We start from the raw sequence: 97637 nt of genomic DNA, 5'->3' as shown, positions 1-97637 counted from the left end.
ACTCGAACAGAGGCTCCTCCAGAGGGAGTACGTCACGGACACGATAAGTATCGCCGACATCTACATGCAGGTTCTTGGCAGGCTCCCGGAAAATGAGGAAGAGGCAAAGTTCGTCCTTGACGTGCTCATTCCAACAGCCGGCACTGAGATGGAGAGCCTTCAAAAGCCAAGTGTGGAGGAGAGCCTCAACGTTGTCAGGTACGCCAGGGAAAAGTTTAATGGCGAGCTCAGCATAGGCTGCATGAGGCCGCTTGGGAAATGGCGCCTTGATTTTGATAAGGGGGCCGTCTTAGCGGGCGTTGACAGACTGACGAACCCACCAAGAAAAGTTATAGAATGGGCAAAAACTGTGAGGGAAGTTGAGATAATCTACGAGTGCTGCGTTATGTAGGGCGCCACGGTAGTGGGCTCAGTAAACCTCGCATCATCATAAAATCAGAAAGGAGAACGCCAATCATCGCCCCAAAGCTTTACAGCTCCTCCTTCACGGTGACGAATGACACCATAGTTACAGTCTGGCCGACGCCCTTGATTTCTCTGAGCCTATCAACGACTATCTTGCCAACCTCCTCCGATGAGGGGGCGCGCACCTTTATGAGGAGATCCCACTCGCCTGCTATGATGTGGACCTCGTAAACCCCTTCGAGGGCGGCTATTCTTTCAGCGACCTCCCGCTGGCTCAGGCCGGAATCTGGCTCGTATCTGGCAAGTATGAAAGCGGTAGTGCCAAGGTTGAGCTTCTTGTAGTTTGGCTTAACCGTGAACTTCTCGATCACGCCCTCCTCAACGAGCTTTTTGATGCGGTAGTGGACGGTGGTCCTCGGGATGCCCAGCTTCTTACTGAGCGAGGCTATGTTCTCCCTGGCGTTTTCCTTAAGTTCCTTCAACAGCTTCATATCAGTGGCATCGAGTGAAGTTACCATCGCGACCCCCTTCGTCACTTGTACAACTGCAATCATAATTTTTGGGAGGATGAGCTTATTTAAGGTTTTCCTTTAGCCACTCTGAAAAAGCTTTAAGAGCCCCACCTCTGTGTGATATTTTGTTCTTTTCAGCGGTTGTCATTTCGGCAAAAGTTCTGTCGAAACCCGAAGGCTTGAATACCGGGTCGAAGCCGAAGCCCATGTTTCCGCGCTTCTCGTGGATTATCTCGCCTTCCACAATACCGGTAAAGATGTGAGCTTCGCCGTCCCAGTAAGCTATGACACTCTTGAAGTACGCCCTCCTGTTCTCAACGCCCTCCATGAGCTTCAGAAGGCCGTCAACGCCGAGGGTCTTGTAGACGTAGGCAGAGTAAACACCAGGGAATCCCTTCAGAGCTTCAACGAAGAGACCAGAATCGTCGAGGAAAAACGGTTCATCGATTTTCCTGCTCAGCCACTCCAAGCCGAAGAGGGCAACTTCTTCGAGCGTATCTGCCTGTATCTCTGGATACTCAACTTTGAGCTGATAAACTTCAACGCCCAAGGGTTCAAAGTACTTTCGCGCTTCCTCAACCTTTCCCGGGTTAGAAGTGATGAACGCCAGCCTCATATAACCACCGGAGGATAGGGAAGAAAAGACGATAAAAAACTTTCAGTCTATTTTGTAACCAATCTTCTCGACGAGCTCACGCCTCTCAGCTTTCTGTTCCTCGGTCTCTATCTTGTTTGCCGCTTTGCCGTCAACGACGCCAAGTACAGACCTTCCAAGATCGGTCTCGGCAACGATAACCTGGAACGGGTTCTCGCTGGCACCGTAGACCATGGCAACGGCAGGGTGGTTCTTGACGGCGTTGAGGACGTTTATCGGGAAGGCGTTCTTCATGAGAATCACAAAGACGTGGCCGGCTCCTATCTTCACTGCGTTCTTGGCGGCAAGCTTCTCAAGCTCCTCATCGTTGCCGGTGAAGCGCGTAAGCTGGGGTTTTGCCTCATTCATGGCCACACCAAACTTTATACCCGGGACAGTTGTGAGAAGTGTCTTTGCGAGGTCATCAACCGTGAATATGGAAAAGTTGCCCTGCCCGATTATTACCTCAACGCCCTCCGGCTTCTCGATGTCCACAACCTCTATCTTCACCATAGTCATCACCGGAAGAATTTAATATCAAAACGATTTAACTTTTTCCTAGGCATAAATCGGTGAGGTAGAATGGTCGAGCCTGTGATGGAAGAGCTCGAGTTTCTGGTTGAAATCCTTAACAGGCATCCAACAGACAGCCTGAAGAAGATATCCGAGAGCGAGGGCATAGACTACTACAGGCTCAAAAGGCTATACGACAAGTACTACGGGAAGTATCTAAACGTAAGCGCCTTGTACAATCTAAGACTCATTGGACTGAAGAGTTTCGTCGCATTTCTGAGCGTGCCCCCAGATGAGCTTATGGAAGTAGCTAACAGAATGGCAACAAATCCATTTATAGGCTACATAAATCCCGCCTTTGGCTTTAAGAATGGACTGTCGCTGATTATATACGTTCCGGCAGATCAAACCGATAAGATAGACGACTTTATCTCCAGATACTCCCAAGACTATGAATACTACGAAGTTAGAGCCTATCCATACAACGGAGACGACAACTTTGGGAGATGGACCCTCAGCTACGACTACGCCGTTCTCATGGACATTCTCAAGGTAGACGCCAGAACCCCGATAACTGAAATAGCCAGAAGACTTGGAAAGACCCGGCCAACGGTCAGGTTTATGATAAACAGACTCAAAGAGGAAGGTATTCTCGTTGATTTTGCCCCCATGATCGATATGAATATCCATGACAGAGGTGTTATAGGGCTCACAAAGAGTCTGAACGAGGAAGTGCTGGAGCGCTTCAGAGAGTACGAGATAACCGTGGGCGTGCTGCCATCCTACGGCTATCTTCTTGAGTGGTTCTTCTCGTCAAAGGAAGATCTGGGAAGCAAGATACTCGAGTTCAGCAACTACGTGGACAAGCTCCTCATAGAGTACTTCGACACTTTCAAGGAGTTGAACGACATGAAATACAACAGAAGGTTTTCCGACATGGTTAAAAAAGATGGGAGCGGCTATCGCTCCATACTGGAGTTTTAGCGGTTTATAAGGCAGTACTCGATCCCCTTTATCTCCCCGGTTGCCTGATATTCCAGAGCCCTGCAGTCGTGGCAGATGTACTTGAAGGGACAGGTGCTGCAGGCCTCTATCTTATCCTTCGTCATCTTCCAGAACTCCTTGAGGCGCTTCTTCCTGAGGGCCTTCCTCAGTCCGACCTCCTTAACGTCAGCCACGATGTAATTTCTGAGGAGCGGGCACGGAAGGGCATATCCCTCGGCGGTTATTGCAAGGGTTCCTGCAAGGCAGTCATGATACGTCTCGGCGCTCTGATTAAGAACCCTCTTCATCTCTATGACGTTAAAGTCGAGCTTCCTGGCGGAGCCAGGGTAGAGTATATCAACGTAAATTTCCCCGCGGAAGCTGATTTTGAGACCCTTGAGTTCATCGTACTGCTTCGCGGTGGCCATTACGAGAGCTCCGTGGAGCCAGTCCTGAGCCTCAAGCTTCTGAATGTTCTCTTTGGAGTATTCTAGTTCGGCTATGAAACGAACCCCCTCAACTGGATGAACTGATTCGAGGTCCTCGAGCTTAACGACGGCGTACACCTCGGGGACGCCTATCTCAACGGCATATGCAGCGATGCTGGTGAGGTATTCGATGCGATCATAGTTTGTGAGCCAGAGCTCCTTTCCACCGATATCCATGAAATCCTTTATTATTTCCCTCACCCTCTCGGGACTGAGGGGTTCCCGCCGGAGCAGAAATGAGTTGTTACCGATGCAGCCTATCGAACGGGGGATACCTGTAATCTCAGAGAACCTCCCACTTCCAGCGCCGAGCTGGATGATGAGTCTCTCCAGCTCCCCGCTATGGGACTGACTGCTCCATGGAGGCTTTCCAACGGAGACAATGTTTGTGGACGTTCCGACATCAACTGAATTAGCGACACTGTATACAACCTTCTCCATTGACCCCCACCGACCGAGAATGGGACAAAATTGTATATATACTTTTTCTATTCCGATTTTGCATACTACTAATAATAGTTAGCAAAAAATGGAGAGAACATAAATGTTCATTCGTCAGGTATAAGCTTATCACCCTCAATCCAGAAGATACCCTCATCAGTCACCTCACGTTTCCAAACCGGGACGCGCCTCTTGACCTCGTCGATTGCCCACATACAGGCCTCAAATGCCTCCTTCCTGTGCTTGCCACTGGCAATAATGAGTATCGTGTCCTCGCCCACGTTGAGCTCGCCGTAGCGGTGCCATATCAGGATGTCCAATATGGGAAACTTTTCAAGTGCTTCTCCCCGTATCCTCTCCATCTCTTCAATGGCCATCTCTTCATAGGCCTCGTAGATGAGTTTTCTGACTCTTCTGCCATGGTTTTTGTTCCTGACCTTCCCCAAGAAGAAAACGTAGCCACCGGCCTCTGGAACGAGAAGATAACTCAACGCCTCATTGAGATCGAAGGGTTCTTTAGTAATCTTAACCTTCATATCCATCCCCCATGGAACTTAAAGCTTCACCCAATTAAATCTGTCGGGCTAATAAAAAGGTTTAAGTGGTTTCAAGCTCAGGGGTTGTCGGTGAATGGAATGAGAAAATACGCGCTTGTGCTTATCCTCATTTTGCTCACTGGACTCATGGCGGGTTGCATATCCTCCAGTGGCTCAACCACGACATCGAGCGAGTCCCTTCCACCTGAAACCCAGACGTTGAGCCCAACAACCATGAGTACTTCCACAACCACCACCCCCACTGAAATCCCAACCTCAACGGAAACTTCGAAGAGGTATAACATTCTCGAGCTCCTACAGGCAGTCTCAGAGATAAAGCAGTTTACCTACGTGAGCAACGCCACGATTTCAATGGTAGTAACAGTGGAGCAGGAAGGGATCACCCAGAAAGACCACGTGAACCTCAGCATAGTCGAGGAAGGTTACATGGACTTTGAATCATGGAGCGCGTGGATAAATTCCACCACCGTCAGCATGCCGGATGGGGCTTCCACCAACTTCTCACAGGTAATTGTGGGCAACGTGACATACATCCGGACGATTGCCGGATGGATAAAGACGGACGATAGTACCACCAGCAAATTCCTCTGGGAATACAATCTCGTGAGCCTCGCCAGGAAGTATCTAACCAGAGACCCCGACGAACGCGAGGAGGGTGACGTTCTAACGCTCATATACTACCTCAGAAGCTCCGATCTCGAGCCACTGGCAAGGATGTACTTCGCAACCACTCCAGACACGGAGATAAGCGTTGACAACGGCATTTTAGAACTCTACTTCAAGGACGGAGAGCTTGTTGGCGGAAAGATAAGCTACACCGTTAGTTCCAAGACAGTGATAGACGACCCAATGCTCGGCACCATGACGATAACCCAGGAGGGATCCTGGAACGAGGTCATCGAGATAAAGAGCATCAACGAAAAGAAAAGCGTGAAGGAGCCCTCTACTTAAGCTCCACGACATCGAATGTATTGAAGGCCAGATCGACTATGAGAAGCTTGTTCAATAGCGGCTCGCCGATACCGGTGAGCAGCTTAACGACCTCCATTGCCTGAAGCGCGCCGATAACCCCCGCAGTAGCTCCTAAAATAGGGAACTTCTCCTTCTTTCTCCCTACGTTTGGAAAGATTTCGCGCAGGCTTTTGGTGAAGCCCGGAACTATCGTCGTCACCTGACCGTAGGTTCCTTCGACCGCGCCATGGACGAGGGGGATTTTCTTCCTCTGCGCATAGTCATCGAGAAGGAAGCGCGTCTCGAAGTTGTCGAGGCAGTCAACGATTACATCAACGCCTTCGAGAACCTCATCGATGTTCTCCTCACTTAGACGTCCCACGAAGGTCTCGATTTTTATGTCGGAGTTGAAGCGTTCCAGCTTCCATTTGGCGGAGATCGGTTTGGGGTTCTTATCCAAATCCTCCTCCCAGTGGAGTATCTGCCTGTTGAGGTTGCTGAGCTCGGGTGTCTGCTCGTCTATGAGGAGGAGCGTCCCTATTCCAGCGGCAGCAAGGTAGTAGGCGACCGGACTTCCAAGACCGCCTACTCCTACCACGGCCACCTTGGAGTTCTTGAGCTTCTCCTGACCTTCCTTTCCGAAAATCATGATCTGTCTGTCGTAGCGCTCCAGTTCCCTCTCGCTCAGCATATCAACCACCACTTACCGGGGGGAACAGCGCTATCGTGTCACCGTCATTCAAAACCTCGTCGAAGCTCACATAGCGCCCGTTCCGCGAAACGTTGACGTCGGCCAAATCGTCGTCCTCCGCGAAGACCTCGTTTTTGAGAATTGGGTGCCTTTCTTTGATGATATCGATAAGTTCTCTGACCTTTATCCCATCCGGAACCTCCAGCTCCTCCTCGCCAGTGCCAACGAGGGAGCGGAAGCGGGCAAAGTACCTGACCTTTACCTTCATCTTTACACCACCGAAGGAGTTGGGAAACGGAAGTTAAAAAGGGTTGCTGGATGATAGTGGGTAAAGAAAAATCACCACGGCACGCTCTTCCAGCCCATTTTGTAGGCGAAGTAGTTGGCCCCCCAGTGAACGAAGGGCGAGACGACGAGGAGGAAGATTATCTGACCAGAATCGAGTGTTTTGACCGGATAAGCAAAAGCCAGCGCTGAAATAAGGAAGCCGAGCTGGTCGAGACCTATCGCCGGAGAGCCACGCGGAAGATCTATCCTCCTCTTGAAGAAGCTCCCGACCAAGTCGCCAAAGAGGGCACCAAATGACAGCAGGAACGCAAGAAGAAGAGCCTTCCCAAGTGAGCCGTAGAACTCAGGGGTAATGAAGTACTGGAGAGCGCCAACTGCAGTTCCAATTGCAACTCCTCCGATTAAGCCGCGCCAGGTTTTACCATCCCCAAAGACCCTCCGCCCGTCTTTCCAGTACCTGCCGCCGTCTATCGGCCTTCCACCACCGACCAGGACGGGCGATGCATTGGCGAAGTAAGCGGGAAGAATATACCAGAATGCCCACAGCAGCGACGACAGCGACATTCCTCCACCCCAATTTGACTACCAACAGCTGGTTTTAAAGCTACCGCTTCTCTTCGCCCTCAAGGCACTTAAGGAGCCTCTCAAGAACCTCCTTATCGTCGTGGTTCATGAGAAAGCGGAGTATCCTTTCGGCAAGATCGTTCCTCTTCATGGCTAACTCGATGCTTTCCCTGATGAACTCCGCCTCGGGGCCGGTCTCACCTTCAAGCTCCTCCAAAGCACGCATGAGGTTCTCCTTCATCTGCTGAATGTCTTCAAGAATCCTGCTGTAGTAGGCAGCCTGTCTCCAGTCCTTGAGGAGCTTTGTCGCTTTGTAGTAGGCCTTCTTATCGCCAGGCTTCTTGATTCTAACCACCAAGCCGAGGCTCTCCATAGACTTCAGGGCAGTACTCACGTGAGAGAGCGAATAGCCCGTCCTCTCGGCTATTTCACTCAGGCTCATTGGTTCCTTAGCCAGGAAGAGAGCACCGTAGATGTAGCCATAAAGCTCACTAAAGCCGAATCTTCTCGCGGCGTTTGCGAAGTGTTCCATAACTATTCGACGGGCTTCCTCGATTCCCATGCCCAGCACCTCGATTCCAGTGATAATAGTAATCTCAGGAAAAGGTTTTTAAGGCTTCACATATTTAAAACTTTCGGAAATTTCCGAAAGTTCGGAGGGAAAATAATGGAAGCGCTGCGCAGTACCGCTAGGATAATCGTGAGGTACAGGGTCGCTTTTGCCCTGATAGCGATATTCCTGTTAGTGGTTTCCATCTACGGAATTCAGAACCTCCGCTTTGAGAGCGACCTGAGAAGCATGCTTCCCGAAGGACACCCTGCCATAGATGACTATACCACACTTCAGAATGAGTTCCAGAGCGGCGACAGCACCATCATAGTGGTCAAAGTGAGCTCCATCGAGCCGGGTGGAGTTTACGACGTGAGGGATCCCCAGGTAATTCAAGCCATTTATGAACTCGAACAGAGGCTCCTCCAGAGGGAGTACGTCACGGACACGATAAGTATCGCCGACATCTACATGCAGGTTCTTGGCAGGCTCCCGGAAAATGAGGAAGAGGCAAAGTTCGTCCTTGACGTGCTCCCACCGGAAACGAGGAATCAGCTCGTGAGCAGGGATTACACGACGACGATGATAGTGGTGACCATAAGCAGGGAGAAGAACTCCAAAACCCTCGTCAGAGTCTATGAGGGGATTCAGGAGGACATAAACGACGTGAAGTTCCCGAAGAACGTCGAGGTTATCCAGACAGGCAACATAGGCATAACCTACCGCATACTGGAACTCCTCCAGAGCGACCTCAACAAGACCATGGCGATATCGTTCATAATCGTTCTCGCCCTGCTCCTCTACTTCTACCGCTCGCCGGTCAAGGCGCTGATACCCCTAACGCCGCTCGTTTTTGGTGTAACCATGACCCTGGGTGCAATGGGGCTCCTCGGCATTCCCCTCGACCTTGCGACGACCACCATAGGTGCGATGCTCATAGGAATGGGCATAGACTACGGAATCCACGTAACGAACCGCTATTACGAGGAGCGCAAAAGGGGAAGGACAATCGAGGAGGCCGCTGAGGAGGCCATAGCCGAGACGGGAAAGGCCCTGCTCGGAGCGGCGCTGACGACCGTTGCCGGCTTTGCTGCCATGTACCTCTCGAGCCTTCCGATGCTCCACAACCTGGCGACGACCTTGATCCTAGGACTGAGTCTGGCGGCACTGAACGCGGTCGTGATAACTCCCTCGGTGATAATCCTTGAGGAAGACGTCATGAAGAAGCTCAAGGGGCACTACGAGGTTCCGGAGATACGCTCCCATTCAGGCTTCGTTGGGAAAGCCTTCCGCTCCCTGGGCGAGGCCGTGAGGAGGAAGCCCTTTGCGTTTCTCGGTGCAGTCTTTCTGATAACGCTCATCTTCGGCTATGGTGTGACACAGGTAACTACCGAGGTCAGACTCGAGAAGTTCGTTCCCAAGGGAATGCCCGAGATAGAAGCTTTGATGGACATACGCAGCGATTTCGGCGGCCAGGATGAGCTCTACATTCTCGTAAAAGCGGATGACGTTAGGGATCCCACCGTAGTAAGGAGCATCTACCGCTTCGAGAACCAGATAAAGGCAGACACCTACTACAACAACGTCTTTGACTCCGAGAGTATAGCCGACATCGTTGTTCAGAAGTACGGTTACATCCCCGACGACAGGGAGAAGATAAAGGAAGCTCTGAAGGACTACCAGGGGGTTCAGCTCGTTTCATCGGACTACTCCATGACGGTAATCAAATTCACCGGCGACTTCAGCGGCTCGAGTATAGACGACTTCAGGAAGATAATACGCTATTTTGAAGAGGAAGTTCAAAACGCCGTCTTCCCACCGGGAGTGAGCCTCTCCCTGACGGGTGACATCTACCTCAACTACGTCCTCGACCAGCTCACAAACGAGGAAATAAACCGCATCTCCATGTATGGAACGGTTTTCGTCGTCGTGATAGTCCTGCTCCTCTTCAGGCGCCCAAAGGTCTCCCTGGCAATGATAACGCCGATGTTCCTCGGTGCCCTCTGGACGGTCGGCTTCATGGGCCTCGCTGGCATTCCTTTCACCCAGACACTGGCTGGTGTTATCTCGATGATAGTCGGCCTGGGCGTCGATTACGGGATGCACCTGACCCACCGCTTCCTCGAGGAGATGAACGAAGGGAACCCGCGCCCGATAGTCACTTCGATAGAGAGCGTGGGGCCGGGCATACTCGCCGGCGCCCTGACGACTGCCGGAGGCTTTCTGGCGCTCCTGGCTGGAGAGCTGCCAACGATACACGACTTTGGATTGACACTCGCGTTCGGAATATTTGCCTCTATGTTTGCCGCTTACCTTGTAACGCCTGCACTGCTGCAGGTCTTCTACGGAAAGAAAATTGGAGGTGATGCGGAATGAAAAAGATAAAGGTTGTCCTGCTCGGATTGATGCTCATCACGGGTCTGCTCGGAAGTGCGGTGAGCGCCTCGACGGGAAGCCCACTTTTCGAGGGCTACTTAAGCAGGGGCGAGGCCATACTGGTTGGGCCGCTCATAATCTCGCTGGTTGATACTCAGAAAGACTATGGGAACGGCGAGTACTACGCCTTCCTGGTGATAATGAAGGATGGAAAGATACTCAACGCCGAGTATAGGACGATATACGTACCCGACCCTGAAAAGATTCAGAGGCTCCTCCTCGACCCAGAGTTCCTGCTGGCCCTCGCCGAAACCCAGGGCTACGATGTAAGCTCGTGTTCCCAGTACGTCAACGACACTACAGCGTTCAACGCATGCCTGATGGCCAACGCCTTCGGCTTCTACCAGTGGCTCAACACGGCATCGCCGAAGGAGATAGTCAACGCGGTCGTGAAAACCATTGAGGAGCACCCAGAGCTCGGGATAAACAAGGAAGACATCTTAATGCCCATAACGTATCCAGACATAACTCCCGTGCGGGAGGGAGAGACGGTAGAAGTTGATGTGGATGATCAGACAGTTTACGTGACCGTCCTCGAAGTATATCCGAACGGGATAAAGATAAGCATCAGCGGGCCACCCGAGTGGAGAGCATCAACCGCCCCAGGAGTGGTGATCTCAAGCGTTGAAATGCCAGAAACTGTCCAGCCAGGCGATACAGTCACGATAAAAGTCCACCTGAGGAATGAAGGAGCGCTGAAGGTTCGCTATCTGAACGTCTTCGTTTCACCAACGCCGGTGAGCTTCAACGACAGCTCCTCCATAGCGAGCGCGGTATCGATGGCACTGAGTCAGAGCGGATTATCCCAGAGTGTATTCTACCCCGAAGGAAGCGCGATCCAGTACGTAGAGTATCTCGATGGCAAGGAGAACACAACACTGACGTTCAGGATAAAGATAAACCCCAACGCTGACGTCGGCACCTATCCGCTCTACGTTGGGGTGGTTTACTTTACGGGTCTGGGGGCTAACATGAAAATGATTCAGGGCTACAACTTCGTCGCCCTTACCGTCAAAAAGAGCAGGGAGGGCTTCGTCGAGATAACGAAGGTCGAGACGATTCCAGGGGAGATAAGTCCCGGCGATACCTTCACAGTGAGGTTTACGGTGGAAAACACCGGAGCCGAGCCCATCAAGGCCCTCAGCTTGAAGATAACCTCCTACCAGGTCCCGGTCCAAGGGGAAATCAAAAACGTTGACCTCTCAGCCCTTTCACAGTTGCCAATCCAGGGGAGCGAGGCCCTAAGCAAGAACCTTCAGACAGCGCTCAACCAGATAATGCGCGAGCTGGCGAAGCAAAACATTGACGCATTCCTACCCATCGGCGAGGACAACGTAAAGTACGTGGCCGAGCTCCAACCTGGACAGAGCACGACGCTGGAGTTCAGGATTAAGGCCAACAACAGGCTCGAGAACGGCATATACCCTCTCAGGATAGAGCTCAAGTACCTCAGCGAGCCGGATGAGAAGGAGATAACCGATGAGAGGCTGGTGGGAATAGATGTCACAGGAAGGGCCGAGCTAATCCTTTCAAAGGTCTCCACCTCGCCGAGCAAGATTTTGCCGGGAACCGACAATGTGGAGGTAGATATTCAGATAGACAACGTCGGAACCGGAACCGCAGAGACGGTCATAATAAAGCCCCAGCCAACTTGGCCGTTTGAGCTCAGCGAAACGAGCCAGCAGGTCATAGGCCTGGGGAGCCTAAACAAGGGCGACTCGGCCCAGACATCTTTCAGGGTCAACGTTGCAGAGAACGCGAGCTCCGGAACCTACGAGATACCGCTCCTAATTATGTACACCAACAGCCTTGGGGTACAGAAGAACGTCACGTTGAAGGTTCCCATCATTATAGGCGCCAAGCCGAATATAGAGGTCGTTGACATCAGGTTTGAACCCGATCCCCTCCAGGGAGAGAGCGTCAAGGTTTACATCACCCTGAAGAACACGGGCGGAGAAAAGGCCACGAGCGTGCTCATCGAAGGTGTGGTTAAGGCCGACCAGCCCTTCACCCTCGACAAGAGGACGGACTACGTCGGTGATCTAGCACCCGGGGCAACCGGTGAGGGCGTGATAATCCTCAGGATAGACCGCGATGCCATACCCAAGGACTACAGGATCCAGCTCAGGATAAGGGCCGTCGGAGACCCCAACCAGGGTGACGACAACGTCTACGTCTTCGAAAGGACCGTAGATGTAACGGTGAAGGAGAACACCAAGACCTCAACCAATCTGAGGAACCTCGCCGTGATCGTGGGAGTACTGGTGGTGATCGTGGTAATCTACATCCACAGGGGAAGGGCCAGCTGAGAAAATAGGAAACATTTAAACGCCCCACAGATAACAAATAGGAAGGTGAGAGAAATGGACTGGAAAATAGCGGTCTTAGCAGTACTCCTCGCGTTCATACTGTGGGGCAGTTACGTCGGCTATGCCATCCTCACGCTTCAGCCCAGTATCAACGCCCAGTGGGGCTACGTGGACGAAAGCACCACAGAGATCTGGATAAATGCCCACCTCAATAAGCCCCTGCTCGTTCCGGCATCCATAGAGAACGTTAGCCTCGAGTTCGCTGATGTCCCTATGGCAAGGGTGGAGAGGTTCGATTACGGGGCAACTAAAAAAGACGTGACGCTCGCGATATCCATAGACAACAGAAACCTCGTGAAGGCCATGATAAACTACTTGAACAACGGGCAAAGAGGCGCCTTCACCGTCCACCTCAAAGGTAAGCTCCTCGGAGTGGTGCCGGTGGAGGGAAGCATCAGCGAAGAGGTAAACGAGGATATACTGAGCTATCTCGATGTAAAAGCCGAGAGCAGAGATCTTGGCATAGCCAAAACTCCCGCCCTCGTCGAAACAAAGGCAGAGTGGGCTGGAGTGCGGGGGAACAAGGCGATAATAATTAACCATCTAAAGCTCTACAACCCCAATCCCTTCCCCCTCCCGGTCACCGGGGTCAGCTACACTCTCTACGTGAATGGGGTCAAGATAAGTGAAGGCACCATAGTCGAGAGCGTCGTCCTTCCGGCGAAGAGCTACGGAACGGTTGATGTTGAAACGCTCATAGACACAAACGCCCTCCCAGAGGCCTGGGCCAGGCACATAAAGAACAACGAGACCAGCTACGTGAAAGCAGAGATATACCTCGACGTCACGGTGCTTGGTAAGGAGTTCAAGATGGAACTGGCGACGGTGGACGAGACCGTCAGGACGGACATGATGGGAGACCTCAACAGGATGCTGGAGGGGCTCGTGAGGTAACCAAAGTTTTTAAGCCCTCCATCTTTTTCCTTTCTGGTGGGAGAAATGAACGTGAGAGAGGTTCATGAGTTTCTCAACGGGATGTGGGAGAGCATTTTCAGGCTCAACGAGGAACTTAAGGCCGAGCTTCCCGAGAAGGGCTTCAAAGTGGAGGACGTGGAGGAGGTCTTTGGCGCTTACATCTTCCTTGACGGCGAATGGAGGCTCATGAAGTACCCACACCCGGCCTTCGAGATAAAGCCCCAGATAGAAGTTGGGGCAACACCAGAGGCTTACTACTTCGTGGTCGCGGTTCCAAAGGAAAGGATAAGCGAGAACTTCGTTGGCCTCTTCGTGGAGCTCTTCCCGAGGAGCTTCATCTACGGGGCGGAGGACTTCCTGAGCGACGTATACAACTGGAGGCGCGACGGGAGGATTTCTCCGAGCGAGATAATGGCGCGCATAGAGAAAAGCGATGAGAAGATTTTCCAGTTCGAGGCCAACTTCGAGAGCGTGGAGACCCTCAGGGAGGGCATTGAGAGGCTCATTGATATCGGGAAGCGCTTTGAAATCTTCAACCTCTGAGGTGTCGGGATGAGCTACGAGGAGGCCTTTCCAGCGGAGCTGAAGGAGTACTACAGGCGGCTCTTTGGCGAAGAGGCCGAGGAGATAATGGCCTCCCTCAGGACACCGGTTGAGAAGTACTACATCCGCGTTAACACACTCAAGACGAGCCGCTCAAAGCTGATGAGAATTCTCCGAAAGGAAGGTCTGAAGCCGAAGAGGAGTCCCTATCTGGAGGAGGGCATCTACTTCGAGCGCGAGGGTCCAAACTTCCCCGATAACTATGAGCCCGGCCTTCCCGTTGTAAGGGCAAACAAGTTCGCCAGCGAGAGCGTCTATCAGGGGGCAATGCTCTACGCACCCGGTGTCCTCCAGGCGGACAAGAAAATCAAGCCCGGCGACGAGGTCGAGATTCGCGATCCACGGGGTCTCCTCGTTGGAATTGGAATAGCGAGGATGAGCGCCAAAGAGATGATCGTCTCGACGAGGGGTATAGCGGTAGAGGTCACCCTGCCCAAGTTCAGGCTTCCCAGCCTGAGCGAACTGGAGAGCTTTAAGGAGGGGCTCTTCTACGCCCAGAGCCTGCCTTCAATGGTCGTTGCGAGGATTTTAGAGCCGAGCGAGGAGGAGCTGATAATCGACATGGCGGCCGCTCCAGGAGGAAAAACGAGCCACATCGCGCAGCTCATGCAGAACAGGGGTGAGATAATAGCCATCGACAAATCAAAGAACCGGCTGAGGAAAATGGAGGAGGAGCTCAAGAGGCTCGGGGTCAAAAATGTCAAACTGATCCACATGGACTCAAGGAAGCTACCCGAGCTTGGAATAGAGGCCGATAAGATACTCCTCGATGCTCCCTGTACAGCCTTGGGAATTAGGCCAAAGCTCTGGGAGAGCAGGACGCCAAAGGACATCGAGGCGACGGCGCGCTACCAGAGACACTTCATCAACGCGGCAATCAAATCCCTCAGAAAGGGTGGCGTTCTGGTTTACTCTACATGCACGCTCAGCTATGAGGAAAACGAGGCGAACGTTAAGTACATGCTGAGCAAAGGTTTAAAGCTCGAGGAGCAGAGCCTATTCATAGGCTCCCACGGCATAGGTCTCGACGGAGTGCAGAGGTTTTATCCGAACAGACATCTAACTCAGGGCTTCTTCATAGCGAAGCTCAGGAAGGTGTGAGAATGGACTGGAAAAAAATAGCATTCCTCACCCTCGGACTGCTCATAATTGCCCTCCTTATTGAATGGGCAGGGGTAGAGGAGGTATTGGACGTTTTAAAAAAGGCCAGATTGGACTACTTCCTGCTCGCCGTTCTCGCTTATATAGCTGGAGTTTTCATCTGGGCCCTTCGCTGGCGTGTACTTCTTAAGAGCCTCGGCATAAACGCACCCTTCAAGGCCATCCTTGGGGCAATATTCGTCGGTATCTTTGTAAACAACGTTACGCCGGGAGCGAGAGGCGGTGGTGAGCCCATTAGAATGTATTACCTCTCTAAACGCTCCAACGGGGCCTACGGTCCAGTCTTTGCCACAGTCATGGCAGACAGGATACTCGACCTCATTCCCGTGGTGATAATGCTTATGACCTCCACCATCTATGTTTACCTTCTCGGTTCGAGGTCCCTAACGATAATGCTCCTCATACTCGACTTCCTCCTTGCCCTCCTCATCGTCATAACCCTCGCCATACTCCTCAACGAGAGGAGGACGAAGAAGATACTCTACTGGTTCTTTAACTTGGTCTCCAGAATCATGCCCAAAAGGGCACAGAAGTACGATGAGAAATTCATTCACAACATAGAGGTCAGCGTTCCCAAGTTTCAGGAGGGCTTCAGGCTCCTGCTGAAGGATAAGAAGACCTTCTTTTTGGCCCTGGCTTATTCCTTCGTTTTCTGGTTTCTGACCATCCTCCGCGCATATTTCATCTTTCTGAGCATAAACTATCCCATAGGACTGATGGACGTAATGGTCGTTCAGATGATAAGCATAGTTGTCGGGCTGCTTAGCATAATTCCCGGTGGAGCAGGCTTCATCGAGGCTATTAATTCAGGTGTTTATGTCCTTCTTGGCATAGACAAGAACTTCGCGGTAACGGCAACACTCATCGAGAGGGTCGTATCTTACTGGGCCCCAACGATTTTCGGAGGATTCATAACAACTCACTTCGGCATTAAGGTCAGTGAGGAGAAGAAAAAGAAAAATTTAACTGATGAAGAGGAGAAGGAGTAACTATGAAGTTCGGGATAGTGGCCAGAAGGGATAAAGAGGCCGCCCTCAAGCTCGCATACAGGGTCTACGACTTCCTCAAGGTCAGCGGTTATGAGGTGTACGTGGATACCGATACATACAAATATCTTCCCGAGTTCCATGAGGAGGACGTTCTCCCGCTGGAGGACTTCGACGTCGATTTCATCATCGTTATCGGGGGAGATGGAACGATTCTCAGGGTGGAGCACAAGACCAAAAAGGAAATACCCCTGCTGGGCATCAACATGGGGACGCTCGGTTTTCTCACGGAGGTTGAACCACACGAGGCCTTTTTTGCCCTCAGCAAGCTGATTGAAGGTGATTACCACATAGATGAGCGCATAAAGCTGAGGACATATCTAAACGGCGAGAACGTAGTTCCCGATGCCCTCAACGAGGTTGCCATCCTGACCGGTATACCGGGCAAGATAATCCATCTGCGCTACTACATAGACGAAGGCCTCGCCGATGAAATCCGGGCGGATGGGCTCATAGTATCGACTCCGACGGGCTCGACTGGCTACGCCATGAGCGCAGGAGGTCCCTTTGTAGACCCAAGGCTCGACGTAATAGTGATAGCCCCTCTTGCACCGATAGCTTTGAGCTCAAGGCCGATGATAGTACCCTCCTACACCAAAATAGATGTTAGGAACTTAGCCGTAACTAGAGAGATAATCCTGGCGATAGACGGCCAGTTCTACACCTACCTCGAGCCTGAAACGGAGATAACGATAAGACTCTCCCCGAGAAAGACAAAATTCGTAAGATTCACGAATGAGGTCTACCCAAAGTACACAATGAAGATCAAGAGGAAGTTTTGAGGAGGTTCTTAGGACTCTTGACCGGAGTAAACTCTCTCATGAGTATCTTCAGCTCTTTCTCCCCAATGGTTCCTTTAATGACAACTAGGAGCAGGGTGGACTTTGCCTCAACGGCGTAGTCTTTTAGAGACGAGAGGAATCTAAAGGTGGCCGTAAAGTCATTGTACAGGATAAAGGCCTCTAAGCAGTCCACCACTATCAATCTACCTCCTCCCCGGAGAAACTTCACTGCACTCTCCATGATCACATGAAGTTTCGTTGGCCCTATCCCCCTGTCAATGGCAGGGGTTATCCAGAGCGTCTGAACGTGCTCTCCGATATTTTCGTATATCCAAGGACTCCTGGTGATTACAAGTACTGGAGCGTCAATTGAAGAAATAAACTCTACAAGATCTCCTGTGTCTTCTCCCGTGTAGAGATAACCTCCCGGGGAGAGCCTTGCGTTCCCAGCGGCATTTGCAGGAATCGGAAGAATAGTTTTTTCAACATGGCTTATATAGCTCAACAGTCCATATGCTATACCGATTATCGAAAGAAAGTAGAGAATCTGCTCTAGAGATATAATAATGGGCACTTCTCCAGTGAAATCGTCAACGATATCAAGTGCCCTTCCTGCCGCAGCCGTGAACATGGAAACTGCCACTATAACGATGAACCTGTTAAGGGGTTCACCGTAACGTGATATCCTTCTGAGGGCGTAGAGCGCGGAATATCCGATAACGATGAACAGTACGATATCAATAAAAAAGATCCAGATTGAAACCTTTAACTCCATACAACCTCCACCTCATCCGTCCTAAACTTCTGCTTTACCACAGTTTCCTCGAGATTGAACCTAACACCGCCAAGATACATCCTCAATCCAGTGTAAGCTATCATGGCCCCGTTGTCTCTGCAGAGATCGTAGGGCGGAACGAAGAACTTTATCCCCCTGTCATCAGCCATTATTCTAAGCATCTCCCGCAATCTGTTGTTCGCGGCGACGCCTCCAACGAGAACGACCTCATCCTTGCCGGTGTGGGCAACGGCCCTCTCGGTGACCTCAACGAGCGCTGCAAATGCCGTCTCCTGAAAAGAATAGGCAAGATCCTCAACCCGATACCGGCCCGTGCGGTACTTCCGGACGGCCTCAGTGAGTATTCCGGAGAAGCTCAAATCCATACCTTTAACCGCATAGGGGAGCTCAATGTATTTCTCTCCCTCCAGGGCAAGCTTCTCTATCTTGGGTCCCCCAGGGAAACCTATCCCAATCTCGCGCGCAAAGGTGTCTATAGCGTTACCTATGCCAATATCAAGCGTTTCACCGAAGACTCGGTAGCGGCCTCCCTCCAACGCCAGAACCTGGGTGTTTCCACCGCTCACGTAGAGACCAACGGGGTCTTTAACACCGAACATCTTAGCTATCTCAACGTGAGCTATGCAGTGATTCACACCGATTATCGGTTTGTTATGCTTTATGGCAAGAGCTCGTGCAGCCGTGGCAACAACTCGCAAAGAAGGCCCAAGACCTGGTCCCTGGGAGAAGGCTATCATGTCAACGTCCTCGATAGTTATTCCCGCCTCGTCAAGGGCCTTTCTCAGAAGAGGCTTCAAAAGCCTTGCATGGTGTTCGGCGGCTTCCTTTGGGTGGATTCCACCCTTTTCAGTAGTGAGAGTATCGAATACGTTGGCGAGAACTTTCTTCTCGGTGACTATACCTATGCCAAGAGTGTGTGCCGTCCCCTCTATGCCAAGAGCTATCATCAAGGGTGGAGTGTAAAAATAGTATAAAAGGTTATCGAGAGTGGACTTGAGGAGGACGATGGACGTGCTTCTCGAAGGTCACAAAATCCGTCCATGCAGTATGAGCAAGGAATTTGGCGTCAAGATTTGGCCTGTCGTTTTCGAAGGCATCCTTTCGGTATGAGCTATCTACAACCTCCCCAACGAACCATGTGTGATCGCCATAGTCCCTCTCATCCACGAGCCTGCACTCAACGTTCGCAAGGGCCTCTTTTATGCTGGGGGTTTCAAGAGCCTTCGATGGAACAAGGGTTATTTTCATCTCTTTCAGCTTCTCAGGGCCGTGTCTAGTGCCGGCTATCCAGACGTCCCGGAGCATATCGAGACTCGGCACGCTGATGACAAACTCGCGGTACTTCTTTATCAGCCCCCATGTATACCTCTCAGGAGCAATGGCAACACCAACCATGAAGGGCCTGAACGAGACTATCGTGACCCAGTCGGCGGCCATTACGTTTGTCTCCTCACCATTTCCTGCCACGATGAGGTAAGTCCTCAAAGGATAGAGGAGTCGGTACGGCTTCATGAGAACCACCAAAAATGAATTGGGCTTCACCTTAAAAAGTTAAAAGCCTCAGCGACGGGAGAGCCACGCCAAAGCTTTGGCTGCCCTCTCCGGTGTAGGGAAGTTCTTTATTCCACCTTCCTCCAGCAGCTTAACCCCATCCCTAACGAGCTCTCCAGCCATGAAGTTCACTATCACCGGTTTGTCGCACTCGGCGTCAATTACAGCCTTCGCTATCTCCTCGCTCGGGACAAATATCGGCGGGACACAGATTACCAGCAAAGCATCGACATTCCCGTCCCTGCAGACGATCTCAATCGTTTTCTTGTAGCGCTCGTAGTCCGCATCAGCTATGAGGTCTATCGGGTTCTTAACCGAGCACTGCGGTGGAAGGAACGAGCGGAGTTCTTCAACGGTTTCATCGCTTAGCTGAGCTATTTCGAGGCCAAGGCTCTCGAGCTTGTCGGTAGCGAGAACACCGGGCCCGCCAGAATTGGTAATCACGGCAACGCGCCTCCCGGCTTTCTCGTACATCTCAAAGGCCTTCGCTGCGTCGAATAGCCCCTCCATCTCCTCCACCTCTATGGCGCCGGCCTGCTTGAAGGCCGCCCTGTAAATCTCATAGCTTCCGGCGAGCGAACCGGTGTGAGAAGCGGCTGCCCTTGCACCACTCTTGCTCTTTCCAGCCTTGAGGATTATCACAGGCTTTTTGCCAGCTGCATAGCGGAGGGCCTCCATGAAGCGCCTCCCGTCCCTAACGCCCTCAATGTAGAGTGCTATGGCCTTCGTGTTTTTGTCATCTGCAAAATACCTCAGAAAGTCGCTCTCGTTCAGGTCAGCCGCGTTTCCATAAGAAACGAAGGCCGAGAAGCCTATCCCCTCGTCGTTACCCATCGCTAAAGCGGCACCGCCGAAGGCGCCGCTCTGACTTATGAGCGCCAGACCACCCGGCTTAACGCGAACCTCGAAGGAGCCGAAAAACTTGCCGTGGACGCCGAAGATGCCGGCGCAGTTAGGGCCGATGATTCTAATGCCATGCTTTCTGGCTTTCTCGACGAGCTCGCGCTCAAGCTCAACGTTTCCGACTTCGGAAAAGCCGGCACTTATGACGACGGCACCCTTGATGAGTTCACCAATCTCGTCTATGAGCGATGGAACGAACTTCGCAGGAATGGCAATTATGGCAGCATCAACGGGCTCCTCCAGCTTCGGACGAATTTCAAAGGCTTTCCCCGCGATCTCAACGGTTCCACCCTTCGGATTGACTGGAACTATCCTCCCATCAAAGCCACCTTCGACGATGTTCCTGAGGATCTCGTAGGCTATTGCCCCCTCCTTGAAGGAGCCAAAGACCGCGACGCCCTTGGGATAAAAGAAGAAGTCCATTCACTCACCTCCCGGTTCGGAGGTCTCATCACTTGACTCCTCGACTTTTTCATTTTCGGTGCTTCCATCTTCAACAGCCCCACTCTCTTCTCCAGTTGGCTGCTCTGGCTCCTCTGAAGATGTCCCACGCCTCTTGATCCAGAATATTCCGAGAACGACAACCAGAATCAGGCCCGCCCAGATGTAAGGCAGACGGCTCGTCTTTTTCTCAGTCACAGTGATTACGATGGTGTTGTCAGGGGCCATATTGTAGGTGCCGCCCACAACTGAAACCCTGTCAAACGACCCGGGCAGTTTAAGAAGAGCCTCCCATATCTTTTCGGAGGAGGTCTCCCTGTAGGCCACCTTGGGTTTTGCCACACCTATGACAACCAAGGTGCCGTTCTCCTCGCGGGTGTCCAGACTTATTATGTCCATCGTGGCCTTGAAGCTCGAGAGGAGCTGATCGATAACTACCGGCGTTGCGTTGGCACCGGTAAATGTGGCATTGAACTGGACGTAGCCCTCGTGGGGGTCGTACTGGAGCGATATCTCCTTCCTGGTCGAGTTCAGAAATATCACATAAGAATACACGGGTGTATAAAGCTCTATCAGGGGTATGAAGTCGCCGTTGGTCCAGACGGCAACGTTGTTACTGAAGTCGTCGGGAGCAGGAGCAAGGTTTCTCACCTCGTAGTCCTTCGGAAGCACGACCGTCAGCTTGTCCCAGCTGTAGTCGAAAACGTGACCCTTAAAGACGAAGTCCATCGGGCCGCTAAGAGGACAGCTGATGATTTTTCCATCGCTGACAAGGAAGTTTGAGAGAGCAAAGGTAACGACAGCAGACCAGTTGTCGAGAACTTTAACCGGACCTCCTGAGGGAAGGTAAATTGTGCTGTTAATGCCTTTGGCCTCAAAACGATCCTTGAAGTTGTTCTTCAGGTTATCGTAAATCAGCTGTTTGACGAATGACCTGAACTCCTCGTTTGCCTTCGTCGTGTTGTTTGCCGCGAGATGGTCAAAATAGGCCCTGTAACCCGGATCCTTGAGGGTGGCATATATCCTGAACTGGCCCATCCATGTGGAAGAGCCGTTTATGACCACCGGCGAGACCCGAATCATGATCTCGATCTTGAAAAGGGGCTGTGAGTTCCCGGCGGCATTGACCTCACTGACCAAGGGCGTGAGAAGAAGGATCGTCAGAATGAACGCGATGAGCTTCTTCATTCTACCACCTCCAGGAAAAATCTCTGGAAGTTGATAAAAAAGCTTATTGGTCCCTCAGCCTAATTTCAGCCCATGAGGAAAAAGTACCGCAAAGTGGTCGTCGGAGGAACCTTTGACAGGCTCCACCTCGGACATAAGGCGTTGCTGAGGAAGGCCTTCGAGGTGGGAAAGTACGTCTATGTTGGACTGACTGCCGACGAGATGGTGAGAAACAAGCCCCACGCAGATAAAATCCTTCCCTACGAGCTCCGCCTGAGGGATCTGCTCAAGTTCTTCGAGGTTAACGGCTACTCCAACTACAGGATCATCAAGATACACACGGCCATAGGCTTCGCGGATAAGATGAAAAGCCTTGACGCCATAGTCGTCAGTGAGGAGACCTACAAAGGGGCACTCATAGTGAACAGAGCCAGAGAAGAGAGGGGCCTGAAGCCCCTCGAGATAGTGACCATCGGGATCGTAAGGAGCAGCCTCGGGGCGAAGATAAGCTCCTCCCTGATCAGAGCAGGCCTCATCGACCCGCTCGGAAACCCTAGGAAGAGAGATTCACCGTAATGCTCCCCATGTTATTGATACATACTCCATCTGACCTCCTCCCCCTCCTGAGGGTGAGGGCTCCAACGAGGAACCCCATATCCGGCGGGCAGAAAGGGTGGTGGGCTTCAATAAGGCCCCTCAGGATTGGCATCTTGACTCTCAGGAGAGTCTCCCCTATTACCCCCAACCTGAAGTAAAATAATCCCTCCGGATTCAGGAGCATCTTTCCAGCAACCTTTTTTCAAAATATTAAAAGTCCCAACCGGGTCTGAGGAAAAGTTCCTCACCAGGAAAGAATTTAAGAGTTGAGCGTTAATTCACTCCTGGTGATATCTATGACGAAGCTGAAGGAGCCGATAATAGCGATAAACTTCAAGACGTACATCGAGGCCACGGGCGAGAGAGCCCTTGAGATCGCCAAGGCCGCCGAGAAGGTCTGGAAGGAGACTGGAATAACCATAGTGGTCGCGCCGCAGCTGGCTGACCTTTACAGAATTGCCCAGGAGGTCGAGATTCCGGTCTTTGCTCAGCATATAGACCCGATTAAACCGGGAAGCCATACCGGTCACGTCCTCCCGGAGGCAGTTAAAGAAGCTGGGGCCGTCGGAACTCTCCTCAATCATTCGGAGAACAGAATGATTTTAGCGGACCTCGAAGCTGCCATAAGGCGCGCCGAGGAAGTTGGATTGATGACAATGGTCTGCTCCAACAATCCAGCAGTCAGTGCCGCTGTCGCCGCTCTGGGGCCAGATTACGTCGCAGTTGAACCGCCTGAGCTGATAGGAACGGGCATTCCAGTCAGCAAGGCCAAACCGGAAGTCATAACCGACACCGTCGAGCTCGTCAAGAGGGTAAACCCAGAGGTCAAGGTTCTGACCGGCGCGGGCATTTCCACTGGAGAGGACGTCAAGAAGGCTTTGGAGCTCGGAAGCGTTGGCGTTCTCCTCGCGAGCGGCGTTACCAAGGCAAAAGACCCGGAGAAGGCGATAAGGGATCTGGTATCGCTGATTGTTTGAGCTTTCCTTCTTCAACTATTTCTGACATCGACCAGCTTAAGATTTATAAGTCCTGGGGAACTCTTTTTATCGGGCAGCCCCGTGGTGTAGCGGCCAAGCATGCGGGACTTTGGATCCCGCGACCCGGGTTCGAATCCCGGCGGGGCTACCATAGAAACTTTGCCTTCGCAAAGTTTCATCAAAGTTTGTAGTCCATTTAAAAGGCTAATTCTGCGTGATTTTCTTTTTGAGTAGTCGTTTTTAAAGTGAGAACTCCCCAAATTATCCCCATTGGCTCCGGTTTAACTAAAAATCAACGCCCCGAGGGCGTCAAGGAAGGGTTAAACCCTTTAAAAGCTTTTTTAGGGAATTCTCGCTTAGAAAATGAGCACTCTCGGATAGAAAATCCTGCATTAGGGCCTTTTCTAAGAGAGACTACATGCTTTTGGCGAAGCTTTTTCTAAAAGCTTCCTTCGCAAGCGCTGGCGGAAGATTATGTGCCTTTTCTAAAGGTTTGATTTTGAAAAGGGTTTACGCTCAAATTGCCCTTCTGCGAGTGTTTCACTCTACAAACGGCGTCCGAAGGACACCAGTAACAAATTGAAACTACGTAGAAGGCTTCATTTAGTGTTAAACCCCAGCCAAAGTTGCCCTTGAATAGTGCACGGCTAATTTTTCTGCCAGTTTGATGAGGAGGGTATTCTTTTCGCCAGCCTTTCTTAAAGGCTAAGCGCGAAGTTTGACTAAGGTTCGAAGTGTAAAGGGTATTGTTTCGTGTGGTTGTCGTTGTGATGGGGGTTCTTAAGTTTGAGAACTGTTTTCAAGCCTCTTTTTGTGATAGGTCTACTTTATTTTGATGCCCTTCAGGCTTGTGTTAAGGATAAACCCTCTTACAAGCGCGTTTTTAAAGTGTTCTCCTTTTGAAGTGCAAACCTCCTCAATTGCACTTTTTTGACTAAATCACAAACTTTGATCAAACTTTTCGCCAGAAAAGTTTGCTAGAAGGCGAACTCCTCCACGCTGAAGCTCTCCACGACCCTCTCGAAGTCGTTCTCCGGAGCGTAAACGAAGCCGCAACGGGTGCACTTAAGAACGCCGTTCTCCTCACTCAGTGGAGAGAAGCAGACCGGACAGCGGTACTCCTCGCGCTGGAGGGAATCATAGACCTCATCCTTCATCACAAGGAGGTTGAGTTCTGTCTCCCAGTCCTCGTGGAGCATGCCCCAGTAGGGCGTTTCGATGGGATAAAAGTCCTCCAAAATCAGGGCGTTTATTCCGATGCTCTTAACACCAGGCGGGAGCTTTCCTGTCGGTTCTATACTGACCACGTACTGATCGTAGAACTCGATGTGCTCCGCGCGGATCGTTAAGCCGCGGGAGAGCCTTGAGCGGAGGGGAATAATCTGAAGGAAGAGATTTTCCCGCTCGACGTCCCAGCTCGCGCTTATCGAGACGCTACCCTTCGTAAAGAATTGAGTGATATAACCGTCGTCCCTTTCTTCACCCGCCAGAGAAAAGCCCAGCTTGGCCATTGCACGGTTTAGGAAGTTCGGCCGCGGGAGCTTCTGGTAATTTATCAGGTACTCCCCCACCCATCCGGCCAGGGGCATGGAATAGCCGAGGAAGACCTGCTTCTGCACGCGGAGGTAGGCGACGCTGGGGAGCAGTTTGAACTGGTCGTACATCAAAAAAAGGGCGACATAATAATATATATGATTAACGCTAGGAACCAAAAAACTCGTCCAGGCTTATGCCCTTCTTGGGCTTCTTCATCTTGGACTTCTCCTTCCTAATGTCATTCTCAAGACCTTCAGAAGGCTTGGTCTTTTTCTCAGCTTTTTTAGACTTCTTTTCAGCTTTCGTCTCGGCTTTTGACTTCTCAGCCTTTTTCTTGAGCTTCCCGTTGGCCTTAAGCTCGTCGAGGTAGCCGTTCCTGCCGTTGGACTTGCCGGTTCTGGCCTTTATCATCTTCTCGCAGATGTCGGCGGAGAAGCCCATCAAAGTCCTCTGCCTCTCCGGGAAGACGTTCTCAAAGAGGCTCTTGATGTCCTTTTCTGTCATGCATATCCTCTGCCTCGTGTAGTCCAGCACGTTGTACCGCGTAACCAACATCTTGGCCGTCGGCAGGTACTTCTCAATTGCACCTTTACTGACGGTCAGGACGATTTTGCCGCCGCACTTGGGGCACTTGCCGGTAAGCGGTGGTCTCCGGTACTTCGTGTTGCACTTGACGCAGCGGAACTCCTGTCTGGTGAAGCTCCTGAGGTTGCCCCTCAGGTCTGGAACGAGGTGGGAGTTGATTATCGTCTCGGCAACGTGGTGCTCGTCAACCGCGCGAATACGCTCCGCCAAAGCCAGCTGACGGGCGACCTTCTCCTCCATGTCGCCGAGCTGTTTGTACAGGCTCATCTTCGGGCCGAGGCCGATGTCATCAGTGTCGTGGGTGAACTTTATGCCCTCGTACATCTCGGGCTTTCCTAGGCGGTCCTCAACGCGCTCGATGAACTTTATCTCCTTGGGCGATTTCATCCCGTAAGTCGCCACGTAGAACTCGAGCGGATAATACCTGACAACGTCCATGTTGTGGACCTCACTGTCCACCTCGCGCGGGTCAAGGCGGGTGGTAACAACCAGCGGCGCGTCCATCTTCCCACCGCGCTTCTCGGGCAGGTAGTACTTGCTGAAGTTCAGGAGGGCATCGAGGAGGAGCATTACCGCGTCCTCGTCGCCGTCGCATTGGTGTGTTACAATATTTTCATTTACTAGAACATTATGGTAGTCCTTAGCGTTTAATGAGAACACAAAGTCATCTTTAGGTTTGAGGTATTCGATGCGTTTGACCTTTACAACCCAGCCATATTCGTTCGAGTAGCGATCCTGATTGCTAACCTTAGTCTCATGGAGTGAATAAACATCATTTTTACGTTCACTGATAAACCCAATCTCCCTAAAGAACCTGTGGTAATGTTCACCGGCAATGTTAAGGGCATAGACGGTAGAGACCGGAGGCTCACGTCCACGCCATACATGATACAGCCTACCCCTGGCGTTGCCCCGGTTGGCGTTTTTATCAACGGTGTAATATCCTCTGATTCCGAATTTCGAGAGAAGTAAGGTTTCAATGTCCTCCAGAAGGGACTTGTTAACACTGTAGGCAACAACCCTTGGAGCGGTTCTAAGGGCACTTCCGTCCCCCTCAAAGTAGGCCCTCAGCATCTCTGCAACGGCGTCTCTGGGCAGGGTGTAGACGATTGGGGGAACGCGCTTGGTGTGTGCACTCGTTCCGGCTTTGAGAACCTCGGTGAAGAGGAGATACAGGATGCGCGAGCCGACGGTTACCTTTTCTCCACGCTCGTAGATTCCGAAGCCATCGCCAAAGGCCTCCCTTAGAGCCATTTTCAGGTCGTCGTGAACCTCCTCGTCGGCTATTGAGAAGCTTATCTGGTAAACGCTGTCGCTCTTCCTCGCGTAGCCCTCGGCGAGGTAGTAGCCAAGGACCCGCATCAGGGGCTCTACCGGGACGAATCTCCTTATCGCAACCCTGTCGCGCTTGAAAGCGAGCCTGCAGTCCGGAACGTCAGTTAGTTTTAGACCCTTCTCCTTCAGCACTTTGAAAAGCTCACTTAGGGGTACTGAATCCCGCCTGAGGTAGTCCGACTTAACCCCAGCCCCAATCGAGGACAGCCACCGCGAGAGTCCGCGAACCATTATCGAGTCCCACAACGGCCCAAAGTTCTCATCGGAAAAGGCCTCAAGGAGGTCGAGATTCTCAACCTCAACTTCATCAAACTCAATCCTTGGAACGAGTATCCTGTCACCCCCCTTCACCTCAAAGGCTCTCTTCTCTACGAACCTTCCACCCTCGTAGACTAGAACTGGATGGTCAACGGTAGTCTCGAACTCCCTTCCAAGCTCCAGCTCGAACCTTATCAGGTGATCAGTACTCGGCACCTTTATGACATCCTCGATGTCAGTAAGAACCACTTTTCCGCTCTCCGGATCGAAGGAGTAGACCTTAACGTCAACCTTCGGTCTCTTCCTGACGTAAACCATGTTCTCGTAGTGTTCATCCTCGAAGAGCTCGTAGAGCTCTCTAAGCGTTATCCTCATTGGCATTCCGTCAATCTGGACGAGTATCCTTGTGTCGCCCGGGAAGCAGTTCCTTCTCTTCGCGGCATGATAATACGGGTGGGCATAACCAACCAGCACGTCGGAAAAGCCTATTATCCTGCCAATAATTCCGGCAGACGTGTGGGGGGCAAGACCGATGACGAGGTGGCCTATCAAATCCTCCATCTTCTCGGCGTTGTAGAACCTCGGCAGTCCGTAGAACTTCTCAAGCAGGTCATCTATGAAGCGTGCGACTTTGAGGAGGTATCTGCCAGCCTCGTAGGAGAGGATTACGTCCTGCACCTTGAGCTCGACTATCTGGTCATCCCGCTCTAACGGTTTGCCCTCGAAGTCGTGGGTGTAGCCGAGCTCGCGGAGCTTCTCAACGCTTACGCCTATCTCCCGCGGCTTGAAGTGGGTTATCGGGGCATCGGTGGCGTCGAAACGGATTGTACCATCTTTAAAGACGTAGACGTCGTTCTTGGCCCTGAGTAGGCCTTTCTCTAAAGGTTCAGCCATCTTGTAGCCCGAGGTCATTCCCTGGACGCCCTTGAGCTTGTCTATGCCGTAGACCTTGACGTTCTCCATAGCGGCGCGGAGAAGCTCAGAGGGTTTTATCCTCCGCCTGGCGTAGGGCTTGAGCTCGATCCCACACTTCGGACACCGGAAGTCAAAGTTATCGGCCTCACCCTCAAGATAATCAGTGCTGCACTTCGGGCAGTGCCAGAGAAGCTCTTTCCTCGTTCCGCAGCTCGGACATATATGTTCTGGCCCAACGTGGCCGCATTTTGGACACTTGAAGAAGGCTATCTCCACCTCCGTAGTCTTGCCTTCTTCGGCGGCCTTCTTTATGTCACGGGAGCTTCCGCCGGCAAGGCCTATCGGGAAGAGCACCTGAACGGGCGGCTTCATCTTCCTCTCTTTGGCCTTCTCCGGCCTGCCCATTCTCGCGCCGATCCAGCTTATACCCCGATCGCGGAGCTTAATCCTATTGCCCTTGTTGATGATGTCAATTACTGTGTGGAAGGGCTTGGCCTTGAATTCCCACTCGAGGTTGCCGAGGGGAGTCAGTAATGCGGCACTCCAGGGATATTCGATTACGATAACCTTCTTCCGATCTTCCGTCCGCTCCAATCGGTGCGGAAGGCCCAAAAGCTCGAGGTAGCGCTTTATCTTCGAGTCGTTGTCGAGGACGACTTTTCTCGCGAACTTGTTTTTCATGTGCTCGCCCCACTCGATTTGAGCGCCGAGAAGGGCCTTCTGGAGATCCTCAACTTCCTCCGGCTTTAGGGTGTTCCAGTAGAGGGTGTAGTAGGGGTGGAAGGGAATGTCGAGAACCTTGGAGATGTGTATGGCTTCTTCAATGCTCGGCCTGACGCGGAGAGGGTCTTTAAGGAGCCTTTCAAGGAAGTCAGGATCAAGCTCGACGTATTCAGCGGCCTCTTCTACCGCCTCGCGTGGGTTGTCCTCGAAGGGCTTCAGCTCGACCTCGTAGATATCCGCGATGGCTTTAGCAAACTCCTGAATCCACCATTCTTCAGCGTAGTTGGCAGGCAAAAGAGTCTGATTGTTCTCAACAAAGTCGCCGAAGTTGACAAGGGCGTCGCCGACGTAGAGTATCTCCTCGATTTTGTCACGGATTTTGAGGGCGGTTTGATAGTCATCAACTCTGATAACCGAGCCATCCTTGAGCTTGACTATCGGGCCTTCGACGGTGGTTGCGGGGGTTACGATACAGCCCTTTCCGGGGCGTTCAGTCTTCATCTGCGTGCCTATGGCTATGAACTCGTCGAGGATGAGCATGGTTGCAGGATTGACGCTCCAGGTTGCGAAGCCACTAACCCTCGAACGGCCGTATCTAAGCCTGAAGCCACCGTTAGTGGAGGGTTCGGCGAAGAGCGGCCTGCCACCGATTATCTCCTTCGTGTACTTCTTGTTGGGGGCGATATTGGCCCTGAACTTCTCGTAGAGTTCGTAGTAGAAGCCCTTCTCAATTTTCTCCTCAACTTTCTCAGTGGGAGCTTCTTCACCGGCGCTCTCGACCTTCTCTTCCTTGACCTCAGCCTTGCCTTTCTCCTTCGCATCGACGAACTCCTTTATCCAGTCCCAGCCCTCTATGCCCATCTTGTCAATGTACTTGACGAGCTTCTTGGCCTTCTGGAGGACACCTTCAGCAAGAACGAGGATTGCACCGCCGCGCAGGTGGTTGGTCTCCACTCCAGGGACATCGCGGTGGGAAACTTCAACCTTGTCGGTCTCTTCGCCGGTTATCTCTATGGGGATGTTCTTCATGGCAAGTCTTACTTCGTCTGCCTCCGGATGATACTGGAGCCTCGTAACTGCCCGGTGGTAGAGGTCTATCTCCTCAACCATTCTCTCAATGTGCTTCTCGCTCGGCTTGAACCTGTCGAGGCCGAGCTTTTTTCTCACGTAATCACCAACGAGAACACTCAAAGCCTGAGCCGTTCCACCAGAGCTTCTTATTGGCCCGGCATAGTAGAGGGCTAAGTACTCACTCCCATCAGCCCACTCGTTGCGCTTGATTTTAACGTCGGCTATTCCTTCCAGTGGGGCGGAGACGATGCCCTCAGTGAGAATAGCAAGGGCCGTCCTTACCGCCTGCTCTGCGTATTTCTCCTTGCTCCCAAGGTCACCGAATTTGCCGTCTATTATCTCGTCAACGACCTTAAGGGCGGCCAGTTCCTTTCCATACTCTTTGACGAGCGCCCTAATCCTCTCGGCAACGCCTGGAGGGCCAACGAGGCTTTCGACACGACCGGCCATGTCAGTAGCTTGAGGAACCTCAACATCGGTGCTCGGGTCCTTACCCTGAGCGCGGGCCTTTCTCGCTATCTCGTAGGCCCTGTCGATCTCGCGCTGGAGAGATTCAAAGTAAGCCTTCATTTCTTCAGAATACAGCTCGGCCATTGTCAAACACCCTCACAGTACTGGTCAAAGTGCACAACGGCCCTCAAACGGGCGGTTTCCACATCGATTATTGGAACCCTTGCAGGGGTAGGAACGATGTTCACCATCTTCTGGAACTCCGTCTGGGCCTGCCATGTGCCGGTGTTTATCAGAAAGACGCCGTTGTAAATCTTATACTGCATAACGTGGACGTGGCCGGCATGGAAGAGGTCTGGAACGCTCTCTATGACAAGGGTATCCTCCGGATCCGGAGCTATTGGCACCTTCTCACCGAAGGTTGGTGCAAGGTGGCGGAGCTTGAGGAGGTCGAGCATTGCCTCCGCAGGCCTGTGATGGGTTCTGTTCGGGATAAAGCTGACGACGTCCTCTATCCCCCTTCCGTGAGCTATGAGAAAGTCCCTGCCGTGAAGCCTTACCACCGCAGGATTGCTTATTATGACCGCGTTCTTGAGCTTAAGGAGAGGTCTGGCATATTCTTCGTAAAAGCCCGGCTGAGGAAGGGCCGTTCTGGCCGCATCGTGGTTGCCCGGGCCAATAAACATTGTTATATGGTCCGGCACGTTGGAGAGGAGGTTCGCCAAAGCCTCGTACTGATCGAAAATGTCAGGAATAGCAAGCTCGTTGTACTGGCCGGGATAGATGCCTATGCCATCAACGACGTCGCCAGCGATTATCATGTACTTAATCCGGCTCACGAGCTCCTCCTCGGCCCTGTTGTTGACATCTCCGTTGAGCCACTCGAGGAAGCGCATAAAGGCTTTCTCGCAGAACTTATTGCTTCCGACGTGGACGTCACTGAGCAGAACAGCGTAGACCTTTTCCTCAAGGGGCGGCTTTTCGCGCTTGAACTTTGGAACGTCCGGCAGGTAAATCTTATCCGCGAAGAAGATGCCCCTTCCAGAGTAGCGACCCTTGAAGGCCACCACAGCGTCGGGCATTATCTCGAAGAACTTCTTCGAGTCCTCGTTGTTGCGGTTTATGAAGACCTTGATTATTCCCGTGTTGTCCTCAACCTCGAACATGAAACCCTTAGCAGTCTCCCTTTTAGAGTTCACGAGGCCGACTATCGTGACGTCATCATCGGTTCTAACGTAACTTAGCTTGGCTATGTCTATCACACTGCCTATCTCCGGATTCTCGCGAAGAATACGGCGCATCTTCTTGAGCCTGCTCCTGAAGTAGTCCGCATAGACCTTGATTATTATCTCCCCCTCCTTGCCCCGGGCGTCCTTGGCCTTCGGAATGGTGAACTTGACGTCCTTGACATCGAAGGCAATTTCATAATCCTCTGGAATCTCTTTGGCCCTGTAGTAGAAGCATTCCTTTGGAGATATCCTAAAGTCAGAATAGACTGAATAGCTCTTCTCTTCTTCAGGAACCTCCTCGACGTAGGCTATCGGAACACCATAGTCACCGTAGACTATCCTCGGCTTGACGCCGTTATCGGCCTCCTCACTGCTCACGTAGCTGGGGACATTGCCATTGTCGTTTCCAGTCGGAGCCTCTTCGACTGAAAGCCCCCCTTCCACTGGAAGGGTTTCATCAGCAACCTCAGAAATGGAGGCCTCCATGACTTCGGTTTCAGATTCAGAGTCACCTATAAGGGGGGATTCCCCCAGAGTTCCAGTGGAAATATAACTCTCCCCCCCAGAAAAGTTGGGCTCTTCTTGCCCCAACGGACCCATTTCAGACATATCACCCCCGCTTTCAGAGGAGGTTCCAGTGGAAATAGACGTTCCTTCGTCAGCACTATGAACAGCAGCCACAGTTGTCAGTTCGAGTATTTCTCCATCCACAGCAGACGATTCGACAGTTCCAGGCGTTTCAACAAGCATTTCAGCTTCAGAAGCCATATCTTCTGAAGTTTGCTCTTCAACATGGGGGTGGAATTCTGCAGAAGAAGAGATCGAACTTTCCAATGGAGCCATGCCCTTCTCCATGAGAAACTCCCTGGCGACGGTGGAGTCTATTACAAAGGTACCCCTTGCCTTGGCGAACTTGATGAGCTCAGCGAGAGTAAAGTCCTTCTTATAGCCATCAACAAGGAGGTAATAGGCCGACGGAGTGATTAGATAGTTGTTAGCCATTAAATCCTCAATCAGACCCATCAGAGCAGCCTCCTCTGGCGGGACATGCTTATAGTGAGCACCGTCTGGAGCTGGTGATCATGACGGTATATGTTCTTGACCTTATAAGGAGTTACGTTGAGCCTTATCTCCTTGGTTCTACCATAGCGGCCCTTGCTGACGACCTTGGCGTTTATGATGCCGAGCATATCTAGTTCATTTATTAAATCACTCACGCGCCTCTGAGTTAGCGGTTCAAGGTCTATGTGGTCGCAGAGGGACTTGTAGACAGAATAGACGTCGCCAGTGTTTGCGGGCAGCTCGCCGTTCTCGTCCAGGAGAACGATAGCATAGAGGAGAACCTTTGAGTGGAGCGGAAGGGTCTTTATGACCTCCTCCATGGTGTCCTGCTCTATCTTCTCTTGGGCCTTCCAGACGTGGCGCTCGGTTACCTTGCTCGCCCCTTCGCGCTCGGCTATTTCTCCAGCGACGCGGAGCAGGTCGAGGGCGCGCCTTGCATCACCGTGCTCGCGGGCTGCCAAGGCAGCACAGAGGGGAACTACACCGTCATCGAGAACACCTTCGTTAAAGGCATCCTTAGCACGCTGCATGAGTATATCCCGCAGCTGATTGGCGTCGTAAGGTGGGAAGACAACCTCCTCCTCGCTTAGACTTGAAAGAACGCGCGGGTCCAGGTAGTCCTTGAACTTGAGGTCGTTGGATATGCCAATTATGCTAACCTTCGCCCGGTGAAGTTCGGTGTTTATCCTCGTGAGAGAGTAAAGAATATCGTCACCGCTCTTTTTGATGAGTTTGTCAATCTCATCGAGGACTATGATGACGAAGCGCTCTTTGGCATCTATGACCGCCTTGAGCTTGGAGTACACCTCATCGGTCGGCCATCCTACGAGCGGAACTTCAACGCCACTCTCCTCGCGGAAGTGGTTCACTATGTTGGCAAGAACACGGTACTGTGTGTCGACTATCTCACAGTTGACATAGATAACATCAACGGGAACGTTGTACTTTTGGGATATCTTCTTCAGCTCCTCTGTGACGAACTTTATGGTGACGGTCTTACCAGTACCGGTTTTGCCGTAGACGAAAACGTTGGAAGGAGTTTCACCTCTAAGAACCGGAACGAGAATGTGCGCAAGGTTCTCAATCTGTTCACGCCTGTGAGGAAGCTCTCTGGGCGTATAGCTATGCCTTAAAACCTCCTTATTCTTGAAAATCTTCTTGGCATGAAGATACTTCTCGAAGATTGAATCAAGGTAATTGTCGTCCATCAGCACCACCCATTCCACTGGAAATCCAGCTCCAGCCGTGATTATTGTACAGAGCTCCGAATCACAGTTGGGACGTATGACAATTTTAAAGACAATAACTGTAAATCATACGACTTCATCATTGTGATCATGAACGCTAAACATGTGCTCCACAGGAAGCACCGGATACAGAGGAAAGCGTAGGTAGTGAGCTTCAGGGGTTTATATGCCTTGTTGAACAGAGGGATGTAAAAAGAACAGAGAGCCAACAGGAAAATCGTCAGAGATATATTGTGTTGTCCTGTTCACGAGAGTTAGCCTCTTCCTGGGCCTCAAATATCTCTTTGAGCAGCCGTTTGGCATCGGCTTCAGGCATTCCGACTTTAACCACCAGGAAGCGGAGAAGTTCTTCCCGTGTAGCCCCTTTCTGAAGCCTCTCGAAGATCATCCAGACAATGCGATCAAACACATCCCGGGCAAAGGCCTCCTCTAAGCCAAGGGCCTCGACGGCCGATTGAAGACCTATCAGAAGTGACGTCAGGGCATCATTGAACTCGGCCTTACCCAGGGATTTCTTGTCGAGGTCCACACGGAGGTATATCTCATCGTTCATCCCGGAGAGTGTGAATTTCATGAGGTTGACTCTATCATTGAGCAGGAGAAGTGTGTGGTAAATCTTCAAGCGCTCGTCTTTCGTCATGGAAATGGTCTCCAGACGAAGAGGAACTATCAGATGGACAAAGTCATTAGAGAACATCACGATAAGGCCAAATGGCATACGGGGATGCTCAGCAACGTAAGCGTTCTCACCGACGTTTTTTATGACCCAAGGAAGATCCACAATGTCCTTAGCGTTGTCGTCACCATCCCTAAGCCAGCTGAGAACTTGATTCTCAATATCTTCCACTGAAATCACCAAGGGAACTTTCGATTCGAAACTTAATAACGGTATCGTTCCAGCGGAAACTGAAGGGGTCAAAGAACATAATAGTGCATCAAACATTTACATTCGAAAATGAACAATAGCATCCAGATGGGCATTTCCACTGAAAGAAGAATGAACATTTTTGGACAGAAAATCATGTACACTGATGCTCCAAATCGTACCATTTTGGTAAACATATGTACTAAACACAAGACAGAACATTAAACGGTTTCGTAGTCCCCCAGAGTTCTGTTTCCGGTGGAGGCGGACTTTGGCTACTCCCATATTGTCCTTTGGTTTTTGGTGAAACTCTCCCATTTTCTTTACAATTCCCAATATTTATATTTTTTCATGAACAATGTTCATAAAAAATCTCAAACTCATAAAGATCATGAAAATTAGTCTAAATATTCAAAGAGTAGATTTAAAATCTGTTGATTTTATGTTTGTAATGTCCTTTATAAATGGAGCTTTCTGTTTTTTCTGGCATGTAATCCATCCATTCTCCAAAATTGGGTTCCAGTGGAAATGAAACTCTGGGGGGTCTTTCAAATAATCATCGAAAAAGACCTTTGTTTCCAGTGGAAATCTAACTCCATTACTAGACACCACAAAGCATTAATGATACTTTTTTAAACCTGCCAACGATAGTGTACAACATGATTCCAGTACCCCTCGTTAGAAGACTCTTGAAGCTCAAGATCCGGGTGAGCAGGAACAAGCTTCTCCTAATTGCTACTGTGGTTCTGGGACTGGCGTTAGCTTTTGCAGGTCTGTTCATGTATTTGGAGGGCGTGGACTTCTTTACCGCGTTCTACTGGGCAATAATAACCATGGCCACGATCGGCTATGGGGACATAATCCCCCAAACCGAAGCCGGCCGGATAGTGGCTATGATAGCCGCTGTCGCTGGAATCTCGACTTTCACCGCCCTGGTTTCCATTCTAGCTGAATATTTCATTTCATCGTCTTTGAGGAGGATGACGGGCATGCATCGCGTAAGGTATTCTAGACATTACGTTATCATAGGTCAGGGAAGTAGCGTTCCCAGCTGTGTGAGTGAGCTCATGTCGGCGATTTCCTCTGGAGATGCTGATGCAAGACCGATAGTCGTTGTTCTCCCCAGTGAAGAGGAGCGCAAAAAACTGGAACTTCCGGAAGAGGTGGAGGTTCTCATCGGGGATCCCACGAATAGAGAGACTCTTGAGAGGGCCAAGGTAGGGGATGCGTCCTATGTGATACTTTCCCTCGAGGACGACTCGAAGTCTGTCTTCACAACCCTAATGATAAAGCGCATATCTGATGCAAAAGTCTTCGTGGAAGCACTGAAGCCAGAGAGCGTCGAGCTGCTTAAGCAGGCAGGTGCCGACAGGGTTATAACAAGCAGGAGCCTCGCGGGCAGACTTTTAGCGAGTTCAGTCTTCGAACCCGAAGTCGTTGATGTCATAGATGACCTGACGACCACCTCCCGGGGCTATGACATATCCACTATTGTAAGGAAGAACCTCTGGGGTGTTCCCTACATCGAGGCGTTTCAGAAGCTTTATTCGGAGGGCTACTTCCTCGTCGGTTACTACGCTGATAGGGCTATCCTCGGACCAAATCTCAATGAACCCATCCCGGAGGGGGCAAAACTGCTCGTGATAAGGAGTGTTGTTTCCACTGGAAAAGGCTGAACTCCTGGGATTTCTGGGCTTTTGCTTTATTGTCCTGTGCTTACTCCACTAAATTTGGACAATTTGATGGTCTTTTGGCTTTAGAACCAAAATCTTAAAAGTTCCTTTCCCTGAGAAAAGTATATAACCCTCTAGTTTTTTTACCCCTATGGAAGGTAGTCGTAGCGGGTGAGTGGGATGCCGAAGAAAAAGAAGGCTGAGGATGAAATAAAAGAGCTCGAGGAGTTTGAGGAGCTCGACGTTGTTGAGGAGTCATCATCAAGCTCAACCAAGAAGAAGCAGAAAGAGATTAAGACGTTAGAGGATCTTCCGGGCGTTGGTCCCGCCACTGCCGAGAAGCTCCGCGAGGCTGGCTACGACAGCATTGAGGCTATAGCCGTTGCATCTCCGATGGAGCTTAAGGAGATAGCCGGTATAAGCGAGGGGGCGGCACTCAAGATAATCCAAGCTGCCAGAGAGGCAGCTAACATAGGAACCTTCATGCGCGCCGACGAGTACATGGAAAAGCGGAGGACCATAGGCAAGATATCCACCGGAAGCAAAAGCCTCGATAAGCTGGTCGGCGGTGGTATAGAAACCCAGGCCATAACCGAGGTCTTTGGTGAGTTTGGAAGCGGTAAGACCCAGCTGGCCCATACTCTGGCAGTAATGGTTCAGCTTCCGCCAGAAGAAGGTGGACTTCAAGGTTCAGTCATCTGGATAGACACGGAGAACACTTTCAGGCCCGAGAGAATACGGCAGATTGCTGAAAACCGCGGTCTCGATCCGGAGGAGGTCCTCAAGAACATCTATGTTGCAAGGGCATTCAACAGCAACCACCAGATGCTTCTTGTCGAGAGGGCAGAGGAGATAATCAAGGAGAAAGCCGAGACTGAGAGGCCCGTCAAGCTGATCGTCATAGATTCGCTTATGGCCCACTTCAGAAGTGAGTACGTTGGAAGGGGAACTCTTGCCGAGAGGCAGCAGAAGCTGGCAAAGCACTTAGCAGACCTTCACCGCATCGCTGACCTCTACGACATAGCGGTCTTCGTCACCAACCAGGTCCAGGCGAAACCTGACGCCTTTTTCGGCGATCCGACGAGGCCCGTTGGAGGTCATATACTCGCACACTCCGCGACGCTGAGGATATACCTCAGGAAGGGCAAGGCTGGAAAGCGCGTCGCCAGGCTCATAGACAGCCCGCACCTGCCCGAGGGAGAGGCTATATTCCGCATCACCGACAAGGGCGTCGAGGATTAATTTTGTTTCTTCTTGTTTTTAATTTGGCGTTTGTAGGTTTGGGTAGTCTAACCATAGCGGGATTGAGTAGTTTCGGGTCAGGATATGAGACACCGTCGTAGGTGATGATACCATGAATCTTACGTTGGCTGGAAATATAATCTCGGCTTTGATGTTTCCTTTGCTTTTATATTATGCAATCTCGGCCGTAAAATCTCGGGAATTCGAGAAACCTCAAACCTGGGCAGTACTTGCGGCTCTTTTTATGTCTGTTCGGGGAATATACAGTACTGCAGTTTATTTTAATATCATTCAGTTTTATCCGTTTGTCGATGAATTGCTTAATACATTGGCTGTGGTATCTGTGATTCCAATGTTGCTTACAGTAAGAAGAAAGGGAATGACTAACAAATCAGAGGGAGAAACTTTCCGGGACTATAATCAGTCAGACCACGAAAATAAACGGAAGCTGATTTTTTGAGTTTAAAATGGTTCAGCTTTAAAAATTCTGGTTCGTTCCGTGAGTATTACTTGGTATCATTGGTAGTGCACTGGGTTTATTTGTTAGTGTCAAAGGTAATCAACTCAGGATTATCCTTAATAGTGTATCTTTGGCTTTTTAGTCGGATGGACTGTTGTGAGTTTTGGATTATCCAAAGGTGGTAGGTAGCTATATGTGTTTTACTGTTTAAAGTTCCTTTTTGAGACTTCACTTTTATAAATCCCTCTTCTTTACCTCTTCCCATGTCAAAAGTTGAGGCAGTGACGAACCCCTCCCGCGAGGAGCTCCTCGGGATAATCGATTCCGCGCTATCAAAGGAGGCCATGCTGACGATTTTTGCCCGATGTAAGGTTCACTACGACGGCAGGGCTAAGAGCGAGCTCGGTTCTGGCGACAGGGTTATACTTGTCAAGCCGGATGGTGCTTTTCTCATCCACCAGAGCAAGAAGCGTGAGCCTGTCAACTGGCAGCCGCCCGGAAGCTTCGTAACCGTCGAGGAGCGCGATGGGATTATCGTCCTCCGATCCGTGAGAAGGAAGCCCAAGGAAATCCTTGAAGTTGAGCTGGAGGATGTTTACCTCGCCTCCCTCTTTAAGGCCGAGGACTACGAGGAGCTGGCATTAACCGGCAGCGAGGCTGAGATGGCGGAGATGATATTCAAAAACCCCGAGCTAATTGAGCCTGGCTTCAAGCCCCTCTTCCGCGAGAAGTCCATTGGCCACGGCATAGTGGACATCCTTGGAAGGGATAGGGAGGGCAACCTCGTGGTTCTGGAGCTCAAGCGCAGGAGGGCAGACCTCCACGCGGTGAGTCAGCTCAAGCGCTACGTTGAGGCTTTGAGGGCTGAGCACCCAGCCGTCAGGGGAATTCTCGTCGCACCTTCGCTTACCTCTGGCGCTAAGAAGCTCCTTGAAAAAGAAGGTCTGGAATTCAGACGGGTTCAGCCGCCCAAGAGGGAAAGCGTAGCTAAGGGCAGGCAAACGACGCTGTTTTAGCCAATGTCCATCTCCTGCGGGAGCATCTCCCTGACTCTGACGAGCAGAATTGTATTCTTCTTCCTTATCTCTACGATTCTTCCCAGTCCCAGCAGCCTCACCTGCGCCCTGCAGACTGTGATTTCTCTTTCGTCGCTCTCCTCCCATGGAATGCGCTGCTCCATGCTCTCGAGTTTTAGCAACTCGGCGAGGAGTCCTTCCGTTCCGATGGTTATATCCTGGTAGGTTTCGTATGTGAGAAAGACCCTTCCCAGCTCGCGCGCCCTTTCGAGGGCTACGACATTCCTCGCGCTTCTGATTTCCAGCGTCTTGTAGGGGCTTCTGAGGAGCTCATCCAGAACGCGTCTTGCGATTCCAGCTAAGGTCACCGCCTCCATGCTCTCACCTCACAGGTAGATGCTCTCGTACTGCTTCTCGGTCTTTCTCCTCGCCTGCTCCATCTGCTCGTGCATTTTTCTGAGCTGTTCCTCTATCATCTCTGCCTCCTTGATAAGAGGCTCCGTGGAGACCTCTATGGGCGTCAGCTTCTTGAGAACCTCAACAACGTTGGCTGCTGCCCTCGGGTCTGGTCTGTCCCCAAAGGTCTCGCCGAGGAGAACGTAGGCGTCCAAACCTTCTCTGCTTGCCTCCCATAGGAGCTTGCCACTCATGCCCATTATTGAGCCGTACTGGAGTATCTTGACGCCGAGGTTTTCCAGCTCCTTGTTGAGCTCCTCGCGCGCACCGACGCCCCAGACGTCCATTTTCTCCTTGAATAGGCCGATACCGATGCCTCCAAGAGAAATTACCTTCGCTGCATTCATATCTTTCAGATACCTCACTAGTTCCTTGGCTATTTCGCTTACCAGGGTTGGAGGCACGTAGATATCGGCAACGGCGAGGATTATGTTGTCTTTTCCGTAGAACCTGAGTGGTGGGTTGGGCTTCCCCTCAAGGATGAGCGCCATCGGCGGAATGAATGGACTCTCCACGTAGCCTACCATCTCCATTCCGAGTTCCTTCGCTAAGAAGTTGGCCGCTATGTGGCCGACCAGGCCTATTCCGGGATATCCCTCGATGAGAATGGGGTTCTTTATCTCTGGCAGAACTATCTTGACTGGCTTCCCGTTCTCCATCCTCTCACCTCCGAGAAATTTTTAGTTTCTAAAAGTTATTAAAGTTTCGGAGCTTTATTTCCACTGGAAAGGCAAGTTTTAAATAATTCGAGTCTGATTTTTACAGGGTGATGTCCAAATGCCGAGGATAGGTATCATAGGCGGTTCCGGTGTTTACGGCGTTTTTGATCCAGAAGAGACCGTCAAGGTTCACACTCCCTACGGCAGGCCTTCGGCTCCAGTGGAAATCGGGAAGATTGGGGGCGTCGAGGTCGCCTTCATACCGCGCCACGGCAAGCACCACGAGTTCCCGCCGCACGAGGTTCCATATAGGGCGAACATCTGGGCTCTCAAGGAGCTTGGCGTCGAGCGCGTCATCGGCGTAACAGCCGTCGGCTCGCTCCGCGAGGAGTACAAGCCGGGAGACATCGTCATAACCGACCAGTTCATTGACTTCACGAAAAAGCGCGACTACACCTTCTACAACGGGCCAAGAGTTGCCCACGTCAGCATGGCCGACCCCTTCTGTCCCGAGATGAGGAAAATATTCTACGAGGCGGCTAAAGAGCTCGGCTTCCCTGTCCATGAGAAGGGTACCTACGTCTGTATAGAGGGTCCGAGGTTCTCAACGAGGGCCGAGAGCTTTATGTTCAGGCAGTACGCTCACATCATCGGCATGACGCTTGTTCCGGAGATAAACCTCGCCAGGGAGCTTGGCATGTGCTACGTAAACATCGCAACCGTTACCGACTACGACGTCTGGGCCGACAAGCCCGTCGATGCTCAGGAGGTCATGAAGGTCATGGCTGAGAACAACTATAAAGTTCAGGAGCTTCTCAAGAAGGGAATTCCGCGCATACCGGAGGAGAGGAAGTGCGGTTGCGCCGAGGTGCTGAAGAGCATGTTTGTTTGAGCTTTCATTTTTATTTTATGTTGTCCTTTGTGCGACTATATAGTTTTGGTGTTTGAGATAATATAATATTTCTACTTTTTGTGGAATTTTAACATATATGCGAAATCTTTTTATGTTTCTTTTGTATTTTTCTCCGGTGATTCCCATGGAGCGGAGTGCATTGTTCCTTACATCCGTGATCCTTATGGTGGTTTTTGTCTCTGGTTTTGCCAGTGCCTACGAGTTTGAGGCCTATGGGAAGGTGATTGATGTTGTTGACGGCGATACCATCTGGTTCCAGTCTTACAGTGGCTACCATGCTGGAGAGACGTTCAAGATACGCCTTGCGGACATAAACGCGCCGGAAATTTACACAAGCGATGGCAAAAAGGCATGGCGTGCCCTTACCAGGTTGATACTTGGAGAGTACGTTTACATCGATGTCGACGATATATACGAAACCGACCCATACGACCGTGTTGTCGCTGTTGTTTATCTTCCCTACTGGGACGACGATTATGCTCTCAACGTCAATGAGTGGCTGGTTGAGAACGGCTACGCCTACATTTGGGATCACTATAACGAGTTCAATCCCTACGAATGGGCTCTTTGGGTTCCCCTTTGACTTTTCTCTCTTTCCCGACATCTTTTTAACTTATCTTCTAAATATCCCCTCTTAAAAAAGAGGGTGGTAGTTATGAGCATCCTAATCAAGAACGGCTACGTGGTTTACGGCGAGAACCTTGAAGTTATCAAAGCGGACGTCCTCATCGAGAGTAATAAAATAGTGGAGGTTGCCAAAAACATCAACAAGAGCGCCGACACTGTCATAGACGCCAAGGGAAAAGTTGTTTCTCCAGGCTTCGTCAACCTGCACACCCACTCTCCAATGGGGCTCTTCCGCGGCCTCGCCGACGATCTGCCGTTGATGGACTGGCTCCAGGATCACATCTGGCCGAAAGAGGCTAAGCTGACAAGGGAGTACACCAAAGTCGGCGCTTACCTTGGCGCGCTGGAGATGATAAAAAGCGGAACAACGACGTTTTTAGATATGTACTTCTTCATGGACGCGGTCGCCGAGGTGACCCTCGAAAGCGGTCTGAGGGGATATCTGAGCTACGGCATGATCGACCTGGGCGACCCTGAGAAGACGGAGAAGGAGGTAAATGAAGCTCTCAGGATAATGAAATTCATAGAGGGACTTGACTCAGATAGAGTTCACTTCGTCTTCGGGCCGCACGCCCCGTATACCTGCTCGATAGCCCTCCTTAAAGAGGTCAGGAGACTCGCGAATGAACACGGCAAGCTCATAACCATCCATGTCAGCGAAACAATGGCTGAAATAGGTCAGATCTCCGAACGCTATGGCAAGAGCCCTGTGGTTTTGCTTGATGACATCGGTTTCTTTGGAAGGGATGTCATAATAGCTCATGGCGTCTGGCTAGACAGCAGAGACATACAGATTCTGGCGAGACACGGCGTTACCGTCGCCCACAACCCTGCGAGCAACATGAAGCTCGCCAGCGGCGTTATGCCCCTTCAGAGGCTTCTTAATGCGGGCGTTAACGTCGGCCTTGGTACTGACGGTTCAGCGAGCAACAACAACCTCGACATGCTTGACGAGATGAAGCTTGCGGCTCTCCTCCATAAGGTTCACAACCTCGACCCCACCGTTGCCGATGCAGAGACCGTCTTCAGAATGGCGACCGTTAACGGTGCGAGGGCACTCGGGCTCAAGGCAGGCATAATCAAGGAGGGCTACTTGGCCGACATCGCGATAATCGACTTCAACAAGCCTCACCTGAGGCCGATTAATAACGTCATCAGCCACTTGGTTTACTCCGCCAACGGCAATGACGTCGAGACAACTATAGTGGACGGAAAAGTTTTAATGCTGGATCGGGAATTATTCACTTTGGATGAGGAGAAAATCCTTAATGATGCCGAACGGGTGATCGGTGAGCTAACATGATGGAGCTCGTCTTTGGGGTTGCTCTTATCGTTTCATATGTTCTCCTTTTCTATAATTACCACGTTACTGGGCGGAAGGCATTAGCTTACTACGCGCTCGCATGGTTCAGCCTTTCCGTTCACTTCTTCGTCCCGAGGGAATCTGTGTACATCGTAGGTCTGGCATTTTTTGCGTCCCTCGTTTGGCTTGGGAATCTCCGCGCCTCGGAAGAGCTCCTCTGTAATATCTCCTATGTCCGTGAGCTAAGATATTTTTCTGCTGTCCCTCTAGCAGGGCTGATATTCCTGTTTCCTGAGCATATGACGTACTCCATGGTTGTTTTGGCGGGAAGTGTGGCTTTTTCAGGGGTTTACCTCCTCCTTACCAGAAACGAATCTCTCAGACTAATGGGTATCTTGGAGATGGCTTTTGCCGCCATCGTCTTTTTGAGGGGCTACTACTTCACTAACCAGTATATAGGGCTCGTTACCGCTGTCTTTGCTGTTGTTCTAGCGTACGTTTCAATAAAGACGTTCCTCGATAGTTCTTTTATCGGTGAATTTGAGCTCTCTGATGTTAAACTCGAGCTCAAAAACGGCCTTACAATGATGCCTTCTGTTCCCGATGACATCTTGGAAGGAGCGCTCGTATTTTCTAGGGTACACAAGGACGGATCGAACTGGTTCTGGATAACCAAGTTGTCAGAAGAGCGTGCAATAAGTCCTACGAACCTGGCCAAGATGCTTGATATGGCCGTTAAGTTCATGAAAAGTGCATCTGATCTGGGAAAGAATGCTGTCATCGTCATAGACGGGCTTGAGTACCTAATCTTAGAGAATGGTTTTGCTCCGGTGATGAAGTTTTTGTCCGCGCTGAGGGATTACTCACTTCTGAATGGGGCAACGGTAATATTGATTGGTGACGACTCTTTTCTTGGTGAGAGGGAGAGACGGATTCTTAGGAAGCTTTTTGACTGAGGTGGGGGGTATGGTCTCCTTTGGGGTTGTTATGGGGGACATTACCCGCTTTCCTGCTGAGGCGATAGTTAATGCAGCCAACCGCTATCTGGAGCACGGTGGCGGCGTTGCTTACGCAATAGCCAAAGCGGCCGCCGGTGATGTTCGTGAGTATATACGGATAAGTAAGGAAGCGATGCATGAACAGCTCGGGAAGGACTCCATCGAGCACGGCGAGGTCGTTGTAACACCGGCGTTGGGGTTGGAGCGATACGGGATTAAGTACGTCATTCACGCGGTTGGTCCCTACTGCGGCGGTCGCTGGGATGAGGATAAAAAGGAAAAGCTGAGGAAGGCTATACTCGGCGCTCTGAGGAAGGCAGAGGAACTTGGCGTCAAAACGATAGCCTTTCCGGCGATAAGTGCGGGAATCTACGGCTGTCCCCTTGAGGGAGTCGTGAGAACCTTCCAGGAGACAGTGGAAGAGTTCTCACAGGAAGCGAAGAGTCTGGAGAAAGTCTACCTTGTGCTCTATTCGGAGAGGGACTATGATAGGGCCAGAGCGGTGCTCGAAAATGGCGATCATTGAAGTTGAACGCCTGACGAAGCACTACGGAACGGTTAAAGCTCTCGAAGACGTTACCTTCGAGGTCGATGGGGGCATAGTGGGCCTCATAGGCCCCAACGGTGCCGGAAAGACGACGCTCATAAAAATCTTAACCACCCAGCTGAAGCCCACCTCTGGAACGGCGAGGGTTCTTGGCTTCGACGTTTTAAAGGAGCCAATGGAAATCAAAAGGAGAATCGCCCTCTTGCCCCAGGAGGTCAGAGCGCACTTCTACACCCTCACGCCGAGGGAGTACATCTACCACTACCTCAGAATGCGCGGCCTTCCGGGGGGCGAAGCGAGGGCAAAGGCCAGCGAGTGGTTGGAAAAGCTTAACATCTATTACGCGGACAGGCCGATGGTCGAGCTCTCCGGTGGGATGGCTAGGAAGGCCCTACTCGCGATGGTTCTGGCCTATGACGCCGAGCTCTACTTTCTCGACGAGCCGACGGTTGGTCTCGACCCCTCTGCGAGATTCGAGCTCTGGGACGTTCTGAGGGAGAAGTCCGAAAACGCCACGATTTTTCTAACAAGCCACTACGTGGACGAGATCTCCAGGGTATGCGATGAGGTGATACTCCTCAAGAGGCGGGTTCTCCTGAAGGGGAGGCCAGAGGAAATAGCCAGGCTCTACCTTCCGCACTTCAGGAAGAAGGTGGTGCTCTTTGAGAGCTTTGAGCTGGAGGGCTTCACATCGAAGCGCGCCGGGAGGTACACCTTCGTCTACCCTGCGAGCGAGACCGAGCTGAGGGAGCTTGAAGGCCTTCTCCTTGATAGGGGCGTTCCTTTCAGGGTGGAGGAACTAACAATCGAGGATTTCTTCTTACTGGGGTGGGAGCATGATTAGCATGCTGGAATACTACGCGAGGGCCTTAACTAAAAACCGCTCCTCTCTCATCAGCTTCGCGATTCAGCCGCTCTCGTTTATCTTCCTCTTGACAGTCATCAGCGGTGGACGGCTCCTTCCGAACGCTCTAATCGGTGCGATGGTGAGCTTTATCGCCGGCGTCGGAATAGCTGACCTGGCCATAGAGTTGGCAGGTCTTAAAACCCGCTCGAAGTTCTACGACATTCTCATGACTCTCCCAGTGCATCCACTCAAACTGGGACTCGGCATCTCCATTGGAATGAGCCTTCCCGCGCTACCTTACCTGGTTCTGCTGGTTCTATCCTTGGCTTACCTCGAAGGTCTGTCATTCCCCAAAGTCCTCTCGCTCCTCGCGGCTCTCGCCCTGCTATGGCTCTGGAGCGTCTTCGTAGGTCTTTACCTCGGGGTGAAGCTGAAGGAGCCCATCGTTATTATACGCGCCTCAAACATAGCGCTAACGCTCCTCACGGTCTTCCTGCCCGTTTACTATCCCGTCGAGGTCTTGCCGAGCGTTCTCCAAAAGCCTTTACTACTGTTCCCCACGAGTGCCGTTGCCTACCTCATAAGGTCACTCTACGAGCCCCTGCCTTACTGGAAGCTCTCCCTCGCCGCTCTGCTCATGTGGGCTGCCCTCTCTGGAATGATGGCTTTTTGGGAGGGGATTTTCAGGGAGGAGTAGTTGTCCTAACTCTGGGATTCCCTGGTGTTTTCGGGATAGGTGGGCAGGGGGCTCTCTTTGTGTTACCTTTTTATCATCAAAGACGGAGTTTTCACTGGTGGTGCCCATGAGAATCGAGGACGTTTACATCTGGGACATCAACGCCAAGTGGCTTGGAATCTCACCCTTCCAGCTCATGGAAAATGCTGGCGCTGGAGTTGCCAGAACGATTGAGGAAAAGTTTGGGAAAGGCCTCAAGGTAGCCGTCTTCTCTGGGACTGGCAACAACGGCGGCGACGGCTTTGTTGCCGCTCGGCATCTCAGCTTCGAGAACGATGTTACTCTCTTTCTCATAGGCGATGAGGCTAAGATACGGAGTGAGGAAGCTAAGCATAACTGGGAAATCCTGAAGGGCCTCGACTTCGTGAGAATCAAGATCCTCAAGGACTCGACATACATTAAGGCCCTCGATTTGTCTGGCTTCGATGTCATAGTAGATGCCCTTCTTGGAGCCGGCACAAAGGGCGAGCCGCGCGAGCCGATACGCTCGGCCATCGAGAAGATAAACGAATACGCCGGAAAGGCCAAGATAGTCAGTGTTGACCTGCCAAGCGGCTACCCATCTGCGGTTCGCGTTAAGGCCGACTTCGCCGTAACATTCCAGTGGGACAAGGAGGAGTATGATGGCTTCGAGCGCGTTGTGGTTAAGATAGGCTATCCCAAGGAACTCTACCACCTCGTTGGCCCCGGTGATGCGAAGTTCGCACTCAGAAAGAAGGGCGAGCACAAGGGTCAGAACGGAAGGCTGTTAATAATCGGCGGAAGCGAGGACTACTTCGGCGCGCCCTACTTGGCGGCAAAAGCTGCTTCATATCTTGTGGACTTGGTTTATTTAGTGATGCCGGAATATCCTGCGAAGCGCATAGCCGACCCGGATATTATTCTAAGGCCAGTCGAAGGAAAGAACCTCACAAAAGAGCATCTTGAAGAAGTCTTGGCACTGGCAGAAAAGGCTGATGCCGTCATCATAGGGCCTGGCATAGGATTAAGGGAAGAAACTAAGGAGTTCGTCAGGGAATTTGTAAAGCGCTGCGAAAAGCCTTTAGTCATAGACGCCGACGGCCTAAAGGGCATAGCTGAGGACTTGAGCGTTCTCAAGGGCAAGACCTTCGTCCTAACTCCCCACGGTGGCGAGTTCAAGGTCCTCTTTGGCCTCAGGCCCGAGGGTTCCTTCCAGGAAAAAGCAGAGCTCGTGAGGACAAAGGCGAGGGAAATTGGCGGCGTTATCCTGCTCAAGGGTGCTTACGACGTCATTAGTGACGGAAAAACCTGGAAGTACAACAGAACCGGCAACAGGGGAATGACCACCGGAGGAACTGGAGATGTGTTGGCTGGCCTCGTTGGGGCCCTGCTGGCTCTGGGCAACGAGCCGCTAAGGGCCGCTTCCGTTAGCGCCTTCCTCAACGGCCTCGCTGGGGATATGGTGAAGGACGAGCTCGGCGAGAACTTCACCGCACTGGAGGTTGCCAAAAAGGTGCCGCACGCGGTTAAATGGGTGGTGGAGTTCTAATCTTCTTCGTCTTTTTAAATAGGAAAAGAAAACAGAGTTCAGCCAACACCACAGTAGCTCCAGACGGAGTAGCCGTACTGGCCGTTGGCCGGGTCGTGGGCCGGGGCTTCAAGGTAGACCCAGCCGCTTGAGTCCACCCACTTGTCAATCCAGCCGCCGAGGTTGCCTGTGTACTCGTGTATGCACGACCCGGCAAACTTCGGAACGTAGACCCACCTTCCGGCTTTGCTTGAGCCGAGGTTGATGTAGGTTATCAGTCCCGGTTTGCTTCCGTAGCCGCTTCTGACGAATATCAGCTCGTCGCTGTCGTAGTAGACTATGTCGGTGCTTCCCCCCGCGAGGTTGTCGTGTATCCAGATGAGGTTTATCAGCTTGTCCTTGTTGAGCCACTCCTCGTAGTCGCGGTAGAATATCATGGGCTGACCCTCGTAGGTGAGGATGAACGCATAAGCTGGATACTTGTTCCAGATTATGTCCGTGTCGTGGTTGGCGACGAAGGTCACTGCCTTGAACGGGTCGCGGCTAACTACGGTCTGGCCGTATCTGAGGGCATCGACGAGGGCGGGGATGTTGTTGTTATCGAAGGCCTCGTCCATCTTGTAGTAGAGCGGGAAGTCAAAGACTTTGGCACCACTGGAGTAAGCCCAGTTGAGAAGGGCGTCGACGTTAGTGTCCCAGTATTCTCCAACGGCCCAGCCTCCCCAGTAGCTCAGCCACGAGTTAACCACCCACGCCGGGTAGCCCTTGACGTAGTCGAAGCGCCAGGCGTCAATTCCAATGCTCCTGAGGTAAGCAGCGTAGCTCTCGTTGCTCTTCCACAGCCAGTACTGGTTCCACTCTTTGTCGTGGTCTATGTCGGGGAAACCTCCAAAGGTGCCTTCATCGGCGTAGCTGACGTCATTGGGATGGAAGTCGAGGTAGCAGGCGGTGTATTTGCCTGAGGCAACACCAGAAAAGTCCGTCCAGGTGTAGTCGTTGACGAAGGGGTTCCACTCTAAATCGCCGCCCGCCCTGTGGTTTATGACTATGTCAGCTACCACCTTCATGTTGTAGGCGTGTGCCGTGTTGATTAGGGCTATGAGCTCGTCCTTTGAGCCGAACCTCGTTTCTACCGTTCCCTTCTGGTCATACTCGCCGAGGTCGAAGTAGTCGTATGGATCGTAGCCCATGGAGTAGTTGCCGCTCATGCCTTTACTCGCCGGAGGTAGCCATATTGCGGCTATGCCCGCTTGTGACCACTCCGGCACCTTGGCTCTTATTGTATCCCACCAAATTCCACCCATTGGCACATCCCAGTAGAAGGCCTGCATTATGACTCCGCCGTTTTCCAGTGTTTCCGCCCTGGCTGGAACTGCAAACAGGCTCATGGAAATCAGAATGGCCATCAAAACTGCAACGGCTGCTTTTCTGGCCATGTTACCACCCGGGTAAGCTGCTCACAATATATCACCGATGGTGAAATATTTAAACTTTGCCGCCAATGTGCATTGGAGAACCTAATCGTTCATCCACTGGGCGATGAAAATGAAACTTCATGTTTTATCGGGAATGATAAAAAGAAGCCTCAGAATTCCACGAGCTTCTTTACTTCTTTGGCTTTCTCGCAGAGCTCGCAGCTCTGGAGGAAAACGAGCATGTTGAAAAGGTGGAAGAGCTCTACCTCCGTCAGATCCACTTTGGCTTGGGATATTCTCTTGAGTATAGGCTGGGAGTTGAGTTCAATTTCGTTGAGCACCGTCTTGGTGAGATGCTTTAGTTTTTCTCGGTCTTTTATTTTGGCGCCTGCTTTTTCAAGGATTTGGATGAGCTTTTCAGCCTCTACCTGGAGATAGGCCTGTCTGAACTCTTCTATGACCTCGTCAGGGTCTGCTTTTATGAGGAAGAGCCTCGCTGTCCTGGTGTATATCCTCTCGTTACCGTCATTGTCGAGCTCCTTGATGAGTCCCGCGTTCTCGAGAATCTTCACGTGTCGATAGACGGTTGTTCTGTCCTTTCCAAGTGCGCTGCTAAGCTCGATAATTGTCATTGGACGCTCTCTTAGTAATTGGAGGATTTTGAATCGCGTCTCCTCTGATAGGACTTTTACCTTCTCGGGTTCTGTTATTATCAAAACGCCTTTCACTCAGTACTCCTCCAACTTGTCTTGAGGGGTTTCTCCTTCCTCAACGATTTTCTTCCCGGCTGCGACCATATCGATGCTGTGAACAACTCCGCCGAACTCCTCGATAGTCCTGACTATCTCCTCGTAATCCAGATTGTCTCCGACCATGGTTATCTTGACGTTCTCCGTCTCCTTATCTATCTCTACGAGGGTTATGTTAACTCCATCTACCCCCTCGAGCTCGCTCAGTCCCAAAGCCAGCTCTGTCACTATCGGCTGGTGCGGCTTAAGCACGTCTAGAACTAGAAGCCTTATCCCCTTTGCCATAGTCCATCGCTTCTCCTTTCACTCTCACTTTTTAAGTATTTTCCCGAGCTTCCTGAGGAGCTCCATCGCTTCCTCATCGCGGCCCATCTTGGCCATTGCCAGCCATTCTATGGCGTGGATTATGTCTTCGTTGGAGAAGTCCTTAAGCTTCTCCTCGTTTACCTCTATCTCCTTGGATATCTCGGTCTTGTATTCGTGCTCCTTCTCGAGGATGTTGTCCATCACGTCAAGGAGCTCATCGTCGTCGAATTCATATCCCAGGGCCTTGAATATCTCGAGTTTGGTCTTGAGCCTCGAGCGGGCAAGGTAGCGGAGTTCTTCATCGCCGAGATAGAGGTTGATGTAAAAGGCATCTGCCGTTCTTCCATAGTACTTCTCGACGAGGTTGCCTTTCATCTCCGTCCTCTTGACCTCAACGAGACCGGCCTCCTTGAGCTTCTCTATGTGGTGGTATATTGTCTGTGGCGTCTTACCGAGAATCTCGCTGAGCTGGGAAATTGTCATCTCCTTGTTGCGGAGCAGCTGAAGTATTTTCCTCCTCGTATCTTCGAGCATCAATTTTATTATCTCTGGGTCAGTTATGACTTTAATCTTTGCCATCGCTCCCACCCAATTTAAACGTTCTAACGGTTCTTTGAACGTTATGGCATATAACCCTTTTGCTTTCGGCGGTAGGTTTATATATGTCAAGGCTGCCCTCCACTTGATAAGATTTACGGATAAAATATCCAATGGGTGAGTGGCATGGAGCGCAAGGAACTTGTCCATGGGATCATAATTTCGGCGGTTGTTTTGGGTTTTTATGTTCTCTCGAAGGTTTTAACGTCTGCTCAAATGTCTCTCCTTCTACTTGGTGTGGCTTTTGTTCTGTTCTTCACTGAGATAATCCCTATTGCATTTACCGCCGTCCTCGTCCCCGTGGTGCTCTCCGTAACAGGAATTCTTGACGCAAATACGGCCTTCTCCTATTTCGGTTACAAATGGGTCATAGTGTTCCTCTTCATGTTCATGGTAGGGGAAGGCCTCTTCAGGACAGGCGCGGCTCAAAAAATCGGTGAGCTTGTCGTCAGAATCTCCGGAACAAGCGAGGTTCGTCTTATGCTCTTCATTATGATAGTTACGGCAATCCTCAGCGGTTTTCTCAGCAACACCGCAACCACCGTCGCCTTACTGCCAATTGTCGTTGCTGCCTCTCGCTCGGCTGGAATAAGTCCCAAGCGAATGCTTCTTCCGCTGGCCTGGGCTGCTTCGCTAGGCGGAACTCTCACGGTCATTGGAACACCACCCAACGGAATAGTCAATAGCGTTTTAGAAGAGATGAGCCTTCAGCCTTTTGGCTTCTTTGAGTTTGGAAAAATAGGACTTCCTCTGACGATACTCGGTATAGCCCTGGCGGTAACAGTTGGAAGGAGGTTTCTGCCGAGTTCAGAAGCGTCATTCAGTGGGAGGGCTATCTCAGAACTCGAAGAGGTCCGGGATGACAGAATGTGGCTGGCGATAGTCATCTTCGTACTGACCATACTTGCCATGATGCTCAAGCTCCTTCCGTATCAGACGGCTGCAGCACTTGGGGCCGTCCTCATGGTGGCCTTTGGTATAATCTCTGCTAAAGAGGCCTTCAACTCCGTCAGTTGGACAACTGTCTTCCTCTTCGCTGGAATGCTCCCGCTGAGTAAGGCGATGGAAGTAACTGGGGCAGCGGAGATGGTAGGAAAGGCCGTCACCGGCTATATTCACTCTCCTTATATTCTCCTGCTGGCGATAATGGTTATAGCCTTCCTTCTCGGCAACAGCATGTCCCACACGGCTACAACAGCCATACTATCACCTTTAGCTGTGAGCATTTCCCAGTCTGCTGGTATAAGCCCCTACCCGCTCCTAATGGCGATAGCGATGACCTCATCAATAGGGTTCTGGACGCCGGTTTCAACACCACCCAACACAATAGTCTTCGGTCCTGGGGAATATAGCTTCATGGACTACATAAGGGCGGGAGCAATAATAGAAATTCCCCTCTTCATAGCGCTCTACCTCCTGATAATCCTCCTCTATCCATTTTGATTTTTAGGGAGGGAAAACTTAAATAGAACTGACCGAAAAAATTTCGGAGGTGAATGAGATGGGGGCACCAAAACTGGACTTCATGTTTTACCCGAAAAGCGTGGCTGTCATAGGCGCTTCAAATGTTCCAGGAAAGGTTGGAAACGCGATAATGCGCTCGATAACGCTCAAGTATGAGGGTAAGGTCTACGCTGTCAACGTCAAGGGTGGCGAAATAGAGGTCAATGGAAAGAAGTTCCCAGTTTATAGGAGCATTAAGGAAATTTCCGATGAGATTGATGTGGCAGTTATCGCCGTTCCGGCCAAGTTTGTTCCTGATGTTATCGATGAGTGTGGCGAGAAGGGTGTTAAGGGCGCAGTCGTCATTTCTGCTGGCTTCAAGGAAGCCGGAAGGGCAGACCTTGAGGAGGAAATTGTTAAGAGAGCCAGAAAGTGGGGCATTCGCTTGGTTGGTCCGAACTGTCTCGGCGTCACAAACCTTGAGAACGGCTTTGACTGCAACTTCAATCCTCCAGAAAGACAGGCTAGGCCACCCGCTGGCAAGATAGCCTTCATGAGCCAGAGTGGTGCTTTTGGGGCTGCCATTCTTGATTGGGCGGCAAGTCACAAGATAGGAATGAGCAAGTTCATCAGCCTCGGCAACATGGCTGACCTTGACGAGAGCGACTTCATGGCCTATCTCGGTGAGGATCCGAAAACGGGCGTCATAACCGGCTACATCGAGGGTGTCAAGGACGGAAGGAAGTTCTTTAACACTGCCAAAGAGGTCACCCTCAAGAAGCCTGTCATAATCCTCAAGAGTGGAAGAACCGAGGCCGGAGCTAAGGCGGCAGCGAGCCACACAGGCTCACTTGCCGGCTCTTACGCCATATACCAGGCAGCTTTCAAACAAGCCGGTGTTCTCGAGGCGAAGAGCATGCGCCAGCTCTTCAACTACGCCAAGGCTCTGGCAATGCAGAAGCCTGCAATGGGCAATCGCGTTGCCATAGTCACAAACGGTGGTGGCGCTGGAGTCATGATGAGCGATGGCCTGCTTGAGCGTGGAATGGAGCTTGCCGAGTTCACCGAGCAGACTAATGAGCGCTTTAGGAAGGACATAGAGGAGGGCAAGCTCCCGCACCACATGAGCTACAAGAACCCGATAGACGTCATTGGCGACGCCCCATCCAACAGATACGAGAGGGCCATGCGCTACGCCCTTGAGGATCCGAACGTTGACGTTCTTGTCGTTATCGCACTCTTCCAGAGCCCCGCTCTCGACGAGGGAATCGTTGATGCTGTTGCAAAGATGCAGGAATACGGCAAGCCTATAGTCTTCGTCGCCCCGGGAGGAGACTATCCGCACAAGATGGCAAGGAATATCGAGCTCAAAGGCGTTCCGGTCTACGAGACTGTTGAGGACGGCGTCGATGCCGTCTATGCCCTCGTCAGATACGGCGAGTGGCTTAGGGAGAACGGGAAGCTCTAAGCACTCCCCTGGTATTTCGTTCCTTCTTTCTAACATCTTCGAGCCCGGGACCTATTTAATAGTTTTCATTGAGAACAGCATGTCCGTTTATTTCCCCACATACGAACCACATTTCGAAATAATGCTTTTTTCTTCTTCTCCACTGGAGTTTTCCAAAGAGATGACGGTCCAGTTTCTCATGTTGATAATTGCCTTGTAAACTGAGTAGTTGCTAACACAGACTTTTTGGTTGAATCCTGTATGAATAAAAACTACTGCTGTACAGGTTGTTATGTTGAAACAACCAGTATGACCACAATTAGTCATGTTGGGAAATTTTTCTGAGGTTATTTCATCTGCAATAGTGTCAAGTTTGGCAACATTGATGGAGCAGTTTTGTATTCCAGCAGAAGATGTGCTCGTATGATTTATCACTTTTCCATAGTCTTCGTGATCAATGAACTTTGGAACTTTGACGAAGAGATATGTAGCGGCCAATAAAAAGATAACAAAGAAGAAAAGAAGCTTTTTCAAGAGTTATCCCCCCTGATCGTTACATTTATCCCGATGGGTTCTGGATAATAATAGACAGGTTTTCCGGATTTTTTAAATTTCTCTGCTATCGATTTTGGCAATCCAAACTTTGAACTATACTTGTATATTGCGTTTGGGTTAATTTTGTAAACTGATATCCTTCGGCCATTATATGTAATGTAGAATTTTGTTATGTCTCCATGATATCGTATCCGATAATAGACGTTGATTATTTTATTTAGGACTCTATCCGTTGTGCTTTGTATTGATATTACTTCTGGGTCTCCAGAACTTGGAAAGACATCTATCATGACGTCAAATGCTACTTCTGCAAACTCATTGGAATTATACGCCCCATAGACTCTATCTTTCACTGAAAATTCTATGAGCTTGTTTGTTTCTGTATCTACCCAGAATTTTAGATAATGGGAACATTTTGACTCTCCAACTGGACCTAAGTCCCATTCGGCTGTTAGACTGCCATCCATAGTTTTGTCTCCGTTTAGAAACTCGTCTATGCCTTGCTTCATTTCCTTGGCTATTTCTGCCGCAGATATTACAATGCCTGCTTCCCAGAATAATTTGGAAGCTGCTATCTCTAGCAAATCACCTATGACGTCGGCAAAGTAATAATCTATTCCTGGATGTGGCCAAGCACCAAGAACTTTCTTGTCAGTCTGACTGCTTAGTATGTAGAAGTAATCATCCTCATATCCGACAAAATACCCGCTGTATTCTAGTACTGCGCTGTTGTATATAACGTACGATCCAAAGTCCTCATGGTTAACTTTGGACCATTTAGTTCCTACGGGGGCCGCTAGTGCATAACTTGATATTATTACTCCTAATATGCACAATAATGTTAACGTCTTTTTATGCTTAATCATTAGATGTCACCAACATATTAATATGCTAAATTATTTTTAAGATTTTTCTGTTTATTATTTAATACTAAAAATAGTAGCACAAAAGTCGTGATTTTTCATGACTTCCAAAAACTTTAAACTCCCTTTCCTTTTCCCTTTCTATGCTGTGTTATCGTTTTTGGCTTTGGTAAAAACCTTCTTGGCAGCTGTTGACGTTGATTTTAATCTCTGAGTCAAGTTTGTTTTGAGAAGATGCTCTCAAAGTCCCTTAGGTCAAAGGCCAGCTCAAAGTTTTCTTTCCCTTCAATCTTTTTCCCGATTACTCCAAAGTGCTTCTCGTAATCCTCAAGCCCAACGAGTTCGGCCTTCCTCTCAAGGCGTTTTAAGACTCGCTTGGCTTCCTTCGACGTTAAATCGCTCCACTTGACCTCAACGAAGAGGGCTTTCTTTGAACTCTCGTTTAAGGCTATCAGGTCAATCTCCTCTCCCCTGTGCCACCACCTGCCAATCTTCGTGAATCTGAATGGCAGGAGGTTTCTTCTGTTCGCCTCAATCAGGAATTCCCCCGCGACTCCCTCAAAGGGCTTTCCGAGGAAGGTATTGAAATTTTCCTCGAAGTCTTCTATTGCCGCCTCGATGAAGTTCCCCTCAATCTCCTCGTAGTAGGGATTAACAAAGCGCGACCAGAAGAGGAAGTAGTTGTCCGCTATCTCGTAGATTCCCTTCTTCCCGAAGAGGGGAGTTACCTTTCTAACTACCCCGAGCTCGCCGAGAACCCGCAGGTAGGGCACAACCTGGTTCTCCTTCATGTAGCAGAAGTTAGCTATCTGTGTGACCCTCGTGTTGCCCCTTGCTATCGCCTCAAGGATTGCCAGATAGGTTGATAGCTCCCTTAGCTCCTCGCTTAAAAGGGCCCTCGCCTCCCTGAAGAGGAAGGCGGACGAGTTGAAGAAGTTGGCCTTTATCTCTTCCTCGACATTCCTTCCGCCGAAGAATTCAAGGTACTTAGGGGTTCCACCGGTTACGGAGTATATTTTCACGAGGTCCTCAACGCTCGAATCGAACCATTTGAAGAGGTGCTTGAATTTCAATGGTTGGACTTTGATGTTTGCGTCGCTCCTTCCGTAGATTGGGCTTGAGTAGCTGAAGAACTCCCTCTCCAGGAGGGAAACGTAGGAACCCGAGACAACCACCAGGGCGTCCAGGTCTCTGTTCTCCTCGATGGCCCTTGAAAGCTCGCTGAGAACTCCGCCGTCTTTTTTGATTAGGTATGAGAACTCGTCAAGAATGAGTAGTATCCTCCCACGGCTCAGCCTCTTTAGGAGAGCGAACAGCGAGGGGAAATCATGAACCTCGACGCTGAATCCCGCGAACTCGGAGATTTTGGTTGAGAAGAGTTTGAAGTTGTACTCCCTCGGCTTGTCCTCAAAGATGACGAAAATCCTCTCCTTGTCCTTTGAAAACTCCTCAAGGAGCCTCGTTTTCCCAACCCTTCGCCTCCCGTAGACCAAAACGAGGGTTAGCCCTTCTTTGTTCCAGAGTTCTTCGAGCGTTTTAAGCTCAACCTTTCTGTTGACGAATTCTCTAAGCATGATTATATAAACGTGATTAGAGTTTTTAAGGCTTTCGAGTGAACGTCCTTCTCCAAAAACTTTAAATCCCCTTCTTCCCTTTCTCTTCCCATGCGCGGTGGTCGTTTTTGGCTCTGCCAGTGATCTCTTCTTGACCGCCTTAGCCCTGAGTTTCGTTTCCACTGGAAATGGAGGTGCTTTGAATGGACGAGTTTAAGGTTACCCCATGGGACGTTGAGGGTTTGGTAGACTACAACAAGCTGATAGAGGAATTTGGAACGAGTCCTTTGACGGACGAGCTGCTTGAGAAGACCGCCCAGCTGACCAAGAGCGAGCTACCGCTCTACTTCAGGAGGAGGTTCTTCTTCTCCCACAGGGACTACGATAAGGTTCTTCAGGACTACGAGAGCGGAAAAGGCTTCTTCCTCTACACCGGGAGGGGTCCGAGCGGGCCGATGCACATAGGCCACATCATACCCTTCTTCGCGACGAAATGGCTCCAGGAGAAGTTCGGCGTGAACCTCTACATCCAGATAACCGACGACGAGAAGTTCCTGTTCAAGGACAAGCTCACCTTTGAGGACACCAAGTATTGGGCCTATCAGAACATCCTCGACATCATAGCTGTCGGCTTTGACCCGGACAGGACATTCATCTTCCAGAACAGCGAGTTCACCAAAATCTACGAGATGGCCATTCCGATAGCCAAGAAGATAAACTTCTCGATGGCGAAAGCCGTTTTCGGCTTTACCGAGCAGAGCAAGATTGGAATGATTTTCTATCCGGCTATCCAGGCTGCGCCGACCTTCTTCGAGAAGAAGCGCTGTCTCATTCCGGCGGCCATAGACCAGGATCCCTACTGGAGGCTCCAGCGCGACTTTGCCGAGAGCCTTGGCTACTACAAGACCGCAGCCATCCACAGCAAGTTCGTGCCGGGACTTATGGGCCTCGAAGGGAAGATGAGCGCCAGCAAGCCCGAGACGGCCATCTACCTAACCGACGATCCGGAAGAGGTCGGCGGGAAGATATGGAAGTACGCCCTCACCGGAGGGAGGGCGACAGCAAAGGAGCAGCGCGAGAAGGGCGGGGAGCCCGAGAAGTGCGTCGTCTTCAAGTGGCTGGAGATATTCTTCGAAGAGGACGACAAGAAGCTCATGGAGCGCTACCACGCCTGTAAAAACGGCGAGCTTCTCTGCGGCCAGTGCAAGCGCTACCTCATAAAGAAGGTGCAGGAGTTCCTGAAGGAGCACCAGAAGAAGCGCAAGGAGGCCGAGAAGAAGGTCGAAAAGTTCAAGTACACCGGTGAACTGGCGAGGGAGCAGTGGGATAAGGCCATTCCGGAGGCGCTGAAGGGCTGAGGGGGTGCGCCCTTGCTCCGTCTCCCCTTCCGTGACACCTATTACGAGATCAGGCCGACCAAGATAATAGCGCTCGCCAAGAACTACGCAGAGCACGCTAAGGAAATGGAGAGCGACGTCCCCGAAAGGCCAGTCTTCTTCCTAAAGCCGCCCTCGGCTCTAATCGGTCCCAACTCAACGATAGTCCTCCCACGGATGAGCAAGCGCGTTGACCACGAGGTCGAGCTTGCTGTGATAATCGGCAAGCGCGCGAGAAACGTTCCTGCGAAGAAGGCCCTCGACTACGTCCTCGGTTACACAATACTGCTCGACATTACGGCGAGAGATTTGCAGGCGGAAGCGAGGAAAAGCGGCATGCCATGGACCCTCTCGAAGGGCTTCGATACATTCGCACCGGTCGGGCCTAGAGTTGTGGACAAGCGCGAGCTTGACATCAGCGACCTTGAAATCGGTCTGAAGGTAAACGGCGAGCTCAGACAACTCGGCAGAACGAGCGAGATGGTCTTTAAAGTTCCCGAGCTGATAGAGTACATCTCAAGCGTGATGACCCTTGAGCCTGGCGATATAATAGCCACTGGAACGCCCGCTGGTGTCGGTCCGCTCAGGCACGGCGACAGGATTGAGGCGTGGATAGAGGGTATCGGGACTTTAGAGGCGGACGTTATTGCGGAGGACTCGATACTTTGCTGAGAAACTTTTTTCTTTCATAACTCTTTCCGGTTGTGTGGATGAGTGCCTTGCTGTTTTCCTCGTTGTGCTTTTGGTTCTCTCTGCCGGCTGCGTTGAGACCAAGTTCGTTTACATCAAAGCGAAGTTCTTAGGTTCTGGAGAAACTCTGGAGTACGTCTTCGCTGGCCCCTCTAACCTAACGGTGAAGATTGACTCCAACATTCCTGCAGATGTGAAGATATTATCAAACGACGGTGAAGTTTTGACGGACTTTGGAGAAACCCAGCGCATAGACATGGTGATTGAGCTGCCCAAAGGAAAGTGGAAGCTCATCATACACAATCCGGGCAACAAAAAAGCCGTTTTAAATATATGGCACTGAGGGGTTAATAAGTCGACTTTCATTCGTTTTCTTTTGAATTTCTTCTAAGTTGCTTTGAGTTCTCTTCTCCGACGGGTCATCGTTCGTTTTGTTCTATCTGTCCTCAAAGATTCTTCGATACTGTAATAACGTAATGTGCGCTGGTGCCCATTTGAACATGCTGCTGATGAGTCCTTATTCATGAAATATCAAAAACCGTCATAAAGGCTTAATTTGGCTGTTCATTGGTTTTAAATTCTCGTTCTTGAATTTTAGCGTTCTGACAAACTTTATATTTCAAAAAAAGCAATATCTATGCCTTAAACTCTTTGTACCAATGCGAACATGAATGTTCATAACTGTGCAGGAGGTTTGGAAATGGGTGGAGAAAAGGGAACCTATCGCGAAGTCACGCCCGCTGCGATAATACTCGGTGTGATCTGGGGCGCCTTCATGGCTGCGAGCTTCACCTACGCCGGAATGATTATGGGATTCACCTCCGGCGGCTCTGCAATAGCCGCTATAGTCGGCTGGGGAATCCTTAGGGGACTGCTCAAGAAGGGAACCATCGTTGAGAACAACATCGTCCAGACAATAGCCTCTGCAGTCAACATCTCGGTCTCTGGAGTCATATTCACCATACCGGCGCTCTACATAATGGGTCTCAACGAGGAAATCAACATGCCATACTTCTTCATCGCGACGGCTGCTGGAGCCATACTGGGAATCACCTTCATAATCCCCCTGAGGAAGCAGATGATCGAGATAGACCGCCTCAGGTTCCCGACGGGAACTGCAGTCGCTACCGTTCTCAAGACCCCAGGAAGCGGAATCGAGAAGGCCAGATTGCTCTTCCTTGGAATGATAGTCAGTGCCGGAGTCTATCTCGTCCAGCAGTTCCCCATCCTCGGCCTTCCGGAGATAATCCCGGAGTACGTTGACCTCGGCTCTATCCTTCACCTGCCCTCCTGGGTCAACCTCACAATAGCGCTCTCCCTTATGGTCTTCGGAATGGGACTCATAACCGGAAGGAATGGTCTCATAGTCCTTGCCGGTGGAGTGCTCTCGTACTACATCATAACCCCACTCGTCAAGGCCCTTGGATGGCTTCCGAGTGATGTCACCGACGGTGCGATAAGCTCCTTCGTCTACGCCAACATGACAAGGCCCCTCGGTATCGGAATGCTCCTTGGAGGCTCCATAGCTGGTCTCATACTCTCGCTTCCAGTCATAGTCGTTGCCATCAAGAGCATTGCGGGAGCCAGCAAGCTGGGCTCAAGGGCTAGGAACGAGGAGCTGCCGATAAGCTACCTCTACGCTGGAATCGTCCTGGCGTTCCTCCTCCTGCTGGTGACGACCTACCAGCTTGGAGACCTCGGCCTGGGCAGGAGCCTGCTCACGGCACTCGTTGGCGTCGCGTGGATTTTCGTTGCCTCGCTCCTCGTTGCAATGTCCACTGGAATGACCGACTGGAGCCCAGTCTCGGGTCTCTCACTCGTCTCGGTCATGATACTCCTCTACCTGACTAACAAGAACGTCCCGCTCACCATACTCCTTGGCGCCACCGTCGGAGTCGCTATCTCTGGAGCGGCCGATATGATGCAGGACCTCAAGACGGGCCACCTCGTCGGAGGCATTCCATCAAAGCAGCAGAAGGTCGAGCTCCTCACAGCCTGGATAGGACCGATAATAGCCCTGACCGTCGTCGGTCTCATCTGGAAGGCCTACGGAATAGGAAACGAGATGGTTCCGGCGCCGCAGGCAATGGCCCTCAAGTCGATGGTCGAGGCTATCCTCGGAGGAAACGTCCCGGTGGACAAGTTCATCGCCGGTGGAATCCTCGGCTTCGCCCTCTCGATGAGCGGCATTCCAGGACTTGGAGTCCTCGTTGGACTCTCGATGTACCTGCCGATGCTTTACATCATTCCCTACGGAATAGGCTGTATCGTCCACGAGGTCGCCAAGAGGAAGAAGGGACACGAGTTCATTACGGAGAAGGTCCTCCCAGTGGCGGCTGGTCTGATGGTGGGAGAGGCCGCGATGACCCTCCTGTTCGCGGTCCTCACCGTGCTGGGAGTCCTTCACCCATGAGGTGATGGAAATGAAGAAGCTCATAGGCAACGTCATACTCACCATTGGTCTCGTTGGGGGAGCTATCACGGCTGCCAGGATACCGCCAATGTGGAGTGGCCTGGCGGTCTCGCTCGGCGTCATGGCCGTTGGCATAGTCCTGAGAAGGCAGGGTGCCAAAGAGGAGCTCCACAGAGCTGCCCAGAGCGGAACCGGCGGCGTCAAGGAGCTTGAAAGGCTCCTCACCGAGAGTCTCTCAAGGCTCGAGGCCATAATGGACGCCCCGAGGGATAAGGTTCTCAGTGAACTCACCGCCGTACTGGAGGAGCTCGAAGAGTTCGCGGAGAAGGCCCAGCCCCTCAGGATAGAGGGCCTCATGACCTATGGAACCATAATGACGGTCTTCAGCAGGGGCGAGAGGGCCCTTAACAGAGCCTGGAGCGCCTTCGCCGACGGCTATGAGGAAGAGGGAAGAAAGTACCTGCGCTTTGGCTACGAGGATCTGAAGGAGACCCTCCAGGCCATCAAGAGCCTGAGGGTCTGATTCCCTTCTTTTCTTCTTGTTGTTGCACTATTCAACAACGTAGGTGTGAACCATTAATCCACCGTGCCCGATGAGCCTGTGGTGGGCAATCTTGAAGCCGTTCTCCCCTATCGCCTTTTCTATGGCCCTCTTCTCCGTCGTTATGAAAACGCCGCGCTTTTCAAGAACCTTGGCCAGCTCAGCAAAGAACTCCATGTAGAGCTTTGGTATCATGCTCTTCCTCCCGATTTTGAGGCCGTAGGGCAAGTTGCTCACCGCGAAGTCAACGCTCTCAACGTATTCGCTCAGCTTCGTCGCATCGCCGAGTATAAAGTCTATCCTGTCATAAACTCCAGCGGCCAGGGCGTTCATCTCGGCCCCACGGAGGTGCTTTCTGTACTTCTCAAGGCCAATTATTTTGCCTCCGTAGCCTCCCAAAGCCAGCTCTATCGGAATCGTCCCACTTCCGCAGAAGGGGTCGATGAAGGGCCCACCGTCTGGCTTGACCAGCTCTATGAGTGCGTTGGCTATGCTAGCCTTGAGGTGTGCTGGATGGTCGTAGACTCTCCAAGGCCGCTTGTGGAGGGAAGAATCACCAGTGGTGTCTATCCCGAGGAAGAATACGTCACCAATCAGCTCCGCTCGGAAGATAACCGCTGGATGGTCGAGGTTAACCTTTGGAGTCCCGTATCTGCTCAACCTGTCAAAAATTGCCTTTCCGACGGTTTTTGCTATATCAACACTGGTTATCTTGTGTTCTCCTTTCCTGAAGGAGCGAACCGCGAAGCTCTCACTGACCTTGATGTATTTTTCCACTGGAAGGGAAGCCACGAAGTCTTCGATTCTCTTCAGCGCGCTCTCTGGTTCGTCCTCACTTATTCCTTCGAACCTCTCGCTCGCTATCTCAACTATGACGCGGTGGAGCAGTCTTGAGCGTTCGTTTAAATATGTCGCAACGCTCAGCTCCCTCTTTCTGCCCTTCTCGTCGGTGTAAAAAGCCTCCCCTACCTCGGCCAAGACTCTACCCTCTACGCCCAGCGGCTTTTCCTCCACCCGAAACGGAACTCCAAGCTGGCTGAGAAGGCTCTCTACCTCGGTCTTTGCTAAATCTTCAATTCCCTGAGAAGTAGTGAGTAACAGTCTCATCCTTCATCACTCCATTATCACAACGACACCTTTCCACTTCTTCCCGAAGCACTCACTCGCAAGGACATGCTTTCCGGTGAGCTTTTCGAGGAGCTTTATTCCGCCGTCGCACTTCTTGAAGCCCGTCGCAATGCCGACGGTGAACCCCTCAATTTCCCGTATTCCAACCCGCTTCGTGTTGTCAAGCTTTTCCCTCAGCTCTTCGCCGTATTTCCAGAGTATCCTCCTTGGGTCGAGGAGCAGATCCTTCTCGATGCCATCAAGAACATCCTCGAAGTCCCAGACGAACTCTTGGCCTTTCTCCTCTTCCTTTCCGAAGAGGGTGAACCTTCCGGTCTGCCACTCGCGGAGGAGCCAGCGAGCCGTTTCCTCAAGGTCAACCTCGCCGCCCTTCCTGATTATGCCCTTGCGCTTTCCTATCTCCCTAAGGATGTCTTCTTCGCTGGAAAAGTCTTCAATGCCAAACTTCTCCGTTAGCGCCTCCTTTCTCGTCTCCAGGATTCTGCCGATGAGCTTCAGTGCCGGCTTAACTGGTTCCTCTATCTTGTCTGCGGGAAAGCCTCCTTTGATGACTAGCTCGTCGAAGTCGTCTATGGGAACCACTCCGGGGCTGTCGAGGAGCCATATCTTTTTGCTCAGCCTTATGAGCTGTTTTCCCTTTGTGTAGCCGGGAATAGGGGCTGTTCCTACGGCCTTCTTGCCCTTCAGCGTGTTGATTATCGTGCTCTTGCCGACGTTGGGATAGCCTATGAGGGCCACCTTGACTTTATCCTGCTCGTCCAGCAGGCCCTTTGCGAGCTTTTTGATTTCCCTCCTTAAAATTCCTGTCCCCCTCCTCTCGCGGGCGGAGATAAAAACGACCGGAATCTCGCTCTTTCTTTTATACTCCTCGGCCCACTCCTTGGGCACGAGGTCGGCCTTGTTCATGACTATAAGGAGCGGCTTTCCCTCCTCCTGAACGAGTCTCTCCAGTTTTCTGTTCCTCGTTCCTATAGGGTCTCGCGCGTCAACTACCTCGACGATGATATCAGCCTCGTCAATTACCTCTCTCACAACTCGCCAAGCTTTTCTCTGCTTCATCTCGCACCACCGTTATCTCAAAGATTACCGTCCCTCCGTCTGTGTAGGGCGGTCCAGGATCAAGGCACTGCACGTAGGCTTTCTCTCCCCTACCAAGCCCAAGTTCTTTTGGCTTAATACCCTTTCGCAGTGCAACTATGTACGGCAGTAGCGAGGCAAGAGCATGGGTGCACAGTGCGTCTGTCTCCTTTAGGTTGATGGTTGGGCCGTCAATCACAATTTTGTCCCCGGAACGAAAAACGGGACATTTCCCCCGAATTTCCACTACTCGAATCTCTAACCGCTCCATACCACCACCGAAATCTAAATAAAGCTTGAGGTTCAAAAAACTATTTGATATGAGAAGCTGATTATGATAACAGTTGATGGTGGTGCTCAACGTGTCCGAAGATATCGAGGCGAAGATTCGCCGTTTGAGGGAACTAGGTAAGGCCAGTGTGGAATCTGATGTTCCTAAAATGGCCAAACCCCCAGTCAAAAAACCCCCTAAAAAACCCCGTTCAGTGGGGAGCATTAGGGAAAGGGAGAGACGAAAGAGAATTCTTACTGGTGCTGCGATTCTCATCGTTATCATTCTTGTAATCTCTGTTGGAGCATATGTCTATCTTCAAAATCGTGCGGCAGAGCAGCTATCGCAGGCTAAGGCCAAAAAGCTGGCCGAGGTAAACCAGTACTTCCAAGGAGAGATAATGAACAGTACCATTGGTCAGCAGACTAAGCAAGAGCTCATAAACGAGATTAACTCTGCTCAGTCCGTTGATGAAGTCAACGTAATAGACGTTAAGGCCGCCTATGCAAAGGCTTGGCAGGAATATCAGGCATACCTCGCGGAGCAGAAGCGTCTCGAATACGAGAGGCAGCTTAACCAGACCAAACAGGAAAAGATAAAGAGTATAGAGATGGAGTTCCAGCCGCTTCTCTCGATGCCTCTGCCCGACGACCTCAAAAAGAAGGTTATTGACTCTATGAAGAGTCTCGAAGATCAGATTGCGAGCGCAACCACGATAGAGGAGGTCAACTCTATCACAACCTCACCGTACCTTCTCGAGCTCTGGAGGGATTATTACTACTACTTAATCGATACCATGCCAACTCAAAACGTTATACTGCAGAAGGGTGACTCTAAGAGAATCGTCACAAAGACTGAGGCTAAGTCCATCCTTGGGGGAATAATGGATTACGGGGAGCTCATCCAGTACAGGATTTACAAGGTTGAGTTCGTTGACATTGCCCTTGTTCTCTCGAGGGACAAGATAAACGGTGCCTTCCTTGTTCCGGGAGATAAGATAATGATATTCGCCAAGAACGCCACCAACGCCCAGTTCAAGGAGATAGTGAACGAGGGCTACGTCCAGCTCGTCCTCCTACCGACTGAGGTCGGAGCCATATCGGTCAACGAGGCCCAGAGCCAGACCAGCTCTTCAAGCAGCTCCTCTTCAACCCAGTACACCGAGGATCACACGACCACATACACGCCGGGAGACACTTCAATAACCAACGGTCAGGCCATCAGCGATATCTACACGAACACTCAGACGGCCACCCAGAGCGCCTCGGCGAGCTACACCTACACCGTCGACCTCACTGAGATACTCAAGGCGATAGCAGCTGGAAAGATACAGGCCAGCGAGGATGTTAAAGAGCAGCTCAGGGCATATGGATGGGAGATAGTCGACCTGGAGAAGGAGTCGGGCATGCTCGTGCTCGATCCGAACACCCAGTTCCTCGTCATCGTTAGAGTTCCGTCAATCTTCGTACCAGACATACTCTCCAACCAGCAGTACCTCTACATAGCGAAGGTCGCGAGCTGAGGTGATTAACCATGAAGCGCCTTGCAGTATCTCTCTTTATTCTTTTGTTAGCTTCGTCTCTAGTTAGTGCAGCGACCTACACTCTTCCCGGGGACACCTACAACAACATCGGTATACTGGGACAGGTAATGATAGACCTGAATGTCACCATAGTCAACACGGCCTCTTTCCCGAAGTTTATAGTGGTCAATCCGCGCTATGACTTCACAGTTTACAGGCTCGACAACAGTGAGGCGATGAAGGCATTTTTCCTTGGGGATAGTGTAATTCATAACCTCTCAAACATCCAGAGGACGACCCTCAACTATTACACTGGCTTTTGGATAATGCCCTATGAAACGGTTGTTGTGAACTTCAGGATAACCTCCCACTACTCCTACATCGTCCCAACTGTGAATTATCAAACTGTCTGTGGTGATCAGGCTAAGATAACTTCTGTTGAGTACAATGGAAGTCAGGTTAGTGGCGTTATAGGGGATCTTGATGATATCTCAGTAATAAGCTGTGGTGTTATATACCCACAGCTCATAAACACTCCCAAGGTCGTATATCTGAAAAGTATGTTTCCAATAGTTGATGGTCACATTAAAATCCTTAAGTACGACGGAACGGTCACCTTCCGCCTCACTAACGTTCCCAACGAAGGCGGACTTTTCAACACGTTCTTCGCAGCATCGATACCTGTCATCTTCGATGGTGCCAAGACCTACGACTTCGTACCTAACTATACCATGACCTACAAAGAGTACATGGAGGACTTTGTCTGGAGATACAAAGGTCTCACCTCACCGCAGAAGACTCCTCAGCCGCAACCGGCTCCGTCCCTTCCGGGAATGTTCCAGCTCTCGAACACGCTGATAAGTGGTATCTCAGTAGGAACACCTGAAATCACTCCCCCCCAGCAGGCGGGATTCGACTTCCCGGTCTGGATAATCTTCATGGGGAGAAGTGTGGATATAACCTATCACGTTAGCTGGACGAAAGAGGGGCGGTGAGAGTTGGTGTTGGATGGGAAGAAAAAGAAGAAGGAAGGCCTCTCATGGATAGATGAGATACTTAACGGAGAGGATGATCTCCTTGAGAGCATGCTTAGGGATGAAAAGAAAAAAGAAAAAGAGGAGTCGCTTCCTTTTGTGGATAGGAAAGGTGGAATTGATCTAGATGAAATCCTTAGTAAGCCTTCTTCCGAGGATACCCTGAATAGCAGACCAACTGGCGCTGATATCCTCGGGGAGATACTCACCAAGGATACCCTGGAGAAAAAACCCACACCTGTTGAAAAGCCAAAACCCAAGCCTCCTTCAACACTTCAGGACATACTTGGCTCATCCGCCAGTAAAGAGGAGACAACCTATGCCGGAAGGGCTGAGGTCCTCGATGCCTATGGCAACGTCCGTATTCTCAAGGTTAAGGGAGAGCCAGTTCCAATATATGAGATTCGTCTTCCCAAACTCACCCGCGATGAGGAGGAGCTTTTTAGGAGGATCAAGGAGAGGGCAATAACAGAGCTTCAGATCGATCCTACGGCATTTCCAGACCCCGAAGAGCGCCGGCGGGTGTTCATGAACGCCATCAGAAAGATGATAAAGGAGGATGCACCACACTTCTCGGAGGGTAGGATCGAGATACTCACTGAGATGATCGTCCAGTCAATGATAGGCTACGGTAAACTCGACCCGCTTGTCCGCGACGACAACCTTGAGGAGATTATGGTAATCGGAACCAAAAGACCCGTTTATGTCTGGCACCGGCGCTTTAATATGTGTAAGACTAACATAATTTTCCCCGAAGACAGGGAGATACTCAACATAATCGAGCGCATAGCTAGAGAGGTCGGCAGGAGGATAGACCAGCAAAGTCCTCTTCTCGATGCCCGTTTGCCTGATGGAAGCCGTGTGAACGCTACCATACCTCCGATAAGTCTTGATGGACCCACCATAACCATCCGTAAGTTTAAGAAAGATCCGCTCACGATTATAGACCTCATCAAGTACGGAACTATGAGCACTGACATAGCATCTCTGCTGTGGATATTCGTTGATGGTCTTGGAGTCAAGCCTGCCAACGTACTCGTCGCCGGTGGAACTGGCTCGGGTAAGACCACTACCCTGAACGCCATTGGAATGTTCATCCCCCCGAGCGAGCGTGTCATCACTATTGAGGATACTGCGGAACTCCAGCTTCCAGTTGAACACTGGGTGCGTCTTGAAACGAGGCCCCCTAACCTTGAAGGTAAGGGAGAAATAACCATGGATGATCTCGTTAAGAACACCCTGCGTATGCGTCCTGATAGAATCATCGTTGGTGAGGTCCGTGGCCCAGAGGCAAGAACAATGTTCACTGCAATGAACACGGGTCACGATGGCTGTATGGGCACAATCCATGCTAACTCTGCTAGGGAAACTATAGTCCGTCTCGAGAGTCCACCGATGAACGTCCCTAAGATAATGATTCCAGCCCTCGACATTATCATAATGCAGGTCAGGTTCCACAGCAGGAAGAAGGGAACCATCAGAAGGATAACAGAGATAGCAGAGATTTCGGGTGTAGAAGGGGAAAATATTCAGCTGAACAAGTTGTACAAGTATGATCCTGCCAAGGATGAGCTCGTTCCTACGGGTGTTCCGAGCAAGACCCTCAACGCACTCGCCCACCACACTGGAATGAGCATGGCAGAGCTGGAGTTGGAAAAAGAAAAGAGGAAAATAATCCTTGACTGGATGGTTGAGCAGGGCATCAGGGGCATTGAGAAGGTTGGATACTACATAAGGCAGTTCTATGTTGATGAAGAGGCGTTATTCAAGAAGATTGAGGCTGAGAGCGACGTTGAAACCAGCAGGCAGATTAGGAATCTGATTTAAGGGTGATAATCGTGGACATCGTTAAAGCGTTCTCAGACTTTTTGGAGCGACTAGGTGGAAAGACCATTGAAGTAACTGAAAAGCCTATTAGAAGAATCCCAAAAGGTAAAAGCGTTCAGGAAAGGTTGAGGGCCCTTAAGGAGCTTCAAAAAGAGATTGAAAAGGAAAGGACAGAGGCAGTAGACAAGGAAAAAGAAATAGAAGAAATTCTCGAATGGAGAAAACAGGAGATCCAAAAACCATTCTCGGAGAGGCTCGCAGAAACAATGCTCCGCTATTTTAGAGGCCCAATAGAGTCGCTCACAGGCTTCTTTAAAGGCCTTGATCAGGATCTATACAGGGCCAGCATTTTGATGCCCAAGGATAAGTACGTTGCCCTCATGCTTAGTGTTGCAATATTCTCGGGTATTTTTGGGTTCCTCTTCTCATACCTCATTTACATGCCGATAGATACATCCATTTTAATTGGCATTCTTGGTTTCATTGGTGGCTTCATATACATGAGGCAGTATCCTAAAATGATGTGGAAACGCAGGGTCGTCGAGGTTGAGAGAGCGATGCCGTATGCGCTTAGACACATGGCATCACTCCTTAGTGCGGGAGTTGGTATATCCGAGGCAATACTATCAGTTGCACGTGCCGATTACGGTGTCATCTCTGAGGAGTTTGAGCTCATACTCAGAGACATGAGAACAGGTTCCTCCTTTGAAGAGGCTTTAACGAAGTTCGACGAGAAGATGAGTTCAGAAAATGTGAGCAGGGTTGTTAAACAGATCCTTAGAGCTGTGAAGTTTGGTGGAAACCTATCGGAAGTCCTCTACAAGATGGCAGAAGATTTCGCCTTTGAGTACAGGATGAAGCTGATAGAGTATGTTCAGAGGGTCAACGGTATAGCCTTCATTTACATGTTCATAACCATAGTCATGCCAACGATGTTCGTCGTCGGAATCCTAGCGGGGTCAGTAATGGCACAGTCGCTCATAATGCCGCCTGAGACCCTTGCAGTGATTTTGCTGTTTGCATTTCCGGCACTGTCGTTCATCATAGTCAATATGATTAAGAAGGGAGAGCCGAGGTGAAAAAGATGCCCCGAAGACTGTCATCACTTTCAACACGACTTATTGAACGGCTTATTCCAAAGATGTGGTTAAAGCGCTATGAAGTTTTCATATACTCCGCTGGAATAAACTTTCTGGCTGTCGAGTATCTCGTTGTGTCTTTCCTTGTAGGGATAATTGGAGCCCTCGTGGTTGATTTGTTCCTTACTACACTCTATGCACTCGCCGCGTTCTTGGCGCTGTTTCTTGGCATGGCCTTTGGCTATCCCTACTGGAAAATAACCAAGCGTATTGAGGAAATGGAGAAGATGCTTCCGGATGCATTTTTCTATCTGGCAAGCTCCCTCAGGGCGGGTATATCCTTCTCTGAGGCACTTGAAGAGCTCACTACGGCCAAGTTTGGTGCACTAACAGAGGAGTTCAAGAAAACTGTTGCCGAGATAAAGAAGGGCCGTTCAACTGTCGAAGCCCTCAGAGCGTTTGCCATAAGGAACAGGAAGTCTACTGTTATCTACAGATCCATGATGATTATCATTGAGGCCATTGAAAGGGGTGCCCCTATGAGTGATATCCTTGTCTTCGTTGGAAACGACGTCAGAGAAATACTCAGAATCAAAAAGGAGCGCAAGGCCTCAACAGGGATGCAGGTGATGTTTTTCATAGTCACGAGTGGATTCATAGGCCCCCTAATCCTTGGCATAGTCTCTCAGGTCATGGGAGCCATGAGCACTGGAGAAATTACATTCCCAATAGACACTATAAAAACAATACTTCTTGGCTTTGTCGTTCTACAGGCGATAGTCTCTGGCCTTGGAATTGGCGTTATAAGAGAAGGAAAGTTCTCAGCAGGCCTTAAATACAGCCTGCTGCTTGTGGTAATGGGCGTTGTAATATTCCAAGGAGCATCAAGCTTCCAGATCGGAGGCCTCTGATTCTTTAACCTTTTGTATGTCCACTATCTCGACCTCAAAGACAAGGGTCTTGCCCGCGAGCGGGTGGTTGAAGTCGAGGGTAACGTTATCCGATCCAACCTTTGCTATCTTGGCTATTCCTGAATCGGTCATTACGTACATACCCTCGATGGGCTCTATGCCAACGCTTGAGAAGTCGGCTATGGGTACCTCAATGATTAGTTCCGGGTTTGGCATGCCGTAGCCTTTTTCGGGTGGTATGGTGATGGTCTTCTTCTCACCAATCCCCATTCCGATAAGTGCCTCGTCAAGACCGGGTATTATCTCACCAACGCCAACGTTAACTCCGAGGGGCCCGTATTCCCTCTCCTCCACGTATATCTCGTTCTCCTTTGCGATATCCTCGTAACTCGTGTCAAAAATTTCTCCATCCTCAAATCTTCCGATGTAGTTGAACACCACAAAATCTCCAACTTCTACTTTCATTTCCTTCAACTCCAAAAGTGTTTCAGTAGGAGTGGACGCACGCCCTTATAACGATTTCTATTAACGAAGCGAGGTAATATATAGAAGAATAACAAGCTAATTCTAAGGTTGAGGTATACGAAATGGGATGTCTTTCAGATAGACTCCGGGAGGAGTATAAGGACCTCCAGATCAAGGAGGTTTACGCCACAAAGCTCGGAGACACAGACATTGAGATCCTTGAGGTCTCGAAGGATGGGCAGAAGTTTATAGCCATGTTTCAGAGCCGGCTCCTCAAAGATGGTATCTTCCAGTGGTCTCTCATAATAACAAGCGCAAACAATACGAGAACCATCAAAGGTCTGGATCCAATGGACGGCATAAAACTTGCCCTTAAGTCGAGCATAGACGCCATGATAGCTGGGATGAAAGAGTGAATCCCTACCAACGTCTAAAAATTTAGACAAAGGTGGGGACTACTCTTCCGGAAGAATGTAGTAGACGTAGTGCGGTCTGTTGGTTATTTCGTCAATGAAGACAACCGTTCCTGTCTTGGGAGGCTTAAGGTAGTGGACTTCGCCCTTCTTTGTCGTTACCGCTGCGAAGGCGTCACCGGTTCTGACGCGATTGCCCACGTTGGCTATGAGGGTTTTAGTGTAGCCCTCGACCGGGAGAAGGAGAAGCTCGTCGCCCTTCCTTAGGTATATTCTTGTCCTCCCGTCTGGGAGCACAAGGACGGCATCCACCTCCATCCTGCCCTTGAGTCTGTCCACGTGAAGGTAGAACCTGTCGTAGACTTCTTTGGCGAGGAACTTGGCCTTCTCGACGTCGATGAACTCTGGAACACTCTCACCTTTCCTCAGCCATACCTCAACGTTGTTCATTATGATGAGACAGTCCCTCGAAGCCTTGTTGTTTTCGATACACCCCTCTTTGGGGACTTCAACGTAAAGCTTTGGCATCTTCTCCATACATATCACCTGACCTTTACCTAGGGGTAAAAGTTTTTAAACCTGCCCTCCATACTACACCCGATAAAAATGTCCACTAGGGTAAAATTTCTAACCCTCTTTGGACTGCTATTTTCATTGATGACACTTCTGTTGAGCTACGATACTAAAACCGGAGAGCTGAAAAAAAGCCCCGCCCCGTTCACAGGCTTTCTGGTAATTGCCGCCGCTATAGTTTCGGCGGTAATTCTCTTCCTTCTCTTTCTCAGCTGGCGCGATTCAACTTCCAGGAGAGAGTTTGAGGTCGACAAGCTCCGGTACGTGATTTCCTGGATCGTGATGGGGATTGGGGCCCTGGGGTACGTATACTTCGGTAGAAACCAAAAAACGCTGCCCTTGTTTCCTAACATATCCTTCAACGAGACCCTCAACAACACCTCCATCGGTGAGACAGTAACCCCACCGTCTCCCCTTTACTACAACAACACCTTCGCAAACACAACCCCAACGGTTTCTCCTCAGACTAACTATCTGCTCTACGCCTTCGTCGCGATCTTCATAGTGGGAGCGGTTTACTTTGCCGTTGTCTACTACCGTGAGGCCCTCAGGAAGAGGAAAAGGAAGAAGATGTGCGAGAGGGCAGAGCTGTTCGATAAAAAGCTCGATGAGCTCGGCCTCGACATGTTCAGCGACCCGAAGGAGGCTGTTGTTGGTATATACAAGAACGCCGTCCTCTGGCTCGAAGTCTTGGGAATACCGTATAGGAAGAGTTGGACCCACTGGGAGCACGCGAGGAACGTGAACGTGTCCCTATTCAAAGAGCCGTTCGTTGGTTTAACGAAGCTCTTTGAAAAGGCAAAGTATGCCCCCGAGAAGGTTACATGGGACGATGCGGAGAAAGCCCTCGAGCTTTACAGAAAGATGCGGGGTGCGTTGAATGGGGCTACATAAAGCCGTGGTCATCGTCGGTGCCGTTCTGTTGCTTATAGCTACAATTGCGGGTTCGTACATGGTCAGATGGTTAGCGGTTCTCTTCCTTGGGATCTTTCTGGCGTTCTTTCTCTTTGGCATAGAGATACGAGTGGCGAGACCCAGGCTGAGACGTTCGATGCAGGTGAAAAGAAAGACAGACGTCGACAGGACCATCGCCCTCATAGACAAGGCCAAAACTGGTAAAGTCGCCCGCTCTCTTGTGGAGGAGAAGATAATAGACATCTACGCGACCCTTTCCGACGATTACAACTCAACCTACCGCTCACTCCTCTCCGAGCCGAACGAGGCATTGAAGGCTCTTCGCTCGGAGCGGGACTTTCTTGACAACCTTGAAAAGGCACTCAAGATTGTGGAGGCTGATCTAAATGAAGGTAGAAGAGGTAAGCCTGAAGGGTAATCTGGTCTTGGAAGAGGTCAAGAGGGCCATAGTAGGAAAGGACGAGGTGCTCAAGTTAATCCTGACAACGATACTCGCTGATGGCCACGTACTGCTCGAGGATCTTCCGGGTCTCGCAAAGACCCTGATGGCGAAGAGCTTCGCCAAGGCTTTGGGTCTTGATTTCAAACGCGTTCAGTTCACTCCAGATCTACTTCCAAGTGACATTCTTGGCGTGAGCGTCTTCAACCAGAAAATGCTCGAGTTCGAGTTCAAGAAGGGGCCGATATTCACCAACATCCTCCTCGCTGACGAGATAAACCGTGCCCCTCCGAAGACCCAGAGTGCACTCCTCGAGGCGATGCAGGAGAGACAGGTTACAGTGGAGGGTAAGACCTACGAGCTGCCCAAGCCCTTCATAGTTATAGCCACCCAGAACCCGATAGAGCAGGAGGGAACCTATCCCCTGCCAGAGGCCCAGCTCGACAGGTTTCTGGTTAGGCTCCGCGTCGGTTACCCGAGCAAGGACGAGGAGATCGAGATACTCCGCAGGAGAATGGCCAGAAAGAAGGAGGAAGTAGACATAAACTCCATCCTTACTCCTGAGGAAGTCGTGGAGATGCAGAGGGCAATCGAGGATGTCTACGTCAGCGACGCCATCCTTGAGTACATAACGGATATCGTCATCGCCACCCGGGAGGACAGAAGGGAGATAGAGGTCGGTGCCTCTCCGAGGGGAAGTCTCGCCCTCCTCAAGCTCTCCCGCGCCTATGCCGCACTCGAGGGCAGGGACTACGTGATTCCCGACGATGTTAAAGCGATAGCCGTTCCTGCCCTGAGCCACAGGCTCATCCTCAAGCGCGAGCTCTGGTACACCAAGGTCAGCCAGGAGAGCATCATGGAGAAGCTCCTTGAGCGCGTTCCCGTTCCCAAGTTCGAGTGAGGTGGAAGAGTGGCCGAGAGCGGTGAGGTCATACTCCGGACCCCGACGAACGTTAAGGGAAGGGAAAAGCCTGCAGGACTAGCTGGGAGAATGATGCCCACCGAGAAAGCCGAGGAGATACTGATAGCCCTGTGGCTCATTGTCCTCTTTGCCTTTCTCTTGCTCCGCTGGGAGATGGTTTACCTTACTCTTCCAATCCTCTGGCTGCTCTTCATAGCCGTTTTCTTCTTCAAGCCCAGCCTGAACGTTGAGATAGAGCGTATTATTCCCCACAATCGTTTTCTGGAGGGCACCGAAGTCGAAATCCAGCTCAGGATAAAGTCCCGCGAGAGGATTCCGAGCCTTAAGCTTGTGGAGAACATACCAGAAGGGCTTGAGCTTGTAGAGGGTAGCAAGGAGTATGTGATTTCCCTAAAGAAGGGTGAGGAGAGAATCCTGAGATACAGAGTTAGGGTAAAGAGGGGTATCCACGAGTTCAACTGGGTCGGTCTCAGCTACCGTGATCCCTTCGGCTTTTTCAAGGTTGATAAGAAGATTGAACTCTACACTGAAATCGTTGGCGTCCCCATCATAGAGGACGTCCCCACCCCATACTCCACGAGGGGAACGAAGATAACCGTCGGTCCACTGCCGTCGCCAAGGGTCGGCGAAGGTGTCGAGTTCCACGCTATAAGGGAGTACCAGCCCGGTGACCCGCTCAAGATAATCAACTGGAAGGCCACTGCAAGGACTGGAAGGATAATGGCCAACGAGTACGAGAGCGAGAGGAAGGTGGACGTCGTCTTCATCGTCGATTCCTCCTACACGGGAGAGCTCGTCTTTGACTATCTCGTCCGTGCTGCTGCCTCGCTCATGCTCGACGCCCTTAACAACGGCACGAGCTTCGGTTTGCTCTTAGCTGAAGAAGTCCCCCTCTGGGTCCGGATAGACTACGGAAAGAGGCACTTCTTCAAGTGTGTTGATTTTCTCAGCACTGCAAAGCCGGACAAGAACAACCTGATTGCCTACCAGGTTGAGCATCTCATAAAGTCCCGCTTTCCGGCGAGGGCTCAGCTGCTATACTTCTCGCCCCTCCTGGCAGAAGAGAGCAGGGAGGCGCTTAAAACCATGGCGAGGTACGGCTACAACGTCGTTGTCATAAGTCCCAACCCATACACGGCCCTCGAGCCGAAGAGCAGGGAAGAGGAGCTCGCATTAAAGCTTCTCAGCCTTCAGAGAAAGGCCATGCTGAGGAAGATGGCAGCCTATGGAATAATAATCGATTGGGACGTCAGGAAGCCCCTCAAGTCTGCGATAGCAGAGGTGATAAGCCTATGAAGATAAAGAGGCGGCTCTTTTCAGTGATTCCATTGGCTCTCCTCTTTGCGCTGCTGGCGAGGATTGACGGCAGGATCCTCTTCCTAATCCCCCTTGGCCTTATGGGAATCCAGTGGTACTTCATCGGCTCCCTCTTTCTCGTGACCGTTGGGGCATTCCTGATATACACACGCACCGGCGGACTTTACGGCCTCGCGATAATAGCCCTAACCCTTCTGGCCATCGAGATGGGCTACCTCGACAGGGAGAGGGCTCCAAAGGAGCATTACTTCGTCGTCTTAGCTGCGGTGGTGCTGGCTTTTCCAACTTATCTCCTCATGGAGAGCATCTCCCCTGCCCTTCCGAGGCTCGAGGTTACTGCCTTGGCCGCTTTCCTGCTCATAGCACTGTACGTCTTCGCGAAGGCCGTTGCTGAGAGCTAAACCTCTATGCTCCAGCTCCCCATCTTTTTGAGGATCTCGCGGGCTCTCTCGAGACCCGTTCTAACGCACTCCTCGAGCGGTGCTCCCTTAGAGTATCCCGCCAGGAAGCCACCCGCGAATGCATCTCCAGCCCCGGTCGGATCCACTATCTCCTCGGGACTTATTGGGAGTGCCGGGAACTCTTTGAAGGTTCCATCGTAGATTAAAACTCCCCTCTCGCTCCTTGTGATGACCACCAGCTTCGCGCCCCAGTCGTGGAGAATCTTTGCGGCTTCCTCCGCGGTCTCGGCTTTCGTTATCGTTAACGCCTCCCTCTCGTTGGGGAAGATAACCTCAACGCGCGAGACTATCTCCTTCATAAGTTTGGTTTTCCTCTTGTAGTCCTCCATGTAGGTCGGGTTGAAGTCAATGCTTATCCTTTTCCCTTCGAGCCTTTTGATGGCTTTCAGTTGTTCCCCTGGGGGAATGGGGGCTATGTGGAAGAGTTTGGTTTTGAGATATTCTTCGGGAATGGGTGTCTCCCCCATGGCCTGGGCAACTCCCATGTCAACGGGTGCATCCACGCTTCCGTCCTCATGGTATATCATGTAGATATGTATCGTCCTTCCCGGGAGAACCTGAACGCCTCTAACGTCAAGGATCGATGAGAGTTTCTCCAGCCACTCTCCCGGGAAATCCTCGCCCACCTTGGTAACGAGGCCCACCTTGGCCCCTGCTAGAGCCGCAGAAGTCGCCACTGCCGTTGCAGCTCCTCCCGGAAGGAGTATCTCTTCCTTGCCCGGAAACCTGAGATGATCTATTGAGACATGACCGAGCACGACGAGGTCCATCCTCATCACCGTCTTTTATTTTGGCCATCATTATGAACCGGTCTTTAAGCGATTTCCGGTTGAGTAATCGATTTCTACCCCTCCGTTCAGATGCTCATCGAAAAGATTAAAAGAGCCTAATTCCAATGCTGAATCAAAGACAGTGGGGTGGTTGCCATGGAGGAAATCTTCCAGAACGAAACCATCAAGCAGATTCTCGCCAAGTATAGGCGCATCTGGGCCATTAGCCACGCCCGGAGCGTCCTTGGCTGGGACATGGAGGTTAACATGCCTAGAGAGGGCATACTCGAGCGCTCTGTTGCCCAGGGCGAGCTGAGCGTTCTCAGCCAGGAGTTCCTCCTCAAGCCTGAGTTCGTCGAGCTCGTCGAGAAGGCGAAGGGAATCGAAGACCTCAACGAGTACGAGCGCGGCGTCGTTCGCGTCCTCGACCGCTCAATCAGGATAAGCAAGTCCTTCCCACCTGAGTTCCTCAGGGAGATGAGCGAGGTAACAAGCCAGGCAACGAAAGCATGGGAAGAGGCTAAAAGAACCAACGACTACTCCAAGTTCGAGCCTTGGCTCGACAGAATCATAGACCTCGCCAAGAGGGCCGCTGACTACCTCGGCTACGAGGACGAGCCTTACGATGCCCTGCTCGATCTCTTTGAGGAGGGGACAACCACAAGAGACGTCGAAAGAATGTTCAAAAAGCTGGAGAAGGAGCTCAAGCCGCTCCTCGAAAAGATAATGGACGAGGGAAAGGTCCCGCAGAGCCACCCGCTCGAAAAGGAGAAGTACGAGAGGGAGCAGATGGAGCGCGTTAACCTCTGGATTTTGGAGAAGTTCGGCTTTCCGCTCGGCGTCCGCTCGAGGCTTGACGTCTCGGCCCATCCGTTCACCACGGAGTTTGGCATAAGGGACGTCAGGATAACGACCAGATATGAGGGCTACGACTTTAGGAGGACCATACTGAGCACCGTCCACGAGTTCGGTCATGCCCTCTACGAGCTCCAGCAGGATGAGCGCTTCATGTTCAGCCCAATCGCTGGAGGCGTCTCCCTTGGAATCCATGAGAGCCAGAGCAGGTTCTGGGAGAACGTAATCGGAAGGAGCAGGGAGTTCGCCGAGCTGATTCACCCAGTGCTCAAGGAAAACCTGCCGTTCATGGCCAACTACACGCCCGAGGATGTTTACCTCTACTTCAACATGGTCAGGCCGGACTTCATCAGGACAGAGTCTGATGTTGTAACCTACAACTTCCACATACTCCTTCGCTTCAAGCTCGAGAGGATGATGCTCAACGAGGGCGTCAAGGCGAAAGATCTCCCTGAGCTCTGGAACGAGGAGATGGAGAGGCTCCTCGGCATAAGGCCCAAGACCTACGCCGAGGGAATACTCCAGGACATCCACTGGGCCCACGGGACGGTCGGCTACTTCCCGACCTACAGCATCGGAACGCTCCTTTCAGCGCAGATATACTACCACATGAAGAGGGACATTCCGGACTTCGAGGAGAAGGTTGCCAGAGCCGAGTTCGAGCCCATCAAGGCCTGGCTGAGGGAAAAGATACACCGCTGGGGCAGCATCTACCCACCGAAGGAGCTCTTAAAGAAGGCCATCGGAGAGGAGCTGAACCCGGAGTACTTCGTCCGCTGGGTGAAGGAGAGGTACCTCTGAGGTTTCTCCTTTCTTTTCCTGTTTGTGAAGTTCTAAAAGAAATTTTGGATTGATGTGCTCCTCATGGGTTATGGATTCTCTTCCCCAACCCACCCAATAGGCTCTACCTCTATCGCCGCAACACCGTACTTCTTCTCCTTATCCTCGCTGTAGAACTTTCTGTAAACCTTCACACCTTTCTCGATGCTCTCTACCCCTGGTAAGACGTTCTCAAGACCCTCCTTCTCCAGCATCTCTCTGAAGGAGGAGTAAACCCTGATGTCCTTCACGACCACCATGAGCTTGTTCTCGAAGATTATCGTATCGCCCGGCTTTATCCCCTGCCTCTTCTCGTCGTAGAGCCTTCCCTCGACCTTCTTCCTGCCCTCGGCTATCGCCTTGAGGTACTCCTCCTGAAGACCCATTCTCCACGTTACCATACTCCCACCTCACACGAGGTACCTGACGATGCTCGGGCTTATCCTCAGGAGCTTCGCAAGGAGCTTTGGCCTTCTAAGTATGGCTTTGGTGGTCTTAACATGGTCATCGAAGTCAGCTTGACTCTCTATTACCTCCCTTGCCTCCTCACTTCCGAGAACCTCAAAAATCTTTTCGATGTCGTCCTGACTCAGGCCCCTGAAGACTTTCCTGAAGCGAAGCCCGAAGGATATCTGTCTCTTTATGTTCTTGCACAGCTTTTCGTATTCCTCGGGCCTGCCTTCGAGAAGGGCGCTTCTAAGGGCGTGGGCGCAGATCATCCCGAAGACTATTCCTCCCGCCGTCGTGGGCTTTATCTGAAGTGCCGCATCGCCTATAAGCGCCACATTCCCCCTTATCCAGGGCTTTCTCACGCCAAAACCGACGCTTCCGGCCTTGAACTCGACCACAGCGTCCGGCTTGAGCATCCGGATCTTGAGGAACTTGTAGAGTGCTTCAAGGCCTCCGAAGGTTCCGACTCTGGCCAGACTCTCGTTTACCGGCGCCACCCAGAAGAAGAACTCCTCGTTGATGTCCTTGTTCACCCATACCTCTACGAAGTCAGGTTTGAACTCACCAACGACCTCGACCTCGTAGCCGCTCAGGAACTCCGCCTTTGTCTGAGCTCTAATGGCTTTTGCCACGGTGCTGCTCACGCCGTCGGCGCCAACGTAGAAGCCAGCTTCGATCTCAAACCTCTCGCCGAACCTCTGAAGAACTGCCCTTTCGTTCTTGAAGCCTAAGAAAGTTGTGCTCATGTAATAATCGGCTCCCCTCCTAACGGCTCTCTCGGCGAGGCTCTTCTCAAGGATTTTCCTGTCGACAAGGTAAGCCTGCGGTGATTTTCTCTCAATCTCGAAGCTCTGTATTCTGGAGTAGAAGACTGCTCCCCTAAGCTTGTTGAGGATGGCCTCCTCCGGAAGACCGAGCCTCTCGAAGTTCTCGGCCCCTATTATCCCGGTGCAGGCCTTTCCCCCGAAGGAGCCCTTCTTCTCCACCACCGCTACTTTGAAGTCCCTCGCGAGCAGGTTAGCGAGATAATTGCCAACGGGTCCGCCACCGATTATAAGAACGTCGTACCTCATTCTCATCCCTCAAGCTGAGTGTGTTTTTAAACCTAAAAACCTAACCTTTTCGGTGGTCATCATGAAGGTGCTGATTACTGGTTTCGAGCCCTTTGGTGGGGAGGAAATAAATCCCTCGTGGGAGGCAGTCAGGAGGCTGCCGGACGAGATCGCCGGTGCAGAGCTGATAAAGCGCCAGCTTCCAGTTACTTTCAGGGGCGTTAGGGAGCTCCTGCCGAGGCTCATAGTGGAGACAAAGCCGGATCTGGTCATTCTGACCGGGCAGGCCGGCGGGAGACCGAACATCACAGTAGAGCGAGTTGCAATAAACGTCATGGACTCGACGATGCCCGACAATGAGGGATACACACCGGAAGACGAGCCGATTTTTGAGGGGGCACCGGATGCATACTTTGCCACACTTCCAATAAAGGCCATCGTGAAGGCTTTGAGGGAAGCAAAGATACCCGCGGCCGTTTCAAACACCGCCGGAACCTACGTCTGCAACACGGCTATGTACACTGTCCTCCATACGATAGCCGTCGCAGGAATGGAAACCAAAGCCGGCTTCATCCACGTGCCTTTCATCCATGAGCAGGCCCTCGATAAGCCGAGGCCTTCAATGGCCTTAGAAACGGTAGTGAAGGCCTATGAGGTTATCATTAAAACCTCGCTGAAAGCCTGATAACCTTTTTAAGACACTCCTCTAACTTTTTACAAAACCCTTTGAGGGTGGTGCCTATTCTAATCCTCGGAATTGACATAATAAGCGAGCATCCAAAGAGGTTTGCCGTCGTGAGCTGGTTCAACGGTAGAGTAGAGAGGAAGGGTGAGTTCACTCTGTACCGCTTAATCCGCTTCATCCAGAGCAAGAGACCGGATATGGTTGCCATGGACAGCGTTACCGAGCTGGGTGACGACCTGAGAAAGTTCCTCCGGGCACTACCCAGCGGAACGAAGCTTGTCCAGGTGACGGGGAGACCTGGGGAACAGCGCTCCCTCTGGGGCCTCGCGAGGGAGCATGGGATAAGGATAACCGACAAGTTCGACCCCTACGAAGAAGCTAAAGTCTGCGCTCTCCTAGCTTCGAAAGGAATAGGTTATGAGGTTTTGGCTTTTGAGGACGAGGTTATAATCAAGGTGACGCGGGGGAGGAGCCATGGGAAAGGCGGCTGGAGCCAGGACCGCTATAGAAAGCGTGTCCACAACCTGGTTAGAGACAAGGTTAGGGAGATAGAGGACAGGCTGAGGAGGGCCGACGTTCCCTTCGATTTAGAAGTTGAAGAGAAGGACTACGGTCTGGCGAAGGGCGAGTTTAAGGTCTACGCGAGCAGGGAAGAGCTGGCTGGCCTAATAAGACCCATGCGCGGCGGCGACGTCGAGGTTAGAATTTACCCTGTCGAGAGGGCCGAGCTGGGTTTTGCTCCTCTGAAGAGCGAGAGGGCCATAGAGGAGCGCAGAAGCATAATAGTCGGCATAGATCCGGGAATAACCGTTGGAATAGCGGCTATCGATTTAAGCGGAAACATAGTAGCTCTCCACAGCGAGAGGAACATGCCTGTCGGCGAGGTCTTCCGCTTCATAAGCGACGTCGGTCATCCGGTAATAGTGGCAACCGATGTTAATCCTGCCCCTGGTTTCGTCGAGAAGATAGCCCGCTCATTTAAGGCCCAGCTCTTCGTCCCGAGGGAGAGCCTCCGCGTGGAGGAGAAAAACGAGCTTTTGAGAAACCTCGGTGTAAGCGTTGAAGACGACCACCAGCGCGACGCCTTGGCTGCAGCCTATAAGGCCTACCTTCGCCTGAAGCCCAAGCTGGAGCATGTAGAGGCGAAGCTGAGGGAAGCCGGGCTGATCAAAAAGGCGGATGAGATCAAGGCCCTTGTGATTCAGGGCTACAACCTCGGCGAGGCTATGCAGCGCGTAACCCTCCGTGAGAGGCCAAAGAGGGAAGAGGAGAAGCCTGAGGAAAAGCCGAGTGTTGATCTCGAACCATACCTGAAGAGAATTCGCGAGCTTGAAAAGAGGATTGAGTTCCTCGAGAGGGAAAACGCTGAGCTGAGGGAAATCATAAAGGAGCAGAGGAAGATGATAGGGCGGCTCGAGCGCAGGCTTGTTGACTATGACGAGGAGGTCAGAAGGAAGGTTCTCCGCGAGAGGGAGCTTGAGGCTAAGGTCAAGCGCATAGAGAGGCTTGAGAGGGAACTTAGAGAGGCCAAGGCGATAATTGAAAGGCTGAGCAGGGATTTGGCTCAAGTTAAGCGGATGAACGTCGTTGAGATACGGGGAAGTGCAGTTCCGCTCAAGGTCATGGAGGTTCTCAGCTGGCGCGAACTCGAGAGGCTTGAGAGGGAGATAGGCATAAGGAGGGGTGACGTCCTCTTCGTAGTTAATCCCGCTGGAGCTGGAAAAGCCATAGCGGAGTCCCTGATCGAAAAGAAAATCCGTGCGCTGATAACCGAGAAGCCCCTGCCTCAAGCCGTCGCTGAGATTCTCAGAGAAGCTCACGTACCATTTTTCACCTCTGAAGAGCTGGACGTCAAGAGGGTTGACGAGTTTGCCGTCGTGGAGAGGGAAAGGCTGGAGAAGGCCATCGAGGAACTCTTGGCGAAGTGGGAGGAGGAAGACCGCGAAAGGGAAACTGAAAAGTTCCTCCGCCTTATTGAGGAGTACCGCATTGAGAGGGCCAAAGAGCTGATTAGAAAAGCTGAGGACGAGTCTAAATCTCGCTGAGGACCTTCTTCAACGTCGCTGGGTACTCTGTTATTTCCTTTGCTCCGTTTCCGTTATTTTAACTGTAGTTCTAGGTCTATCGGCGATTACCTTGTAGAACTTCGAGCACATCAAGCAGGCCTCTGAAGGAACCCTCTTCTATTCCATTCTGAAGGTCAGCCCCTTTTCCCTAGCCTTTCTCTCTACCTGTAACCTGAACTGGCAGGCCTTGCATATCTCGCCCGTTGTCGGCTGGTCGCATATCTTGCAGCGGTTAAGCTCGCTCGTCCGTTTGGTATAGGTTTTTGCTATGAGAGGGAAGAGTTTGTCGTAGCTCCTGAGAATCTGGTACTTGGTTCCTGGATGCTTCTCTTCCATCTCGTTGATCCAGTCCCTTATCTCGGCGCGGAAGGCTTCGACAGCGTAGGGGCACTCGCTCAAATCGACTTCAATCTCGTTCAGCACTGCGTAGAGTATTATCTCCTTCTCGGGAATCTCGCGGAGGGGCTTTATTCTTGGAACAAGCTCAGGATGAATCTCTTCGTAGTAAGGCCCGGTTCTGCCCAAGCGGGCAATGTCTCCCCTAAGTATGTTCATTATGAACATCTGAACCTCATCGTCGAGGTTGTGGCCGACGGCTAACTTATCAGCCTCCACCTCTTTGGCCGCGTGGTTGAGAAGCCACCTCCTCCAAACTCCGCAGTAGGAGCAGGCTCCGACTCTTTCACCCTTCTCAAAGCTTCCCATTATCTCAACTGTTTCGTCGAGGGTGAATCCTATGTATTCCTTGAACGAATAGATATGATGCTCTATACCGAGCTTCTCCGCGTTTCTTCTGGCTATCTCCACGCTCGGTGGACGGTAGCCGGCTATTCCCTCGTCTATCGTCACCGCCACCAGCTCGAAGGGGAACTTTTTCTGGAGCTTAGCAAGGAGATGGAGAAGAACAACGCTGTCCTTTCCGCCGCTCACGCCAACGGCTATCCTCTCACCCTTCTCTACGAGTCTGTACTTCTTAACGGTCTCCTTAAACTTCTTCTCTACCATCTCGTTGAAGTGCTTCTTGCAGTAGTACCTTCCCGTGTAGCGTGCATGGTAGACGGCTGGTCTCCCGCATTTAGAGCATCTCATGTTATCCCCAAGTGGATAATCTCGTGAGCTTAAAAAAATTCACATTGGGAGTTACTCTATCAAAATATTTAATATCGTTTAAATCAAAAAAGTATTGGTGGGGGCGGTGTTGAGCACTGGTATAGAGAAGCTTGATAGACTTATAGGTGGTGGGCTTTTAGAAGACTCCGTTTTGTTGATTGTTTATGATACATATTCTGTCGGATGGACCCTTGGTGCTAAGATTCTAAAAAATAGAATGGACATGGGTGATTTTGGGGTAATAATAAATACTGTCCTCCCTCTTTCTGCTCTCAATATGGGGCTAAACTTTGCTGGTATCGATATATATCATGAGGGAGAACGTGGAAATTTGGGTGTTATTGACATCTTTGCGTCATATGACCAGTTAAAATACCCTCATCGTTACGTGCGTACTTTACCAAATTTGGATGTATCTACCTTCGTTCCAAAGTATGTTGCGACTTACAGGCAGTTGCTCAAGGAAGATGTAAAGGACAGGAGGCCGGTGGGTTTAGTGGTAACATCCGACGGATTTGGATTTCTAATGGGGGAACGTACTTCAATCCGCATAAATCAGAAAATTTTTGCATTAAAAGAAACCGCGAGAATAACTGAAAACAGGAAGAGACCAATAAATATCTGGTTGCTAAACAAAGATCGTGTGTCAAAACGATACATGTCTTGGCTGGCATTGTACAGTCAGTATATTGTCGAGTTTCGTTCTGGTGACCTGAAATACGAAGAGATGATCATAAGAAAATCTCCACTACCTGACTTTGAGCCGGGAGCTTATAAATTCCAGATAAAAGGAGGTAAAATAAGGATATCTTAGCCCATAATACCCCTTAGGGCCGGCCACAGGTTCAGCGCTAGGAGGAACAATCCGACTCCTATCGTGAAGTACCTTACGGGCTTGGCCACATTTTCCGGAAGATACGTCTTGACTACATCATCGAGCATCCTGCCACCGTCCAATGGAACGAGTGGGAAGAGGTTCATGAGGCCAATTCCAAGGTTGAGCACGTATATCCAGTAGAACGTGAAGAACAGCGGAAAGATTATGTTCTCGTGTCCTACCTTTGAGACGTAGTGTGGTGCTGGATAAATACCAATATAACCCCTTTCCGGGTTATCCGGGTGCGCTCCGAGCTTCAGCTGGAGGTTTATTTCATTCCCGCCCCTCAATACGGTGATTGTCAGCACTTGGCCTGGCTTAGTCGTGTTCATGAACTTAATGAACTGCTCCATGTCCTTGATCTGCTGACCGTCCATTGCGATTATTACATCCCCCTGCTGGAGAACGCCGTAAGCGGGACCGTCTTCAAGGACTCCAGAGACGAGTATTCCTGCCGGCTGGAGAACCGGGGTTATTGCGAAGTTGATTATGAGAACCGCTATCAAAGCCGTCACTATGTTGGCGAGCGAGCCTGCGCCGTAAACCCTCAGCCTCGTTCTCAGTGGGGCTTTCTCAAGGGCCTCCTCGTCGGGCTCCACGAAGGCACCGGGGATTACGGCGAGAAGAACCAAGCCGACTGACTTTAGGGGCAGATTTTCAGCCCTTGCGACTACTCCATGACTCAGCTCGTGGACGACCATGACAACTACAAGGGCTATCAGGCCGTATGAGAGGGGAATCGTAATGCCTGGTATCACAAGCTGGACTCCGGCCTGCTCGCCTCCGGTCTGTATTGTATTCATCGCGGTCTTTAGGAGGGCGTAGAAGACATAGGCCATGCCAAGGAAGCCGAGGGCTATTCCTATATCTCCATAAACCCTCCAGAAGCGCTTCCATCTATGGGCGAGATTGTCTATGAAGCCTAACAGTTTCTTTGTTCGCCACATGGCTATGAAAAGGTCAACAGCCAAGCCCTCTTCATTCTCTTCATTGTATTTTCTCCCGAAGAGGGCGTAGAGCACGGCCCAAAATGCTAGGATGCCAATGATCATCATGGTGAGCGTGCTGTTCATTTGAGTCACCTAATAAAGCGTTTTCGAGCTGAGTTTAAAAATGTAGTGTGCTATCGGTTAAACTGGAGTATTTTTTTGATATACTCTACTGAGCGCGAGTCGAGAGCAAGTTCTAGGAGTTTATGGTAGTTTTCCATATTGAGGGGTGCCATTGCAATGGATTTTGTTAGATATCTCAGTCCTTTCTTAGTGTTTCCACTTAGGATTAAGAGCAGGCCCATCTGGCTTAAATGAATGCTTAGTATTTGGGAGTTTTTGTATATGTCCGGGTACTTCCATATGAATCTCTCTCTTCCTGAGATGTATTTTTTCATGTTAAACGTTATCTGGTGGCCGTGAACGTAGTATTTTGCAACCACCGTTGGCACGTACTCAAACTTGTAATACTTCGCTATCCGAAGCCACATGTCCCAGTCCTGAGAGCTTTTGAGCTCTGGGTCAAAGAGTCCCGCTTTTTTAAAACATTCTCTCCTTATTAAGAGTGTTGGACTGCCCACAAAGTTCTCCTTCAGGAAGTTGTTATAGACGTTTCCTCGATATTTGGGAAGGCGTTTTCCGAGGATTTCTTCTGTATCTTGTGAGACATAGTAAAAGCCGCCATAGACAACTCCCACATCCTTCTCCAAGTTTTCAAACTTTTTAACCTGAAGTTCCAGCCTATTCGGTAGCCACTCGTCATCATCATCGAGCAGGGCTATGAATCTACCTTTCGCCTTTTTAATGCCAGTATTCCTTGCTACTGGACCTCCAGAATTTTTTTCAAGGCGAATGTACCTTATCCTGCCGTTTTTTATGCTCTCTACGACTTCAGGGGTGTTATCGGAGGAGGCATCGTCGACCACTATCAGCTCGAAGTCTTCAAATGTCTGCCTAAGCACGCTGTTTATTGCTCTTTTCAAGAGTTTGGCCCTGTTGTGTGTGGGGATTATGACGGAGACCGTGGGTTTAACCATCGCGGATCTCCCTAAGGATTTTTTCCATGTGCTGGAGAATGTGATTTCGAAGATCCTTCCTTGCGATGCTCAGTTCGATGTTGGCTATTATGAACCCCGCTTTGCTTCCCACATCATAGCGTCTTCCGTTTATTTTCTTTGCGAACATCTCATTCTCCTGCAGCAGAGATTTCAGGGCATCCGTGAGCTGTATCTCACCGCCTTTTCCGGGGGAAGTTTCTCTCAACACGTCAAAGATTTCAGGGGTAAGGATATACCTACCGATTATCGCGACGTTGCTCGGCGCCTCCTCAGGGGAGGGCTTCTCGATTAGGTTCTTTATTCTGTAGAGGCAATTTTCAATCCGTTCCCCCTCGATGATTCCATACCTACTCACGAGATCCCATGGTACATTTTCCACTCCTATAACAGGTGCATTCTTCTTCTTGGCAACATCTATAAGCTGAGCTATTGCGGGTTTCTGGCTCAGTATTATGTCATCACCAAGCAGAATAGCAAAGGGCTCTCCATTGACATGTTTTTCGGCGTGGAGCACTGCATCTCCCAGTCCCAAAGGCCTCTTCTGGCGCACGTAGTAGATGTCCACCATCTCACCTATTTCCTCAATCTCTCGGAGCTCCTCCACTTTGCCCTTCTCTCTCAAGTAATATTCCAGCTCGAAGCTTCTATCAAAGTAGTCTTCGATGGCTCTCTTCCCTTTTCCAGTGATTATGAGAATGTCGTCAATACCGGCCTGTATTGCCTCTTCAACCACATAATGTATGACGGGTCTATCGACTATTGGGAGCATCTCTTTTGGCATTGATTTTGTTATGGGCAACATCCTCGTCCCAAGCCCCGCGGCGGGAATAACTGCTTTCCTAACCTTCACCAGCAGGCCCCCTCATAAATCTTTGCAGTTCTCTCAGCGGCCCTAATGCGTCTTCCATCGATGACAATTTTTCCAGAGTAATCAAGCTCTTCGAATTCTTTCCATTCGGTGACTATAAGAATGACATCAGTGGCCTCTACTACTTGTCCAGCTGAATCAGCATACTGAATTTTTGCCCCTACATCTGGATACGCATGCTTGAAGTTCTCCATAGCTTTGGGGTCATAGGCTATTACTTGGGCTTTCTCCTCGAGGAGTTTTTTAATTACTGGATACGCTCTTGTCTCTCTGACATCATCTGTGTTCGGCTTGAATGCCAAACCAAGAACTCCAATAGTCTTACCTTCAAGTTCCGGAACGTGCTTCTTAAGAAGTTCAATGAGTTTTAGCGGCTGTCTCTCGTTGACTTCCACAACTGCTTCAAGGATCAAGGGTTCTTCTCCGATTTCTTTTGCCTTGCTAATTAATGCTCTAACGTCCTTTGGGAAGCAGGAGCCTCCCCATCCAATTCCCGTCCTGAAGAAATGAGGACTTATCCTATGATCCAATCCGACCCCTTCGAAAACCTTCCAGGAATCAATTCCAAGCTTCTTGCAGATATTACCGATCTCGTTCGCAAAGCTTATCTTCGTTGCGAGAAAAGCATTTGAGGCGTACTTTATCATTTCGGCAGTTTTTATGCCAACGATAAGTTTGGGGGCATCTATTGAGACGTAGAGTTTTTCGAGGACATCTTTGGTTTTATCATCTTGCACTCCAATTATTATCCTATCTGGATTTAAGAAGTCTCTTAATGCTACTCCCTCTCTCAGAAATTCGGGATTCATTGCAAGGCCAAAATCTTCAAAAGCTTTTTTGCCAGAGTAACTCTCAAGGATTGGCTTTACGATTTCTTCTGTAGTGCCTGGAAGAACAGTGCTCTTGATAACGACAACGTGATAACCCTCTTTTTCTTTTAAGGCTCTACCAATTTCTTCGCTTGCTTTTTTGATGTAGGTTAAATCTATTGAGCCATCCTTTCTGGAAGGCGTTCCGACGCATATGAAGGTAACATCAGAGTTCAGTATTGCTTCTCTGTAGTCTTTTGTTGCATAGTATTTATCTTTGAATTGGCTCATGAGGTCTTCCAGACCTTCTTCATAGATTGGGGGCTTTGCATTGTTTATCATTTCGGTTTTCTTATCATCAACGTCGACGAAGACGACATCGTTGCCAAGCTTTACAAAGCCCATGCCAGTTACAAGACCAACATAGCCGGAGCCGATGATGGAAACTCTCATTATGATCCCCCAAATAAAATACTGTTGCGTGAGCCTTATAAACTTCATGTGCGTCTTTTTTCTGATTGATATGCGAAGTATGAAGACATGGGGCTACATACTGGTTACACCTGCCAAGAATGAGGAAGATAACCTCCCCCTACTTGCCAAGAGCATTGTTAATCAGACGCTGAAACCCAAGCTCTGGATTATAGTCAACGACAACAGCACTGATAGGACCAGCGAGATAATATCTTCGCTTGAGTCTAGGCATCCTTGGATAGTGGGTCATAGCATGAATGATGAGTTCTTCGAGTACGACGCGACCATGAGATACTCCGAAGTCGTGAGGACAGGCTTCAGCGTTGCAAGGAGGATCGCTCACGAGAGCGGCGTTCCATACGGCTACATTGGTCTTGTTGATGCAGATTTCATCCTTGAGAGGAGGTTCTTTGAGAAGCTTATTTTCCGTTTCCACAAGAATTCTCGGCTTGGAATAGCGAGTGGTGGAGTTTACCTGAAAACCCCCCATGGAAAACGCATCTACTGGGAAAGGACAAATCCCAATCATCCCCGTGGAAGTCCTCGATTGTTCCGCAGGAAATGCTTCGATGATATTGGCGGTTATCGAAGATTCTACACACCTGATGTTGTTTCAAACTACCTCGCGAGAATTAAGGGGTGGGAAGTTACCCAGGTTATTGATGCAATAGCCCTCCAGTTAAGACCAACTCAGAGTAGGGACGGGTTTTTTAGAGCCTACATACGGCAGGGACGAGCCAACTATCATCTCGGAGTGAGTCCTGTTTCCCTACTCTTTAGAGTTCTCTTTGTGACTCTCTTTGACGATCCTACAAAAGCTGCCGGTCTGTTTGTTGGTTATTTTGCCGCATACTCCAAGCGGGAGCCCTACCTTCTGCCAAAAAGAATAAGAGAGTTCGCGAAGGAAGACATGAGTGTCCTCAACAATATGAAGAAGGTTCTAATGATGACTGGACTTTGATTTGCTAACCACGAGCCTGAACAGATCTTGGGGCTTCTCTATAAGCTCCCCAGTATTGCTGCTGAAAAAGCCGTGGTCGGAGTGGTCTCCACCGCGTGGGTCACCGGGAATTGGCTCCATTCCATGGTCAGAAATTATGTAGAGCACATCACCTTCGTCCAGCTTCTCTGAGACTTCTTTGACAAGCTTATTCACATCAAAGTAGAGGTTCATCAGCTTTAGCTTTTTCCTAATGTAGAAGTGAGAAATCTCGTCGAGGAAGGGTGTGTACCAGAAGATGAGCTTGTAGTCCCTATCAAGTGCATCAAAGAGAGCCCTTCTATCCTGCTTGTAAGTCATCATTGCGTATTCCACTAGGGGTTTGAGGTTACCCTTTATGGCTTCTCTCATAGCTGCTTTTGTCTCTGGATTCGAGACGTTCCTCCCGTAGGATGGAATGCCGTTCGTCCAGGTCTTGTCGAAGTAGTCGAAGATTGTGGGGTACTTTTTATTCTTCAAGAGATAATCGTAGGTGGCTTCAAATGGATTTGAAGTTATCCAATCCCCCAGCATTCTCCTTATTGGAAGGGGGAGTATCTTTGCCCCGAGCTTGACATACCACGGTGTCCTGACCCGGGTTATGTTGCCTTTTTTGGCTATGAACTTCTGCCTCCTTATAAACGGCTCCTCTATCTCAGGTATTTTTTTCCCCGTGAGCATCGATGCCCATATCGGCGGGGTTACGATTACCTCAAAATCCGAGAGATCGGTTTTTGTGAACGCCCTCTGTTGCAGGTACTTCAGGTTCCACTCCCTCACCAGGTCGTACTCCAGCCCATCTATGCCCAGGATTATTATTCTCCCCATGAGGAACCCGCTCCGTCCAGAAGTTTACCTCTCTTCTTAATCCTGTTCCTGTTGAGGGTCGCCATCACCAGACCCTCAATCATGTAAATTATCCTACGGGCGTTCTCCCTTTTAAAGCCTGAGGTCGCGAACAGGATTGAGTAAAGCAACAGGTCCCCCATTCTTCCGAGGGCGTAGCGAATCCTGTTGGGGAGCGTGTTCTCGAAGAGCTTGTAGAACAGGTAAAGATGATAAACTTGCCTCATGACCTCAAACCCCCTTGAGGCAAGTCTTCCGGCCGGGGCCTCCTGATGCACCAGCCTCGCGTGGGGAGTCTGGTAGAGAGACCCCGGGAAGAGCCTGTGGAGTCTGTAGGAAAAGTCCTTGTCCTCCCCAACGGCGTATTCCTTCAGCCTCTCGTCGAACTCCAGGTGCCTGAAGACCTCCCTCCTGAATGACATGTTCGTTCCGCTGAAGCTCTCTCGCCTTATCACCCGGGTGACACGGTATGGGAGAACCTCAAAGAGTGAGGGGAGTTGTTTGTGAACATCGACCTCGTAGTAGCCGCGCTGGAGGAGCCACCAGAGGAACTTCAGAAAACCGAACCTGATGAGCGGGTTGTTTGGGTTTATCCTGTTGGTTATAAAGCCCTGAACACCCATGGCGTCTGGGTGCTCCTCGTAGGTTAGGATAACATTCTTCAGGTAGTCCCTTTCCAAGATCACGTCGTCGTCTAGGAAGAGGATTACATCACCCCTGGCCATCTTTGCCCCGACGTTCCTGGCGTGGGGGAGACTGCAGCTGGGAAGGTGGAACCTCTTGACCGCGATTCCCCTGGACCTCAGGAGCTTTATCTCGCTCTCGACCTTTCTCTTTTCCTCCCTTGAAGGCGCACCGTTGATGAGAATGACCTCGATCGGCTTTACGCTCTGCCCTGCTATTGATCTGAGGCACTCAGCCAGCTCTTCCGGCCTCTTGTAGAGCGTCGATATAACGACCGAGACCTCGAGCATTTTTCTCACGATGGTAAGAAACCGGAGTGCCTTTCAATAGTCTTTTGGTTCAACAAACTATATAACCCGAGGTTCCCAATCACAAACTCGGTTGCTGGAGGGAGCAATATGGGAGTTGCCGAAAAGTTGCTCGCCCGCTTTAATCACTCTGTCGATGAACTGGCATCATTCCTTCACGATTACAGAACAGAGGACACTATAGCGATATTTGGAAGCCCCCGCTCCGGCTCGACCTGGTTAATGGAGCTTCTTGAGTCCATTCCGGGCTACAAGTCAGTGTTTGAGCCGTTCCACCCCAGATGGTATCCCGAGTTCGGAAGGGACGGCTTTCCGTACACCCCCTACGTTCCCGACGATGCCGAGCTGGCCTGGCTTAATGATTACCTTAAGAGGGTCTTCTCAGGGAGGGTTCACGCGATGTTTCCCTACCGTCGCCCTATGCTTTCTAGGCTGAGGGCGTCTAGACTGGTCGTCAAGTTCGTGAGGGCCAACACCGTCCTCCCCTGGGTGGCGGGGAACTTCCGGCTTAGGGGTCTCTACTTCATAATCAGACATCCCTGCGCCACGATAGCCTCCCAGCTCGCCACGGGATTCTTCTCGAAGATAACCATAGAGCAGCTCCTGAACGAGGTCAACAAGGTTCCAGAGCTTGCGGAGAACTGGGAGCTTGTCACGCGTCTGAGAGGGATCAATTCCGAGATAGAGCGTCTGGCCGCCATCTGGGCCTTTGAAAACTACATTCCTCTGGCCTCTAAGAAGCCGTATCCATGGTACACTGTGATCTATGAGCGTCTCGTTGTGAATCCGGAGGGGGAGCTGAAGGGAATTTTTGGATACATCGAAGAGGAAGTGCCAGAGGGGGCCGTAAAGCGGATAAAAACGCCCAGCAAAGTAACCCGGAAGACCTACGGAAGGGACTACATAGGCACCCCCAGGCAGCTGATAAAGTGGCGCGAAAAACTTAGCGAGAGGCAGGTTGAGGACATCCTGAAGGTAGTCTCGTGGTTTGGCATGGACTTCTACACGGAGGAGCCGGAGCCAGACTACGATGCCCTTCTGAACTGGCGTCCACCGTTTTAGACGAACCTCTCCAATATCTTTCTCAGCATTCCAAGGCTGACCCCAAACTTCTTCTCTACCGCGAAGAGGAGCTCGATGTCCTCCTTCTCGACGCTCCTGAGGACTAGTATCAGCGCGAAATAAACAACAAAGAAGATCACCAGAACGCCCAGCGCGGCCCATATGCTGGAGGCGGATACGTTGGCGAGTTTGAGAATGACAATCATACCGATTCCAACAAAGAGTTGCTTGAGGTAGCTCCTGCTAAAGGGGTGTACCCCTGTCTTCTTGTAGAGCCATGAGGTGCGGAATATGTTCGCGATGATGTATGAAACGGCAGTTGCCGTTGCCGCGCCCTCTATTCCATAGATTGGTATAAGGAGAATGTTGAGAACCACGTTAGCGACTGATGCGAAGAAGTTGCCGACGAGGTTGGCGTTTGTCTCCCCGATTACGGTAAGGCTCATTCCGTTGAGGCCGAGGAGAACGTGGAACACAAAACCTGCTGCCAGAATTCTCAGTGCTGTGCCTGCCTCGACGTATTTGGAACCGAAAAATAGTCCTATTGTTACCTCTGGAAAGGCAAAGATAAAAACAAAGACTGGAAATGTCAGAAGAAAGACCCACCTCGTTGTGGTTCGATAGAGCTTTTTCAGGCCCTCAATATTGCCTGTGGTGAAGAAGGTGGTGGCTATTGGTATGTAAAGAAAGCCCATCGAGTTGAGGAACAGGGGAATAAGCCTGGCTATGGGTGCCGCACCGTTGTAGAGGCCCACGACGTCCGGGTCAAAGTAGTAACCCAGCATGATTGAGTCGGTCCATCCCATGACGTAGTCGAGTATCCCTGTCAGCAGTAGTGGGAGAGAAAATATGAACAGCTCCTTTCCAAGTTCCCGGTCAAAGGTAAACCTCTTTGGCAAAAGCCCTAGGCGGATCATCTCAAACGCTAGTGCTCCCATCGTTAGGAACTGGGCAAACACATAAGCAATGAAAACAAAGGTAAAGCCAAGCCCCAAAAAGAGTCCCGCGACGAGGATAGTGAGAAAGAGCAGAGGTGAGAGGATGTTCCTGTAATAAAGGTTCTCTCTCACCCTGCCAAAACCTCTAGAAATGGCGACGAGAATCATCAGGAGGGCCATGGATGGAAGGGCCGGTGAGGCCAGTCTGAGGGTTCTAGGGAGATAAATATCATTGAGCATTAAGCCGAGGTGAGGTGCTAGGATTGCTGTAACTGCGGTCATAATCAGGGATGTTACTGAGGTCATCAGAAGGGCCGTTGATATAAGAGCGCTGATTTTCTCGGGCACCTCCATCCTGTACCGCGAGAGTTCCCTTGGAATGCCGCTTTGAAAGCCCATTATGGCAACAGTCATGGCTATGCTCAGGATTGTTATGGTTAACGTGAAGGAACCATACTGATACCTGTCAAAATAGCGCGCTATTATCACCCTGCTTAGAAACGTCAGCAGCATCGTTGCTACGGTTCCCGCGAATACTATTCCCGTCCCCCTGGCTATTTTCTGCAGTGCCCGGTTGACTTCGTCCAAATTCCTCACCTGTTGAGAAGTGTGAAGACGCCTATCAGCAGGATTATGATGTTTATCACCCTTTTAAGCTTCTCCCTATCTGCCATCGTGTTCACGTGGGTCCCAAAATAAACGCCGGGCAGCGTACCGAGGATCAGCGCAGCTGCAAGGTGATAATCCACGCTTCCCATGAGGGCATAGTTGAGGAAGCTGAAGGTCGAAAGGGCTAGCCCATAGACTATCGTAACGCCGACAACTTCTTTCGGATCAAGCCTCGCCACGTTCATCAGTGTGAAGCTCACTATGACGCCAGCTCCGACGGAGGTGAACTGCACGGTAAGTCCAACGATGAAGCCGAGGAGATAAACGTAAGCCCACCTCGGCTTTATCGGAACGTGAAGCTCACCCTTGAGAAGGCTCAGAACCGCGCTGATGACCAGAATAAGGCCGAGGAGAAGTGTTAGGTAGTCGTTGAGGACCTCCTTGTTTATTTCTCTGAGTATCAGTCCACCAAGGGCTATCGCGGGCAGACTTCCTGCGAAAAGCCTCAGTGATACGTCATACCTTATCCTGCCCCTCCTGTGGTGGAAGAAGACACCAAAAATCCGCGTTACGGTGGCGTAGAGCAGGTCTGTGCCTACCGCTATAAGCGGCTCCACGCCGAGGAATATAAGGGAGGGGGTCATTAGGGCTCCTCCACCTACGCCGGTTAACCCGACGAGGAAGCCCACGAGGAGGCCCAGACCGACGAAAATTATCAGCTCCTCCATGCCCTTCCCCCGTGGGCGTCACGGCAGGTACTCAAGCTCCCTGGCCTTCTGAATAACGAGTTCAACTTCTTCCTCAGGCGTCATCTTTGAGCTGTCCACCTTTACCTCCGGGTTCTCGGGTTCTTCGTAAACGCCATCGTAGCCAGTGAGACCCTTTATTTCGCCGCGCAGGGCTTTTGCATAGAGCCCCTTCGGGTCGCGCTGTATTCTGACCTCCAGCGGGGCGTAGACGTAGACCTCTATGAAGTTTCCTATCTCCTTTCTTGCGTGCTCTCTAACTGCTCTATACGGAGAGATCAGTGAGACTATCGCTATAACGCCGTTTCTTGAGAGGAGCTTGGCCATATGGATGACGATTCTGTTGTGCATCTCCCTCGCTTCCTTAGAAAAGCCGAGCTCCGGATAGAGCGTCTTCCTTATTGTGTCGCCGTCGAGTATTTCCACGCGGTAGCCCATTTCTCTGAGTTTCTTGGCAAGTTTGACAGCTAGAGTAGTCTTTCCGGCACCGCTCGGCCCCGTGAGCCATATCGTAAAGCCCTTCTCTAGGTTCCTTAACCCGGACATTTCAACTCTCCCCCATTTCAGTGATCAAAATTTGGGAACTCAGAGGATGCTCCTCCCATGCATCCCCACCAGCGGCTCCTCTATTCCAAAGAGCCTGAGCACCGTCGGCGCGAAGTCGTAGATGGTCAGCTGGGTGTGCTTTGACTCGTCCATGCCCGGCAGGTACATGGAAAACACTCCAAGCTCCGAGTGGTTCGCATCATCTGGACCAGTGTCGTTCTCAGGTAAATAGTTGCTCGGGTGGCCGAGGGTCCCTGCTGCTCTCCAGTTGAGGTTGTCGAAGTAGACCATAATGTCTGGCTTGCTTCCCTTTGCGACGGGGTAGATGTCCTCAGGGTAGAAGACCTTCGTGTCCCATTTCTCGCCGTTCGGGCCGCGTATGGACTTTATCATCTCCGCAACCTCATCGCGGACGCTTTCGAACTTTGATAGGGGTATTCTGCCCTCCTTCTCCCTTCCGAGGACGTTGAGGAAGACACGCGAATAGTAGCCGCCCCATCCCCAGGCCGTGCTCTCCTTCCAGTCCACATCCAGCTGCTCGAAGCGGATTACCTTACCGCTGTGGATAACCTCCGGGTTCCTGACCTTCAGCAGGCCCTCTTCGATGAGCCACTGGTTGACGGCGAAGTTGCCGTGCATGCCTTTTATGCCGTGGTCGGAAACTATGAAGACGGCCGTCTCGTCTAGGTCTATGAGCTTGAGCGTCTCGCCTATCTCCTTATCCAGTAGCTTGTAGTAGTCCGGAATGACGTTCTCGTATTTGTTCCCCTTCCCAGGGTAGAGGTGGTGGTTCTCGTCGAAGTAACGCCAGAAGGCGTGGTGAAGCCTGTCGAGGCCTATCTCGACGAAGTGGAAGTAGTCCCACTCCTTCTCCTGAAGGAGGTAGCGGATAACCTCGAAGCGCTTCTCCGTCATCTCCCAGATGTCTTCCTTGACCTCGTCCTTGGCCTCTTTCCTGAAGGGGACGTCGAAGATGTACTCGCCGACGAGCCTCTCTATCTCGCCCTTCAGCTCCTTCGGGTATGTGTAATCAACGCTCGCATCTGGTGTTATGAAGCAGCTAACTAGATGGCCCTTTATCGGCTTTGGCGGGTATGTTGGGGGAACACCAACTATTATCGATCTCTTTCCGCGCTCGCCGAGGTAGTCCCACACGGTCGGCTCCTTAACTTTCTTGCTGTGGGCTATCCAGTAGTCGGTGTAGCTGTAGCCCGTCCTGTGCCTGAAGCCGTAGAGACCGAGCTCACCGGCAGTTTTGCCCGTGACCATGACCATCCACATGGGGATAGTGATCGCTGGGATGCCCGTCTTCATGGGGCCGTAAATTGAGCGCTCAAGGAGCCTCCTGACGTTGGGCATGTCGCCAAGAAAGCGCCCGAAGAGGAGTTCCGGCGGGGCCGAGTCAAGGCCTATCACAAAGACTTTCTTGGTCTCCGTCATACCCTCCCTAACCTTCTTCTCAAACTCCATACTTCTCACCTCAGATATTCCTCAACGATTTTAAGCGCATCTTCGATTTTATCCCTCTCACATACGCAACCGAGGACTTCCCTCTTGCCGCCAGTGTTTGTTCCGAGGGTGCGGAGCCTCTCGATGACTTCTGCCATGTCTATCCTTTCGGCTTCCTCCTTCGAGACCCTGAAGTAGAGTTGAACCTTCCCGTGGAAGTTCTTATTGACAACGACGGCACCTCTAAAGCCCATTTCCCAGACGAGCCTCCGTGCAACCTTGGAGATTATGTTGAACGGACTCTCGAACTCGACTATTGCGAAGCCGTTCCTCTCAGCTACACTTGAGAGGGCTTCCTCTATTGTGCGTCTTATCTCATCCGCTCTCCTAACCCACGGCTCGTATTCAAGGAGCTCTTTAGTTTCTTGACTGAGCAGAACTGCAACGGCATCTTCAACGGCTTCTCTGTCCACGGCTATGTAGTTCGAGTCCATCAGCTCGACGAGCCTTAAAGCCTCCTCCCGTGATAGGCCTTCCCTATCGAGGATCTCATTAACACGAGGAATCTCAAAAGCCCTCTCCCCGATGTCACCGACTGCGCCAAGGGCGCTCCAGGCGTTCCAGAGGCCGAAGTACTCGGAAACTACCAGCGAGGCCGATGGATAATATTCACCGTCGAGTGAGGGGTTAATCTGTTTGACCTTCGGGTTCCTTATCCTCGG

General features: G+C 51.0%; 97 protein-coding genes, 1 tRNA gene and 1 pseudogene (1 of these 99 cut by a window edge). 49 read left to right on the top strand and 50 right to left on the bottom strand.

The annotated features are described in order from the left end of the window. Positions 1–391, top strand: a pseudogene (locus E3E33_RS01850) (hypothetical protein); the annotation flags it as partial. A 79-nt stretch (positions 392–470) separates the two neighbouring features. Here the strand turns inward: E3E33_RS01850 and E3E33_RS01845 are convergent. Genes E3E33_RS01845 through E3E33_RS01835 form a run of 3 tightly spaced genes read right to left on the bottom strand, consistent with a single transcriptional unit; the run spans position 471 to position 2064 of the window. Further along, positions 471–923: an Lrp/AsnC family transcriptional regulator gene (locus tag E3E33_RS01845; RefSeq protein WP_012572577.1), complete on the bottom strand. Its 453-nt coding sequence runs from the start codon at positions 921–923 to the stop codon at positions 471–473. Between the two features lie 55 nt (positions 924–978). Continuing rightward, the gene (locus E3E33_RS01840) at positions 979–1533 is read right to left on the bottom strand and encodes an XTP/dITP diphosphatase (RefSeq protein ID WP_167711172.1); all 555 of its coding nucleotides are present in this window, start codon (positions 1531–1533) and stop codon (positions 979–981) included. Between the two features lie 42 nt (positions 1534–1575). After that, entirely contained in the window at positions 1576–2064 is a 489-nt protein-coding gene (locus E3E33_RS01835) for an adenosine-specific kinase (RefSeq protein ID WP_012572579.1), read from the bottom strand. Between the two features lie 69 nt (positions 2065–2133). Here E3E33_RS01835 and E3E33_RS01830 point away from each other — a divergent pair, with 69 nt between their 5' ends. Further along, positions 2134–3048, top strand: coding sequence for an Lrp/AsnC family transcriptional regulator (locus E3E33_RS01830; protein WP_167711174.1), 915 nt, complete (start codon positions 2134–2136; stop codon positions 3046–3048). Here E3E33_RS01830 and E3E33_RS01825 read toward each other — a convergent pair. After that, positions 3045–3977: an SPASM domain-containing protein gene (locus E3E33_RS01825; RefSeq protein ID WP_167711176.1), complete on the bottom strand. Its 933-nt coding sequence runs from the start codon at positions 3975–3977 to the stop codon at positions 3045–3047. The two genes, E3E33_RS01830 and E3E33_RS01825, sit on opposite strands and share 4 nt — an antisense overlap. 107 nt (positions 3978–4084) lie before the next feature. After that, the gene (locus E3E33_RS01820) at positions 4085–4513 is read right to left on the bottom strand and encodes a molybdenum cofactor biosynthesis protein MoaE (RefSeq protein WP_167711179.1); all 429 of its coding nucleotides are present in this window, start codon (positions 4511–4513) and stop codon (positions 4085–4087) included. Between the two features lie 99 nt (positions 4514–4612). Between E3E33_RS01820 and E3E33_RS01815 the strand changes: the two genes are divergently transcribed. After that, positions 4613–5485, top strand: coding sequence for a hypothetical protein (locus E3E33_RS01815; RefSeq protein ID WP_167711312.1), 873 nt, complete (start codon positions 4613–4615; stop codon positions 5483–5485). Here E3E33_RS01815 and E3E33_RS01810 read toward each other — a convergent pair. From E3E33_RS01810 to E3E33_RS01795, 4 genes are all read right to left on the bottom strand, one after another. Next, positions 5478–6176: a ThiF family adenylyltransferase gene (locus E3E33_RS01810; protein WP_167711181.1), complete on the bottom strand. Its 699-nt coding sequence runs from the start codon at positions 6174–6176 to the stop codon at positions 5478–5480. The two genes, E3E33_RS01815 and E3E33_RS01810, sit on opposite strands and share 8 nt — an antisense overlap. 1 nt (position 6177) lies before the next feature. Next, positions 6178–6444: a ubiquitin-like small modifier protein 1 gene (locus E3E33_RS01805; RefSeq protein ID WP_012572585.1), complete on the bottom strand. Its 267-nt coding sequence runs from the start codon at positions 6442–6444 to the stop codon at positions 6178–6180. A gap of 71 nt (positions 6445–6515) precedes the next feature. Beyond that, on the bottom strand, positions 6516–7028 hold the full coding sequence (locus tag E3E33_RS01800) for a CDP-2,3-bis-(O-geranylgeranyl)-sn-glycerol synthase (protein WP_012572586.1): 513 nt from the start codon (positions 7026–7028) through the stop codon (positions 6516–6518). Positions 7029–7068: 40 nt separating this feature from the next. After that, the gene (locus tag E3E33_RS01795; RefSeq protein WP_012572587.1) at positions 7069–7590 is read right to left on the bottom strand and encodes a GbsR/MarR family transcriptional regulator; all 522 of its coding nucleotides are present in this window, start codon (positions 7588–7590) and stop codon (positions 7069–7071) included. Between the two features lie 105 nt (positions 7591–7695). On the opposite strand from E3E33_RS01795, the gene E3E33_RS01790 reads away from it, so the two are divergent. Genes E3E33_RS01790 through E3E33_RS01760 form a run of 7 tightly spaced genes read left to right on the top strand, consistent with a single transcriptional unit; the run spans position 7696 to position 16890 of the window. Then, complete coding sequence (locus E3E33_RS01790; RefSeq protein WP_167711183.1) at positions 7696–9954, top strand: hydrophobe/amphiphile efflux-3 (HAE3) family transporter; 2259 nt, start codon at positions 7696–7698, stop codon at positions 9952–9954. Then, positions 9951–12323 (top strand): COG1361 S-layer family protein, encoded by a 2373-nt coding sequence (locus tag E3E33_RS01785; RefSeq protein ID WP_167711185.1) that lies wholly within the window; start codon positions 9951–9953, stop codon positions 12321–12323. The genes E3E33_RS01790 and E3E33_RS01785 overlap by 4 nt, the downstream gene beginning before the upstream one ends. 54 nt (positions 12324–12377) lie before the next feature. Next, complete coding sequence (locus tag E3E33_RS01780) at positions 12378–13277, top strand: LEA type 2 family protein (protein WP_167711187.1); 900 nt, start codon at positions 12378–12380, stop codon at positions 13275–13277. A 45-nt stretch (positions 13278–13322) separates the two neighbouring features. After that, positions 13323–13841 carry a DUF3201 domain-containing protein gene (locus E3E33_RS01775; RefSeq protein WP_167711314.1) on the top strand — a complete coding sequence of 173 codons (519 nt, stop codon included), beginning with the start codon at positions 13323–13325 and terminating at the stop codon, positions 13839–13841. A 9-nt stretch (positions 13842–13850) separates the two neighbouring features. Then, positions 13851–15002 (top strand): RsmB/NOP family class I SAM-dependent RNA methyltransferase, encoded by a 1152-nt coding sequence (locus tag E3E33_RS01770; protein ID WP_167711189.1) that lies wholly within the window; start codon positions 13851–13853, stop codon positions 15000–15002. 2 nt (positions 15003–15004) lie between these two features. Beyond that, the gene (locus tag E3E33_RS01765) at positions 15005–16051 is read left to right on the top strand and encodes a lysylphosphatidylglycerol synthase transmembrane domain-containing protein (RefSeq protein ID WP_167711191.1); all 1047 of its coding nucleotides are present in this window, start codon (positions 15005–15007) and stop codon (positions 16049–16051) included. A 2-nt stretch (positions 16052–16053) separates the two neighbouring features. Continuing rightward, the gene (locus E3E33_RS01760) at positions 16054–16890 is read left to right on the top strand and encodes an NAD(+) kinase (RefSeq protein WP_012572594.1); all 837 of its coding nucleotides are present in this window, start codon (positions 16054–16056) and stop codon (positions 16888–16890) included. Here the strand turns inward: E3E33_RS01760 and E3E33_RS01755 are convergent. From E3E33_RS01755 to E3E33_RS01735, 5 genes are read right to left on the bottom strand one after another with little or no spacing between them, the layout of a single operon-like run. Then, the gene (locus E3E33_RS01755; protein WP_012572595.1) at positions 16874–17665 is read right to left on the bottom strand and encodes a DUF835 domain-containing protein; all 792 of its coding nucleotides are present in this window, start codon (positions 17663–17665) and stop codon (positions 16874–16876) included. The genes E3E33_RS01760 and E3E33_RS01755 overlap by 17 nt on opposite strands. After that, positions 17656–18633, bottom strand: a complete 978-nt coding sequence (locus tag E3E33_RS01750) for a bifunctional N(6)-L-threonylcarbamoyladenine synthase/serine/threonine protein kinase (RefSeq protein ID WP_167711193.1) — start codon at positions 18631–18633, stop codon at positions 17656–17658. Before E3E33_RS01750 ends, E3E33_RS01755 begins: the two co-directional genes overlap by 10 nt. 31 nt (positions 18634–18664) lie before the next feature. Continuing rightward, positions 18665–19198: a flavin reductase family protein gene (locus E3E33_RS01745; RefSeq protein ID WP_012572597.1), complete on the bottom strand. Its 534-nt coding sequence runs from the start codon at positions 19196–19198 to the stop codon at positions 18665–18667. A gap of 48 nt (positions 19199–19246) precedes the next feature. Next, positions 19247–20563, bottom strand: a complete 1317-nt coding sequence (locus tag E3E33_RS01740; RefSeq protein ID WP_167711195.1) for an acetate--CoA ligase family protein — start codon at positions 20561–20563, stop codon at positions 19247–19249. Then, on the bottom strand, positions 20564–21769 hold the full coding sequence (locus E3E33_RS01735) for a hypothetical protein (RefSeq protein ID WP_167711197.1): 1206 nt from the start codon (positions 21767–21769) through the stop codon (positions 20564–20566). 72 nt (positions 21770–21841) lie between these two features. Between E3E33_RS01735 and coaD the strand changes: the two genes are divergently transcribed. Next, positions 21842–22324: a phosphopantetheine adenylyltransferase gene (coaD, locus tag E3E33_RS01730; RefSeq protein WP_167711199.1), complete on the top strand. Its 483-nt coding sequence runs from the start codon at positions 21842–21844 to the stop codon at positions 22322–22324. On the opposite strand, the gene E3E33_RS01725 is transcribed toward coaD, so the two are convergent. Then, the gene (locus E3E33_RS01725; RefSeq protein ID WP_167711200.1) at positions 22302–22529 is read right to left on the bottom strand and encodes a hypothetical protein; all 228 of its coding nucleotides are present in this window, start codon (positions 22527–22529) and stop codon (positions 22302–22304) included. The genes coaD and E3E33_RS01725 overlap by 23 nt on opposite strands. 112 nt (positions 22530–22641) lie before the next feature. Here E3E33_RS01725 and tpiA point away from each other — a divergent pair, with 112 nt between their 5' ends. Then, positions 22642–23322 carry a triose-phosphate isomerase gene (gene tpiA, locus E3E33_RS01720; RefSeq protein ID WP_012572602.1) on the top strand — a complete coding sequence of 227 codons (681 nt, stop codon included), beginning with the start codon at positions 22642–22644 and terminating at the stop codon, positions 23320–23322. A 75-nt stretch (positions 23323–23397) separates the two neighbouring features. Beyond that, a tRNA-Gln gene (locus E3E33_RS01715) sits at positions 23398–23473 on the top strand. 826 nt (positions 23474–24299) lie between these two features. Here the strand turns inward: E3E33_RS01715 and E3E33_RS01710 are convergent. The 6 genes from E3E33_RS01710 to E3E33_RS01685 all read right to left on the bottom strand — a co-directional run bounded on the left by E3E33_RS01710 (position 24300) and on the right by E3E33_RS01685 (position 35207). Continuing rightward, positions 24300–24986: a hypothetical protein gene (locus E3E33_RS01710; protein WP_167711202.1), complete on the bottom strand. Its 687-nt coding sequence runs from the start codon at positions 24984–24986 to the stop codon at positions 24300–24302. A 37-nt stretch (positions 24987–25023) separates the two neighbouring features. Next, on the bottom strand, positions 25024–30339 hold the full coding sequence (locus E3E33_RS01705) for a DNA-directed DNA polymerase II large subunit (RefSeq protein ID WP_167711205.1): 5316 nt from the start codon (positions 30337–30339) through the stop codon (positions 25024–25026). A 2-nt stretch (positions 30340–30341) separates the two neighbouring features. Next, positions 30342–32447 carry a DNA-directed DNA polymerase II small subunit gene (locus E3E33_RS01700; RefSeq protein ID WP_167711207.1) on the bottom strand — a complete coding sequence of 702 codons (2106 nt, stop codon included), beginning with the start codon at positions 32445–32447 and terminating at the stop codon, positions 30342–30344. Further along, positions 32447–33694 (bottom strand): ORC1-type DNA replication protein, encoded by a 1248-nt coding sequence (locus tag E3E33_RS01695; protein ID WP_012572606.1) that lies wholly within the window; start codon positions 33692–33694, stop codon positions 32447–32449. The genes E3E33_RS01700 and E3E33_RS01695 overlap by 1 nt, the downstream gene beginning before the upstream one ends. Before the next feature lie 259 nt (positions 33695–33953). Continuing rightward, entirely contained in the window at positions 33954–34580 is a 627-nt protein-coding gene (locus tag E3E33_RS01690) for a DNA-binding protein (protein ID WP_167711315.1), read from the bottom strand. Positions 34581–35009: 429 nt separating this feature from the next. Next, positions 35010–35207 (bottom strand): hypothetical protein, encoded by a 198-nt coding sequence (locus E3E33_RS01685; RefSeq protein WP_167711209.1) that lies wholly within the window; start codon positions 35205–35207, stop codon positions 35010–35012. A gap of 50 nt (positions 35208–35257) precedes the next feature. Here E3E33_RS01685 and E3E33_RS01680 point away from each other — a divergent pair, with 50 nt between their 5' ends. The 4 genes from E3E33_RS01680 to nucS all read left to right on the top strand — a co-directional run bounded on the left by E3E33_RS01680 (position 35258) and on the right by nucS (position 38989). After that, entirely contained in the window at positions 35258–36274 is a 1017-nt protein-coding gene (locus E3E33_RS01680; protein WP_167711211.1) for a TrkA family potassium uptake protein, read from the top strand. Positions 36275–36451: 177 nt separating this feature from the next. Then, positions 36452–37513, top strand: coding sequence for a DNA repair and recombination protein RadA (gene radA, locus E3E33_RS01675; RefSeq protein ID WP_012572609.1), 1062 nt, complete (start codon positions 36452–36454; stop codon positions 37511–37513). Positions 37514–37625: 112 nt separating this feature from the next. Continuing rightward, positions 37626–37973 (top strand): hypothetical protein, encoded by a 348-nt coding sequence (locus E3E33_RS01670; protein WP_167711213.1) that lies wholly within the window; start codon positions 37626–37628, stop codon positions 37971–37973. Between the two features lie 263 nt (positions 37974–38236). Further along, positions 38237–38989, top strand: coding sequence for an endonuclease NucS (nucS, locus tag E3E33_RS01665; RefSeq protein WP_167711215.1), 753 nt, complete (start codon positions 38237–38239; stop codon positions 38987–38989). Here the strand turns inward: nucS and E3E33_RS01660 are convergent. Both E3E33_RS01660 and E3E33_RS01655 read right to left on the bottom strand, forming a co-directional pair. Further along, positions 38986–39366 carry a DUF473 domain-containing protein gene (locus tag E3E33_RS01660; RefSeq protein ID WP_167711217.1) on the bottom strand — a complete coding sequence of 127 codons (381 nt, stop codon included), beginning with the start codon at positions 39364–39366 and terminating at the stop codon, positions 38986–38988. The genes nucS and E3E33_RS01660 overlap by 4 nt on opposite strands. Before the next feature lie 9 nt (positions 39367–39375). After that, positions 39376–40104 carry a proteasome assembly chaperone family protein gene (locus E3E33_RS01655; RefSeq protein ID WP_167711220.1) on the bottom strand — a complete coding sequence of 243 codons (729 nt, stop codon included), beginning with the start codon at positions 40102–40104 and terminating at the stop codon, positions 39376–39378. Positions 40105–40222: 118 nt separating this feature from the next. Here E3E33_RS01655 and E3E33_RS01650 point away from each other — a divergent pair, with 118 nt between their 5' ends. The 8 genes from E3E33_RS01650 to E3E33_RS01615 all read left to right on the top strand — a co-directional run bounded on the left by E3E33_RS01650 (position 40223) and on the right by E3E33_RS01615 (position 47585). Further along, complete coding sequence (locus E3E33_RS01650) at positions 40223–40996, top strand: S-methyl-5'-thioadenosine phosphorylase (RefSeq protein WP_167711221.1); 774 nt, start codon at positions 40223–40225, stop codon at positions 40994–40996. A 145-nt stretch (positions 40997–41141) separates the two neighbouring features. After that, complete coding sequence (locus tag E3E33_RS01645) at positions 41142–41600, top strand: thermonuclease family protein (RefSeq protein ID WP_167711316.1); 459 nt, start codon at positions 41142–41144, stop codon at positions 41598–41600. 72 nt (positions 41601–41672) lie between these two features. Next, entirely contained in the window at positions 41673–42947 is a 1275-nt protein-coding gene (locus tag E3E33_RS01640; protein WP_012572615.1) for an amidohydrolase family protein, read from the top strand. Then, positions 42944–43903: a DUF835 domain-containing protein gene (locus tag E3E33_RS01635; RefSeq protein ID WP_167711223.1), complete on the top strand. Its 960-nt coding sequence runs from the start codon at positions 42944–42946 to the stop codon at positions 43901–43903. The genes E3E33_RS01640 and E3E33_RS01635 overlap by 4 nt, the downstream gene beginning before the upstream one ends. 10 nt (positions 43904–43913) lie before the next feature. Next, entirely contained in the window at positions 43914–44471 is a 558-nt protein-coding gene (locus E3E33_RS01630; protein WP_012572617.1) for a [protein ADP-ribosylglutamate] hydrolase, read from the top strand. Then, positions 44458–45336, top strand: a complete 879-nt coding sequence (locus tag E3E33_RS01625) for an ABC transporter ATP-binding protein (protein WP_167711225.1) — start codon at positions 44458–44460, stop codon at positions 45334–45336. The genes E3E33_RS01630 and E3E33_RS01625 overlap by 14 nt, the downstream gene beginning before the upstream one ends. Continuing rightward, positions 45329–46036 carry a multidrug transporter gene (locus tag E3E33_RS01620; RefSeq protein WP_167711227.1) on the top strand — a complete coding sequence of 236 codons (708 nt, stop codon included), beginning with the start codon at positions 45329–45331 and terminating at the stop codon, positions 46034–46036. Before E3E33_RS01625 ends, E3E33_RS01620 begins: the two co-directional genes overlap by 8 nt. Before the next feature lie 106 nt (positions 46037–46142). Continuing rightward, complete coding sequence (locus tag E3E33_RS01615) at positions 46143–47585, top strand: NAD(P)H-hydrate dehydratase (protein ID WP_167711317.1); 1443 nt, start codon at positions 46143–46145, stop codon at positions 47583–47585. A 38-nt stretch (positions 47586–47623) separates the two neighbouring features. On the opposite strand, the gene E3E33_RS01610 is transcribed toward E3E33_RS01615, so the two are convergent. From E3E33_RS01610 to E3E33_RS01595, 4 genes are all read right to left on the bottom strand, one after another. Continuing rightward, complete coding sequence (locus tag E3E33_RS01610; protein WP_167711229.1) at positions 47624–49000, bottom strand: alpha-amylase; 1377 nt, start codon at positions 48998–49000, stop codon at positions 47624–47626. A 149-nt stretch (positions 49001–49149) separates the two neighbouring features. Further along, entirely contained in the window at positions 49150–49707 is a 558-nt protein-coding gene (locus tag E3E33_RS01605; RefSeq protein ID WP_012572623.1) for a transcriptional regulator, read from the bottom strand. Then, on the bottom strand, positions 49708–50013 hold the full coding sequence (locus E3E33_RS01600; RefSeq protein WP_012572624.1) for a DUF211 domain-containing protein: 306 nt from the start codon (positions 50011–50013) through the stop codon (positions 49708–49710). It lies immediately after the preceding gene. A gap of 24 nt (positions 50014–50037) precedes the next feature. Next, positions 50038–50613: a winged helix-turn-helix domain-containing protein gene (locus E3E33_RS01595; RefSeq protein WP_012572625.1), complete on the bottom strand. Its 576-nt coding sequence runs from the start codon at positions 50611–50613 to the stop codon at positions 50038–50040. A gap of 144 nt (positions 50614–50757) precedes the next feature. Between E3E33_RS01595 and E3E33_RS01590 the strand changes: the two genes are divergently transcribed. Then, entirely contained in the window at positions 50758–52074 is a 1317-nt protein-coding gene (locus tag E3E33_RS01590; RefSeq protein ID WP_012572626.1) for an SLC13 family permease, read from the top strand. 58 nt (positions 52075–52132) lie between these two features. Continuing rightward, entirely contained in the window at positions 52133–53542 is a 1410-nt protein-coding gene (locus tag E3E33_RS01585; protein WP_167711231.1) for an acetate--CoA ligase family protein, read from the top strand. Positions 53543–53629: 87 nt separating this feature from the next. Here the strand turns inward: E3E33_RS01585 and E3E33_RS01580 are convergent, their stop codons facing one another. The 3 genes from E3E33_RS01580 to E3E33_RS01570 all read right to left on the bottom strand — a co-directional run bounded on the left by E3E33_RS01580 (position 53630) and on the right by E3E33_RS01570 (position 56513). Further along, positions 53630–54055 (bottom strand): hypothetical protein, encoded by a 426-nt coding sequence (locus E3E33_RS01580; protein ID WP_167711234.1) that lies wholly within the window; start codon positions 54053–54055, stop codon positions 53630–53632. Then, positions 54052–54942 carry a hypothetical protein gene (locus E3E33_RS01575; RefSeq protein WP_167711236.1) on the bottom strand — a complete coding sequence of 297 codons (891 nt, stop codon included), beginning with the start codon at positions 54940–54942 and terminating at the stop codon, positions 54052–54054. The genes E3E33_RS01580 and E3E33_RS01575 overlap by 4 nt, the downstream gene beginning before the upstream one ends. 212 nt (positions 54943–55154) lie before the next feature. Further along, positions 55155–56513, bottom strand: a complete 1359-nt coding sequence (locus E3E33_RS01570) for an ATP-binding protein (RefSeq protein WP_167711238.1) — start codon at positions 56511–56513, stop codon at positions 55155–55157. A gap of 182 nt (positions 56514–56695) precedes the next feature. Here E3E33_RS01570 and E3E33_RS01565 point away from each other — a divergent pair, with 182 nt between their 5' ends. From E3E33_RS01565 to E3E33_RS01545, 5 genes are all read left to right on the top strand, one after another. Further along, entirely contained in the window at positions 56696–57850 is a 1155-nt protein-coding gene (locus E3E33_RS01565; RefSeq protein WP_167711240.1) for a tryptophan--tRNA ligase, read from the top strand. Between the two features lie 12 nt (positions 57851–57862). Next, positions 57863–58540, top strand: coding sequence for a fumarylacetoacetate hydrolase family protein (locus E3E33_RS01560; protein ID WP_167711242.1), 678 nt, complete (start codon positions 57863–57865; stop codon positions 58538–58540). A gap of 34 nt (positions 58541–58574) precedes the next feature. Continuing rightward, the gene (locus E3E33_RS01555; protein WP_048055107.1) at positions 58575–58901 is read left to right on the top strand and encodes a hypothetical protein; all 327 of its coding nucleotides are present in this window, start codon (positions 58575–58577) and stop codon (positions 58899–58901) included. 357 nt (positions 58902–59258) lie between these two features. Further along, the gene (locus tag E3E33_RS01550) at positions 59259–60971 is read left to right on the top strand and encodes an OPT family oligopeptide transporter (RefSeq protein ID WP_167711244.1); all 1713 of its coding nucleotides are present in this window, start codon (positions 59259–59261) and stop codon (positions 60969–60971) included. A gap of 4 nt (positions 60972–60975) precedes the next feature. Continuing rightward, positions 60976–61494 carry a cell division protein gene (locus E3E33_RS01545; RefSeq protein ID WP_240910605.1) on the top strand — a complete coding sequence of 173 codons (519 nt, stop codon included), beginning with the start codon at positions 60976–60978 and terminating at the stop codon, positions 61492–61494. Between the two features lie 27 nt (positions 61495–61521). On the opposite strand, the gene trm14 is transcribed toward E3E33_RS01545, so the two are convergent. Genes trm14 through E3E33_RS01530 form a run of 3 tightly spaced genes read right to left on the bottom strand, consistent with a single transcriptional unit; the run spans position 61522 to position 63988 of the window. Beyond that, positions 61522–62619: a tRNA (guanine(6)-N2)-methyltransferase gene (gene trm14, locus E3E33_RS01540; RefSeq protein WP_167711246.1), complete on the bottom strand. Its 1098-nt coding sequence runs from the start codon at positions 62617–62619 to the stop codon at positions 61522–61524. 6 nt (positions 62620–62625) lie between these two features. Further along, on the bottom strand, positions 62626–63699 hold the full coding sequence (locus E3E33_RS01535) for a GTPase (RefSeq protein WP_167711248.1): 1074 nt from the start codon (positions 63697–63699) through the stop codon (positions 62626–62628). Beyond that, entirely contained in the window at positions 63656–63988 is a 333-nt protein-coding gene (locus E3E33_RS01530) for a TIGR04076 family protein (protein ID WP_167711249.1), read from the bottom strand. Before E3E33_RS01530 ends, E3E33_RS01535 begins: the two co-directional genes overlap by 44 nt. A gap of 76 nt (positions 63989–64064) precedes the next feature. Here E3E33_RS01530 and E3E33_RS01525 point away from each other — a divergent pair, with 76 nt between their 5' ends. Genes E3E33_RS01525 through E3E33_RS01505 form a run of 5 tightly spaced genes read left to right on the top strand, consistent with a single transcriptional unit; the run spans position 64065 to position 70361 of the window. Next, complete coding sequence (locus E3E33_RS01525) at positions 64065–65510, top strand: DUF515 domain-containing protein (RefSeq protein ID WP_206203307.1); 1446 nt, start codon at positions 64065–64067, stop codon at positions 65508–65510. Positions 65511–65521: 11 nt separating this feature from the next. Next, the gene (locus E3E33_RS01520; protein ID WP_167711251.1) at positions 65522–66505 is read left to right on the top strand and encodes a hypothetical protein; all 984 of its coding nucleotides are present in this window, start codon (positions 65522–65524) and stop codon (positions 66503–66505) included. Positions 66506–66511: 6 nt separating this feature from the next. Beyond that, positions 66512–68371 (top strand): CpaF family protein, encoded by a 1860-nt coding sequence (locus E3E33_RS01515; protein ID WP_012572637.1) that lies wholly within the window; start codon positions 66512–66514, stop codon positions 68369–68371. An 11-nt stretch (positions 68372–68382) separates the two neighbouring features. After that, positions 68383–69450, top strand: a complete 1068-nt coding sequence (locus E3E33_RS01510) for a type II secretion system F family protein (protein ID WP_012572638.1) — start codon at positions 68383–68385, stop codon at positions 69448–69450. A gap of 5 nt (positions 69451–69455) precedes the next feature. Continuing rightward, entirely contained in the window at positions 69456–70361 is a 906-nt protein-coding gene (locus E3E33_RS01505) for a type II secretion system F family protein (protein ID WP_167711253.1), read from the top strand. Here the strand turns inward: E3E33_RS01505 and E3E33_RS01500 are convergent. Beyond that, complete coding sequence (locus tag E3E33_RS01500) at positions 70335–70826, bottom strand: peptidylprolyl isomerase (RefSeq protein WP_167711256.1); 492 nt, start codon at positions 70824–70826, stop codon at positions 70335–70337. The genes E3E33_RS01505 and E3E33_RS01500 overlap by 27 nt on opposite strands. Before the next feature lie 122 nt (positions 70827–70948). Between E3E33_RS01500 and E3E33_RS01495 the strand changes: the two genes are divergently transcribed. Then, positions 70949–71242, top strand: coding sequence for a hypothetical protein (locus E3E33_RS01495; RefSeq protein ID WP_012572641.1), 294 nt, complete (start codon positions 70949–70951; stop codon positions 71240–71242). Between the two features lie 39 nt (positions 71243–71281). Here the strand turns inward: E3E33_RS01495 and E3E33_RS01490 are convergent, their stop codons facing one another. After that, positions 71282–71776, bottom strand: coding sequence for a DUF2118 family protein (locus E3E33_RS01490; protein ID WP_012572642.1), 495 nt, complete (start codon positions 71774–71776; stop codon positions 71282–71284). A gap of 69 nt (positions 71777–71845) precedes the next feature. Between E3E33_RS01490 and E3E33_RS01485 the strand changes: the two genes are divergently transcribed. The 5 genes from E3E33_RS01485 (at position 71846) to E3E33_RS01465 (ending at position 75806) form a co-directional block, all read left to right on the top strand. Then, positions 71846–72706: a DUF4129 domain-containing protein gene (locus tag E3E33_RS01485; protein WP_012572643.1), complete on the top strand. Its 861-nt coding sequence runs from the start codon at positions 71846–71848 to the stop codon at positions 72704–72706. After that, positions 72693–73145 (top strand): hypothetical protein, encoded by a 453-nt coding sequence (locus E3E33_RS01480; RefSeq protein ID WP_167711259.1) that lies wholly within the window; start codon positions 72693–72695, stop codon positions 73143–73145. Before E3E33_RS01485 ends, E3E33_RS01480 begins: the two co-directional genes overlap by 14 nt. Then, positions 73114–74067, top strand: coding sequence for a MoxR family ATPase (locus E3E33_RS01475; RefSeq protein WP_167711262.1), 954 nt, complete (start codon positions 73114–73116; stop codon positions 74065–74067). The genes E3E33_RS01480 and E3E33_RS01475 overlap by 32 nt, the downstream gene beginning before the upstream one ends. Positions 74068–74157: 90 nt before the next feature. Then, positions 74158–75384 (top strand): DUF58 domain-containing protein, encoded by a 1227-nt coding sequence (locus tag E3E33_RS01470; RefSeq protein WP_048055188.1) that lies wholly within the window; start codon positions 74158–74160, stop codon positions 75382–75384. Then, entirely contained in the window at positions 75381–75806 is a 426-nt protein-coding gene (locus tag E3E33_RS01465; RefSeq protein ID WP_167711265.1) for a hypothetical protein, read from the top strand. Before E3E33_RS01470 ends, E3E33_RS01465 begins: the two co-directional genes overlap by 4 nt. Here E3E33_RS01465 and E3E33_RS01460 read toward each other — a convergent pair. Further along, a complete protein-coding gene (locus E3E33_RS01460; protein WP_167711267.1) occupies positions 75803–76642 on the bottom strand; it encodes a carbohydrate kinase family protein in 840 nt (279 codons plus the stop codon). The two genes, E3E33_RS01465 and E3E33_RS01460, sit on opposite strands and share 4 nt — an antisense overlap. A gap of 150 nt (positions 76643–76792) precedes the next feature. Here E3E33_RS01460 and E3E33_RS01455 point away from each other — a divergent pair, with 150 nt between their 5' ends. Beyond that, entirely contained in the window at positions 76793–78292 is a 1500-nt protein-coding gene (locus E3E33_RS01455) for a carboxypeptidase M32 (RefSeq protein ID WP_167711269.1), read from the top strand. Between the two features lie 68 nt (positions 78293–78360). Here E3E33_RS01455 and E3E33_RS01450 read toward each other — a convergent pair whose 3' ends face one another. Both E3E33_RS01450 and E3E33_RS01445 read right to left on the bottom strand, forming a co-directional pair. Continuing rightward, entirely contained in the window at positions 78361–78711 is a 351-nt protein-coding gene (locus E3E33_RS01450; RefSeq protein ID WP_167711270.1) for an ASCH domain-containing protein, read from the bottom strand. 9 nt (positions 78712–78720) lie between these two features. After that, positions 78721–79833 carry an NAD(P)/FAD-dependent oxidoreductase gene (locus E3E33_RS01445; RefSeq protein ID WP_167711272.1) on the bottom strand — a complete coding sequence of 371 codons (1113 nt, stop codon included), beginning with the start codon at positions 79831–79833 and terminating at the stop codon, positions 78721–78723. Positions 79834–79894: 61 nt separating this feature from the next. On the opposite strand from E3E33_RS01445, the gene pcp reads away from it, so the two are divergent. Together pcp and E3E33_RS01435 are read left to right on the top strand one after the other, a co-directional pair. Further along, complete coding sequence (pcp, locus tag E3E33_RS01440) at positions 79895–80497, top strand: pyroglutamyl-peptidase I (RefSeq protein WP_012572652.1); 603 nt, start codon at positions 79895–79897, stop codon at positions 80495–80497. Between the two features lie 50 nt (positions 80498–80547). Beyond that, complete coding sequence (locus E3E33_RS01435; protein WP_167711274.1) at positions 80548–82542, top strand: DUF460 domain-containing protein; 1995 nt, start codon at positions 80548–80550, stop codon at positions 82540–82542. Between the two features lie 138 nt (positions 82543–82680). On the opposite strand, the gene E3E33_RS01430 is transcribed toward E3E33_RS01435, so the two are convergent. Beyond that, positions 82681–83652: a TIGR00269 family protein gene (locus tag E3E33_RS01430; RefSeq protein ID WP_167711275.1), complete on the bottom strand. Its 972-nt coding sequence runs from the start codon at positions 83650–83652 to the stop codon at positions 82681–82683. Positions 83653–83749: 97 nt separating this feature from the next. Between E3E33_RS01430 and E3E33_RS01425 the strand changes: the two genes are divergently transcribed. After that, positions 83750–84487, top strand: a complete 738-nt coding sequence (locus tag E3E33_RS01425; RefSeq protein WP_370519837.1) for a hypothetical protein — start codon at positions 83750–83752, stop codon at positions 84485–84487. Here E3E33_RS01425 and E3E33_RS01420 read toward each other — a convergent pair. Genes E3E33_RS01420 through E3E33_RS01405 form a run of 4 tightly spaced genes read right to left on the bottom strand, consistent with a single transcriptional unit; the run spans position 84484 to position 88727 of the window. Beyond that, on the bottom strand, positions 84484–85623 hold the full coding sequence (locus E3E33_RS01420) for a site-2 protease family protein (RefSeq protein WP_167711277.1): 1140 nt from the start codon (positions 85621–85623) through the stop codon (positions 84484–84486). The genes E3E33_RS01425 and E3E33_RS01420 overlap by 4 nt on opposite strands. 50 nt (positions 85624–85673) lie before the next feature. Beyond that, positions 85674–86576 (bottom strand): glycosyltransferase, encoded by a 903-nt coding sequence (locus E3E33_RS01415; RefSeq protein WP_167711279.1) that lies wholly within the window; start codon positions 86574–86576, stop codon positions 85674–85676. After that, positions 86569–87447 carry a UTP--glucose-1-phosphate uridylyltransferase GalU gene (gene galU, locus E3E33_RS01410; protein ID WP_167711281.1) on the bottom strand — a complete coding sequence of 293 codons (879 nt, stop codon included), beginning with the start codon at positions 87445–87447 and terminating at the stop codon, positions 86569–86571. The genes E3E33_RS01415 and galU overlap by 8 nt, the downstream gene beginning before the upstream one ends. Then, positions 87444–88727 (bottom strand): UDP-glucose/GDP-mannose dehydrogenase family protein, encoded by a 1284-nt coding sequence (locus tag E3E33_RS01405; RefSeq protein ID WP_167711283.1) that lies wholly within the window; start codon positions 88725–88727, stop codon positions 87444–87446. The genes galU and E3E33_RS01405 overlap by 4 nt, the downstream gene beginning before the upstream one ends. Before the next feature lie 70 nt (positions 88728–88797). Here E3E33_RS01405 and E3E33_RS01400 point away from each other — a divergent pair, with 70 nt between their 5' ends. Continuing rightward, positions 88798–89709 carry a glycosyltransferase gene (locus E3E33_RS01400; RefSeq protein ID WP_206203304.1) on the top strand — a complete coding sequence of 304 codons (912 nt, stop codon included), beginning with the start codon at positions 88798–88800 and terminating at the stop codon, positions 89707–89709. Here the strand turns inward: E3E33_RS01400 and E3E33_RS01395 are convergent. Continuing rightward, a complete protein-coding gene (locus E3E33_RS01395; protein ID WP_167711284.1) occupies positions 89689–90555 on the bottom strand; it encodes an alkaline phosphatase family protein in 867 nt (288 codons plus the stop codon). The two genes, E3E33_RS01400 and E3E33_RS01395, sit on opposite strands and share 21 nt — an antisense overlap. After that, positions 90543–91547, bottom strand: coding sequence for a glycosyltransferase family 2 protein (locus E3E33_RS01390; protein ID WP_240911993.1), 1005 nt, complete (start codon positions 91545–91547; stop codon positions 90543–90545). The genes E3E33_RS01395 and E3E33_RS01390 overlap by 13 nt, the downstream gene beginning before the upstream one ends. Before the next feature lie 108 nt (positions 91548–91655). Between E3E33_RS01390 and E3E33_RS01385 the strand changes: the two genes are divergently transcribed. Then, on the top strand, positions 91656–92627 hold the full coding sequence (locus E3E33_RS01385; protein WP_167711286.1) for a sulfotransferase: 972 nt from the start codon (positions 91656–91658) through the stop codon (positions 92625–92627). On the opposite strand, the gene E3E33_RS01380 is transcribed toward E3E33_RS01385, so the two are convergent. The 5 genes in view from E3E33_RS01380 to E3E33_RS01360 are tightly spaced (at most 39 nt apart) and all read right to left on the bottom strand, a layout consistent with a single transcriptional unit that may run on beyond the window. Continuing rightward, entirely contained in the window at positions 92624–94162 is a 1539-nt protein-coding gene (locus E3E33_RS01380) for a flippase (RefSeq protein WP_342764292.1), read from the bottom strand. The two genes, E3E33_RS01385 and E3E33_RS01380, sit on opposite strands and share 4 nt — an antisense overlap. Then, positions 94159–94902 (bottom strand): sulfite exporter TauE/SafE family protein, encoded by a 744-nt coding sequence (locus E3E33_RS01375; RefSeq protein ID WP_167711290.1) that lies wholly within the window; start codon positions 94900–94902, stop codon positions 94159–94161. The genes E3E33_RS01380 and E3E33_RS01375 overlap by 4 nt, the downstream gene beginning before the upstream one ends. Positions 94903–94920: 18 nt before the next feature. Further along, complete coding sequence (gene cysC / locus E3E33_RS01370) at positions 94921–95466, bottom strand: adenylyl-sulfate kinase (RefSeq protein WP_012572666.1); 546 nt, start codon at positions 95464–95466, stop codon at positions 94921–94923. 39 nt (positions 95467–95505) lie between these two features. Further along, positions 95506–96936, bottom strand: coding sequence for an alkaline phosphatase family protein (locus E3E33_RS01365; protein WP_167711292.1), 1431 nt, complete (start codon positions 96934–96936; stop codon positions 95506–95508). A gap of 5 nt (positions 96937–96941) precedes the next feature. Beyond that, a protein-coding gene (locus E3E33_RS01360; protein WP_167711293.1) for a DHH family phosphoesterase crosses the window boundary here: on the bottom strand, positions 96942–97637 show its 3' portion. Its footprint extends 240 nt past the window's final position; 696 of the gene's 936 nt are visible here — the last part of the coding sequence; its start codon lies off the right edge, out of view; it ends in the stop codon at positions 96942–96944.

The sequence above is a fragment of the Thermococcus sp. GR5 genome, from assembly GCF_012027535.1.
Classification (GTDB): domain Archaea; phylum Methanobacteriota_B; class Thermococci; order Thermococcales; family Thermococcaceae; genus Thermococcus; species Thermococcus onnurineus.
The sequence above is the reverse complement of the archived record's forward strand: the minus strand, read 5'-3'. Positions and strand labels throughout refer to the sequence as shown.

Bases quoted from the DNA above. Each gene is read 5' to 3' on its own strand.
- E3E33_RS01845 (WP_012572577.1), bottom strand. From the start codon at position 923: ATGGTAACTTCACTCGATGCCACTGATATGAAGCTGTTGAAGGAACTT.
- E3E33_RS01840 (WP_167711172.1), bottom strand. From the start codon at position 1,533: ATGAGGCTGGCGTTCATCACTTCTAACCCGGGAAAGGTTGAGGAAGCG.
- E3E33_RS01835 (WP_012572579.1), bottom strand. From the start codon at position 2,064: ATGGTGAAGATAGAGGTTGTGGACATCGAGAAGCCGGAGGGCGTTGAG.
- E3E33_RS01830 (WP_167711174.1), top strand. From the start codon at position 2,134: ATGGTCGAGCCTGTGATGGAAGAGCTCGAGTTTCTGGTTGAAATCCTT.
- E3E33_RS01825 (WP_167711176.1), bottom strand. From the start codon at position 3,977: ATGGAGAAGGTTGTATACAGTGTCGCTAATTCAGTTGATGTCGGAACG.
- E3E33_RS01820 (WP_167711179.1), bottom strand. From the start codon at position 4,513: ATGAAGGTTAAGATTACTAAAGAACCCTTCGATCTCAATGAGGCGTTG.
- E3E33_RS01815 (WP_167711312.1), top strand. From the start codon at position 4,613: ATGAGAAAATACGCGCTTGTGCTTATCCTCATTTTGCTCACTGGACTC.
- E3E33_RS01810 (WP_167711181.1), bottom strand. From the start codon at position 6,176: ATGCTGAGCGAGAGGGAACTGGAGCGCTACGACAGACAGATCATGATT.
- E3E33_RS01805 (WP_012572585.1), bottom strand. From the start codon at position 6,444: ATGAAGGTAAAGGTCAGGTACTTTGCCCGCTTCCGCTCCCTCGTTGGC.
- E3E33_RS01800 (WP_012572586.1), bottom strand. From the start codon at position 7,028: ATGTCGCTGTCGTCGCTGCTGTGGGCATTCTGGTATATTCTTCCCGCT.
- E3E33_RS01795 (WP_012572587.1), bottom strand. From the start codon at position 7,590: ATGGGAATCGAGGAAGCCCGTCGAATAGTTATGGAACACTTCGCAAAC.
- E3E33_RS01790 (WP_167711183.1), top strand. From the start codon at position 7,696: ATGGAAGCGCTGCGCAGTACCGCTAGGATAATCGTGAGGTACAGGGTC.
- E3E33_RS01785 (WP_167711185.1), top strand. From the start codon at position 9,951: ATGAAAAAGATAAAGGTTGTCCTGCTCGGATTGATGCTCATCACGGGT.
- E3E33_RS01780 (WP_167711187.1), top strand. From the start codon at position 12,378: ATGGACTGGAAAATAGCGGTCTTAGCAGTACTCCTCGCGTTCATACTG.
- E3E33_RS01775 (WP_167711314.1), top strand. From the start codon at position 13,323: ATGAACGTGAGAGAGGTTCATGAGTTTCTCAACGGGATGTGGGAGAGC.
- E3E33_RS01770 (WP_167711189.1), top strand. From the start codon at position 13,851: ATGAGCTACGAGGAGGCCTTTCCAGCGGAGCTGAAGGAGTACTACAGG.
- E3E33_RS01765 (WP_167711191.1), top strand. From the start codon at position 15,005: ATGGACTGGAAAAAAATAGCATTCCTCACCCTCGGACTGCTCATAATT.
- E3E33_RS01760 (WP_012572594.1), top strand. From the start codon at position 16,054: ATGAAGTTCGGGATAGTGGCCAGAAGGGATAAAGAGGCCGCCCTCAAG.
- E3E33_RS01755 (WP_012572595.1), bottom strand. From the start codon at position 17,665: ATGGAGTTAAAGGTTTCAATCTGGATCTTTTTTATTGATATCGTACTG.
- E3E33_RS01750 (WP_167711193.1), bottom strand. From the start codon at position 18,633: ATGATAGCTCTTGGCATAGAGGGGACGGCACACACTCTTGGCATAGGT.
- E3E33_RS01745 (WP_012572597.1), bottom strand. From the start codon at position 19,198: ATGAAGCCGTACCGACTCCTCTATCCTTTGAGGACTTACCTCATCGTG.
- E3E33_RS01740 (WP_167711195.1), bottom strand. From the start codon at position 20,563: ATGGACTTCTTCTTTTATCCCAAGGGCGTCGCGGTCTTTGGCTCCTTC.
- E3E33_RS01735 (WP_167711197.1), bottom strand. From the start codon at position 21,769: ATGAAGAAGCTCATCGCGTTCATTCTGACGATCCTTCTTCTCACGCCC.
- coaD (WP_167711199.1), top strand. From the start codon at position 21,842: ATGAGGAAAAAGTACCGCAAAGTGGTCGTCGGAGGAACCTTTGACAGG.
- E3E33_RS01725 (WP_167711200.1), bottom strand. From the start codon at position 22,529: ATGCTCCTGAATCCGGAGGGATTATTTTACTTCAGGTTGGGGGTAATA.
- tpiA (WP_012572602.1), top strand. From the start codon at position 22,642: ATGACGAAGCTGAAGGAGCCGATAATAGCGATAAACTTCAAGACGTAC.
- E3E33_RS01710 (WP_167711202.1), bottom strand. From the start codon at position 24,986: ATGTACGACCAGTTCAAACTGCTCCCCAGCGTCGCCTACCTCCGCGTG.
- E3E33_RS01705 (WP_167711205.1), bottom strand. From the start codon at position 30,339: ATGGCCGAGCTGTATTCTGAAGAAATGAAGGCTTACTTTGAATCTCTC.
- E3E33_RS01700 (WP_167711207.1), bottom strand. From the start codon at position 32,447: ATGGGTCTGATTGAGGATTTAATGGCTAACAACTATCTAATCACTCCG.
- E3E33_RS01695 (WP_012572606.1), bottom strand. From the start codon at position 33,694: ATGGACGACAATTACCTTGATTCAATCTTCGAGAAGTATCTTCATGCC.
- E3E33_RS01680 (WP_167711211.1), top strand. From the start codon at position 35,258: ATGATTCCAGTACCCCTCGTTAGAAGACTCTTGAAGCTCAAGATCCGG.
- radA (WP_012572609.1), top strand. From the start codon at position 36,452: ATGCCGAAGAAAAAGAAGGCTGAGGATGAAATAAAAGAGCTCGAGGAG.
- E3E33_RS01670 (WP_167711213.1), top strand. From the start codon at position 37,626: ATGAATCTTACGTTGGCTGGAAATATAATCTCGGCTTTGATGTTTCCT.
- nucS (WP_167711215.1), top strand. From the start codon at position 38,237: ATGTCAAAAGTTGAGGCAGTGACGAACCCCTCCCGCGAGGAGCTCCTC.
- E3E33_RS01660 (WP_167711217.1), bottom strand. From the start codon at position 39,366: ATGGAGGCGGTGACCTTAGCTGGAATCGCAAGACGCGTTCTGGATGAG.
- E3E33_RS01655 (WP_167711220.1), bottom strand. From the start codon at position 40,104: ATGGAGAACGGGAAGCCAGTCAAGATAGTTCTGCCAGAGATAAAGAAC.
- E3E33_RS01650 (WP_167711221.1), top strand. From the start codon at position 40,223: ATGCCGAGGATAGGTATCATAGGCGGTTCCGGTGTTTACGGCGTTTTT.
- E3E33_RS01645 (WP_167711316.1), top strand. From the start codon at position 41,142: ATGGAGCGGAGTGCATTGTTCCTTACATCCGTGATCCTTATGGTGGTT.
- E3E33_RS01640 (WP_012572615.1), top strand. From the start codon at position 41,673: ATGAGCATCCTAATCAAGAACGGCTACGTGGTTTACGGCGAGAACCTT.
- E3E33_RS01635 (WP_167711223.1), top strand. From the start codon at position 42,944: ATGATGGAGCTCGTCTTTGGGGTTGCTCTTATCGTTTCATATGTTCTC.
- E3E33_RS01630 (WP_012572617.1), top strand. From the start codon at position 43,914: ATGGTCTCCTTTGGGGTTGTTATGGGGGACATTACCCGCTTTCCTGCT.
- E3E33_RS01625 (WP_167711225.1), top strand. From the start codon at position 44,458: ATGGCGATCATTGAAGTTGAACGCCTGACGAAGCACTACGGAACGGTT.
- E3E33_RS01620 (WP_167711227.1), top strand. From the start codon at position 45,329: ATGATTAGCATGCTGGAATACTACGCGAGGGCCTTAACTAAAAACCGC.
- E3E33_RS01615 (WP_167711317.1), top strand. From the start codon at position 46,143: ATGAGAATCGAGGACGTTTACATCTGGGACATCAACGCCAAGTGGCTT.
- E3E33_RS01610 (WP_167711229.1), bottom strand. From the start codon at position 49,000: ATGGCCAGAAAAGCAGCCGTTGCAGTTTTGATGGCCATTCTGATTTCC.
- E3E33_RS01600 (WP_012572624.1), bottom strand. From the start codon at position 50,013: ATGGCAAAGGGGATAAGGCTTCTAGTTCTAGACGTGCTTAAGCCGCAC.
- E3E33_RS01595 (WP_012572625.1), bottom strand. From the start codon at position 50,613: ATGGCAAAGATTAAAGTCATAACTGACCCAGAGATAATAAAATTGATG.
- E3E33_RS01590 (WP_012572626.1), top strand. From the start codon at position 50,758: ATGGAGCGCAAGGAACTTGTCCATGGGATCATAATTTCGGCGGTTGTT.
- E3E33_RS01585 (WP_167711231.1), top strand. From the start codon at position 52,133: ATGGGGGCACCAAAACTGGACTTCATGTTTTACCCGAAAAGCGTGGCT.
- E3E33_RS01575 (WP_167711236.1), bottom strand. From the start codon at position 54,942: ATGATTAAGCATAAAAAGACGTTAACATTATTGTGCATATTAGGAGTA.
- E3E33_RS01570 (WP_167711238.1), bottom strand. From the start codon at position 56,513: ATGCTTAGAGAATTCGTCAACAGAAAGGTTGAGCTTAAAACGCTCGAA.
- E3E33_RS01565 (WP_167711240.1), top strand. From the start codon at position 56,696: ATGGACGAGTTTAAGGTTACCCCATGGGACGTTGAGGGTTTGGTAGAC.
- E3E33_RS01550 (WP_167711244.1), top strand. From the start codon at position 59,259: ATGGGTGGAGAAAAGGGAACCTATCGCGAAGTCACGCCCGCTGCGATA.
- E3E33_RS01545 (WP_240910605.1), top strand. From the start codon at position 60,976: ATGGAAATGAAGAAGCTCATAGGCAACGTCATACTCACCATTGGTCTC.
- trm14 (WP_167711246.1), bottom strand. From the start codon at position 62,619: ATGAGACTGTTACTCACTACTTCTCAGGGAATTGAAGATTTAGCAAAG.
- E3E33_RS01535 (WP_167711248.1), bottom strand. From the start codon at position 63,699: ATGAAGCAGAGAAAAGCTTGGCGAGTTGTGAGAGAGGTAATTGACGAG.
- E3E33_RS01530 (WP_167711249.1), bottom strand. From the start codon at position 63,988: ATGGAGCGGTTAGAGATTCGAGTAGTGGAAATTCGGGGGAAATGTCCC.
- E3E33_RS01525 (WP_206203307.1), top strand. From the start codon at position 64,065: ATGGTGGTGCTCAACGTGTCCGAAGATATCGAGGCGAAGATTCGCCGT.
- E3E33_RS01520 (WP_167711251.1), top strand. From the start codon at position 65,522: ATGAAGCGCCTTGCAGTATCTCTCTTTATTCTTTTGTTAGCTTCGTCT.
- E3E33_RS01505 (WP_167711253.1), top strand. From the start codon at position 69,456: ATGCCCCGAAGACTGTCATCACTTTCAACACGACTTATTGAACGGCTT.
- E3E33_RS01500 (WP_167711256.1), bottom strand. From the start codon at position 70,826: ATGAAAGTAGAAGTTGGAGATTTTGTGGTGTTCAACTACATCGGAAGA.
- E3E33_RS01495 (WP_012572641.1), top strand. From the start codon at position 70,949: ATGGGATGTCTTTCAGATAGACTCCGGGAGGAGTATAAGGACCTCCAG.
- E3E33_RS01490 (WP_012572642.1), bottom strand. From the start codon at position 71,776: ATGGAGAAGATGCCAAAGCTTTACGTTGAAGTCCCCAAAGAGGGGTGT.
- E3E33_RS01485 (WP_012572643.1), top strand. From the start codon at position 71,846: ATGTCCACTAGGGTAAAATTTCTAACCCTCTTTGGACTGCTATTTTCA.
- E3E33_RS01480 (WP_167711259.1), top strand. From the start codon at position 72,693: ATGGGGCTACATAAAGCCGTGGTCATCGTCGGTGCCGTTCTGTTGCTT.
- E3E33_RS01475 (WP_167711262.1), top strand. From the start codon at position 73,114: ATGAAGGTAGAAGAGGTAAGCCTGAAGGGTAATCTGGTCTTGGAAGAG.
- E3E33_RS01470 (WP_048055188.1), top strand. From the start codon at position 74,158: ATGATGCCCACCGAGAAAGCCGAGGAGATACTGATAGCCCTGTGGCTC.
- E3E33_RS01465 (WP_167711265.1), top strand. From the start codon at position 75,381: ATGAAGATAAAGAGGCGGCTCTTTTCAGTGATTCCATTGGCTCTCCTC.
- E3E33_RS01460 (WP_167711267.1), bottom strand. From the start codon at position 76,642: ATGAGGATGGACCTCGTCGTGCTCGGTCATGTCTCAATAGATCATCTC.
- E3E33_RS01455 (WP_167711269.1), top strand. From the start codon at position 76,793: ATGGAGGAAATCTTCCAGAACGAAACCATCAAGCAGATTCTCGCCAAG.
- E3E33_RS01450 (WP_167711270.1), bottom strand. From the start codon at position 78,711: ATGGTAACGTGGAGAATGGGTCTTCAGGAGGAGTACCTCAAGGCGATA.
- E3E33_RS01445 (WP_167711272.1), bottom strand. From the start codon at position 79,833: ATGAGGTACGACGTTCTTATAATCGGTGGCGGACCCGTTGGCAATTAT.
- pcp (WP_012572652.1), top strand. From the start codon at position 79,895: ATGAAGGTGCTGATTACTGGTTTCGAGCCCTTTGGTGGGGAGGAAATA.
- E3E33_RS01430 (WP_167711275.1), bottom strand. From the start codon at position 83,652: ATGAGATGCTCTAAATGCGGGAGACCAGCCGTCTACCATGCACGCTAC.
- E3E33_RS01420 (WP_167711277.1), bottom strand. From the start codon at position 85,623: ATGAACAGCACGCTCACCATGATGATCATTGGCATCCTAGCATTTTGG.
- E3E33_RS01415 (WP_167711279.1), bottom strand. From the start codon at position 86,576: ATGGTTAAACCCACGGTCTCCGTCATAATCCCCACACACAACAGGGCC.
- E3E33_RS01405 (WP_167711283.1), bottom strand. From the start codon at position 88,727: ATGAGAGTTTCCATCATCGGCTCCGGCTATGTTGGTCTTGTAACTGGC.
- E3E33_RS01400 (WP_206203304.1), top strand. From the start codon at position 88,798: ATGCGAAGTATGAAGACATGGGGCTACATACTGGTTACACCTGCCAAG.
- E3E33_RS01395 (WP_167711284.1), bottom strand. From the start codon at position 90,555: ATGGGGAGAATAATAATCCTGGGCATAGATGGGCTGGAGTACGACCTG.
- E3E33_RS01390 (WP_240911993.1), bottom strand. From the start codon at position 91,547: ATGCTCGAGGTCTCGGTCGTTATATCGACGCTCTACAAGAGGCCGGAA.
- E3E33_RS01385 (WP_167711286.1), top strand. From the start codon at position 91,656: ATGGGAGTTGCCGAAAAGTTGCTCGCCCGCTTTAATCACTCTGTCGAT.
- E3E33_RS01375 (WP_167711290.1), bottom strand. From the start codon at position 94,902: ATGGAGGAGCTGATAATTTTCGTCGGTCTGGGCCTCCTCGTGGGCTTC.
- cysC (WP_012572666.1), bottom strand. From the start codon at position 95,466: ATGTCCGGGTTAAGGAACCTAGAGAAGGGCTTTACGATATGGCTCACG.
- E3E33_RS01365 (WP_167711292.1), bottom strand. From the start codon at position 96,936: ATGGAGTTTGAGAAGAAGGTTAGGGAGGGTATGACGGAGACCAAGAAA.